The 113,782-nt window shown below is 62.5% G+C and carries 108 protein-coding genes (2 of these 108 only partly in view); 44 read left to right on the top strand and 64 right to left on the bottom strand.

The features are described from left to right. The 3 genes in view from SFY93_RS07995 to SFY93_RS07985 are tightly spaced (at most 46 nt apart) and all read right to left on the bottom strand, a layout consistent with a single transcriptional unit that may run on beyond the window. Positions 1–1,003, bottom strand: partial view of an MFS transporter gene (locus SFY93_RS07995; protein WP_320446676.1) — the 5' portion only. 254 nt of this gene lie to the left of the window's left edge; the window shows 1,003 of its 1,257 coding nt (coding positions 1–1,003); it begins with the start codon at positions 1,001–1,003; its stop codon lies off the left edge, out of view. Then, entirely contained in the window at positions 1,000–1,368 is a 369-nt protein-coding gene (locus SFY93_RS07990; RefSeq protein WP_089262497.1) for a hypothetical protein, read from the bottom strand. The genes SFY93_RS07995 and SFY93_RS07990 overlap by 4 nt, the downstream gene beginning before the upstream one ends. Before the next feature lie 46 nt (positions 1,369–1,414). Beyond that, positions 1,415–3,619, bottom strand: coding sequence for a TonB-dependent receptor (locus SFY93_RS07985; protein ID WP_320446675.1), 2,205 nt, complete (start codon positions 3,617–3,619; stop codon positions 1,415–1,417). Between the two features lie 236 nt (positions 3,620–3,855). Here SFY93_RS07985 and SFY93_RS07980 point away from each other — a divergent pair, with 236 nt between their 5' ends. Continuing rightward, a complete protein-coding gene (locus tag SFY93_RS07980) occupies positions 3,856–4,875 on the top strand; it encodes a helix-turn-helix transcriptional regulator (RefSeq protein ID WP_320446674.1) in 1,020 nt (339 codons plus the stop codon). A gap of 4 nt (positions 4,876–4,879) precedes the next feature. Here the strand turns inward: SFY93_RS07980 and SFY93_RS07975 are convergent, their stop codons facing one another. The 4 genes from SFY93_RS07975 to SFY93_RS07960 are packed head-to-tail and all read right to left on the bottom strand — an operon-like array spanning position 4,880 to position 8,521. Continuing rightward, the gene (locus SFY93_RS07975) at positions 4,880–5,776 is read right to left on the bottom strand and encodes an efflux RND transporter periplasmic adaptor subunit (RefSeq protein ID WP_320446673.1); all 897 of its coding nucleotides are present in this window, start codon (positions 5,774–5,776) and stop codon (positions 4,880–4,882) included. After that, on the bottom strand, positions 5,773–5,982 hold the full coding sequence (locus SFY93_RS07970; protein ID WP_068733131.1) for a DUF1656 domain-containing protein: 210 nt from the start codon (positions 5,980–5,982) through the stop codon (positions 5,773–5,775). The genes SFY93_RS07975 and SFY93_RS07970 overlap by 4 nt, the downstream gene beginning before the upstream one ends. Next, positions 5,979–8,045, bottom strand: a complete 2,067-nt coding sequence (locus tag SFY93_RS07965; RefSeq protein ID WP_320446672.1) for an FUSC family protein — start codon at positions 8,043–8,045, stop codon at positions 5,979–5,981. The genes SFY93_RS07970 and SFY93_RS07965 overlap by 4 nt, the downstream gene beginning before the upstream one ends. Then, positions 8,042–8,521, bottom strand: a complete 480-nt coding sequence (locus SFY93_RS07960; protein ID WP_093759592.1) for a MarR family winged helix-turn-helix transcriptional regulator — start codon at positions 8,519–8,521, stop codon at positions 8,042–8,044. The genes SFY93_RS07965 and SFY93_RS07960 overlap by 4 nt, the downstream gene beginning before the upstream one ends. Positions 8,522–8,828: 307 nt before the next feature. Between SFY93_RS07960 and SFY93_RS07955 the strand changes: the two genes are divergently transcribed. Both SFY93_RS07955 and SFY93_RS07950 read left to right on the top strand, forming a co-directional pair. After that, positions 8,829–9,584 (top strand): P-loop NTPase family protein, encoded by a 756-nt coding sequence (locus SFY93_RS07955; RefSeq protein ID WP_320446671.1) that lies wholly within the window; start codon positions 8,829–8,831, stop codon positions 9,582–9,584. Positions 9,585–9,632: 48 nt separating this feature from the next. Then, positions 9,633–10,301 (top strand): P-loop NTPase family protein, encoded by a 669-nt coding sequence (locus tag SFY93_RS07950; RefSeq protein WP_320446670.1) that lies wholly within the window; start codon positions 9,633–9,635, stop codon positions 10,299–10,301. 152 nt (positions 10,302–10,453) lie between these two features. On the opposite strand, the gene SFY93_RS07945 is transcribed toward SFY93_RS07950, so the two are convergent. The 9 genes from SFY93_RS07945 to petA form a co-directional block, all read right to left on the bottom strand. Next, positions 10,454–10,999, bottom strand: coding sequence for an adenine phosphoribosyltransferase (locus SFY93_RS07945; RefSeq protein ID WP_068733118.1), 546 nt, complete (start codon positions 10,997–10,999; stop codon positions 10,454–10,456). A 28-nt stretch (positions 11,000–11,027) separates the two neighbouring features. Beyond that, positions 11,028–13,190, bottom strand: coding sequence for an anthranilate synthase component I (locus SFY93_RS07940; protein ID WP_320446669.1), 2,163 nt, complete (start codon positions 13,188–13,190; stop codon positions 11,028–11,030). Positions 13,191–13,397: 207 nt separating this feature from the next. Further along, positions 13,398–13,877, bottom strand: a complete 480-nt coding sequence (locus tag SFY93_RS07935) for a GNAT family N-acetyltransferase (RefSeq protein WP_320446668.1) — start codon at positions 13,875–13,877, stop codon at positions 13,398–13,400. Positions 13,878–13,956: 79 nt separating this feature from the next. Continuing rightward, positions 13,957–14,631 (bottom strand): dienelactone hydrolase family protein, encoded by a 675-nt coding sequence (locus SFY93_RS07930; RefSeq protein ID WP_068733116.1) that lies wholly within the window; start codon positions 14,629–14,631, stop codon positions 13,957–13,959. Positions 14,632–14,680: 49 nt separating this feature from the next. Then, positions 14,681–15,958: a flavin-containing monooxygenase gene (locus SFY93_RS07925; RefSeq protein WP_320446667.1), complete on the bottom strand. Its 1,278-nt coding sequence runs from the start codon at positions 15,956–15,958 to the stop codon at positions 14,681–14,683. Continuing rightward, a complete protein-coding gene (locus SFY93_RS07920) occupies positions 15,955–16,923 on the bottom strand; it encodes an SDR family oxidoreductase (protein ID WP_320446666.1) in 969 nt (322 codons plus the stop codon). Before SFY93_RS07920 ends, SFY93_RS07925 begins: the two co-directional genes overlap by 4 nt. Next, positions 16,920–17,858, bottom strand: coding sequence for a bile acid:sodium symporter family protein (locus SFY93_RS07915; RefSeq protein ID WP_320446665.1), 939 nt, complete (start codon positions 17,856–17,858; stop codon positions 16,920–16,922). Before SFY93_RS07915 ends, SFY93_RS07920 begins: the two co-directional genes overlap by 4 nt. 169 nt (positions 17,859–18,027) lie before the next feature. After that, positions 18,028–20,097 (bottom strand): cytochrome c1, encoded by a 2,070-nt coding sequence (locus SFY93_RS07910; protein ID WP_175368692.1) that lies wholly within the window; start codon positions 20,095–20,097, stop codon positions 18,028–18,030. A 59-nt stretch (positions 20,098–20,156) separates the two neighbouring features. Continuing rightward, entirely contained in the window at positions 20,157–20,684 is a 528-nt protein-coding gene (petA, locus tag SFY93_RS07905; RefSeq protein ID WP_068733107.1) for a ubiquinol-cytochrome c reductase iron-sulfur subunit, read from the bottom strand. A 563-nt stretch (positions 20,685–21,247) separates the two neighbouring features. On the opposite strand from petA, the gene SFY93_RS07900 reads away from it, so the two are divergent. From SFY93_RS07900 to SFY93_RS07890, 3 genes are all read left to right on the top strand, one after another. Next, the gene (locus SFY93_RS07900) at positions 21,248–23,530 is read left to right on the top strand and encodes a TonB-dependent siderophore receptor (protein ID WP_414717085.1); all 2,283 of its coding nucleotides are present in this window, start codon (positions 21,248–21,250) and stop codon (positions 23,528–23,530) included. 106 nt (positions 23,531–23,636) lie between these two features. Next, positions 23,637–24,926, top strand: a complete 1,290-nt coding sequence (gene fsrB / locus SFY93_RS07895) for a siderophore utilization protein FsrB (RefSeq protein WP_089262527.1) — start codon at positions 23,637–23,639, stop codon at positions 24,924–24,926. Positions 24,927–25,012: 86 nt separating this feature from the next. Next, the gene (locus SFY93_RS07890; protein WP_089262529.1) at positions 25,013–25,462 is read left to right on the top strand and encodes a tRNA (cytidine(34)-2'-O)-methyltransferase; all 450 of its coding nucleotides are present in this window, start codon (positions 25,013–25,015) and stop codon (positions 25,460–25,462) included. Here the strand turns inward: SFY93_RS07890 and SFY93_RS07885 are convergent, their stop codons facing one another. Then, positions 25,463–26,005: a hypothetical protein gene (locus tag SFY93_RS07885; RefSeq protein WP_320446664.1), complete on the bottom strand. Its 543-nt coding sequence runs from the start codon at positions 26,003–26,005 to the stop codon at positions 25,463–25,465. 192 nt (positions 26,006–26,197) lie between these two features. Here SFY93_RS07885 and queE point away from each other — a divergent pair, with 192 nt between their 5' ends. Then, complete coding sequence (gene queE / locus SFY93_RS07880; protein WP_320446663.1) at positions 26,198–26,830, top strand: 7-carboxy-7-deazaguanine synthase; 633 nt, start codon at positions 26,198–26,200, stop codon at positions 26,828–26,830. 31 nt (positions 26,831–26,861) lie between these two features. Beyond that, on the top strand, positions 26,862–27,227 hold the full coding sequence (locus tag SFY93_RS07875) for a 6-pyruvoyl trahydropterin synthase family protein (protein ID WP_320446662.1): 366 nt from the start codon (positions 26,862–26,864) through the stop codon (positions 27,225–27,227). 76 nt (positions 27,228–27,303) lie between these two features. On the opposite strand, the gene SFY93_RS07870 is transcribed toward SFY93_RS07875, so the two are convergent. Both SFY93_RS07870 and SFY93_RS07865 read right to left on the bottom strand, forming a co-directional pair. Then, on the bottom strand, positions 27,304–27,753 hold the full coding sequence (locus tag SFY93_RS07870) for a PaaI family thioesterase (protein ID WP_320446661.1): 450 nt from the start codon (positions 27,751–27,753) through the stop codon (positions 27,304–27,306). Positions 27,754–27,851: 98 nt separating this feature from the next. Continuing rightward, on the bottom strand, positions 27,852–28,331 hold the full coding sequence (locus SFY93_RS07865; protein WP_320446660.1) for a MarR family winged helix-turn-helix transcriptional regulator: 480 nt from the start codon (positions 28,329–28,331) through the stop codon (positions 27,852–27,854). A gap of 29 nt (positions 28,332–28,360) precedes the next feature. Between SFY93_RS07865 and SFY93_RS07860 the strand changes: the two genes are divergently transcribed. From SFY93_RS07860 to SFY93_RS07850, 3 genes are all read left to right on the top strand, one after another. Next, on the top strand, positions 28,361–28,735 hold the full coding sequence (locus SFY93_RS07860) for a nuclear transport factor 2 family protein (RefSeq protein WP_320446659.1): 375 nt from the start codon (positions 28,361–28,363) through the stop codon (positions 28,733–28,735). 105 nt (positions 28,736–28,840) lie between these two features. Beyond that, complete coding sequence (locus SFY93_RS07855; protein ID WP_320446658.1) at positions 28,841–29,563, top strand: aspartate/glutamate racemase family protein; 723 nt, start codon at positions 28,841–28,843, stop codon at positions 29,561–29,563. A gap of 82 nt (positions 29,564–29,645) precedes the next feature. Further along, positions 29,646–29,897, top strand: a complete 252-nt coding sequence (locus SFY93_RS07850) for a YodC family protein (protein WP_120288359.1) — start codon at positions 29,646–29,648, stop codon at positions 29,895–29,897. Positions 29,898–29,944: 47 nt separating this feature from the next. On the opposite strand, the gene SFY93_RS07845 is transcribed toward SFY93_RS07850, so the two are convergent. Genes SFY93_RS07845 through SFY93_RS07825 form a run of 5 tightly spaced genes read right to left on the bottom strand, consistent with a single transcriptional unit; the run spans position 29,945 to position 33,645 of the window. Continuing rightward, the gene (locus SFY93_RS07845) at positions 29,945–30,808 is read right to left on the bottom strand and encodes a serine hydrolase domain-containing protein (protein ID WP_320446657.1); all 864 of its coding nucleotides are present in this window, start codon (positions 30,806–30,808) and stop codon (positions 29,945–29,947) included. A gap of 14 nt (positions 30,809–30,822) precedes the next feature. Beyond that, complete coding sequence (locus SFY93_RS07840; RefSeq protein WP_320446656.1) at positions 30,823–32,076, bottom strand: CCA tRNA nucleotidyltransferase; 1,254 nt, start codon at positions 32,074–32,076, stop codon at positions 30,823–30,825. After that, complete coding sequence (locus SFY93_RS07835; RefSeq protein ID WP_089262546.1) at positions 32,073–32,336, bottom strand: DUF6111 family protein; 264 nt, start codon at positions 32,334–32,336, stop codon at positions 32,073–32,075. The genes SFY93_RS07840 and SFY93_RS07835 overlap by 4 nt, the downstream gene beginning before the upstream one ends. Next, positions 32,333–32,998 (bottom strand): CoA pyrophosphatase, encoded by a 666-nt coding sequence (locus SFY93_RS07830; RefSeq protein ID WP_320446655.1) that lies wholly within the window; start codon positions 32,996–32,998, stop codon positions 32,333–32,335. The genes SFY93_RS07835 and SFY93_RS07830 overlap by 4 nt, the downstream gene beginning before the upstream one ends. A gap of 35 nt (positions 32,999–33,033) precedes the next feature. After that, positions 33,034–33,645, bottom strand: a complete 612-nt coding sequence (locus tag SFY93_RS07825) for a DUF1285 domain-containing protein (protein ID WP_120288354.1) — start codon at positions 33,643–33,645, stop codon at positions 33,034–33,036. A gap of 261 nt (positions 33,646–33,906) precedes the next feature. Between SFY93_RS07825 and SFY93_RS07820 the strand changes: the two genes are divergently transcribed. The 4 genes from SFY93_RS07820 to SFY93_RS07805 are packed head-to-tail and all read left to right on the top strand — an operon-like array spanning position 33,907 to position 40,741. Next, positions 33,907–34,911, top strand: a complete 1,005-nt coding sequence (locus SFY93_RS07820; RefSeq protein WP_320446654.1) for an AAA family ATPase — start codon at positions 33,907–33,909, stop codon at positions 34,909–34,911. Further along, positions 34,911–35,855, top strand: coding sequence for a DUF58 domain-containing protein (locus tag SFY93_RS07815; RefSeq protein ID WP_320446653.1), 945 nt, complete (start codon positions 34,911–34,913; stop codon positions 35,853–35,855). Before SFY93_RS07820 ends, SFY93_RS07815 begins: the two co-directional genes overlap by 1 nt. After that, on the top strand, positions 35,855–38,668 hold the full coding sequence (locus SFY93_RS07810) for a DUF4159 domain-containing protein (protein WP_320447716.1): 2,814 nt from the start codon (positions 35,855–35,857) through the stop codon (positions 38,666–38,668). Before SFY93_RS07815 ends, SFY93_RS07810 begins: the two co-directional genes overlap by 1 nt. A 9-nt stretch (positions 38,669–38,677) precedes the next feature. Further along, positions 38,678–40,741: a hypothetical protein gene (locus tag SFY93_RS07805; RefSeq protein ID WP_320446652.1), complete on the top strand. Its 2,064-nt coding sequence runs from the start codon at positions 38,678–38,680 to the stop codon at positions 40,739–40,741. Between the two features lie 45 nt (positions 40,742–40,786). Here SFY93_RS07805 and SFY93_RS07800 read toward each other — a convergent pair whose 3' ends face one another. Then, positions 40,787–41,725, bottom strand: coding sequence for an IS110 family RNA-guided transposase (locus SFY93_RS07800; RefSeq protein WP_320444434.1), 939 nt, complete (start codon positions 41,723–41,725; stop codon positions 40,787–40,789). 336 nt (positions 41,726–42,061) lie between these two features. On the opposite strand from SFY93_RS07800, the gene SFY93_RS07795 reads away from it, so the two are divergent. Further along, positions 42,062–42,439: a DUF2946 domain-containing protein gene (locus SFY93_RS07795; protein ID WP_320446651.1), complete on the top strand. Its 378-nt coding sequence runs from the start codon at positions 42,062–42,064 to the stop codon at positions 42,437–42,439. Positions 42,440–42,562: 123 nt separating this feature from the next. Continuing rightward, positions 42,563–44,917, top strand: coding sequence for a TonB-dependent receptor (locus SFY93_RS07790; protein WP_320446650.1), 2,355 nt, complete (start codon positions 42,563–42,565; stop codon positions 44,915–44,917). 144 nt (positions 44,918–45,061) lie between these two features. Here the strand turns inward: SFY93_RS07790 and SFY93_RS07785 are convergent, their stop codons facing one another. Beyond that, positions 45,062–45,577 (bottom strand): GNAT family N-acetyltransferase, encoded by a 516-nt coding sequence (locus tag SFY93_RS07785; protein WP_320446649.1) that lies wholly within the window; start codon positions 45,575–45,577, stop codon positions 45,062–45,064. Between the two features lie 57 nt (positions 45,578–45,634). Then, positions 45,635–46,123 carry an NUDIX domain-containing protein gene (locus SFY93_RS07780; protein ID WP_320446648.1) on the bottom strand — a complete coding sequence of 163 codons (489 nt, stop codon included), beginning with the start codon at positions 46,121–46,123 and terminating at the stop codon, positions 45,635–45,637. 138 nt (positions 46,124–46,261) lie between these two features. Between SFY93_RS07780 and SFY93_RS07775 the strand changes: the two genes are divergently transcribed. Further along, the gene (locus tag SFY93_RS07775; protein WP_320446647.1) at positions 46,262–47,146 is read left to right on the top strand and encodes a metallophosphoesterase family protein; all 885 of its coding nucleotides are present in this window, start codon (positions 46,262–46,264) and stop codon (positions 47,144–47,146) included. Between the two features lie 5 nt (positions 47,147–47,151). On the opposite strand, the gene SFY93_RS07770 is transcribed toward SFY93_RS07775, so the two are convergent. Together SFY93_RS07770 and SFY93_RS07765 are read right to left on the bottom strand one after the other, a co-directional pair. Further along, positions 47,152–47,700, bottom strand: coding sequence for a hypothetical protein (locus tag SFY93_RS07770; protein ID WP_320446646.1), 549 nt, complete (start codon positions 47,698–47,700; stop codon positions 47,152–47,154). Between the two features lie 249 nt (positions 47,701–47,949). Beyond that, positions 47,950–48,159: a DUF4170 domain-containing protein gene (locus SFY93_RS07765; RefSeq protein ID WP_068733054.1), complete on the bottom strand. Its 210-nt coding sequence runs from the start codon at positions 48,157–48,159 to the stop codon at positions 47,950–47,952. Between the two features lie 213 nt (positions 48,160–48,372). Between SFY93_RS07765 and SFY93_RS07760 the strand changes: the two genes are divergently transcribed. Next, positions 48,373–49,818: a helix-turn-helix domain-containing protein gene (locus SFY93_RS07760; protein WP_320446645.1), complete on the top strand. Its 1,446-nt coding sequence runs from the start codon at positions 48,373–48,375 to the stop codon at positions 49,816–49,818. On the opposite strand, the gene SFY93_RS07755 is transcribed toward SFY93_RS07760, so the two are convergent. Continuing rightward, positions 49,796–50,971: an alpha-hydroxy acid oxidase gene (locus tag SFY93_RS07755; protein ID WP_320446644.1), complete on the bottom strand. Its 1,176-nt coding sequence runs from the start codon at positions 50,969–50,971 to the stop codon at positions 49,796–49,798. The two genes, SFY93_RS07760 and SFY93_RS07755, sit on opposite strands and share 23 nt — an antisense overlap. Positions 50,972–51,029: 58 nt before the next feature. Between SFY93_RS07755 and SFY93_RS07750 the strand changes: the two genes are divergently transcribed. From SFY93_RS07750 to SFY93_RS07735, 4 genes are all read left to right on the top strand, one after another. Continuing rightward, positions 51,030–51,698 (top strand): TetR/AcrR family transcriptional regulator, encoded by a 669-nt coding sequence (locus tag SFY93_RS07750; protein WP_320446643.1) that lies wholly within the window; start codon positions 51,030–51,032, stop codon positions 51,696–51,698. 126 nt (positions 51,699–51,824) lie between these two features. Then, entirely contained in the window at positions 51,825–53,072 is a 1,248-nt protein-coding gene (locus SFY93_RS07745; protein ID WP_320446642.1) for a lytic murein transglycosylase, read from the top strand. A 167-nt stretch (positions 53,073–53,239) separates the two neighbouring features. Further along, positions 53,240–53,743 (top strand): DUF1993 domain-containing protein, encoded by a 504-nt coding sequence (locus SFY93_RS07740; RefSeq protein WP_320446641.1) that lies wholly within the window; start codon positions 53,240–53,242, stop codon positions 53,741–53,743. A gap of 180 nt (positions 53,744–53,923) precedes the next feature. Beyond that, positions 53,924–55,024, top strand: coding sequence for an alkene reductase (locus SFY93_RS07735; protein WP_184513330.1), 1,101 nt, complete (start codon positions 53,924–53,926; stop codon positions 55,022–55,024). Positions 55,025–55,138: 114 nt separating this feature from the next. On the opposite strand, the gene SFY93_RS07730 is transcribed toward SFY93_RS07735, so the two are convergent. From SFY93_RS07730 to SFY93_RS07635, 20 genes are all read right to left on the bottom strand, one after another. After that, positions 55,139–56,929, bottom strand: coding sequence for an ABC transporter substrate-binding protein (locus tag SFY93_RS07730; protein WP_320446640.1), 1,791 nt, complete (start codon positions 56,927–56,929; stop codon positions 55,139–55,141). 61 nt (positions 56,930–56,990) lie between these two features. Continuing rightward, on the bottom strand, positions 56,991–57,320 hold the full coding sequence (locus SFY93_RS07725; RefSeq protein WP_320446639.1) for a DUF2160 domain-containing protein: 330 nt from the start codon (positions 57,318–57,320) through the stop codon (positions 56,991–56,993). A gap of 9 nt (positions 57,321–57,329) precedes the next feature. Then, positions 57,330–58,136, bottom strand: a complete 807-nt coding sequence (locus tag SFY93_RS07720) for a carbohydrate ABC transporter permease (RefSeq protein WP_320446638.1) — start codon at positions 58,134–58,136, stop codon at positions 57,330–57,332. Beyond that, positions 58,136–59,038, bottom strand: coding sequence for a carbohydrate ABC transporter permease (locus SFY93_RS07715; RefSeq protein WP_320446637.1), 903 nt, complete (start codon positions 59,036–59,038; stop codon positions 58,136–58,138). The genes SFY93_RS07720 and SFY93_RS07715 overlap by 1 nt, the downstream gene beginning before the upstream one ends. Further along, complete coding sequence (locus SFY93_RS07710) at positions 59,038–60,123, bottom strand: ABC transporter ATP-binding protein (RefSeq protein WP_320446636.1); 1,086 nt, start codon at positions 60,121–60,123, stop codon at positions 59,038–59,040. Before SFY93_RS07710 ends, SFY93_RS07715 begins: the two co-directional genes overlap by 1 nt. 1 nt (position 60,124) lies before the next feature. Then, complete coding sequence (locus SFY93_RS07705; protein WP_320446635.1) at positions 60,125–61,213, bottom strand: ABC transporter ATP-binding protein; 1,089 nt, start codon at positions 61,211–61,213, stop codon at positions 60,125–60,127. Further along, entirely contained in the window at positions 61,210–62,754 is a 1,545-nt protein-coding gene (glpD, locus tag SFY93_RS07700) for a glycerol-3-phosphate dehydrogenase (RefSeq protein WP_320446634.1), read from the bottom strand. The genes SFY93_RS07705 and glpD overlap by 4 nt, the downstream gene beginning before the upstream one ends. 160 nt (positions 62,755–62,914) lie before the next feature. Further along, on the bottom strand, positions 62,915–63,733 hold the full coding sequence (locus SFY93_RS07695; RefSeq protein ID WP_244558198.1) for a DeoR/GlpR family DNA-binding transcription regulator: 819 nt from the start codon (positions 63,731–63,733) through the stop codon (positions 62,915–62,917). A gap of 115 nt (positions 63,734–63,848) precedes the next feature. Beyond that, complete coding sequence (locus tag SFY93_RS07690; RefSeq protein ID WP_093759633.1) at positions 63,849–64,043, bottom strand: hypothetical protein; 195 nt, start codon at positions 64,041–64,043, stop codon at positions 63,849–63,851. Between the two features lie 86 nt (positions 64,044–64,129). Further along, the gene (locus tag SFY93_RS07685) at positions 64,130–64,561 is read right to left on the bottom strand and encodes an acyl-CoA thioesterase (protein WP_184513321.1); all 432 of its coding nucleotides are present in this window, start codon (positions 64,559–64,561) and stop codon (positions 64,130–64,132) included. A 25-nt stretch (positions 64,562–64,586) separates the two neighbouring features. Then, positions 64,587–66,683: a 3-hydroxyacyl-CoA dehydrogenase NAD-binding domain-containing protein gene (locus SFY93_RS07680; RefSeq protein WP_320446633.1), complete on the bottom strand. Its 2,097-nt coding sequence runs from the start codon at positions 66,681–66,683 to the stop codon at positions 64,587–64,589. 7 nt (positions 66,684–66,690) lie between these two features. Then, positions 66,691–67,974, bottom strand: a complete 1,284-nt coding sequence (locus SFY93_RS07675) for an acetyl-CoA C-acetyltransferase (protein WP_320446632.1) — start codon at positions 67,972–67,974, stop codon at positions 66,691–66,693. Positions 67,975–67,987: 13 nt separating this feature from the next. Further along, positions 67,988–70,264, bottom strand: coding sequence for an acyl-CoA dehydrogenase (locus SFY93_RS07670; protein WP_320446631.1), 2,277 nt, complete (start codon positions 70,262–70,264; stop codon positions 67,988–67,990). A gap of 236 nt (positions 70,265–70,500) precedes the next feature. Then, complete coding sequence (locus SFY93_RS07665) at positions 70,501–71,124, bottom strand: flavin reductase family protein (protein ID WP_089262600.1); 624 nt, start codon at positions 71,122–71,124, stop codon at positions 70,501–70,503. Positions 71,125–71,160: 36 nt separating this feature from the next. Further along, positions 71,161–71,760, bottom strand: coding sequence for a TetR/AcrR family transcriptional regulator (locus tag SFY93_RS07660; protein ID WP_093759638.1), 600 nt, complete (start codon positions 71,758–71,760; stop codon positions 71,161–71,163). A 19-nt stretch (positions 71,761–71,779) separates the two neighbouring features. Then, positions 71,780–74,920 carry an efflux RND transporter permease subunit gene (locus SFY93_RS07655; protein WP_320446630.1) on the bottom strand — a complete coding sequence of 1,047 codons (3,141 nt, stop codon included), beginning with the start codon at positions 74,918–74,920 and terminating at the stop codon, positions 71,780–71,782. Positions 74,921–74,947: 27 nt separating this feature from the next. Beyond that, entirely contained in the window at positions 74,948–76,054 is a 1,107-nt protein-coding gene (locus SFY93_RS07650) for an efflux RND transporter periplasmic adaptor subunit (protein WP_320446629.1), read from the bottom strand. Between the two features lie 112 nt (positions 76,055–76,166). Beyond that, positions 76,167–77,513 carry an MFS transporter gene (locus SFY93_RS07645; protein ID WP_089262608.1) on the bottom strand — a complete coding sequence of 449 codons (1,347 nt, stop codon included), beginning with the start codon at positions 77,511–77,513 and terminating at the stop codon, positions 76,167–76,169. 115 nt (positions 77,514–77,628) lie between these two features. Beyond that, positions 77,629–78,210 carry a TetR/AcrR family transcriptional regulator gene (locus SFY93_RS07640; protein WP_089262610.1) on the bottom strand — a complete coding sequence of 194 codons (582 nt, stop codon included), beginning with the start codon at positions 78,208–78,210 and terminating at the stop codon, positions 77,629–77,631. An 87-nt stretch (positions 78,211–78,297) separates the two neighbouring features. After that, a complete protein-coding gene (locus SFY93_RS07635) occupies positions 78,298–79,551 on the bottom strand; it encodes an Hsp70 family protein (RefSeq protein WP_320446628.1) in 1,254 nt (417 codons plus the stop codon). A gap of 239 nt (positions 79,552–79,790) precedes the next feature. Between SFY93_RS07635 and SFY93_RS07630 the strand changes: the two genes are divergently transcribed. Next, positions 79,791–82,130, top strand: coding sequence for a Tex family protein (locus SFY93_RS07630; protein WP_320446627.1), 2,340 nt, complete (start codon positions 79,791–79,793; stop codon positions 82,128–82,130). An 89-nt stretch (positions 82,131–82,219) separates the two neighbouring features. Here the strand turns inward: SFY93_RS07630 and SFY93_RS07625 are convergent, their stop codons facing one another. Both SFY93_RS07625 and SFY93_RS07620 read right to left on the bottom strand, forming a co-directional pair. Further along, positions 82,220–83,404: an amidase gene (locus tag SFY93_RS07625; protein WP_320446626.1), complete on the bottom strand. Its 1,185-nt coding sequence runs from the start codon at positions 83,402–83,404 to the stop codon at positions 82,220–82,222. Between the two features lie 32 nt (positions 83,405–83,436). Then, positions 83,437–84,672 (bottom strand): amidohydrolase family protein, encoded by a 1,236-nt coding sequence (locus SFY93_RS07620; protein ID WP_320446625.1) that lies wholly within the window; start codon positions 84,670–84,672, stop codon positions 83,437–83,439. A 268-nt stretch (positions 84,673–84,940) separates the two neighbouring features. Between SFY93_RS07620 and SFY93_RS07615 the strand changes: the two genes are divergently transcribed. From SFY93_RS07615 to SFY93_RS07590, 6 genes are all read left to right on the top strand, one after another. Continuing rightward, complete coding sequence (locus tag SFY93_RS07615; protein WP_320446624.1) at positions 84,941–85,372, top strand: nuclear transport factor 2 family protein; 432 nt, start codon at positions 84,941–84,943, stop codon at positions 85,370–85,372. Positions 85,373–85,481: 109 nt separating this feature from the next. Continuing rightward, positions 85,482–86,642: an ABC transporter substrate-binding protein gene (locus SFY93_RS07610; RefSeq protein WP_320446623.1), complete on the top strand. Its 1,161-nt coding sequence runs from the start codon at positions 85,482–85,484 to the stop codon at positions 86,640–86,642. Positions 86,643–86,648: 6 nt separating this feature from the next. Further along, entirely contained in the window at positions 86,649–87,515 is an 867-nt protein-coding gene (locus tag SFY93_RS07605) for a branched-chain amino acid ABC transporter permease (RefSeq protein WP_116661402.1), read from the top strand. Next, positions 87,512–88,450: a branched-chain amino acid ABC transporter permease gene (locus tag SFY93_RS07600; protein WP_175368648.1), complete on the top strand. Its 939-nt coding sequence runs from the start codon at positions 87,512–87,514 to the stop codon at positions 88,448–88,450. The genes SFY93_RS07605 and SFY93_RS07600 overlap by 4 nt, the downstream gene beginning before the upstream one ends. Further along, a complete protein-coding gene (locus tag SFY93_RS07595; protein WP_120288321.1) occupies positions 88,447–89,226 on the top strand; it encodes an ABC transporter ATP-binding protein in 780 nt (259 codons plus the stop codon). Before SFY93_RS07600 ends, SFY93_RS07595 begins: the two co-directional genes overlap by 4 nt. Continuing rightward, entirely contained in the window at positions 89,219–89,929 is a 711-nt protein-coding gene (locus SFY93_RS07590; RefSeq protein WP_320446622.1) for an ABC transporter ATP-binding protein, read from the top strand. The genes SFY93_RS07595 and SFY93_RS07590 overlap by 8 nt, the downstream gene beginning before the upstream one ends. 42 nt (positions 89,930–89,971) lie before the next feature. Here SFY93_RS07590 and SFY93_RS07585 read toward each other — a convergent pair whose 3' ends face one another. The 5 genes from SFY93_RS07585 to SFY93_RS07565 form a co-directional block, all read right to left on the bottom strand. After that, on the bottom strand, positions 89,972–90,931 hold the full coding sequence (locus SFY93_RS07585) for a Bug family tripartite tricarboxylate transporter substrate binding protein (RefSeq protein WP_320446621.1): 960 nt from the start codon (positions 90,929–90,931) through the stop codon (positions 89,972–89,974). A gap of 177 nt (positions 90,932–91,108) precedes the next feature. Beyond that, positions 91,109–92,074: a Bug family tripartite tricarboxylate transporter substrate binding protein gene (locus SFY93_RS07580; protein WP_320446620.1), complete on the bottom strand. Its 966-nt coding sequence runs from the start codon at positions 92,072–92,074 to the stop codon at positions 91,109–91,111. 79 nt (positions 92,075–92,153) lie between these two features. Continuing rightward, complete coding sequence (locus tag SFY93_RS07575) at positions 92,154–93,503, bottom strand: hemolysin family protein (RefSeq protein WP_320446619.1); 1,350 nt, start codon at positions 93,501–93,503, stop codon at positions 92,154–92,156. 55 nt (positions 93,504–93,558) lie between these two features. After that, a complete protein-coding gene (gene aroB / locus SFY93_RS07570) occupies positions 93,559–94,701 on the bottom strand; it encodes a 3-dehydroquinate synthase (protein WP_320446618.1) in 1,143 nt (380 codons plus the stop codon). Then, entirely contained in the window at positions 94,698–95,339 is a 642-nt protein-coding gene (locus SFY93_RS07565) for a shikimate kinase (protein ID WP_089262630.1), read from the bottom strand. Before SFY93_RS07565 ends, aroB begins: the two co-directional genes overlap by 4 nt. Positions 95,340–95,513: 174 nt before the next feature. On the opposite strand from SFY93_RS07565, the gene SFY93_RS07560 reads away from it, so the two are divergent. Next, positions 95,514–95,660 (top strand): histidine kinase, encoded by a 147-nt coding sequence (locus tag SFY93_RS07560; protein ID WP_089262632.1) that lies wholly within the window; start codon positions 95,514–95,516, stop codon positions 95,658–95,660. On the opposite strand, the gene SFY93_RS07555 is transcribed toward SFY93_RS07560, so the two are convergent. After that, on the bottom strand, positions 95,650–96,228 hold the full coding sequence (locus tag SFY93_RS07555) for a TetR/AcrR family transcriptional regulator (protein ID WP_320446617.1): 579 nt from the start codon (positions 96,226–96,228) through the stop codon (positions 95,650–95,652). The two genes, SFY93_RS07560 and SFY93_RS07555, sit on opposite strands and share 11 nt — an antisense overlap. A gap of 100 nt (positions 96,229–96,328) precedes the next feature. Here SFY93_RS07555 and SFY93_RS07550 point away from each other — a divergent pair, with 100 nt between their 5' ends. The 3 genes from SFY93_RS07550 (at position 96,329) to xerD (ending at position 98,849) form a co-directional block, all read left to right on the top strand. Beyond that, the gene (locus tag SFY93_RS07550; RefSeq protein WP_320446616.1) at positions 96,329–97,369 is read left to right on the top strand and encodes an NAD-dependent epimerase/dehydratase family protein; all 1,041 of its coding nucleotides are present in this window, start codon (positions 96,329–96,331) and stop codon (positions 97,367–97,369) included. 32 nt (positions 97,370–97,401) lie between these two features. Continuing rightward, positions 97,402–97,812 (top strand): nuclear transport factor 2 family protein, encoded by a 411-nt coding sequence (locus SFY93_RS07545; RefSeq protein ID WP_320446615.1) that lies wholly within the window; start codon positions 97,402–97,404, stop codon positions 97,810–97,812. 80 nt (positions 97,813–97,892) lie between these two features. After that, positions 97,893–98,849: a site-specific tyrosine recombinase XerD gene (gene xerD / locus SFY93_RS07540; protein WP_320446614.1), complete on the top strand. Its 957-nt coding sequence runs from the start codon at positions 97,893–97,895 to the stop codon at positions 98,847–98,849. 3 nt (positions 98,850–98,852) lie between these two features. Here the strand turns inward: xerD and SFY93_RS07535 are convergent, their stop codons facing one another. Then, positions 98,853–99,635, bottom strand: a complete 783-nt coding sequence (locus tag SFY93_RS07535) for a class I SAM-dependent methyltransferase (RefSeq protein WP_089262642.1) — start codon at positions 99,633–99,635, stop codon at positions 98,853–98,855. A gap of 179 nt (positions 99,636–99,814) precedes the next feature. On the opposite strand from SFY93_RS07535, the gene SFY93_RS07530 reads away from it, so the two are divergent. The 3 genes from SFY93_RS07530 (at position 99,815) to SFY93_RS07520 (ending at position 101,448) form a co-directional block, all read left to right on the top strand. Beyond that, positions 99,815–100,162 carry an MliC family protein gene (locus SFY93_RS07530; RefSeq protein ID WP_320446613.1) on the top strand — a complete coding sequence of 116 codons (348 nt, stop codon included), beginning with the start codon at positions 99,815–99,817 and terminating at the stop codon, positions 100,160–100,162. A gap of 84 nt (positions 100,163–100,246) precedes the next feature. Beyond that, positions 100,247–101,014, top strand: a complete 768-nt coding sequence (gene gloB, locus SFY93_RS07525; RefSeq protein ID WP_320446612.1) for a hydroxyacylglutathione hydrolase — start codon at positions 100,247–100,249, stop codon at positions 101,012–101,014. Between the two features lie 11 nt (positions 101,015–101,025). Next, positions 101,026–101,448, top strand: coding sequence for a cupin domain-containing protein (locus SFY93_RS07520; RefSeq protein WP_320446611.1), 423 nt, complete (start codon positions 101,026–101,028; stop codon positions 101,446–101,448). Here the strand turns inward: SFY93_RS07520 and SFY93_RS07515 are convergent. From SFY93_RS07515 to SFY93_RS07505, 3 genes are all read right to left on the bottom strand, one after another. Next, positions 101,445–102,308: an aromatic amino acid exporter YddG gene (locus tag SFY93_RS07515; RefSeq protein ID WP_320446610.1), complete on the bottom strand. Its 864-nt coding sequence runs from the start codon at positions 102,306–102,308 to the stop codon at positions 101,445–101,447. The two genes, SFY93_RS07520 and SFY93_RS07515, sit on opposite strands and share 4 nt — an antisense overlap. Before the next feature lie 79 nt (positions 102,309–102,387). Then, entirely contained in the window at positions 102,388–103,113 is a 726-nt protein-coding gene (gene phbB / locus SFY93_RS07510) for an acetoacetyl-CoA reductase (protein WP_068732968.1), read from the bottom strand. 182 nt (positions 103,114–103,295) lie between these two features. Further along, positions 103,296–104,474 carry an acetyl-CoA C-acetyltransferase gene (locus tag SFY93_RS07505; RefSeq protein WP_089262650.1) on the bottom strand — a complete coding sequence of 393 codons (1,179 nt, stop codon included), beginning with the start codon at positions 104,472–104,474 and terminating at the stop codon, positions 103,296–103,298. Positions 104,475–104,782: 308 nt separating this feature from the next. Here SFY93_RS07505 and phaR point away from each other — a divergent pair, with 308 nt between their 5' ends. Further along, positions 104,783–105,382, top strand: coding sequence for a polyhydroxyalkanoate synthesis repressor PhaR (gene phaR / locus SFY93_RS07500; RefSeq protein ID WP_089262652.1), 600 nt, complete (start codon positions 104,783–104,785; stop codon positions 105,380–105,382). 88 nt (positions 105,383–105,470) lie between these two features. Next, positions 105,471–105,992, top strand: a complete 522-nt coding sequence (locus SFY93_RS07495) for a methylated-DNA--[protein]-cysteine S-methyltransferase (RefSeq protein WP_309947817.1) — start codon at positions 105,471–105,473, stop codon at positions 105,990–105,992. A 168-nt stretch (positions 105,993–106,160) separates the two neighbouring features. Here the strand turns inward: SFY93_RS07495 and SFY93_RS07490 are convergent, their stop codons facing one another. After that, positions 106,161–108,956, bottom strand: coding sequence for a [protein-PII] uridylyltransferase (locus tag SFY93_RS07490; protein WP_320446609.1), 2,796 nt, complete (start codon positions 108,954–108,956; stop codon positions 106,161–106,163). Positions 108,957–109,227: 271 nt separating this feature from the next. On the opposite strand from SFY93_RS07490, the gene SFY93_RS07485 reads away from it, so the two are divergent. The 5 genes from SFY93_RS07485 (at position 109,228) to SFY93_RS07465 (ending at position 113,352) form a co-directional block, all read left to right on the top strand. Next, positions 109,228–110,202 carry an aliphatic sulfonate ABC transporter substrate-binding protein gene (locus SFY93_RS07485; RefSeq protein WP_089262656.1) on the top strand — a complete coding sequence of 325 codons (975 nt, stop codon included), beginning with the start codon at positions 109,228–109,230 and terminating at the stop codon, positions 110,200–110,202. 101 nt (positions 110,203–110,303) lie between these two features. Then, positions 110,304–111,146, top strand: a complete 843-nt coding sequence (locus SFY93_RS07480; RefSeq protein ID WP_320446608.1) for an ABC transporter permease — start codon at positions 110,304–110,306, stop codon at positions 111,144–111,146. Beyond that, positions 111,146–111,925 carry an ABC transporter ATP-binding protein gene (locus SFY93_RS07475; protein ID WP_320446607.1) on the top strand — a complete coding sequence of 260 codons (780 nt, stop codon included), beginning with the start codon at positions 111,146–111,148 and terminating at the stop codon, positions 111,923–111,925. The genes SFY93_RS07480 and SFY93_RS07475 overlap by 1 nt, the downstream gene beginning before the upstream one ends. Positions 111,926–111,982: 57 nt before the next feature. Next, on the top strand, positions 111,983–112,492 hold the full coding sequence (locus tag SFY93_RS07470) for an OsmC family protein (protein WP_089262662.1): 510 nt from the start codon (positions 111,983–111,985) through the stop codon (positions 112,490–112,492). Between the two features lie 62 nt (positions 112,493–112,554). Then, the gene (locus SFY93_RS07465; protein ID WP_320446606.1) at positions 112,555–113,352 is read left to right on the top strand and encodes a hypothetical protein; all 798 of its coding nucleotides are present in this window, start codon (positions 112,555–112,557) and stop codon (positions 113,350–113,352) included. Between the two features lie 100 nt (positions 113,353–113,452). Here the strand turns inward: SFY93_RS07465 and mutS are convergent, their stop codons facing one another. Next, a protein-coding gene (gene mutS, locus SFY93_RS07460; RefSeq protein WP_320446605.1) for a DNA mismatch repair protein MutS crosses the window boundary here: on the bottom strand, positions 113,453–113,782 show its 3' portion. The gene runs 2,394 nt beyond the window's last position; only the last 330 of its 2,724 coding nucleotides appear in the window; its start codon lies off the right edge, out of view; its stop codon occupies positions 113,453–113,455.

Raw genomic sequence — 113,782 nt, 5'->3', positions numbered from 1 at the left:
TCTCCATATAGCGGATCAAGGTCTGGAATCCGGCCGCGCCGAAAATCGGCCAGATGCCGGTCACCACGCCAAGCGCATGCGCCGTGAACAGCGCAAAGCAGATGGTGCGGAGAATGCCCAGCAGACCCAGCGTCCAGCCGGTGCCGCAGCGTTGCAACAGCCATGCTGCGCCAGCGGCACCCGCGAGGCCCGCCGTCGTCGCGGCGCCGCCGGAAAGATAACCGATCTGTTTGAGCGGCACGCCGGCATCGACCAGATAGCTGCCCTCCATCGCCTTCACGAGGCCCTCGCTCATCCGGTAGATCAGCGCGATCCAGAGAATGTTGCGAACCTCGCGGCGGCGCAGGAAGGCCATCACCGAAGGCCGCGGCTTCGACGGATCGCTCTGCCCGGCATCCTCCTCGCGCATGGCGAAGGCGGCGAAGAGCGGTATCAACGAGAAGCCGGCGATGGTCAGCAGCATGCCGATCCAGCCGATATATGCATACAGCACCAGCCCGAGCGTGCCGCCGATCACGACACCAAACGCGACCGAGCCGCCTTGGATCGCATTGCCGATGGCGCGATCCTCCGGCGCGAGATATTTCGCGGCATAGCCATCAGTTGCGATGTCCTGTGTCGAGATCAGCAACGAGCCGAACAGGCCAACCGTGATGATGCCCCAGATATTGGTTGCGCCGAGCGGGATCAAACACAGCAGGCTGATGATGACCCCGGTTTGGGTCACGATCACCCAGCCGGCGCGATGTGCGCGCGCGAACGGGCGGATGCGATCCACCACCGGCGCCCAGAAGAACTTCAGCAGCAACGGCAGAAACCAGAGGCTGAGATAGCCGATCTCGCTGCGCGACACGCCGGCTTCGCGCATGATCGGCGGCAAAGCGGCGGCGAACAGATAGGACGGGATCGCCTGCGCCAGATACAGCCCGCCGAGGACGACGAACAGCCGCTTGCGCCCCATGACGGCGACCGGCGCAGATGCGTTGAGCTCCGCGGTGCTCATGCGAGGCCGCGATGTTCGGCGAGAAAGGCGCGCGCGGCGATCTCGTCCTCGAGCGCCACCAGCGGCATCGGCCAGAGCTTCCGAAACGTCTCTTCCATCTTCTTGTTGGCGCCGGGGCGTACAATCGCCACAGCACGGCAGCGCGCGGAGATATGGCCACGCGTCGCCTTGAACCACAGCGCCTGCTCCCGCTCGCCGGCGACGGACAGTTTCCCGCCGCCCCCGAACACGGTCAGAAGTTCGAATGGCGCATCATGCTCGCCGACCCGGGCCAGCGCGGCCAGATAATCGCGCTCGTCCGACTCCGCGTAAGGCGGCAGGAACCGTAGCGTCAGCAGGCTCCCATCAATCTCCAGATCCACCATGATGGCAATTAGAACTCCCTGGGAAGTGGCCTTGGAAGGTTTGGTCTTAGAATGTCTTGCGATAGCCGACCGTCACGGTGCGGCCCCAGGAATAGACCGGCAGGTTGCGCACCGAGGTTGCTGTCGGGTTCTGCAGCTCCGTATCGAACAGGTTGTTAACGGCTGCATAGGCCTCGCCGCCATAGACCGGCCCGCTCAGCGCAGCATTCATGGTGAAGCCACCCTCGATGGGATAGACCGTATTGGTCAGGTTGATGCCGCGGTTCCGGCCCGAATAGCCCTCGCCCTCGACGCGCAGCTTGATGCCGTTGTCGAAGCGATAGTCGCCGAAGATCAGACCGCGCACCGGACTGCCGATCCGGTTGTTGGGCAGCCACGAGTCGAGCACACCGTCCTTATTGGTGTCGTAGCGGCCTTCCTTGTAGCCGATCGTGGTACCCAGCGTGAAATTCCGGCTGATCGCCATCTCGCCGATATATTCGACGCCGTAGATCATTTCCTTCTGCTGCGAGATCAGGTTGGTGACCGGATCGAACGTCACGCCCTTCTCGGAGGTGCTGACAAAACCGGTGATGCTGCCCTTGTAGGGGCCGTCGCCGCCGCGGACGCCGATTTCATAGTTATTGACGATCTGGGCTTCCGGCGCGATCGAGGTGAAGGAGATGGTCTGGCGCGCCAGCGGCAGGCAGTTCGGCGTCGCCACCGGACAGGCAAAGGCCGTGGATGACAGGCCGGCGCGGCGCGTATAGGCGCCGACATCGGGCAGCGCATAGCCCTGCGAGAAACCGCCGAACAGATCGATCTTGTTGTTGAGCTTGAAGGTCGCGCCGAGATTATAGGTCGGCGAGGCATATTCGTACTGGCCGCCGATAACATTGAGCGCCGGCAGAACGAAGCGCGTCACGGGCGAGATCGCGGCATAGGCGGCCGGACGCAGGAAGTCGTCGACGCTGAGATCGAAATGCTCGTAGCGAACGCCGCCCCGCGCGGTCAGCCGATCGGTGATCGGGACTTGTACCAATGCAAATCCGGCGGTCGTCACCTGGGTCAACGGCGTGAACACATCGCGGCCATCGGTCAGCGTCTGCCATGTCTTGTCATGGACGACGTCCGTGCCCCAGGTCACCTTGGCGCCGTTCCAGATGCGGTCGAGCGGCGTATCGATCGTCAGATTGACGCCTCCGCGCTCGGAATACAGCGTGGTCTGGTTGGCGGGGCTGGTCGGGCTCAGCGGGTTGCCGGAATAATAAACCAGCGAGTTATAGGGATAGGAGAACTCCGAATAGTTGAAGCGCTTCTTGATGTCATTGTAGAAGCCGACCACGCTGAGATTGCCGAGCACGAAGTCGGTATCGCTGTAGCGCAATTGGAACGAGCGCGAATCTTCCAGCACGCTCTGCCCGGTATAGGGCTTGGTGAAATCCGGCTTCGCATAAGCGCCGGAATAGTCGGTGAGGTATTTCGGCGTCTGGTCGAGATAGAACTGGCTGATCGAGGCTTCGATGCGCTTGCCGCCATCGAAATCGTAACCGATCTTGCCCAGGAAACTGCCGCTGGCGAGACGATCACCACCTCCCTGCCCGAGCATGGCGTCCGATGGCAGCTCGCGGCCCGCGCCGTCATAGGTCTTCTGCGCGCCGCGGCCGCTGCCGACGAATACATAGTCGATGCCATTCGTACCCTTGCCACTGACCGTCGCCGACATTTCTGGCGCCAGCGAACCGCCGGGATCGGCGGTGAAGGTGCGCAGCGCCGTGTTGACGCTGACGCGCGGACCGCCCGGCTGCGCTTTCTTGGTGACGAAATTCACCGTACCGCCTGTCGCGCCCGCGCCATACAGGCTCGATGCACCAGCGACCAGTTCGATGCGCTCGACGGAATTCAGATCGATCAGCGACAGGACGCGTGAAACGTCGCGGAGCGGCGTCGTCAGCGGCACGCCGTCCATCAGCACCAGGAGGTCGCGTCCGCGATAGCTTTCGGAAGCGCCGGAGATGGTCTGGTTCGAGACCGAGAAGCCCGGCAGCAATTTGGCCAGCAGCGCGGATGCGCTGCCGCTCTGCTTGAGCTGTTCGTCGATCTCCTTTTGGTCGATCACCTGCACCGTCTGCGGAATATCCGAAATCGAGCGCTGGGCACGCGCGGCCGTTACCGTGATCTCGTCGAGCGTGACGCCCGCGCTCTGCTGCGCAACGGCCTGCGACGACATGAGCCCGACGGCGGGGATGAGAAGGAACTGGCTGTAACGCATGAGCTCGGAATCTTCCGTATGTTCGTGGCGACGAAGCACTGGAGAGGTCGAGCCGGTCAATTCGACCGAGGCCGCAGCAGTTTGGAATCAATGTAAATTCCAGTCGCGGCTTTACTCTTCTTACGCCTGTGCATTCCGTCTATCGTCACAGCGATACGGCACGGCCCATGGCATGACTTGGACTCGGTGAATTGATAGTCGGACTGGAGCGAACGAAGCGGTTTGGATTCGATGCTGTGGCAAACGCGCATCAGTCGCGGTCTCCATCCTGCGTCGATGCCGCTCCCGATTGCCCGCTCGTCCCGCTCTGGCTGGTTGCCGACGATATCGATGACACCCTGCGCAAACCGCTTGAAAGCCGCCTGCCGTGGAAGACCGTGCAGCGCAATTCGCTGGGATCGTTTCGCGCCGCGCCGTTCCAGTCGAAGGCGATCCTGCGGATGCAGCCGCATCTCGGACTGATGTCGTGTTTCGATCCCGCACCACTTTGGACCATGCCCGACAACGACCCGTCGCAGGATATCCTGGTACTGCGACCATCCGACGGCGTGGTGATCGTCCAGCAGGATGGCCAGCGCCAGACATGCATGCCACGCGAGGCGATCATTCTCGATCCCAGCCGCGCCACCACCTTCATCATGAATGATGTGAGCCGTGTCGATTGCCTGCTACTCCCCAGCAATGGCCATACCGGATTACGCCACATCGCCCATGACAATGGCGGGCTGATCGCGCTCGGCCATTACGCCGCTGCCGTAATGCGCGGTCTGTTGCCGATGAATTCCGCTGCGCTGACGGGTCTTGCCATCGATTATATGAACGGCCTCGTCGCCACCATGATCGATGAAGCCGATGCGCCGGCGCGGCGTGGCGCATGGCGCCAGGATCGGCCGACTATCAGCCTGTTGTCGCTCAAGGCCGATATCGAGGCCAGCCTCAGCCAGCCGACGCTGTCACTGGAGCGGCTCGCGACCACCCATGGCGTCACCGCGCGTTATTTCCAGAAATTGTTCGAGGCCGAAGGCCGGACGTTTTCGGACTACCTGCTGGAGCGCCGTCTGGAACGCGCCTTCCACATGCTGCGCGACGGCAACCGCGGGGATCGCGCCGTCAGCACCATCGCCTTCGAGGTCGGCTTCGGCGATCTGTCTTATTTCAACCGCACCTTCAAGAAGCGTTTTGGCGCGACACCTCGCGAGATACGTGCGCGATTTGAGACGATGCTGCTGGATACGATGCCGGATACGGACGCCTGAAGCGTCAGTTCACCTTCGCAACCGTCGTCCCGTTGCCCGGCAAAATCTCCACCGTCGCCGTGCGGCCCGCGACCAGCGTCGTACCTGCCGGAACAGCGTCGAGCGCGATGCGCACCGGCACGCGCTGGGCGAGACGGACCCAACTGAAGGTCGGCGTCACATTGGCCAGCAGGTTGCTGCCTTCCGCACGGTCACGATCCTCGATGCCGGCGGCAACGCTTTCGACATGGCCGGTGAGCTTGGCGGCGTCGCCCATCAAGTGAATGTGGACAGGATCGCCGACGTGGATCCGCGACAGCTTGGTCTCCTCGAAATAGCCGTCGACATGCAGGCTCGACGTATCGACCAATGCCATCACGCCCTTGCCTGCCGTGACATAGGTCCCCGGGCGCAGGTCCATGTTGGAGATCACACCCGAGACCGGTGCATGGACCTCGCTGCGGTCGAGATTGAGCTGCGCCACGGCCCGATCGGCAATGGCCTGATCCAGCGACGCCTTGGCCAGCAGCTGCGTTGCAAGCACCTGCTCCTGCTTCTGCTGCGAGACGGCGGCCGTCGTCAATTCCTTATAGCGCTTCAGATCGAGATCGGCCTGCTCAAGGCTGGCCGTACGGCCGGCGACGACGGCTTCGGCCTGCTGCAGCGCCAGCGCGAAACGCGCGCGGTCAATCCGCATGATGACATCGCCGCGGGCCACTTTCTGATTGTCCTTCACCAGAATCTCGGTAACGAATCCCGAGACATCCGGCGCCACGGTCACCACATCGGCGCGCACGCGGCCGTCGCGGGTCCATGGCGCATCCATGTAATAGACCCAGAGATAACGCCCGACGGCGAGCGCGGCGACGACGGCCAGCGCGGTGACGGCGAAACGACGAACAAAACTCACAGCGTTTTTCACGACAGCAATCCGGAGGATAAATAGACCACGCCACCGAGCAGGCAGACATACAGAGCAAGATCGAACAGCGCGCGGTGCCAGACATAGCGATAGAGGCCGGAGCGTTCGATCAACGGGCGCAGCAACGCGCCGATGGCATAAGTGATGACCAGCCACAGCATCAGCGATGGCAACAGCACGCCGAACAGATCGATTTCATATCTCATGCGGCCACACTCCCGGCGAGAAGGCCCGGTTCGGGCAGATAGGCCGGTGCCGTCGGAAACAGACCGCGGCGAATGCCGACGAGGCCGATCAATGCATCCGCGCGCCCTGCCCCGCGTTCGCCCATGGCTTCCGACAGCGCGTGATCGACTTTCGCCAGCAGCGGCTCCGGCATCGCGCCGCCTTTGTAGTTGCGGAAGCTCACGGCCAGTTCATCCAGCATCGTGTCCATCGCATTGAGCGTCGGCGACGACAGATGATGACGCGCCCGGCGCAGATCAACGATATTCAACCCGACGCGCAATTCGCGCAGGTTGTCGACAGCACGCAGCGGTGAATCCTTCAGCGCCGTCAGCCGTGGCGCCAGAAGGCCGATGCGGTTCAGCATCAACCCGGCAAAGGCGGCGCGATCACGGTTGCCGCGCTGTTCGGCAGCCTGCGCGATGGCGATCCAGCCGCGCCGCATCAGCCGCTTCACACTCCATTCGGAGCCGACCGAGCGGATCAACTGGATCGAGATGGCCGACAGTTCAGTACCGACGAAGAAAGCCACGCTGGAATTGGCGAAACTTGCGAAGTCGGCATTGTAGGTCGTCTGCAACGCCATCAGCGTCGCGGTATTCGCCGCCAGCAGCATGCCGATGAAGAAGGTGGCGGGGCGTGCGATGAGATAGCCAAACAGCAGGAATGGCGGCGCCAGCACGGCGACCAGCACTTCGACATCGGTGATGGCCGGCAGGATCGCGAACAGATAGAGCGCGATGATCACCATCGCGGCCAGCGTCCATTTGGCAAAGCCGCGCAACCCCACCGCGGGATCGTCCATGCTGGCGAAGAACGAGCAGCCGACAGCAGCCATGGTCGGTGCTGTCGCGCCATCGGTCCAGCCGGTGGCGATCCAGAACGCGCAGCAGACGAGGATGGCAATGAACACGCCTGCTGCGGACCATAGCGCCATGCCGTGATCGACATGCCGCACCGGGGCCACACCGGCTTCAGCCTGAAAGGCGAGTTTCGCGCCCGGCGGACGGCCGCCTTCGGCAATCGCCTGATTGAGCACCCGGCAATCCGCCGAAATATCGACGAGCTCGCGCATCCGCATCAGCAGACTCGCGATCATGATCTCGTTCCACGACGACGACGCGTTCAGCTTCGGCTGCTGTGCAGCGATCATGCTGCGCAACTTGTCCGCCGGTTCGCGCGCAATGCCGTTGTCGACAATCCAGGTGGAGACGTCATCGACTAGTGCCATCAGTTGCGGATAGGTTGTCCGTGCATCCTCGCCCAGCGCGTCGATGCGATCGCCGATGGATGACAGCAGCGGCAGGAATGTCAGCATGCGCGTGCGCAGGGCGCGCATCCAGCGTGAGGTCTCGCGTCCGCCGAGCCGATCATAGGCAAGATGATCGGCGAGCGTATCGATATCGACGGCATCGGCGGCGAGCTTGAGGCGCAGGTCGCGGGTCGCCGGATCGGCGCTACGGCCGGCCAGCACGTCCTGCGTCAGCTTGCGCGCGCCGGCAAGCCAGCTATCGACCCGCGCTGCAACCGCCGGACCGACGCTGCGCGGCAGCAGGATCGTGGAGACCAGTGTGGCACACAGGATGCCGACAATGATCTCCTCGCTTCGCGCAACCGCCGTATCGAAGATGGCTGCGGGGTCGTTGACCGAGGGAAAGCTGATCAGCGCGCAGGTATAGCCTGCCAGCATGAACATGTAGCCGCGGGGGGTCCTGTCCAGCAGTGACACATAGAGACAGAGACCGACCCACAGCGCGATGGCGAGGCTGAGCAGTTCTGGGGAATTAACGAGGTTCGGGACCAGTACCACGCTGGCCGAAGCCCCAACCAGTGTGCCGATGACGCGAAACAACGCTTTCGAACGCGTCGCGCCGGCCAGCGGCTGCGAGGCGATATAGACCGTGGCCAGCGCCCAGTAGGGCCGCGGCAGATCCATCGCAAAACCGATCAGCAGCGCCATCATGCCGGCGATGAAGGTTTTCACGGAGAAGATGATGTCGGCGTGACGGACAAGAAACAGCTGTTGGGCAGCAGCGGAAGTCATGGCAACGCGTCCGCCTCCTCGGCGGCCTCATACAGGCGATTGGCCGATTGCTCGATCCGTCCGAGCACATCGAAGGCAATGGCGAGTTCATCCGGCGCGATGCCCTTCATCAGGTCACCGCGCAGCCGGCGCATGACGCGCCTGATCTCTTCGGCCTTGGCTTCGCCCAGCGGCGTCAGATGCAGCACCTTGGCGCGGCGGTCGGTCGGGTCCTCGCGGCGCTCGACGAGCCCTTCGGCAGCCAGCAGATCGATCAGCCGGACCACCGACGGGCCCTCAAGCCCCATTTCGTCGGCGAGCACGCCCTGACGCACGTTCTCGCGTCCGGCGCGGGACAGGATCAGCAGCGGATGTGCCGTGGCTTCGGACAGGCCATGCGCCGACAGGGTCTGGTCAGCCTTGCGGCGCCAGACCCGTGCCAGTCGCGCAACCAGCAGGCCCAGTTCGGCCTGGATATGCGCTTGGGAGTGGGGCATGGAAATTAGATAGGACCCTATCGATTAGGCTACAATCTATTTTGTGCGTCGCATCAATCACGGTGTGGTGAGCGCCGCCGGGGACCCCGGCACCTGCAAGCCCGGTCGGGTAGCCGTAATGCGGGAAACAACGCCAGCAGCCAAATATTGAGAATTTCCCAATGATTTCCGTGGGCCATATCTTTCAGCGATTGAAATCCCCCTTGTTTCTGCCATGTTCGCGCCCAAAGCAGGCATCGGGTAGTGTTCTCCGGCGCGCGAATCTCCATCGCGCGGATGCTCCAGTTGAAAGCGGCAAAGGAATTCCATGGCGAAGCCAGCAGTGATTGTCGTCGGCGCGGACAAGGGTGGGGTCGGCAAGACCACGGTTTCGCGGACGGTTCTGGATTATTTCAGCGCCAACAACGTCCCGACGCGCGCTTTCGACACCGAGTCGCCGCGCGGCACGCTGAAGCGGTTCCATTCGGACATCACCGAAATCGTCGACATGACGACCACATCCGACCAGATGAAGATCTTCGATACGCTCAACAGCGCGTCGCCTTCGGTGACCGTGATCGACGTCCGCGCAGGCCTGCTGTCCCGGGCGCTGGCCGATCTGCGTGACATTGGCTTCCTCGATGCCGCCAAGTCCGGCCAGATCACCTTTGCCGTTTTCCATATACTCGGCCCGTCGATCGCCTCCCTGGACGAGATCGCCGAGACCGCCGGCTTCATGGACGGTGCGAAGTATTTCCTGGTGAAGAACTTCATCAACAACACCAGCTTCTTCGAATGGGACCAGGCGACCTACAACTCCTATTTCCACCGCATCAAGGGCGCCACCGAGATCACCATCCCGAAGCTGAACGAAATGGCCTATGAGCAGGTCGAAGTGTCCAGCGTGCCGTTCCTGAAATTCGTCGCCAACAAGGGACCGCATGACGAGACCGCGAATTATTCGTTCGTGCTGCGCGGCTATGTCCGGCACTGGCTGGCCAATGTCTGGAGCGAATTCGACCGCATCAAGCTGACCGACATCGTCCACGACAAGCCCGGCGCCCGCAGCCCCGGCGAGAAGTAAGTCCATTTAACGATTGGAGCGGCGTCGGATTCGCCTGATATTGCGCCGATGCGACGCACGCCCGTTTATATCATCTGCTCGACGCGACCGATGGTCGGCAAGACTCTCGTCGCGCGCTTGTTGTGCGAATTCCTGAAGCTGCAGCGCGGCGACGTCACCGCTTTCGATATCAGCCTCAAGGAACCTTCGCTGCTCGATTTCCTGCCGAAGCTGACCGAGACGGCCGACGTCAATGACACGTTCGGCAAGATGTCGCTGATGGACCGGCTCATCATCAATGACGACGTCGCCAAGGTGATCGACCTCGGCTATTTCGCCTTCGACGAATTCTTCAAAATGACCGGCGAGATCGGTTTCGCCAAGGAAGCCGCACGCCGTGGCGTGGCGCCCATCGTGTTCTTCATGGGCGACAGCGACCGCGCCTCATTGCGCGGCTACGAGATGTTGCAGCAGCAGTTCACCCGCAATTCGCTCTATGTGATCGACAACGAACACGTGCTGCGCGGCGAAATCCCGGCGGCGCTGGCGCAGGGCCGCTTGCTGCGCATCGCGGCGCTGCCGGTGTTCCTCAAGACCTATATCGACCGGCTGAATTTCTCCTTCACCGGCTATCTGCGCTCGGAGCAGGATTCATCCACCGAGCTGCATCAGTGGATCAGGAAGAATTATTTCAGCTTTCGAGAGATCGAGCTGGGACTGCTGCTGCAAGGGTCGTGAGGCAAGCAGCGTCCGTAGGATGGGTAGAGCGCAGCGAAACCCATCAACCCGGCGTTTGACGCTGATGGGTTTCGCGAAGACGCTCTACCCATCCTACATTCTCGTTGCCCTCTCCACTTGTCGCCCCCACCTCTGCGAGGGCAACACTGGAGTTAATGCCCGTCGAACGTCATCAACGTGCGCACCGGCACATTCATCGCCCGCAGCTTGGCCGCGCCGCCGAGATCCGGCAGGTCGATGATGAAGCAGGCGGCCATCACCTCGGCGCCGATCTGCCGCATCAGCTTGACGGCGCCTTCGGCCGTGCCGCCGGTGGCGATCAGATCATCTACCAGGATCACGCGCTCACCGGGCTTGATGGCGTCGGCATGCACTTCCATCTCGTCGATGCCGTATTCGAGAGAGTAAGCGATGCGCACGGTGGTGTGCGGGAGCTTGCCCTTCTTGCGGATTGGCACGAAACCGGCCGACAACTGATGCGCCACGGCGCCGCCGATGATGAAGCCGCGCGCTTCCATGCCGGCGACCTTGTCGATCTTCAGCCCCGCCCAGGGCTGCACCAGCTCATCCACCGCGCGGCGGAACGAGCGCGCATCACCCAGCAGTGTGGTGATGTCGCGAAACAGGATACCCGGCTTCGGATAATCCACAATGGTGCGGACGGAGGCTTTGAGATCGTGCGCGAGTTCGGGTGTCATCAGGGTCTTTCGGTTCTTCAGATGGACATCAGTTAGGGCGTTGCCCCAACCGAAATGCGTTTTCGACAATGCGTAAGCCGACCTCGCCGCCAAGCGACATCAGCGATTCCGGATGAAATTGCACGCCACCGACCGGCAGCGTCTTGTGTTCGATGGCCATGGCAACACCGTCCTCGGTGGAGGCCGTCACGGTGAGCACATCGGGCATGCTATCCTGCTCGACGAATAGCGAGTGATAGCGGCCGATGACGATTTCATTGGGCAGACCGTTCATCAACTTTCCGCCCCGCACCTGTACGCGCGACGGCCGTCCATGCGCCGGCTGCGCAAGCTGGCCCAGCACGCCGCCGAAATATTCGCCGATTGCCTGCACGCCCAGGCAGACGCCGAATACCGGCAGTTTCTTGTCCAGCGCGGTATCGAGTGTCTTGCCTATGCCAAAATCGGCGGGACGTCCCGGCCCCGGCGACAGCACCAGCAGATCGAAACTCTCGCGGTTCAGGACTGTCTGTGCATGGACATGACGAACCACGCTGACGGTCGCGCCGACCTGACGGAAGTAATCCGCCAGCATATGCACGAAACTGTCATCATGATCGATCAGCAGTACCTTCTTGCCCGAACCGGTTGCATCCGGCGCAAAGGCCGACAGCCGCTTCGGCGGATCGCCGCGCAGCGCCTGGAACAGGGCTGCAGCCTTGGTCTGGCATTCCTTCTCTTCGGCGACGGGATCCGAATCGAACAGCAGCGTCGCGCCGACGCGCACTTCGGCGAGGCCGTCCTTCATGCGAATCGTACGGATGGTGATGCCGGTATTGATGCCGCCATCGAATGACACGGCGCCGATGGCGCCGGCATACCAACGTCGCGACGAGCGCTCATTGTCCTCGACGAACTGCATCGCCCAGAGTTTCGGCGCACCAGTCACGGTCACCGCCCAGGCATGGGTCAGGAACGCATCGAGCGCATCAAAGCCCGGCCGCAGCATGCCTTCCACATGATCGACGGTGTGGAACAGTTTTGAGTAGGTCTCGATCTGCCGGCGCGCGAGCACCTTGATCGTGCCGGGCACGCAAACGCGCGCCTTGTCGTTACGATCGACGTCGGTACACATGTTGAGTTCGAATTCGTCTTTCTCCGAATTCAGGAGCTGCCGGATCTGCTCGGCATCGCCAATGGCATCGACGCCGCGCGCGATGGTGCCGGAAATTGGACAGGTCTCGACCCGGCGGCCATCGGAGCGCACGAACATCTCTGGCGATGCGGCGACGAGGAATTCACCGTCGCCAAGATTCATCAGCGCGCCATAGGGTGACGGATTGATCACGCAGAGGCGTTGGAAAACCTCCGCCGGCGAACGTTCGCAGGGCTCGGCGAATAACTGACCGGGCACCGCCTCGAACAGATCGCCGCGTGCAAACGCTGCGCGGGCATTCTCCACCGTGCGCTGATATTCGCCGGGCGCATGATCGGCAAAGCCTCGGCGCGGCGCCTTGTTGTAGCCGCTGTCGGGCGTATCGCGCGGCAGGCCCTCGGTGGAGCGATCCTTCCAGGTGAAGTCATAGGACATCACCACGCCGCGTCCGGTAGCGCGGTCATAGGCCAGCAGCGTGTCGGGCAGATACAGCACGATATCGCGCTGATCGGCCTCGCGCGTGCGCTTCTGCTTCAGGTCTTCCATCTGGAACACGAGGTCATAGGCGAAGGCGCCATAGAGCCCGAGCATGGAATCGTCTGAGGAGAACAATTGCGCGACCATGTCGCGCACCAGCGACATCACGCTGGCGCGGCGGGTGCGCTGGTCTTCCTCGACCGGCGCCTCGCCGCGAATGATGTGGCCCTTGAGCTTCGACATCGTCCGCCCGTCGAGCGCGATACAGGGGTCCTGCAGCGTATCGGCGAGGAAGGCGATCAGCACCTGGCCACGCTTGTTCAGCGCCGTGAGCGTGAAGTCCGTCCCGGTGGTTTCCAGCAGCAGCGGCGGATCGGCGAAACCGAGATCGAAGCTCTCATAGCGGCCGGGCACCGTGGTGCCCGACGACAACACCACACCGCGGCGCTGGTCGAGCCGGACGATCAGATCGTCCAGCGCGGTGCCGCCGGTGAAATAATCGACATGGCGCGCCACGGAGAGACCCGCGCGGGTCTTGTAAGCGCTGTCAGCGGGGAGCGAAAACACAGTCCTGTTCATGGTGTCCTCTTAGGAAACATGCCGGAGGGGGCGCCACACAGAACAAACAAGCAAAGGCCGTCGCACTGCGATGGCGGCCTTCGACGATTGAAAATAAGCAAATCGCACCGACCACCTCTTCAGGAGGTGCGCCACCAACGACGGCTGTTGCGGACAGGGGTGCTCATGGCCGGCAAATCACCATGGCCGGCCCGGAAGGTCAAGGGACTAAACGACCCCCGGACGCTCCCGGACGAATACCGTCAGTTTGAGCGCCCCGACGCCGTCCTCGATCGGGGTCCAGCCGATGCTCTCGTACCAGGCCCGACGGGGCGGGGCAGCGCAAAGATAGACCCGGGCATGCCCCCGGGAGAAGGCCTCCAGGCAGGCCCGCTCGATCAGCGCCGGGGCGATGCCCTGTTTGCGGGCATCGGGCTCGGTCCAGACTGCCGCCACCCAGGGCGTATATTGCGGGCGCTCGTCGAGATCGGACACCAGCAGCGACGCCGTTCCGAGAAAGTCTGGCCCACGATGGGCCACCAGCGCGATCGGCAGGTCGGTCCCCTGCATGTTCTCGCGCAGTCGCTCGACGATATAGGCCTCGGGCACGCCATGACGCTTCCACCACGCCTGCCAGATCCGATCGGCGACGATGTCGAAGAAGTCGGCCTGCTGGCGCAAATCGGAAATGGTATAGTCGGATGTCATTGGCATCCGACTACATGCTCACCGATCACGCATCAAGCCGGCGAGCGGACGCGCCGAGGGCGCGGCCGTCGCCAATCGTTTATCCCAGATGTTTCTTGAAGAACGCCGTCGCGCGGCCCCAGGCGAGTTCGGCGGCTTCACGGTCATGTACGCTGACGCGCTGTTCGTTGACGAAAGCGTGGTCGGCATCATAGCGGAAGAATTCGGCGGACTTGCCGGCGGCCTTGAGGCCCTTCTCGAAATTGTCGACGACTTCCGGCGTGCACCAGTCATCGCGATTGGCGAAGTGGCCCTGCAGCGGCACCTGCACGTCGGCGGGCTTCGCGGCCTGCTCCGGCGGGATGCCATAGAACGCCACGGCGGCCTTCAATTCGGGGATCTTGCACGAACCGATGATGGTCACCGCTCCGCCGAGGCAGAAGCCGGTAAGGCCGACCTTGGCGCCGTTGCGCGACAGGTATTGCGCCGCGCCGCGCACGGTCTGCGTCGTGGCGTCCATGAAATCCAGCGAGTTCATTTCTTTGCCGGCAGCGTCCGTGTCGTGATAGGGCACGACCACGCCATTGTAGAGATCAGGCGCCAGCGCATCGAAGCCGGCCAGCGCAAGGCGATCGGCCAGGCCCTTGATCTGCTCTTGAAGACCCCACCATTCCTGGATGACGACGACGCCGGGCGCATTGCCGGCCTGGGCATTGGCGAGATAGCCCTTGGCTTCCTTGCCGTCGGGGCGCTTGAAGCTGATCGATGTTCCCATGATGTCCTCCGCTGGAATGGTTCGGGGCAACTTATAGACCCCTCACGTGTCAACTCAACCGGGCCAGCGCGCGCTGCAGGTCTCGCTTGTAGGTCAGAAAATCGACAAACAGTCCGTGTTCGCCGCCGTCCCGCCGTGGCGGTTGCGCGAACCACTGTGTGATCTCCTGCCGCAGCGTTGCCGCCGCATCCGGCCGGGCACTGCGCGCTGTGAGATAGGCTGCGATCACGCGGGCCTGCAATGCACGCCCTTCCCAGCCAACGCCCGCGCCTTCCAGCAGCCCGGCCACATACAGGCCGTTATCCTCGGACGGGAACATGTTCATGAACAGCCGCGGCGCGCCGATTGCCTCCTGCCAATCGAGTGCACGGAGATCGCCGAGGAACGGAAACGTGATCCGGTAGCCGGTCGCAAGCAGCACCAGATCGACCTCGTCGCAGCGGCCATCGGCAAACACGACCAACTTGCCGTTGAATTCGCGGACCGGCTTGCGCAAGCCGACATCGCCCTGCCCGAGATGCTGCAGCACCAACGAATTGACGATCGGTGTGCGGTCATAAAGCCGATGCTGCGGCTTGGGCAGACCGAAACGCTCCGGCGGGCCGACGATGAAGCGCAGGATCGGCTCGTGCAGCCTTGAGCGCAGGTTCTTCGAAATGATGAAGCGCTTCGGCTTGTGATTGCCTTCATCCGCCGGCTTGCCGGCGAGAAACTTCGGCACGAAATGATTGCCGCCGCGCACGCTCCACAACACCTTCTCGGCGCGATGGACCGCATCGACGACAATGTCGCAGCCGGTATTGCCCATGCCCACCACGAGCACGCGCTGGCCGGCGAAAATATCGGCGGTCTTGTAGTCCTTGGCGTGCATTAGTGGGCCATCAAAGGTGCCTGACGTTTTAGGGATCAGGGGATCGCTGAGATGCCCATTGGCGATGACGACGCCGGCATAGTCTGCCGACGTGCCGTCGCTGAAAGCAGCGTGCCATCCACTTCCCTGCCGCGTCAGGCTGCGCAGGCCGGTGTTGAAGCGGATCAGCGGATAGAGATCGAAATGCCGGGCATAGCTCTGCAGATAATCCAACACTTGGCGATGGCCCGGATAGGCCGGCCAGTCCTCCGGCATCGGGAAATCCGCAAAGGCCGTGGTGCGCTTCGACGAGATCAGATGCGTCGAGGCATAGACCGCACTCGGCGCCGCGCCATACAGCCACTGCCCGCCGACATCGGCGTTCTGCTCGACCGCTTCCACAGCATGGCCAGCGGCCTTCAGGCTCTGGATTGCGGCAAGACCTGCGGGACCGGCGCCGATGACGAGGAAAGTCATGACATCGGCTCCGGGCGCTCGTCGCGATAGCGTTCGAACACGGCGCGCGCATCAAGCTTGGGCGAATAACCGAATTCGGATTTGAGCCGGGTGTTGTCGAGCACCGGACGATACTGGATGAATTTGACATTCTGCGGCGTCAGTTTGGTCAGCCCGAGCGCATGGAGCAACCACAGCGCGCCCTTCATCACCGCGGGCGGAATCGGAACGAACGGCTTGCCGTTCAGCCGAGCGATCTCGCGCAGGCTGAGCGTACCATCGCCGGCGAGATTATAGATGCCGCCCTTGCCGGTGCGCATGGCCTGCGCCAGCGCCGCGACCACATCGGAATCGGCGATCAACGAGAACGGCGTTGTGGTGCCACTCAGACCAGTCACGACAGCGCGCTCGAACAAGGCGGTGATCTGATTATTGGTGGTCGGCCCCAGCACGGTGCAGGGACGGAATACGGTCTGCCGCAACTGCGGATGATCGCTACGCCTGCGCGCCAGCATCTCCTCGACCTCGCGCTTGTTGCGCGCATAAGGGAAATCCTCGTTGCCGCGCAGGGGATCTGTCTCGCGCAGCGGCACGGGATTGTCGGCGTGATAGCCATAGGCCGCGCCACTTGAGGTCACGATGAGGTGGCCGACACCTGCCGCGAGACAGGCTTCCAGCACATTGCGCGTGCCCAGCACGTCGATCTCGTAGTCACGCTGCGGATCGCCGCCGACGGCGACGACCGAGGCGAGATGCACCACAGCACGTGGCTTCACGCGGGCGATGATCTCTTTCAAGCCGGGATCGCGAATGTCGCCGTGCTCATAGGCAACGCCGTCGAGGCGCTCTTGCAACGGTACCTCGCGCAGATCGAGCGCTGTCACCGGCCCGTCGCCGCCGGCCGCGAATGCGCGCAGCAAAGCACTACCAATGAAGCCTGCCGCGCCGGTGATCAGCACGCCGCTATTCGCCATCGCGTCGCTCATGCCGCACCTTCAATGCGTGCCGGATGCGGATCGCGCCGTTTCCACCAGGCCGCCAGCGCCCAGCCGGAGACGAGGTGCCAGACTCCCCAGCCAGCGGCGACCAGCGCAGCCCCGCCAAGGCCGTCGAATTGCGTGAGGATCAGCGCCAGCCCCAGGCCGGAATTATGCATGCTGACTTCAATGGTGAGCGCGCGGGTGTCGTAGTCGCTGAGCCCAAGGATCTTCGCGACGCCCCAGCCGAGTGCGACTGCGATCGCGTTATGCAGCACGACGAATGGCAGCACCGAGGTCGAGAACACCGAGATGTAGCGCCAGTTGGTGATCGTCGCGGCCAAAATAAATCCGATCAGGAACACGAAAGACAGGATCTGCAGCGGCCGGCGCAGACGGTCGGCCAGCCCCGGCAGATGACGCACCGTGAGCAGACCGGCAACCATCGGCACGCCGAGCAGCAGCACGGTCGATCCGATAAACGAGACGGGATCGACGCTCACCTGGCGCAGCAGTGCGGCGGTTTGCGGATTGAGCCCAGCCCAGAACAGGATGTTTAACGGCGTCGTGACGGACGCAAGCAGGCTGGAGATGCCGGTCATAGACACCGACAGCGCAGTGTTGCCGCGCGCCATATGAGTGATGAGGTTGGAGATGTTGCCACCAGGACAGGCCGCCACCACCATCATGCCAAGCGCGATAGAAGGCTGCGGCTTTAACACCATGGTGATCGCCCATGTGACCGCCGGCAGGAGGATCAGTTGCGCGGCGAGCCCCGCGAGCCCCGCGAGCGGCGCCGCCGGACGTCGGAACACATCGACGAAATCGGCGACGCGAAGATCGAGCGCGACGCCATACATGATCAGCGCCAACACGATGCCGAGCGCCATCTGGCCACCCGGACTGATGTTCAGCAGAATATCGTCGATCGCCGCGCCCGCCATCCATCCCCCCGATGAGCGTGGATATCCGTGATGCTCACCGAGCCCGCGTCTCCCGCCTTTGCGCGAAGCTTAGTCAACGGCTCCCCGAGAATCCATGGTCCGGGCGCGCACAGGCTGAAAACGAAAAAGGGCCCCATCGGGGGCCCTTTTGAAAGAATGTTTGCGACGCTCAGTGAGCGTTCGCCCAGACCTTCTTCTTCGTGAAATACATCAGGAACGCGAAGATGATCAGGAACACCATCACCTGCAAGCCGATACGCTTGCGGGCTTCGAGATGCGGTTCTGCGGTCCACATCAGGAAGGTCGAAACGTCCTTGGCGTAGTTCTCAACCTTCTGCGGGGTGCCGTCATCATAGGTCACCTGATCGTCGGAGATCGGCTTCGGCATTTTGATAGCGTGGCCGGGGAAGTACTTGTTGTAATACGCGCCCGGCGGCAGCGCGAAATCCTTCGGCGCCGGATCGACATAGCCCTGCAGCAGCGCGTCGATATAGTTCGGGCCCTTCTCCTGGAACTGGGTGAAGAAGTCGAACACGAATTGCGGGAAGCCGCGGTCGTAGTTGCGGGCCTTGGCCATCAGCGACAGATCCGGCGGATAGGCACCGCCATTGGCTGCGCGCGCCGCGTTCTCGTTCGGGAACGGCTTGGGGAATGGATCCGCGAGACGACCGGGACGTTCGAACATATCGCCGGCGTCGTTCGGACCGTCCTGCACCTTGATCTCGGATGCCACTGCCAGCGCCTGAGCCGCAGAGAAGCCCGGGCCGCCCACGTCCGCGAGGTTGCGGAAGTGGATCAGGCTCATCGAGTGACAGGTCGAGCAGACTTCCTTGTAGACCTTGTAACCGCGCTGCAGGGCACCGCGGTCAAACTTGCCGAACGGGCCGGCAAACGACCAGCTCAGAGACGGCGGCGTCGGGCCGCCATGCTCGTCGGCAGCTTTGGCACTCTGCGTACCGCCGGCCATCAGACCACCGGCGAGAACCAGCGCGACGATCGCGGATGCGACCTTCTTGCCGTATTTGGCCAGCACATCGTCAGCGATCGAGTTCGGCACTGCGCGCGGCGTTTCGATACGGCTGAGGATCGGCAGCACGATCAGGAAGTAGGCGAAGTAGCAGAACGTCAACACGCGGCCGGCGATGATGTAGATGCCTTCCGCGGGCTTGCCGCCGAGCCAACCGAGCAGGACCGCCACCACGACGAACATCCAGAAGAACTGCTTGGCCAGCGGACGATACTTCGACGACTTGGTCTTGGCGGTATCGAGCCACGGCAGGAAGGCCAGCACGATGATCGCCGAGAACATCGCGATGACGCCGCCGAGCTTGCTCGGGATCGAACGCAGGATGGCGTAGAACGGCAGGTAGTACCATTCCGGCACGATATGCGCGGGCGTCACGCCCGGATTGGCCGGGATGTAGTTATCGGGATCGCCGAGATAGTTCGGGATGTAGAACACGAACCAGGCGTAGAAGATCATGAAGCAGACCATGCCGAAACCATCCTTGATGGTCGCGTAGGGCGTGAACGGCACGGTGTCCTTCTCGGTCTTCGGCTCGACGCCGGCCGGATTGTTCTGACCGGCGACATGCAGCGCCCAGACGTGCAGCACGACGACGCCGGCGATCACGAAGGGCAGCAGGTAATGCAGCGAGAAGAAGCGGTTCAGCGTCGGATTGCCGACCGAATAGCCGCCCCACAGCAACGTCACGATGCTCTCGCCCACATAGGGAATCGCGGAGAACAGGTTGGTGATGACGGTGGCGCCCCAGAAGCTCATCTGGCCCCACGGCAGCACGTAGCCCATGAAACCGGTCGCCATCATCAGAAGGTAGATGATCACGCCGAGGATCCAGAGGATTTCGCGAGGTGCCTTGTACGACCCGTAATACAGGCCACGCAGCATATGGATGTAGACGGCGATGAAGAACATCGATGCGCCGTTGGAGTGCAGATAACGCAACAGCCAGCCGTAATTCACATCGCGGACAATGCTCTCGACCGAATTGAAGGCCATGTCCACATGCGGCGTGTAATGCATCGCCAGGATCACACCGGTGACGATCTGTACGCCGAGCATGAACGAGAGGATGCCGCCGAACGTCCACCAGTAATTCAGGTTACGCGGTGTCGGATAGGCAACGAAGGAGGAATGGACGAGGCCGATAATTGGCAGACGCTTTTCAATCCACTGCAAAGCGGGATTGGTCGGCTGGTAGGTCGATGGTCCGCTCATGATGCGATCCTGAGAAGAGAAAAACACTATCGGCGCGAGATCGGATGGGATCCGACAGCTCAGCCGATCTTGATCTTGGTGTCAGAGACGAAGGCGTAAGGCGGGATCGGCAGGTTGAGCGGCGCCGGACCCTGACGGATGCGGCCCGAAGTGTCGTAGACCGAGCCGTGGCAGGGGCAGAAAAAGCCGTCGTAAGCGCCTTCGTGAGCAATCGGGATGCAGCCCAGATGGGTGCAGATGCCGATGACGACCAACCACTGGTCGTGGCCTTCCTTGACGCGGGCCTGATCGGTCTGCGGATCGGGCAGGCTCGACACCGGAACGGCGCGCGCCTCTTCGACCTGCTTCTTGGTCCGGTTCATGATGTAGATCGGCTTGCCGCGCCAGAACACCTTGATGTCCTGCCCCTCGGCGATGGGGGCCAGATCGACCTCGATCGGCGCACCCGCCGCGATGGTCGAAGCATCTGGATTCATTTGAGAAATCAGCGGCCAGACGGCGGCTGCGGCGCCCACTGCAGCCACTGCCCCAGTGGCCACGAACAAGAAATCACGGCGCGTGTGTTCCGCCGAAGACGTTGTCGTCACGATCCCAACCCTTTCTTATCTGCAGCCGGCTTAGACACTCTCGGTCACGCCTTTGCGTTGACCTGAAGCAAAAAACCGACGCCCGCGATTCTCCCCACGGCGGCAGAGGCCCACTAGTCCTTGCCTAACAGGCAGAACACGCAGTCCAGAATCGTTCTATTGGCACCCTTGGTGCGGCAGTGCAAGCCTACGATCGGCGAAGCAAGATGCGATGCACCACAGAATCAACGCCTTTCCGCGCGGCGGATAATTCGGCACGTCGTGACTATCGGAAACGGCCATCAGGCTTTTGGCGGGACAAGGGATCGCGATTCGCAGTCGATCGCGCTCCGCCGATTTTCCGGACACCTCTCGCGCGCCACGATTCGCGCGACGGTCAGGCAAAAACAGCAACAATTCATGATCGTGAATAATTCTGCGTCGTTTCAGCAACAAATCGCGCTCAAGTAGCGCGTTTGAAGACGTTCTAAATCCCTAATTCTGTTCTCATTCTTCGCCTGCGCTAAAGCGAAAGCATCCAAATTTTACCGGTAGAGCCGGCCTAACTTGGGCATCGCAGCGTCATGACAACATCCCACTTCATCGAATCGGCAACTCGGCTGCACACGCTTCGGGCTCTATGTCTTTGCGCCGTCGGCGGTCTCGCTTTGTCGATTCCGACAGCTACTGCCGACGCTCAGTCTGCCCTGCCGCCAGTGACGGTGGATGCGCCGCAGCAGCGTACGCGTCCGGCGACGGCCAAGCCGACCCAGCGCGCATCGACCAGCCGCGCCGCCCGCGCCAATCGCACGGCCCGTGCGCCGCAGGCGGCACCGGTGGCACCAGCCAATCCCAACGCCGGTGAGCGCGCCGGCGGCCCCGTGATCGGTTTCGTCGCCAATCGCAGCGACTCCGCCACCAAGACCGACACCCCGATCCTGGAAACTCCGCAATCGATCTCGGTGATCACCTCCGACCAGATCAAGACCCAGGACGCACAGACCCTCACCCAGGCGCTGCGCTACACCGCGGGCGCCAATGGCGACGTCAATGGCGGTTCCGACACCCGCAATGGCGGCATTCAGATCCGCGGCTTCGACATGACGCAGCAGGGGCTGTACCTCGATGGCCTGCGGCTGCCCAGCACGCCCTATATCCATTTCGACAGCCTCGATCCCTTCGGCGCGTCTCGTCTCGAAGTGCTGAAAGGGCCGTCCTCGGTGATGTATGGTGGCAGCGGGCCGGGCGGCATTCTCAACTATGTCAGCAAGCTGCCGACCGCCCGGCAGTTCGGCGAAATCTCGGTGTCAGGCGGCAGTTTCGACCGCTATCAGGGCGAGTTCGATTTTGGCGGTCCCGCCAACAAGGAAGGCACGGTGCTCTATCGCCTGACCGGCCTGGTCCGTGACGGCGGCACGCAGGTCGATGACGCCAGGGACAGCCGCGTCTTCATCGCGCCGGCCGTCACCTTCAAGCCGAACGAAGACACCACACTCACAGTGCTGGCGAATTATCAGAAGGAGAAGAACGGCTGGGGTCTGCAGTTCCTGCCGGCATCCGGCACGATCTATCCGAATGCGGGCCGTATCATCCCTATCAACCGCAACACCGGCGAACCCGGCTTCAACAGATACGACAACGAGATCGCTTCGGTTGGCTACCTGTTCGCGCATAACATCAACGACAACCTGACCTTCCGGCAGAACCTGCGCTACTCGTGGATGCACAACGAATCCGATAGCATCAATGCCGGCGGGTACCTCGACGAAGCCGCCGGACTGCTCTACCGCTACGGCGGATCATCGGCCTCTACGATCAACTCCATCGCCGTCGACAACCAGCTGGAGGGCCACTTCACCACCGGCATCCTGAGCCACACCACGCTGTTCGGCATCGACTATCGAAACACGACATCGACCGACGTCAACACGAGCTACAGCGCCGATCCCCTCAACGTCTTCAACCCCGTCTACACCAACAGCTGGACCAAGGGCGCGCTCTACGAAGACTATCGTGTGAAGCAATCGCAGGTCGGCATCTATGCCCAGGACCAGATCAAGCTCGGTCGTCTTTCGGTCCAGCTCGGTGGCCGGCAGGATTTTGCCAAGACGACCTACGACAACTACATGGACGGTTCATCGACCTCCACCGACGCCTCGGCCTTCACCGGTCGTGCGGGCGTGATCTACAATTTCGACAACGGCGTGGCGCCCTATTACAGCTATTCGGAATCTTTCCTGCCGGTGCTGAACATCGCCAATGGCAGCCTGCTGGCGCCGGAAACAGCGCATCAGCATGAGGTCGGCATCAAGTATCAGCCGGTCGGCGTCAATGCGATGATCACGCTCGCCGCCTTCGACCTGACCCGGCAAAATGTCGTTCGCTTCCTGCCTGTTGCGCCGTTCACGGCGATTCAAACGGGCGAGGTCAATTCGCGCGGCATCGAAGTGGAGGCCACCGCCACCCTCGCCGCCGGCTTCAACGTCCGCGCCGCCTATTCCTACATCGACATCGAAGTCACCAAGGATCCGGTGAATGTTGGCAAGGCTCTGACCACCGTGCCGATGAATCGCTTGGGCATCTGGAGCGACTACACGATGCAAGGCGGCCTGTTCGAGGGCGTCCAGGTCGGCGGCGGCATTCGCTACATCGGCGATAGCTGGGCCGACGATGCCAACACAAGCAAAGTGCCGGGAGCCACCGTGGTCGACGCGCTACTGGCCTATAATCAGAAGAACTACCGGCTCGCGCTCAACGTCACCAACATTGCGGACACCCGCTATGTTTCATCCTGCTACAGCCCCGTCTATGGTTGCTTCTACGGTGACTCGCGCAAAGTCGTCGCCAAGCTGACCTATCGCTGGTGAACATTAGAATCACCCTAAAACGCGACAATACGCCACCGCCGGTCTCTCGACCGGCAGTGGCGACACTTGGTAGTAAACGCGACGACAACAACACGGGCGGAACGCCATGAGATCGATCTTCGGGCGCCTGCATCGCTGGGCTGGACTCCTCACCGCCGCCTTCCTGTTCTTCTCGGGCGTCACCGGCGCGGTTATCTCGTGGGATCACGAGCTTGACGATCTTCTCAACAGCAAGCTGAAGGATGTCACCACCGCAGGCCCCGCCAAACCGTCGATCGAACTCGCGGGCTTGATCGAGCAGCGCGATCCGCGCGCGCGCGTGATCCACATGTATATGACGCCGGAAAAGAATGAGTCGCTCTCGTTCTTTGTTCTGCCGCGGATCGATCCCACGACAAGCAAGCGTTACACACTCGATTACAATCAGATCTTCCTCGATCCCAACACCGGCGAGGAACTCGGCCGCCGCTATTGGGGCGCCGTCTGGCCCGTGACCCGCGAGAACTTCGTCTCGTTTCTCTACAAGCTGCACTACACGATGCACATCCCGGAATTCTGGGGCAGCGACCGCTGGGGCATGCGCATCCTCGGCGTCATCGCCATCATCTGGACCATCGATTGCTTCATCGGATTCTATCTGACACTGCCATCGCGCAAACGCGTCAAGGCGGGAGCCGCTCCCGCCGTCGCGCGCGAACTCGGCAAGGGGTTCTGGGCGCGCTGGAAGCCGGCCTGGATGATCAAGACCTCGGGCAGCGCCTACCGGATCAATTTCGACATCCACCGCGCCTTCAGCCTGTGGACCTGGGCCCTGCTCTTCATCATCGCGTTCACGGCGTTCTCGCTGAACCTCTATTTCGAGGTCTTTTCGCCGCTGATGAAGAAGTTCTCGGACTACACGCCGACGCCTTACGAGCAGCGTGAGTATCGTCACCTCGATAACCCGATCGAACCCAAGATGACCTGGGCCCAGATTCTCGAGCGCGCCACCGCCGACGGCAAGGCGCGCGGCTGGACCACACCGATCGGCTCGCTGTTCTACGGTCCGGCACACGGCGTGTATCAGGTGTTCTTCTTCGAGCCTGGCGACGATCACGGCGCCGCAGGCGTCGGCCCGCCGTCGCTTTTTTACGACAGCGAAGACGGCCGTCCGCTCGGCGCCAAGCTGCCCTGGGTCGGCACCGCCGCCGACATCTTTGTGCAGATGCAGTTCCCGATGCATTCGGGACGAATCCTGGGCCTGCCCGGCCGCATCCTGATTTCGGCGATGGGCCTGGTCGTGGCGGCGCTCTCGGTGACCGGCGTGGTGATCTGGTGGCGCAAGCGCCGCGCACGCGTGAAGGTACGCGAGACAACGGAAGCACGTTCGAATACGCGACTCGCGCCGGCTGAGTAGAGCCGCCGGCCTTGTCCGACTGCATGTCAGGCGCTATCGCCTGACATGGGCCGCGTCGATCAAGATGCGGCCGGAGAAAGTCCGCCGTGCGCATCGCCCTCTACCAGCCTGACATTCCGCAGAACACCGGCACCATACTGCGGCTCTGTGCCTGTCTCGATGTCGAAGCGCATATTATCGAACCGGCGGGCTTTCCGACCTCCGACCGCCATTTCCGCCGCGCCGGCATGGACTATCTCGATCAGGTCTCCATCGTCCGGCACGATTCCTGGCGGCATTTCGAGGACTGGCGGCGCGAGGCGAAGTATCGGCTCGCCTTGTTCACGACCAAGGGCGCGGAGCCCTATCTCGATCATCGCTATTCTGACGATGAGATTCTGCTGTTCGGCCGCGAGAGCGCGGGTGTGCCGGAGGATGTCGCGGCTGCTGCAGACAGCCGCGTTGTTATTCCCATGCGTGAGAGCCTGCGGTCGATCAATCTGGCGATGACGGTGGCCATGGCATTGGGAGAGGCCCTGCGGCAGGTGCGCGGCTGACTACCGCCCGCTCGGGACACGCGTAGCGATGTAGTCCTTGCCCTTGGCCGTAAACGTCTCGCGAATGATGAAGCCATCCGCCGGCGACATCGGGCCGATCGGCACTGGCCCCGTGGGCATGATCAGCGTGGCATTCCCGCCGACGAAGATCAGCAGGTGGCGACGTTCTGCCAGCAGCTTCTCCGACCAGGCGATCAGGCCGGAATGGATCGGCTCCTTCTGCCAGGCGAAAGGCGAGCCGGGATCGACCTGGCCATAGATGAAGCCCGTGGTCGGATAGACCGAAAACACGATCTTCGAATGTTCCGGCTTCCAGGATTCCGGCATCTCGTTGTCCTGGATCCAGACGCAATCGAAGGCGCGGCATTGCTGTGGTCGGGTGTCATAGATCTTGCAACCCTGCGCGATCGCGCAGTACTTGCACCACTTGCCCGCCGGCTTGGCGAGGTCGTCGATGCGATAGACCTTGCAGCACATGGTGCAGGTCCCGCACGTACGTGTGGCGGCGGCAGAACTGCCGGATGTGACGAGCGACGGCTGCATGGTATCCAGGTGCGACAATTTGACGTGATGTCATCGACCTTTGGCGGCCCGCGCCGGACATCGCAATTGACATGTCGGTGATCGGCCGGGACATCCACCGGCTAGCCGTGCTAAGAGCCGCGGCTTACCCCATATGGAACCGAGATGTGGCCCGAGCCGGATCGGGCATGCCGGTTTTAGAGAGCTAAGACAGTGCGTTACGCGGTCAAAGAGATTTTCCTGACATTGCAGGGCGAAGGCGCCCATGCCGGCCGCGCGTCCGTCTTCTGCCGGTTCTCGGGCTGCAACCTCTGGACCGGCCGGGAGCAGGACCGCGCGGAGGCCACCTGCCAGTTCTGCGACACCGACTTCGTCGGCATGGACGGCACTATGGGCGGTCGTTACCCCAACGCCGACAAACTCGCCGACACCATCGCCGCGCAATGGGTTGGACCGTCCGGCAATCGCTATGTGGTGTTGACCGGCGGCGAGCCGCTGCTGCAGGTGGACGCCGAACTGATCGACGCGCTGCATGATCGTGGCTTCGAGATCGGTGTCGAGACCAACGGCACCGTGGCGCCGCCCGCAGGTATCGACTGGATCTGCGTCAGCCCGAAAGCCGGCGCGGAGCTCGTGGTGCACAGCGGACACGAATTGAAGCTGGTCTATCCGCAGGCGCAGGCGATGCCGGAGAAATTCGAAGGCCTCACCTTCGAGCGTTTCTCATTGCAGCCGATGGACGGGCCGGACGCCATCAGTAATACCGCGCACGCGGTGGACTACTGCCTGCGCCATCCGCAATGGCGACTGAGCGTGCAGACACACAAGACACTTGGGATCCGCTAAGGACCTGGACTTCTAAGGACGACGACTTCCGATGTGGGAATTGACCAAATCGTTTCGCTTCGAGGCAGCGCATGCGCTGTCCCACACTACGCTCGGCGAAGTGAGCCAGGAAATCCATGGCCACTCCTTCCGCGCCGAAGTCACCATCCGCGGCGTACCGGCCCCCGTGACCGGCATGGTGATGGATCTCGGCTTGCTCGACCGCAGCCTCGATGAGCTGCGCAAGACGCTCGACCACAAGTTTCTCAACAAGATCGAAGCGATCGGCATTCCGACGCTGGAAAATCTCTCGCGCTTCATCTGGGACCGCGTCGCCGATAAGGCTCCGGTCGTCCGCGTCGGCGTGTTTCGCGACAGCTGCAACGAGAGCTGCGTGTATTTCGGGCCGAAGGGCTAGAGTCTCTATTGGAGATCTCTCGACAAACGAATTCGTTTGTCGGCGAAAGCCGGTATCCCCTTTTCGGGATCACGCTCTAGTCTTTTCCCGTGATCATGCAGGTGGCGGTGGCATGGGCGCAAAGCCTGCCATCCTTGTCGGTCAGTGTACCCTCCGTCGCGGCCATCCTGCGTCCCATGTGAATAATACGGCCTTCGGCGCGGATCGGCCCTGATGCAGCCGTCATGGCACGAATATAGGTGACCTTGAGATCGAGCGTCGCGTAACCGGTTCCTGCTGGCAGCGAGGTCTGCACCGCCAGCGCGATGGCGCCATCTAACATCGTGGCTGCGTAACCCCCATGGACCGTTCCGAGCGGATTGTAGTGATCCTCGTTCGGCGAGCCGACCAGCACAACCTTGCCCTGCTCCGCGGACTCGCCCCTGATGCCGAGTGTGCGGCCGATGCCGCGCGCAAATCCGCCTGCGGCGAAGGCCTGCTGCACAAGCTTCAGGCCGCTGCTCGCGTCATCAATCTCAGTTGTCATGTTTGCCTCCGCCATCCCGTGAACATCCTTGTTATGGGACCGGGATGGCAGAGCTTGCCTATCAAGTCAACATTATTGACCTAAAGACTTGAACTTGGCTAGTCGCGCGCCGCCTCCGCCATCACCGCCGACCATGCCGCCTGGCTGCCCGCCCCCGCCTTCTTAAAGGCGCGGGCCATGATCTTGCGCTCATGACCGGATGCGATGCGCTCGACCGCGCGGCCGGCCGGCGTCAGTTCAAGAATCTTGAAACGATGCCGCGCCGGATCGCGCTTGACGGCCACATAGCCCTCATCGAACAACTGCTTCATAGGCCGATGCAGCGCCTGTTTCGAAATCTGCAGGATCGTCAGCAAATCCGACATCGTGATGCCGTCGCCGCGCAGCACGGCATAGAGAATGCGATGGTGGACCCGCGACAGGCCGACCGTTGCCAGATATTCGTCAGCCGCGCGCGTCATCCCGCGCCATCCGAAATACATCAGCGCCAGCGCATCATCGAGCGGATCGAGTTTTTTCAGGTCAATAACATTGACTTGAGAAACGGCGATGCTAGGTTTTCTGGGAGATGGGCTCATCGAAGGCTCACGACAGGGAGACGGGACTCATGTTGACGCGGCAGGACGCAATGGCATTCGCGCAGCAATGGGCTGCAAATTGGAATCGGCTCGCGATCGATACGATCGTTAATCATTTTGCTCCCGAAGGTGAGATGCGCAGCCCGCTGGCAACGAAACTGGCGGGATCATCCACCATAAAGGGACGCGACGCCATTCGCACCTACTGGCACGCCGCCTATGGCGGGCTATCCGAGCCACATCTCACCTTGGAGAGCGCCGCCTGGGACGGCGCGTTACAGCGCCTGACGGTCTGGTGGAGCGCGCCGCTGCCCAGTGGACCGACCCGGGCGTGCGAGATGATGGATTTCGATGCCGATCACCAGATCGTCCGCAGCGAAGCCTATTATGGCGCCGACAGCTAGGACGGCGTGGGCGGCACGTCTCATGCGCCCGCGTGCGTTTCGATGATCGCCGTGCATTTCTCGCACTGACGCCTATAGTGGACGGACTCATCGAGAGCCGATCCCGTGCGCATCCTGCTGATCAATCCCAACACCACCGAGAGCGTCACCACGCTGGTGAAACAGCACGTCGAAGCCGTCGCCGGCAAGGACGCCGACTTCGTGCCGGTGACGGGCCGGTTCGGCGCGCGCTATATTTCGACGCGCGCCTCGGCGGCCATCGCAGGCCATGCGGCGCTCGACGCCTATGCTTCTCATGGCGCCGGCTGCGATGCGGTCTACCTCGCCTGTTTCGGCGACCCCGGCCTACTGGCGCTGCGCGAAATTGCAGACGTTCCCGTGGTCGGCATGGCCGAAGCGTCCTGCATCGAGGCGTCCAGACGCGGGCGTTTCGCCATCGTCACCGGCGGCGCGCTGTGGGGGCCGATGCTCCGGGAGTTCGTCGGAAGTATCGGCTTGGCCGACAAGCTCGCCAAGGTGCGCACCATCGCACCGACCGGCGGCGATATCGCTCGGAATCCCGATGCAGCACTGGCCGCGCTCGCCAGCGCCTGCACGGCCTGTGCCACGGACGATGGGGCCGAGGTCGTGATCCTTGGCGGCGCTGCGCTCGCCGGCCTTGCGTCTCGCATCCAAGCTGACGTGCCGGTACCCGTCTTGTGTTCCGTCGAAACCGGCACGCGTGCCGTGATCGCCGCAGCAGCGAAAGGTCTCGACAGCAGCCCGCCGCCTGCGCTGGAGAGCGTCGGCCTCGGCGCGGAACTCGCAAAACTGCTTCACCAAAAATAGCTGACAGAAACATCCCCGTGTTCGGCCTGTCATGACGCGGAGCTAGACTCAGTGCGCGTCAAACACATTTCGGGAGCCGACCATGGAATTGAAATCAGGCGATGTCGTCATGCTGAAGTCGGGCGGTTGCCCGCTGACCGTGGCCGACGTTGACGGCGACAACATCGAATGCATCTGGCTGGGCGAGGAAGGCGATCTGTTCCGCGAGACCCTTCCGCGTGCCGTGCTCGAACTCGCCCTCGTCATCCCGCATGACGACGAAGACGAGAGCGAAGAGGACGAGACTGAAGAACACGACGACGAAGAAGAAGAGCACAAGAGCAAGGTGGCCTGATCAGGCCGTCCGCCGCCGGGCGCAAATGTCCGGCGGCGGCTTGTTGCTCATCTTTGCAGACCGAGTTTGAACGCGTCCGCCTCGATATTGCCTGCAGCACCGTCGGTCGCGAAGACCGCAACGGTTGCTTGCGCATGTTCGGGACAATGATAGACGGCGATGCCACTGCCCGGACCTCCGCCGGTATGCCCGACGACGCGTAAATTACTGGTTGTCGTTCCAGCCATAACGCCAAGGCCGTAAGCCGCGTGTTGCCACGGACGTCCTGTACCGGGATCACCCACTGCGATTCCGTGGCACATCTCGTCGCGCAGCCCCACAGGCAGCAAGTCCGTCGTCATCAAGCGGTGCAACAGCATTGCGGCATCGCGCAATGTCCCGACCGCCAGCCCGTGATAGACCCAGCGCGGATCGTAAGACTGCGCATTGCCCATCCGGACATCGGCGAGATCGCTGCGTTGATCGGCGATGCGCGGCCCGACCACACCGAGCGATTCGAACAATCGCCGTTGCATCAGCGCATCGAGGGTCAACCCGCTCACTTGTTCGAGATGCTGCCTGACCAGCAAATAGCCGACATTCGAATAGGCAAAATGGCCCGGCTCAATTTCGGCATGCAGAGCAGAAACTGAATGCAGCAGCCGGTCCACCGGCCACGCGTCTTCATTGGCAGCGACAGCCGCATGGTAGGCGGGAAGTGAACCGTAATCCGCCAGACCGGCGCGATGCTGCAACGACTGGCGGAGCGCAAAGGACTCGCCCGGCAACGCATCATCCAGAGCCAACTGTCCATCACGCACCATGGTCAGTGCCGCGGCGGCAATCAGCGTCTTGGTGAAACTCCACCACGGCACAACGACGTCGGCATCATCGCTGATATCGGCAGAACCGGGGCGAATGACGTGCTTCATGGTACCGTCGAGACTTAGAGCTGATGGTCGTGCTTGAATCGCGCAATCGTCTGGTCGGCGATAACAGTCAACACATCGACCTCCATCGGAAAGTCCAGCGCCAGCCAGGCATCTTCCGCCAGCGCCAGAACATGGCCGAGCGCCGGCCCCTTGGCGATGCCGCGCGCCATGAAGTCGGCGGCCCTGAGCGGAAACACCGGCGGAGTCCACCGCTCCGGCAAGGTTACGAGCGCCTTCCAGGCCTCGCTGTCGGCTTCGCGGCCAGCGCGCGCCCAGGCCAGCATCATGCGGTTGCGATAACGGGCTTCGCCGAGCCGATAGAGCCGCCGCCGGGCATGGGATTCGTCCGTGCCCTTCAGCCGCCACCAGCGATGGCCCATCGAATCCAGTGCCTTGGTTTCGTCATTGGACAGCCGCAGCTTTTGAGCTAGTCGCCGCGCATCCTCGGTGACGGCCACGCCGAGCGCGCCAAGCCGCAGAACCGCATCAGGTTTCTGCCCCAGAGCCTGCTCGATGGTGATCATTGCGGCGAACGGTCCCTTGTAGGTGACGCCGCCCGCGATCCGTAGCATCAGGCCGGCATCGACCATCGCATCCACCGCCCCGAAGGCCCCATCGGCCACCAGCAGCTTGAGCAACTCCATCCTGATACGCTCGGCCGATATTCCCGCCAGTCCATCGCGGCCGCGAATGCTGGCGAGATAACCTTCGCGATCCGGTACCCCGGCGCCATAGGCGGCATGAATGCGGAAGAACCTGAGAATGCGCAGATAGTCTTCGGCGATGCGCCTATCGGGATCGCCGATGAAGCGCACCCGCCGGGCATCGAGATCGGACAGGCCGCCGACATGATCGTGCACTACGCCGTCGATGGATGCGGAAAGACCGTTCATCGTGAAATCACGTCGTTCGGCATCGTGCTTCCAGTCGCGCCCGAACGCCACCTTGGCCTTGCGGCCAAAGGTCTCGACGTCTTCGCGCAATGTCGTGACCTCGAACGGTGCGCCATCGACCACCAGCGTCACCGTACCGTGCTCAATGCCCGTCGGTACGCTCTTGATATGGGCCGCCTTGGCGCGGCGGATCACTTCATCGGGCATGGCCGTCGTGGCTATATCGATTTCGCCCACTGGCAATTTCATCAGAGCGTTGCGCACGGCGCCGCCGACCGCGCGGGCTTCCTCGCCATCGCCGTTGAGCAGCGCCAGCACCTGCCCGGACGGTCCTGACGTGAGCCACGGCGCGTCGGGCAGTTTGCGCACGCTCATTTTTCGACCCCGGGGACGAGCCTGCCGTTTTCGATATGCGCCGGGACATAGGTCGATCCCGGCGGCGCGCCGGAAAACTGCGCCAGCAGCACGAGGCTCACGATCACCAGCACGGCGGCGGCGATGGCGAGCCTGATCATCACCGGCATCGGCCATGACGATTTCAGTGTCACACCATTTTTGGTCGCGATCAGGAAAATGGCATAGAGCGCAAACGGGATGAGGAAAATGCCGACTTCGGTCAGAACCGGACGGATCATGTGAGCACGATCCGTTCATACAGCACGCGCAGGATGCCTGCGGTAGCGCCCCAGATATAACGTTCGGCGAACGGCATCGCGTAATAGGACCGCTCCATGCCGCGGAATTCCTTGCTGTGCAGCTGATGATTGGCGGGGTCCATCAGAAACGCCAGCGGCACTTCAAAGGCGCTTTCGACCTCGTTCTCGTTGATCTTCAGATTGAAGCCTGGCTTCACACGCGCCAGCGTCGGCAGGATTCGAAAGCCGAAGCCGGTCGCATAGAGATCGAGATAGCCGATCGGCTCGACGAAGGAGCGATCGAGACCGATTTCCTCCTCGGCCTCACGCAACGCGGCGTCCAGCGGCGAGGCATCGGTCGGATCGATCTTGCCACCGGGAAACGAGATCTGTCCGGCATGATCGTTGAGATGCGCGGAGCGCTGGGTGAGCAGCACGGTTGGCTGTTCGTGTTCGACGACGCCGATCAGGACCGCGGCCGGACGGATCGGCCGCTCCTGCGCCACAATCTGGATCATGCGGTCGTTGCCGGCATCGCCGGTGACGGGAATGATGCTGGCGTCGGTGAGCCCCTCGGGCACATCGAAATTCAGGCGTGCCTTCGCCCGCTTGAAAAATTCAACTGAACCGATATCCGCGGCATCCGCGTCGGTCTTCAGCATCGGCTCATTCGCCCGGCTCACTTCAATCGGCTCACTTATGTAGCTTCCCTGACCTGCTCCGCATCGGCCATGGCGAAAAACGCGCCCGCGGAGGCGATGCCGAACATCGCAGTACCATCGACCATCCGCTCCTCGCCCATGTCAACCAGATCGTAATAGACCGCCCGCGTCACCTTGGCCCACAGGTCACTGCGGACATGCAGGTAGGGCGTCAGCCCGCCGTCTTCAGCCATCTCGAATCGTAGCCGGTGTATGCTGTCACACTCCACCCAATCGTCCACATTGGTGCGAAACTTCAACACCGTGCCACGCGTGTCCTGCTCCTTGAGCATCTCGACGGCGAGAAATGGGGCATCGTCCACGGTGATGCCGACCTTCTCCACGGGGGTCACGAGAAAGTGCTTGCCGCCCTCACGCTTCAGGATCGTTGAGAACAACCGCACCAATGCGGGCCGGCCGATCGGCGTTCCCAAATAGAACCACGTACCATCGCCAGCGATTCGCATGTCGAGATCGCCGCAGAATGGCGGATTCCACAGATGCACCGGCGGCAGGCCCTTGCCGGCTTTACCGTTGGCCGCCGCATCCCTCGCCGCAGTGGTCAGGCCATCCAGCCCCTGATTTGCGATCTGCCCTTGCTTCGCCATTGTTTGCCCTGACTTTACCACTGCCATTTGGCACGTTTGGTGCAAGTCTTGAACCTCAAGTCTTGAAACGTGCGGTGTCACATTCAAACTCGCCACAACGTGATGCAGTTCATAGCCGCATCCCGATATTGTGGGGATAGTTTAATTCAACAAATACATGGCCTTCGCTTAAGTTTAGCATCAGGTCCATGGAATACTAAGATGGCGTGACGACAAATGCGGCGGCGTATTTCAGGCGCCGTTCACCCGAAGGAGCAATGGATGGCTGGCGTTGACAGTGTCGAGAAACTCGAAGACGTGATTGTCCGCTCCGCGGAACAGGTGGCTGGCCAGATGCGCGCCGCCAAGGAAGCTATCTCCACTGTCATCTTCGGCCAGGAACGCGTCGTCGAAAACACGCTGGTGACCATCCTGTCCGGCGGCCATGCGCTGCTGATCGGTGTTCCGGGCCTCGCCAAAACCAAGCTGGTGGAAACGCTGGGCGTCACGCTCGGCCTCGATGCCAAGCGCATCCAGTTCACCCCCGACCTGATGCCTTCAGACATTCTCGGCGCCGAAGTGCTGGACGAGAGCGTCGCCGGCAAGCGCTCGTTCCGCTTCATCTCGGGACCTGTCTTCGCACAGCTGCTGATGGCCGACGAAATCAACCGTGCCTCGCCGCGCACGCAATCCGCATTGCTACAGGCGATGCAGGAACAGCACATCACCGTCGCCGGCGCCCGGCACGATCTGCCGAAGCCGTTCCATGTGCTGGCCACGCAGAATCCGCTGGAACAGGAAGGCACCTATCCGCTGCCGGAAGCGCAGCTCGATCGCTTCCTGATGGAGATCGACGTCGATTATCCGGATCGCGATGCTGAACGCCGCATCCTGTTCGAAACCACCGGCGCCGAAGAAACCATCGCCAAGGCTGCCGTGACCGCTGAAACGCTGATTACCGCGCAGCGCCTAATCCGCCGTCTGCCGGTCGGCGACAGCGTGGTCGAAGCGATTCTTACATTGGTGCGCTCGGCACGTCCGGGACCGGACGCAGGCGATGCCAGCAAGCTGATCGCCTGGGGCCCAGGTCCTCGCGCGTCACAGTCGCTGATGCTGGCAGTGCGTGCCCGTGCATTGCTCGATGGCCGTCTCGCGCCGTCGATCGACGACGTGCTCTATCTCGCCGAGCCGATCCTGAAGCATCGTATGGCGCTGACCTTCTCGGCGCGTGCCGAAGGTCGTACAGTCCCCGACGTCATCCGTCAGCTCAAGTCGCGGATCGGTTGATGGCCGCAGCGCCGGATCACGCCACGCAGGAGATCACAGCAGTCCGCCGCGCCGATGGCGAAAGCCGTACGCTTGCTGCATCGCTGCCGCGTCTGGTGCTGGAGGCCCGGCGCATTGCTGCGACCGTCATCCATGGCCTGCATGGTCGGCGCCGCGCCGGCCATGGCGAAAGTTTCTGGCAATATCGCCGCTTCGTCTCCGGCGAACCGTCGCAGAATGTCGACTGGCGCCGTTCGGCGCGCGACGATCATTTGTATGTCCGCGAGCAGGAATGGGAAGCCGCGCACACAGTCTGGCTGTGGCCCGACCGGTCGCTGTCGATGGCCTTTGCCTCCAAGGGCGCGCGCGACAGCAAGCTCGAACGAGCCCTTATCGTCACCTTCGCACTAGCTGAATTGCTGGTGGCTGGCGGTGAACGCGTCGGCGTGCCCGGCCTGATGAATCCAACCTCGAGCCGCAGCGTCATCGACAAGATGGCGCAGGCGATGCTGCACGACACGACAAACCGCGCCAGCCTGCCGCCGTCCTTCGTCCCGTCGGCGCTGGCGGAGATCGTAGTGCTCGGCGACTTCTGGTCGCCGATGCCGGAGATCAAGGAGATGCTGGCCGGTTTGTCGTCATCCGGCGCGCATGGCGCACTGGTGCAGGTCGTCGATCCCGCCGAGGAGAGTTTCCCCTATTCCGGCCGCGTCGAATTCGTCGAGCCCGAAAGCGGCAATGTCATCACTGCCGGCCGTGCACAGACCTGGGCCGAGGATTACGTGGCGCGCGTCGCCGCGCATCGCGAGGAAATCCGCGCCGAGACCGCCAAGCTCGGCTGGCTGTTCTCGACACACACCACCAGCCGCTCGGCGGCTGAGCTGCTGCTGTTCCTGCATGGCGGCATGATGGTCAACAAATCTGCCGGCGGCGGTAGCATGGTCAAGGCAGGACGTTCAGCATGATCGGTGGCTTTCCGCTCGCCTTCGCCCAACCGCTGCTGCTGCTCGGCCTGATCAGCCTTCCGGTGCTATGGTGGTTGCTGCGCGTGATGCCACCGCGCCCGCAGCGCATCGCGTTTCCGCCGACACGTCTGCTGTTCGATATCACGCCGAAGGAAGAAACCCCCTCGCGCTCGCCCTGGTGGCTGACGCTGCTGCGCCTGCTGGCTGCGGCGCTCATCATCTTCGCTGCCGCCGGCCCGATCTGGAATCCGCAGACCGGCACGGCCGGCAGCAATGCACCGCTTGCGATTTTGATGGACGATGGCTGGAGCGCCGCGGCGAGCTGGGACGCTCGCGTCAAGGCGGCGGATGAGCTGATTGCCAATGCCGACAGCAATCGCCGCGGCGTGGCCCTTGTTCCGCTGTCGGAACCGAACCGCGACATCACACTGCTGCCCGGCGGCACCGCCCGCGTCGCATTGCGTCAGCTCTCGCCGAAGCCCTATGCGATCGACCGCGTCGATACGCTGCCGGCGCTGGAGCGCTTTTTGAAAGCCACCGGCGACAGCGAAATCGTCTGGCTCTCGGATGGCGTTGACACCGGCCGTGGCGCGGATTTCACGCAGGGTCTCGCCAAGGCCATCAGCGACCGCACGCTGACCATCTATGACGGCGGCGCCACGCCGGCCCATGCGCTGGTCGCAGCGGAAAATGCCGCGGCGAAAATGACCGTGAAGGTGCTGCGCGCCAATAGCGGCGGCCCGGATGGCGGCGTGGTCCGCGGCCTCGACCAGAAGGGATCTCCGGTTGGCGAAGCCAAGTTCCTGTTCACACCGAACGACCGCGAGACCGAAGCCTCGTTCGATCTGCCCGTGGAACTGCGCAACGACATCGCGCGGCTTGAAATCACCGGCGAACGCTCCGCCGGCGCGGTGCAACTGCTCGACAAGCGCTGGCGCCGCCGTGCCATCGGCATCGTCTCGGGCGCGACCAACGATACCGCGCAGCCGCTGCTAGCCTCGACCTTCTATCTCACCCGCGCATTGGCGCCATTTGCCGACGTCCGCCTCGGCGATCGCGGCGCGCCGCAGCAGGCGATCACGCAGTTCCTCGATCAGAAACTGCCGATGATCGTGCTGGCCGATGTTGGGACGCTGTCACCGGAAATCCGCGAGCGTCTGAATGCTTGGATCGATGCGGGCGGCGTGCTGGTGCGCTTTGCCGGCCCGCGCCTCGCGCAGGGCGACGACGATCTCGTCCCGGTTAAACTGCGCCGCGGCGACCGCAGCCTCGGTGGCAGCCTGACCTGGGAGAAGCCGCAACATCTGGCGTCCTTCGCCGCCGATGGCCCGTTCGCCGGTCTCCCTGTCCCGAAAGACATCACAGTGAATCGTCAGGTGCTCGCCGAGCCGAACGCTGCGCTGGCCTCGAAGAGCTGGGCGTCGCTGGTCGATGGCACGCCGCTGGTCACTGGCGAACGCCGCGGCAAGGGTCTCGTCACCCTGTTCCATGTCAGCGCCGATATGCGCTGGTCCGATCTGCCATTGTCTGGCACCTTCGTCGAAATGCTGCGCAGGGTCGTCGATATCTCCGGTTATACGTCCACGCCCGGCGCAGGTGTCGCCGGCGAGACTGGCGCGGAAACGGTTGCGCCGCTGCGCACGCTCGATGGTTTCGGTGCTTTCACCCCGCCGCCATCGACGGCCAAGCCGCTCGCCGCTGACTATCGCGACCGCGCCACGCTCGATCACCCGCCGGGCTTCTATGGCCCTGCCGATGGTCCGCTCGCAGTGAATGCACTGGCATCGGCCGATCGCATCGAGCCTATCGATTTCTCAGGCCTGAAGGCCAACCGCGCCAGCTACACCAATGCTGAACCGCGCGACCTCCGCGGCATCCTGCTCTCCACGGCGCTGGCGCTGTTTTTGGTGGACGCGATCATCGTCGCGCTGCTCGGCGGTGCCATCGCCGCGATGTTCCGCCGCCGTGCCGTCTCGGCTGCCCTCGCCGTGGCATTCGCGCTCGGCACCGTCATGGGATCGCCGGTGCCATCGCGGGCCGATCCAGCCAGTGACGATTTCGCCGTCAAGGCCGTGTCGCAGACCCGGCTCGCTTATGTCGTCACGGGGAATGCCGACGTCGACTCGATCGTCAAGTCCGGTATGACCGGCCTCACGCTGTTTCTCGCGCAGCGCACCGCGCTGGAAGCCGGCGAGCCCGTTGGCGTCGATCCTTCTCGCGACGAACTCTCCTTCTTCCCGCTGATCTACTGGCCGATCATTCCCGGTGCCGCCAAGCCGCCGCAGGAGGCCATCAACCGCATCGACGCTTACATGAAGCAAGGTGGCACGGTGCTGTTCGACACCCGCGATGCCGTCGAAGCCCCGCCCGGACCGAATGGCGAGTCGCAGACGCCCGGCATGCTGACGCTGCGCAATATCCTGTCCTCGCTGGATGTGCCCGAGCTTGAGCCGGTGCCGCGCGAACACGTCCTGACCAAGACCTTCTATCTGCTGCGCGACTTCCCCGGCCGCTTCAATTCCGGACCGACCTGGGTCGAGACGCTGCCGCGCGACGACGGCGATGACGCTGCCTCGCGTCCGGCTCGTGGCGGCGACGGCGTGTCGCCGATCATCATCACCTCGAACGATCTTGCCGGCGCCTGGGCGATGCGCCCCGATGGCCAGCCGATGCTGCCACTGACGCCCGGCGAACCGCGGCAGCGCGAATTTGCGTTCCGCGCCGGCGTCAACATCGTGATGTATACGCTGACCGGCAACTACAAGGCCGATCAGGTGCACGCGCCCGCACTCATCGAACGTCTCGGACAGTAGGAGCGCGACATGCAATACGGCATCGCGTTTACGCCTCTCGTCCCGACCATCGTGCTGTGGATCGGCCTCGCGGCCATCGTGGTGATATCTGCGTTGCTGTTGTTCGGCCGTGCGCGCGGCGCCGCCGTGCGTGTGGTGGCGCTGACGCTGATCCTGCTGGCGCTGGCCAACCCCTCCTTCACGCGCGAGGAGCGTGAGCCGCTGTCCTCGGTCGCCGCCGTCGTCATCGACAAGAGCCCGAGCCAGAATTTCGGCGAGCGCACCAAGGAGACCGAGGAAGCGCAGAAGCAACTTGTTGATCGGCTGAAGCAGGTCAAGGGCCTCGAAGTTCGTGTCGTCGAAGCCGGACAGGCTGACGGTGAGACCGACGGCACCAAATTGTTCGGCGCTCTCTCATCGGCGCTCTCCGACGTCCCGACCGACCGCGTCGCCGGCGCCTTCCTGATCACCGACGGCCGCGTCCATGACATCCCGGCCAATGTCGCGGGTCTCGGCTTCAATGCGCCGGTCCATGCGCTGATCACCGGCCGCAAGGACGAGCGTGATCGCCGCATCGCCATCACGGCTGCTCCCAGATTTGGCATCGTCGGCCAGTCGCAGCGCGTCACATTCCGCCTCGACGATCAGGGCGTCACCGGCGAACGCGCCCGCGTCGCCATCCGCCGCGACGGTGATACGCTGAGCGAGCGCACGGTGCTGTCGGGCCAGACCGTATCAGTCGATATCGACATCAAGCATGCCGGCCCGAACATCGTCGAGATCGAAGCCTCGCCGCTCGATAATGAACTGACACTGGTCAACAACCGCGCCGTGGTCGCCATCGACGGCGTGCGCGACAAACTCCGCGTGCTGCTGGTGTCGGGCGAGCCGCACTCCGGCGAACGCACCTGGCGCAACCTGCTGAAGTCCGATGCGTCGATCGATCTCGTCCACTTCACGATTTTGCGCCCGCCGGAGAAGCAGGACGGCACGCCGATCAACGAACTGTCGTTGATCGCCTTCCCGACCCGCGAGCTGTTCCAGCAGAAGATTCACGAATTCCAGCTGATCATCTTCGATCGCTATGCCCGCCAGGGCGTGCTGCCGATCGCCTATTTCGACAATATCGCGCGCTATGTCCGCGCTGGCGGCGCCGTGCTGGTGTCGGCTGGTCCCGACTATGCGTCGAACACGTCGATCTGGCGCACACCGCTGGATTCGGTGCTCCCTGCCGAACCCGTCGGTGTCAGCGAGAAGCCGTTCTATGCGCATCTCAGCGATATCGGTAAGCGTCACCCGGTGACGCGCGGGCTCGAAGGCTCCAATTCCGAACCGCCGAAATGGAGCCGCTTCTTCCGCACCGTCGAGACCCGCAACACCACCACCCCCCCTGTGATGACCGGTGCCGACGGTCAGCCGCTGCTGCTGCTGTCGCGTTCCGGCGAAGGCCGCGTCGCACTGCTGCTGTCGGATCACATCTGGCTGTGGGCGCGCGGCTATGAGGGCGGCGGCCCGCATCTCGATCTGCTGCGGCGGACGTCGCACTGGCTGATGAAGCAGCCGGATCTCGACGAGGAAGCGCTGAAGCTGCAGAGTCAGGGCAAGGATCTCGTTGTGCTGCGCCAGACCATGGGCGACGCGGTGCAGCCCGTGACGGTGACCTCACCATCGGGCAAGACTCGCGAATTGACGCTGTCAGCCGGCGAGCCCGGACTGTGGCGTGCGACCACGCCGGCCGATGAACTCGGCCTGTGGCAGGCCACCGACGGCACGCTGAAGGCGCTGATCAATGTCGGCCCGATCAACCCGAAGGAATTCTCCGAGGTCACCTCGACCACCGAGATGTTGAAGCCGCTGGCGCAGGCCAGTGGCGGCGACGCCCGACGGATCAATGAAGGCTCGGGCATCGAGCTACCGCGTATCGTGCCGGTGCGCTCCTCGACCGTATTCCGCGGCGACGGCTGGATGGGCGTGCATATGCGCGATGCCAGCGTGGTCCGCGGCGTCGGCGTGCTACCGGTGTTCGCAGGGTTGATCGGTTTACTGTTGCTGCTGGGCGCGTTTGCCGCGACATGGCTGAGAGAGAGCCGGTAGCTTCTTCCCTCTCCCCGCAAGCGGGGAGAGCGACTGTCTTTTTGGTCAAGCGTTTTGATGCTGCCATGGGGTCTTGTCTCGCAGGATAGCGTTGAGGATGGTGAGCAGCTTGCGGGCGACGGCGATGATAGCGACGAGCTTGGGCTTGCCGGCGGCGACGAGCTTGTCGCGGAACAGTTTGAGCTGCGGATTGAAGCGGGCGGCCACCATCGCTCCCATGAACAACACGCGGCGTACATTGGCCCGGCCGCCGCCGATGAAGCTCTTGCCGCGCCACTGGCCGGATTGCCGGGTCCATGGCGCCAAACCGGCGAGAGCCGCAATCTGACGACGATCGAGTGTGCCGAGCTCCGGCAGTTCGGCAATCAGGCTGCGCGCGATGGTCGGACCGATGCCGGGCACCGACGCCAGCAAGTCTTCTTTCTCGGCCCAGGCCGGCGATCCCCGCACGTGATCGCCGATGTCGTCGTCCAGTTCGGACAACTCCTTCTCCAGTGCCTTGTGGAGCCGGGCGATGCTCTTCTTCAGGCGCGGATTGCTGACGCGCCGCGCACGCTGGCCTTCCGCGGCCATCATCTCAACGATCTGGCGCCGACGCGCCACCAGATCGGCTAGCAGCCGCGTCGTGGCATCGGGAAGCGGCCGCAGTTGCGGTTTGGTCGCCTCGGTAAAATGCGCGATCACCATGGCATCGATCGGATCGGTCTTGGCGCGCTTGCCGAGGGCGTTGGCAAAGGCGCGCACCTGTGCCGGATTGACCACCACCACAGGCAGATCGGCGCCGGCCAATCCTGCGGCGACCACCGTCTCGAAGCCGCCGGTCGCCTCGATCGCCACCACCAGTGGCGGTCGCGCTTTCAGCCGCGCGATCAGATCATCGATCCCCGCACCATTGCGGGCAACCGCAAAACTCTCACCGCCCGGACGCATCGCCACGTCCAACCGATCCTTCGACACATCGATGCCAACATAAATCGCGTCCATCTGATCCCATCCTTGCGCAACCGGGCTTGCTGAGCGGCCCAAGCGACTGTTCGGGTTCGATGGAACGGCAAGCAAGGACCCGCGCTCTCCCACGGGCTTGGTGTCCCTCAGGTTACTCGGTCTCCCGCCTGCCACCGTTCCGCATAGCTTAGCAGAAACGGCGGGAGGCAAGTTACAAGGTAAGAAGGCAGCGTGGCGATAATCACACAGCAGGTCGGGTTTCTGTGTCCGGAGATGACTGGCCGTTGACACCCGGCCGCCTATCGCGCGATGTTACATTATAACATCGGTGCTGGCAGACCTCTCCGCCGACCGATGCCGGGGCAGCCTGTCGGCATGAAGTGGTTTCGCGCGAATATCAGACATGGGGCAAAGCTGGCGCTGTTCGCGCTGGCGGTGCAGCTCGTTCTGTCATTCGGACACGTCCATGGCGGGACCGTCCACGCGGCCCCTCTCGACGCTGCCTTGGCACTCTCGGCCAACGACATTGCGCAAACACCGTCTGCTCCGGACACTGACCACCATCACCGCGCCGCCGATCCCTGCGCCATCTGCGCCGTCATGGCGATGGCCGGTACTGCGCTGTTCGCCGCACCGCCGGTTCTTCTGCTGCCGCAGGCCGCCGTCCTGCTGCAGCAGATCACCGAGGCTGAGTTCGACCATCTCGACGCCATCAGCGGCGCATCGCAGCCGCGCGGCCCTCCTGTTTCCTGACACATCCTTTGACGATCGCTGCCGCGAATTCCTCGCGAACGGCGTAACCGAAGTCAGATTCGCATCACCGCGAGTCCCGGCGCAAGCGCCCGAGCGCGCCGCCGGTGAAGTCAGGACAAACCTATGTCGATTCAATTCAAGCGCGCCCTCCTGCTCGGCACATCCGCCATAGTGGGACTGAGCTGCCTCCCGCTATCCGCGCGCGCGCAGACGCAGCTTCCTGCCGTGGAAGTCACTGCGCCAAGCCCGATCGTGCGCCGCAAGCCGGTGCCGTCACGCACCGCGCATACCCATGTCACGCGTCCCGCGCCGAACCGCAACGCGGCGCCGGTGCCCGTCGAGGCGGAGCCGGCCGTTCAAGCCCAGCAGGGCGAACTCCCGATCGTCACCGATCAGTTCGCCACCGTCACCGTGCTGCCGAATGACGAGATCCGCCGCTCTGGCGCCTCGACGCTCGGCGACCTCCTCGCCAACAAGCCCGGCATCACCGGCTCCGGCTACGCACCGGGCGCGTCGAGCCGGCCGATCATCAGGGGTCTCGACGTAAACCGGGTCGGCATCGTCGAAAACGGCATCGGCAGCAATGGCGCATCCGATCTCGGCGAAGATCATTTCGTGCCTGTCGATCCGTTCGCCGCCAATCAGGTCGAAGTCATTCGCGGCCCGGCGACGCTGCGTTATGGCTCGCAGTCGATCGGCGGCGTGGTCAGCTCATCCAACAATCGCATTCCCGACGCGCTGCCGAACTGCGCCGTGGCGGCGCCGTTCCAGAGCTATGGCATGCCGGTGAAGGCGCCGGCCGCCGGTCTCGCGGCGCCGGGCTGCATGAATGCCGAAGTCCGCACCTCGTTCAGTTCGGTGGATCGCGGTGTTGATGGCGGCATCCTGCTCGATGCCGGCGGCGGCAATGTCGCGGTTCATGCCGATGTCTATGGCCGCAAGGCCGGCGACTACAATGTGCCGAGCTATCCTTATGCCGCGCCCGGCCTCGCCTTCAACGGGCGTCAGCCGAACTCGGCTAACCAGTCGGCCGGCGCATCGGTCGGCGGCTCCTACTTCTTCACCGGCGGCTATATCGGCGCGGCGATCACACAGAACAACACGACCTATCACATTCCGGGCGTTGAAGGCGCGCAGGTCGGCACCCGTATCGCCGGCCAGCAAACCAAGTTCACGGCGAAGGGCGAATATCGCCCGGACGCCGCGGCGGTCGAAGCGATCCGCTTCTGGGCCGGCGCGACGGACTACAAGCACAACGAGATCGGCCTTGCCGACGCCAGCGATCCCTTGTCCGACGGCGTGCGCCAGACCTTCACGAACAAGGAGCAAGAAGGCCGGCTCGAAGTGCAGATGATACCGTTCAATGCGCGCTTCGCCACGATCACGTCGGCCTTCGGCCTCCAGGTCAACCACCAGGAACTGACGGCACCAAGCCCCGACGACATCGGCAGCCCTCTCAATGGCCTGTGGGATCCGAACAAGAATACAAGGGTCGCCGGCTACAGCTTCAACGAGTTCAAGTTCACCGAAACCACGAAGGCGCAGATCGCCGGCCGCATCGAGCATGTCGAACTGTCCGGTACGACGCCATCTTCGATTCCGAACGAGTTCGATCTCAATGCCGATCCCGGTACCATTGGGCCGGCTGTCGGGCGCAACCTGACCTTCACGCCGAAGAGCGGCAGCATCGGTCTGATCCAGGATCTGCCCTGGTATGGGCTCTCCGCCAGCATCACCGCGCAATATACCGAGCGCGCACCGAAGCCCGCCGAACTGTTCTCGCGCGGCGGACATGATGCGACGGAGACCTTCGACATCGGCAATCCCAATCTCGGCATCGAGACGGCGAAGTCGGTCGAACTCGGCCTGCGCCGTGCCGCCGGTCCGTTCCGCTTCGAGCTCACCGGCTACTACACGCAGTATAACGGCTTCATCTATCGCCGCCTGACCGGCAACACCTGCGGAGATGGAGTCTGCCAGGCGGGGCTTGGCCTCGAACTGAACCAGGCGATCTATTCGCAGCGTGACGCCACCTTCCGCGGCGGCGAATTCCAGAGCCAGCTCGACGTTGCGCAAATCTATGGCGGCACATGGGGCATCGAGACCCAGGCCGACATCGTGCGCGCGACCTTCAGCGACGGCACCAATGTGCCGCGCATCCCGCCCGTGCGTGCCGGCGGCGGTCTGTTCTGGCGCGATACCAACTGGTTTGCCCGCGTGAATCTGCTGCATGCCTTCGCACAGAACGACATCGCTGAGATCGCCGAGACGCCGACATCGGGCTACAATCTCCTGAAGGCCGAAGTGAGCTACAAGACGCTGCTCGACCCGCGCATCTACGGCGCCAAGGAGATGACCGTCGGCGTGGTCGGCAACAACCTGTTGAACGAGAACATCCGCAACGCGGTGTCCTATAACAAGGACAACGTGCTGCAGCCCGGACTAAACGTGCGGGCGTTCGCGAGTGTGAAGTTCTGAGCAGCTAACCTCGTCATTCCGGGCTGCGCCCTCTTCGGGCGCAGACCCGGAATCTCGATGTAGTGAAGCTCAATGCAAAGCACTTCGGGATTCCGGGTTTGCGTGGAACTTGCGCTGCTTCCGCCCCGGACTGACAGTTCGTGGCTACGACTTCGCCGCGTCCCAGTCCGGCCGAACAGCGCCGGCGAGACCCGCAGCAGCGCCTTCCACCAGCTCGAGCACAAGCAACCGGTTTTGATCGACCGGACCCGGCATGGTCACATTGCCCTTAGGGATCGCCTTGAAGCCGACCCGGCGGTAATAGGGCTCGTCGCCGACCAGCACGATGAGCTTGTGGCCCTTCTTGCGCGCATCGGCGATGGCGCGGTCCAGCAGCTTGCGGCCGACGCCGCGGCTGCGGAATGGCGGCTCGACGGTCAGCGGCCCGAGCAGCAGTGCCGGCGTATCACCCACACAGATCGGCAATTGCCGGACCGAGCCGACCAGCAGCGTGCCGATCCGTGCCGTGAAAGACAGGTCGAGCAGATGACCGACATGTTCACGCAGCCGGTAGGCTGATAGCACGTAACGGCCCGGGCCGAAGGTGCGGGCATGCAGCCGTTCGATGATCTGGGCGTCGTTGGCGGTTTCCGCCAGGATGGTCAGAGAAAGGTCATTCATGTCGGGAGGCGGGATAGCATTTGGCGGGCGCGCGGTCCATTGCCCGGGCGGACGGGATCAGACCCGCCAGGTAGCACTGATCGGCTTGCCGTCGAAGATCTCGGCCAGCCGCAGCCGGGTGCCCTCGGTGGTGTCGTGAGGCAGGGCATCGAGGACGAAGAAGCCGGTTTCGGCGATTTCGCGATTGGGCTCCGGCAGCCGGTCCTGCTGGAACTGCCTGACCACATAGACAGCCACATGATCGCGGATCGAGACATGGTTGTTGAGAAAGACACCATGCAGAACCGGCTCTCCGGTGAGTTCGATGCGCCCCTCTTCCCGCAGCTCCATGTCCAGCGCCTCGCGAAAGGTCTGGCCGACCTCGACGCCGCCGCCGGGCAAATACCAGCCGGTCACGTAAGTGTGCCGGACCAGAAACACGCGATTGTCGGCATCGAGCACCACGGCACGGACGCCCAAGGTCATGCCGCGGGCGAAGCGAAAATACAGATGCACGAATTTGCGCAGGGTCGGCTCCAGCCGCTGCCGCAACGTCGGTGAGGTCATCGCGGCAAATTCCTGGCTGGCGACACGGTGGGTGCTTGCGTCATATGCCCCACCTTGCCAAAACATGCAGGGATTTCACAGGCATGAGGGCGCATTGAGCCGGCTTGTTCACGTACGCGCAGGGGCAGATCGCTTCTCATGACCGCTTTCACCCTCGCCCATCTGTCCGATCCGCATGTTCCGCCGATGCCAGAGCCGCAATGGCGCGAGCTCCTGGGGCAGCGCGTGCTCGGCTATCTGAACTGGCGGCGTAACCGGCATCTGATCCACCGCCGCGATATGCTGGATGTCATCGTCAGCGACATGCAGGCGCAGCAGCCGGACCATATTGCCGTCACCGGCGATCTCGTGAATCTCGCCCTGGATGCCGAATTCCCGCGCGCGCGCCGCTGGATCGAGAGCGTCGGCACACCGGACAAGGTCTCCCTAGCCCCCGGCAATCACGACGCCTATGTGCGCGGGGCACCGGAGCGCTTTGCGGCAACCTTCGGCGACTATATGCGCAGCGACGATACCGCGGACACGCGCTTTCCGTTCCTGCGTATCCGCGGCCCGCTGGCACTGATCGGCGTGTCGTCAAGCGTGCCGACTGCGCCGTTCATGGCGACGGGCTCGCTCGGGGACGCACAGCTTAGGGCGCTCAACATTATGCTTGGCGGCCTCGCCGACGCTCATCTGTTTCGCGTATTGCTGATTCATCATCCGCTACGCTCAAAGCAGAAAATGAAGCGACTGACGGATTCCGAAGCGCTGCAAGATGTGCTCAAGCGCCACGGTGTCGAACTGATCCTGCACGGCCACGACCACATTCATTCGACCATGTGGTTCGACGGCCCACAGCGGCGCATTCCCGCAATCGGCGTGCCATCGGCATCATCGGTTGCACACGGCCACAAGCCGGCAGCCGCCTACAATCTGTTCGCCATCGAACGCGACGGCGAACGCTGGCGCTGCGAGCAGACGGTGCGAGGATTCGGGGGCAGCAATATGGTGCACGAGCTGACGCGGACGATGCTGGTGTAGCGTGACTAATGTCCGCGCACGGACACGAACAGCGCGAGCGCAAATAGTCCCACGACGCCGACAATCACACCGAACACGAACGGCCAGAATCTGCTGCGCGGCTTCTTCACCGCCGTCGCTACCTCCGGCGCCGGCATTGTTACCAGCGCGTGCTCGCGCTCAATCATGCGGCGCGCGATATAGTCGGTGACCGCCTTTACGATGGTCGGAACGTCATGCGCCTCGGCCAGCACCACGCGACCGTGGCGGGTGTCCTGCACGAAGCGATACATGCGCTTGTCGCGACCCATCGCGACATGGGCGACCATGTCGATCCACAGCCGCGGCGTGTCGCCCTGGCTGATGCCCCGGTCGAACATCTCGATGCCAACAGGGACCTCGGCGAACAGCGGGTCGAGCGCTTCATTGAGGATCTCCAGCCGCGCCACTTCGGCATCGCGCAGCTCGACGACGACACCGGTACGATCGGCCGCCTCGATGCGGGCCTGACGCAACGCGTCGCGCAGCCGCTGCGGCCTGGCTTCCTCGACAGCTTTCGTCCCCTTACTCGCCACGCTGGACCCCTTTCTGGCTGCCTGAGCGCGCCATCCACCGGGCAGTAACCTATCAGTAACCACGAGTTCCGGAAAGGCCGTTTGTTTCCAGAGGCTTGGCCGCTAAACGCATCAACGGCCCCACCCGGTTTCCCGGATGAGGCCGCTGATATCCTTGGACGTCTTCTTATGGGCAAATCAGCGACAGGCTTGAGGCGAGCGGCGGCACTGGCGCCGCTCGGGGTCTCAGCCTCAGGCGAACCGTCAGTCCTAAGCGACCTGGCGGCTCGGCTCTTCGACGATGGAGAAGCGGACGCCGGCGCGGTGACGATTCTCTTCCGACACGGTCTTCCAGGCTTCTTCGGCCTGCTTGCGCGTCTTGAACGGGCCCTGCACCTGGGCCGAGCCTTCAACCAGCTTGTGGAAGTTCATCGAACCGAACTCGCCGCCGATGACCCAGAAATTGCTACCGTGTGACATGTCGTGCTCCTGTTCATTCCTTAAATCGACATTCGTGACATGCGATGCATTCACCGTGTGAACAGATAACGCCATGTCAGACAAAACCACCAGATGCCTTGTGTTTGAATGGTGATGTGATGTAACATCACGACTTGTAATAAATGTTATTTTGTCAATTTTGTCACAATCAACGACCGAGTGGCGACTCGGGGAACCAGGAATTTGGCGCGGATGGCGGGCGAGTCTGGCAAGAAGCTGTTCGTGGGGCCGCGCTTCAGGCGGATCCGGCAGCAACAGGGCCTGTCCCAGACCCAGATGGCAGAGGGCCTCGGCATTTCGCCGAGCTACATCAATCTGATCGAGCGCAACCAGCGACCGGTCACCGCGCAGTTGCTGCTGCGCCTCGCCGAGACCTATGACCTCGATCTCCGTGATCTCGCGACGGCGGATGAAGATCGCTTCTTCGCGGAGCTGAACGAAATCTTTTCCGACCCGCTGTTTCGCCAGATCGATTTGCCGAAACAGGAATTGCGCGACCTTGCCGAACTCTGTCCCGGTGTCACGCATGCGCTGCAGCGGCTCTACGCGGCCTATACCGAAGCGCGGCGCGGCGAGACCATGGTGGCGGCGCAGATGGCCGATCGCCATGAAGGCGCGCCATTCGAAGCCAATCCGATCGAACGCGTGCGCGACCTGATCGAGGCCAATCGCAATTACTTTCCCGAACTCGAAACGGCGGCCGAGGGCTTGCGCGACGAGATCAATGTGCCGTCGCAGGATCTGTTTGCGGCGCTGAGCGCGCGGCTGCGCGACAAATATTCGATCGTCACCCGCATTATGCCGGTGGATGTGATGCGCGAGACGCTCAGACGCTTCGACCGGCATCGCCGGCAATTGCTGATCTCCGAAATGGTCGATGCGCCGGGCCGCGCCTTTCAGGTCGCGTTCCAGATCGGTCTCGTCGAGTGCTCGTCAAATTTCGAGAGTATCATCGGCCGCGCCGGGCCGCTCGACGACACCACACGGCGGCTCTATCGCATCACGCTGGCCAACTATTTCGCAGCCGCCGCACTGATGCCCTATGCAGCGTTTCATAGCGCAGCGGAAGCGCTGAGCTACGACGTGCAGGTGCTCGGCCAGCGCTTCAATGTCGGATTCGAGCAGATCTGCCATCGCCTCACCACGCTGCAGCGACCGAATGCGCGCGGCGTGCCGTTCTTCATGCTGCGCGTCGACAATGCCGGCAACGTCTCGAAGCGGTTTTCATCCGGCACCTTCCCGTTCTCGAAATTCGGCGGCACCTGTCCGCTGTGGAACGTGCACTCGACCTTTGACACGCCGGACCGTCTGCTGAGCCAGGTGATCGAACTGCCCGACGGCAGCCGCTACTTCTCCATCGCACAGACACTACGCCGGCCCGCAGCGCCGCATCCGCAGCCGCAACCGCGCTTCGCCATCGGCCTCGGCTGCGAGATCCGCCATGCCGGCAAGCTGGCCTATTCGGCAGGCCTTGATCTGGAAAAGACCGAAGGCACACCGATCGGCGTCAATTGTCGCCTCTGCGAGCGCGAGAATTGCAGCCAGCGCGCCGAGCCGCCGATTACGCGCAGCCTGATCCTGGACGAGAATACGCGGCGGGTCTCGAGCTTTGCGTTCAGCAATGCGCGGGAGCTGTGACCTTCATCGCGCTGGTCGCCACTGCGACAGCCTCCCGGTTGATATCGGCCACGCGCTTGTAGCCGCAGAGCGCCAACGTAACGTCGAGTTCCTTGGCCAGAATATCGATCGCCTTGGCGGCGCCGGCTTTGCCGCCCGCGCCGACGCCCCATGCATAAGGCCGACCGACCAGGCAACTCTTTGCGCCCAGTGCGAGCGCGCGCATGACATCCATGCCGGTGCGGATGCCGCCGTCAAACATGATCTCGATCTCGGAGCCCACGGCATCGACAATGTCAGGCAGAATTGAGATCGATGATGCCGCACCATCGAGCTGTCGCCCGCCATGGTTGGACACAACGATGGCATCGGCTCCGGATTTCACGGCGAGCCTGGCGTCCTGAACATCGAGAATCCCCTTCAGGATCAGCTTGCCCGGCCACTGGCTTTTCACCCAAGCGATATCGTCCCAGCTCAGGCCCTGGTCGAATTGCGTAGCCGTCCATTGCGCCAGGGATTTAACATCCTCCATGCCCTTCACGTGACCGGCCAGATTGCCGAAGGTGCGGCTCTTGCTCTTCAGCACGCTCAGCAGCCAAGCCGGCTTGGTCGCCATGTTGAGAATGTTTCCGAGCCGGAATTCAGGCGGAACGGACAGGCCGTTGCGCACATCGCAGTGACGCTGCCCGAGAACCTGAAGATCAACCGTCAGAACAAGTGCGCTGCAGTTCGCGGCGCGCGCGCGGCCGATCAGCTCGGCGATAAAGCTGCGGTCACGCATCATATAGAGCTGAAACCAGAACGGCTTTCCGGTCGCTTCGGCCACCTGCTCGATCGAGCAGATCGACATCGTGCTGAGCGTATACGGGATGCCGGCGTCATTTGCCGCCTGCGCCGCAAGGATCTCACCGTTGCCGTGTTGCAGCCCCGTCAGCGCGACGGGCGCAAGCGCGATCGGCAACGGCACTTTCTCGCCGAGGATCGTGGTGCTGAGGTCGCGGCCGCTCATATCCACCAGCACACGCTGGCGCAGCTTGACCTTGCGCAAGTCGTCGATGTTGGCCCGGAGGGTTTCTTCCTCGTAGGAGCCCGCGCAGACATAGTCGAAGAACGCGCGGGGCACCTTGCGTGAAGCAAGCCTGTGCAAATCCGCGATACATGCGACGTTCTTCATGAATGGCTCCGGGTGTGGTCACAACGGCAGGACTCTTCGCAACAAGCGAAGGGGCTGTATGGAGCTTTTCAAGCCAGCCTCGATCTGTAAATGTACTGCTGAGTATACTTTAGGGGCGGCGGTCACCATGCGCACGAAAAGTGCCGAAACGAGAAATCGAATCGTCGAAGCAGCCTATGAATCGTTCTGGAGGTCGGGCTTCGTCCGCACCAGTGTCGATGGCATCGCCGAACGCGCCGATGTGACGAAGCGAACAGTCTACGCGTACTTTCGCAGCAAGGACGATCTGCTTGCGGCGGTGCTGATGCGCTATCACGAGCTTGCCGCCGAGCGACTCAAACGCATCGGCGACCGGATGCCTGTGGATCGGGATGGCCTGATCGATTCCTATTTCGGTCAGCTCGTGGGATGGGCCAGCACGACGCCACGCTGGTCCGGGTCTGGCTTTACACGCCTCGTCGTCGAACTCGCCGACCTACCCGGACATCCCGCACGCGCCATCGCCAAACGGGCCAAGGCGGAGACCGAGGCTTGGCTCGCCCGGAAGCTGGCCGATGCCCGGGTGACGCGACCTGAGCAGCATGCGCGCGAGATCGTCCTGCTGACGGAAGGCGCGATGTCACTGACGCTGATCCATGGCGGACGCAGCTATATCGACGCCGCAGCGGAGGCGGCGAAGCAGCTCGTCAAACACAGACGGACGCCGCGATACGCAAGCAACGGCTGATGAAACGAAGCTTCACGGCAAAAGGTGTCATTGCCGGGCTTGACCCGGCAATCCATCTTGCTTGTTAGTAAGTCAAGAAAGATGGATGGCCAGGTCAGGCCCGGCCATGACGTTGTGGGGACTTTAATGCGGAACATTTCGACTTTGAGCAAGCATGCGGCGCTTTTGGCTACATGCTTCGCTCTCGCCACACTCGTATTCTCGATCTCCCCCGCTTCCGCCCAGCGCGCCGCATCCTGCCATGGCGGCCAGAGCTTCGATCAATTCCTTGCCGCCCTGAAGCAGCAGGCTATCGCTAGCGGGGTATCGCAGCGCGCGATGGCAGAAGCGGCGCCCTATCTCGTCTACGATCAGGGCATCGTCAATCGCGACCGCGGGCAGCGGGTGTTCGGGCAGTTGTTCACGCAATTTGCCGGACGCATGGCGGCGGACTACCGGATGCAGAACGGGCAGCTGAAGATCAAGGCGAATGCCGCAGCCTTTGCACGTGCAGAGAAAGAGTATGGCGTGCCGCCGGCCGTCATCGCCGCGTTCTGGGCGCTCGAGAGCGACTTCGGCGTGCAGATGGGCAATCTGCAGACGCTGCGCTCGCTGGTGTCGCTGGCCTATGACTGCCGCCGTTCGAAGATGTTTCAGGACGAGACCATCGCCGCGCTGAAGATCATCGATCGCGGCGACCTTTCGCCGGCCGAGATGATCGGCTCATGGGCCGGCGAACTCGGCCAGACGCAATTCCTGCCGACGCATTATTTCAACTATGCCGTCGACTATGACGGCGACGGTCATCGCAATTTGCTGCGCAGCCCCGCCGACGTGATCGGCTCGACCGCGCACTACATTTCCACCGGTTTGAAATGGCGGCGCGGCGAGCCATGGCTGCAGGAGGTGCGGGTCACCGACAACGTGCCGTGGGATCAGGCCGATCTCACCATCCAACTGCCCCGCGCGAAATGGGCGACATTCGGCGTTAGCTATCCCGACGGACGGCCACTGCCGAATGACAGCATGCCGGCATCGCTGCTGCTGCCGATGGGCCGGCACGGCCCCGCCTTCCTCGCTTACGCGAATTTCGCCGCCTATACCGAATGGAATAATTCGCTGATCTATTCGACGACAGCAGCCTATCTCGCCACCCGCATCAATGGCGCCTCCAAGATGCGGCAGCCCTCCGCCCCTGTCGCGCAGCTGTCACATCCTGAACTCCGCGAACTGCAGCAACTGCTGGTGAAGCGCGGCTTCAATGTCGGTAAGATCGACGGCATTCTCGGCCAGCAGAGCCGCACCGCGGTGAAGGCCATGCAGGTCAAGTTCGGCCTGCCCGCGGACTCCTGGCCGACGGCCGAATTGCTCACAGCATTGAAATCCGGGGGATAAAGCGAAGCGAAGAATCGGTATCCCCTTATCGGGATAAGCCTCGAAATTTCTTCTCTTTTGTGAGGCCGGGCGGTTGAAATCAGCCAACCGCGCCCCAACTCCATGCAACAGCATCTTTCTCGACCTGCCGCGCTGTGCCTCGAAACGCATCACAAAAGAGCATCCTCATGCCGTTCTATGATTCCGTCGTGCCTGCCTATCTGCAGATGCTGGGCAGTTTGTCCGCTGGCCTGAAAAAGGCCGAAGCCTATGCTGCCGGAAAGAAAATCGAGCCCGCCGTCCTGCTCGGCACGCGACTTTTCCCGGACATGCTGCCGCTGAGCCGGCAGGTCCAGCTCTCCTGCGATTTCGCCACCAAGGGCAGCGCGCGCCTGTCCGGCAGCGAAGTGCCGGCGGTGCCGGATACCGAAACGACCTTCGATGAATTGCAGCAGCGAATCGGCAGGACCGTCGATTACCTGAAGAACTACAAGCCCGCCCAATTCGACGGCGGCGAGACCCGGGAGATCACCTTCCCCACCGGCCCCGGCAAGACCACCACCATGTCCGGCCAGCAATTCCTCACCAGCTTCTCGCTACCGAGCTTCTATTTCCACATCACCACTGCCCACGGCATCCTGCGGATGTGCGGCATCGATGTCGGCAAGCGCGACTTCCTCGGCGCGCAGTAAGCCGCGCCATCACCGCAGGATATTCGGCTGCTGGCCGACCGATAGAGAGATCATGATCATTCAATCCGTCATCGCCACGATCGTTTTATCCTGAACCAACGACATGCAGCGCAGCGGTATTGCCAATGCGCTGCATGATGCCCAATTCGATTTCACCTTTCATCGACTGGATCATTCATCATGAGCACGTCCAAACTCTTCGAACCCTACAAGCTTGGTGCAAACACGCTGACCAATCGCACGGTGATGGCGCCGCTGACGCGCAATCGCGCATTGCCGGGCAACGTGCCGAACCCGCTGGCGATCGAATATTATAGCCAGCGTGCCAGCGCCGGCCTTCTGGTAACCGAAGGCACACCCGTCTCGCAGCAGGGCCAAGGCTATCAGGACGTCCCGGGCATCTATACCAAGGAGCAGATCGCCGGCTGGAAGAAGGTGACCGAGGCCGTGCATGCCAAGGGCGGTCATATCTATATGCAGATCTGGCACGTTGGCCGTATCTCGCATGTCAGCCTGCAGCCGAATGGCGGCGCGCCGGTGGCCCCTTCGGCGATCCGCGCCAACACCAAGACCTTCGTCAACAACACCTTCACCGACGTCTCGGAGCCCCGCGCGCTGGAGCTGGGTGAAATTCAAGGTGTCATTGATAGTTTCGCACGCGGCGCTGCCAATGCGGTCGAGGCCGGTTTCGACGGCGTAGAGATCCATGGCGCCAATGGTTATCTGCTCGAGCAATTCGCGCGTGACAGCACCAACAAGCGCACCGACGCCTATGGCGGTTCGCTCGAGAACCGCGCCAAACTAATGCTGGAAGTGGCCGCGGCAGTTGCCAAGGAAATCGGCGGCGACAGAACCGGTATCCGCATCTCGCCGGTGACGCCGGCCAACGATGCCGCCGCCGACACGCAGGCGCAAAAGCTGTTCGACTACATCACCGACGGGCTTAGCGCCGAGAAGCTGGTCTATCTGCATGTCGTCGAAGGCGCGACCGGCGGTCCGCGCGATGTCGCACCGTTCGACTATGCCAGCCTGCGCAAGCGCTTCAAGGGCACATATATCGCCAATAACGGCTTCGATCTCGCGCTGGCCAACAAGGTTCTCGCGGCCGATGCCGCCGACCTGATCGCGTTCGGCAAGCCGTTCATCTCGAATCCGGATCTGGTCGAGCGCCTGAAGGCCGGCGCGCCACTCAATGATGCCGACAAGGCGACGTTCTATGGCGGCGGCGCGAAGGGCTACACGGATTACCCGGTGCTGGGCGCGAAGCAGGCAGCGGAGTAAGTACGCCGTCATTCCGGGGCGCACACGCATCTTTGCGGGCGTGAACCCGGAATGACAGCAAGAGAAAAGGCCGGGATCGCTCCCGGCCTTTTTTGTTTGTTCAGAAAGCTCGTCTTAGTTCGACGCGCGCTTCTGCGGCGGAGTCGCGGGCCACGACTTGATCAGCGTGTCGTAGTCCACCGTCTCGCCCTTCGGCTTCTCGTTGGCCAGCTTGCGCTGGGGCGCGATGTTGCCGTCCTTGGCGGACTTCGCATACCAGAACTCGGCCGTTTCCTTCTTGTTCAGCTTCGGTCCGCATTCGCCCTGAACCTTGGATCGTTCAAGACGTTCGAGCACCGAATCCTGAGCTGCGGCCAGTGAGTCCATCGCCTGCTGCGGGGTCTTCGCACCGGACGACGCATCGCCGATGTTCTGCCACCACAACTGCGCCAGCTTCGGATAGTCCGGGATGTTGTTGCCGGTCGGCGACCACTGCACGCGGGCCGGCGAGCGATAGAACTCGACCAGACCGCCGAGCTTCGGCGCACGTTCGGTGAACGACTTGTCCCAGATGTCGCTCTCACGAATGAAAGTGAGACCGACATGGCTCTTCTTCAGCGACACCGTCTTCGAGGTGATGAACTGCAGATAGAGCCAGGCTGCCTTGCGGCGATCTGCCGGGGTCGACTTGAGCAGCGTGCCCGAACCAACGTCCTGATAGCCGAGCTTCATGCCTTCCTTCCAGTACGAGCCATGCGGCGACGGGGCCATGCGCCACTTCGGCGTACCGTCGGCATTCATGACCGCAAGACCCGGCTTCACCATGTCGGCGGTGAAGGCGGTGTACCAGAACATCTGCTGGGCGATATTGCCCTGCGCCGGCACCGGCCCCGACTCCGAGAAGGTCATGCCCTGCGCCTGCGGCGGGGCATACTTCTTCATCCAGTCGAGGTATTTCGCGATCGAGTAGACCGCTGCCGGACCGTTGGTATCGCCGCCGCGCTCGACGGAGGAGCCGACCGGACGACAGCCTTCCATGCGAATGCCCCACTCATCGACGGGCAGACCGTTCGGAAGACCCCTGTCGCCATTGCCGGCCATCGATAGCCAGGCGTCGGTGAAACGCCAGCCGAGCGACGGATCCTTCTTGCCGTAGTCCATGTGGCCATAGACCTTGACGCCGTTGATCTCCTTGATGTCGTTGGTGAAGAACTCGGCAATATCTTCATAGGCCGACCAGTTCACGGGCACGCCGAGATCGTAGCCATACTTGGCCTTGAACTTGGCCTTGTAGTCGGGATTGGTGAACCAGTCGTACCGGAACCAGTAAAGGTTGGCGAACTGCTGGTCGGGCAGTTGATACATCTTCTTGTCCGGCGCGGTGGTGAAGGACGTTCCAATGAAGTCCTTGACGTCGAGCGTCGGGCTGGTGACGTCCTTGCCTTCTGCGGTCATGTAGTCCGACAGCGCGACGGTCTGGCCGTAGCGGAAATGTGTGCCGATCAGGTCGGAGTCGTTGATCCAGCCGTCATAGACGTTCTTGCCGGACTGCATCTGGGTCTGCAGCTTCTCGACCACGTCGCCTTCCTGGATCAGGTCGTGCTTCAGCTTGATGCCGGTGATTTCGGAGAACGCCTTGGCCAGCGTGCGCGATTCGTATTCGTGCGTGGTGATGGTTTCGGAGACGATATTGATCTCCATGCCCTTGAACGGCTGAGCAGCCTTCTCGTACCACTGCAGCTCTTTGAGCTGCTCTGCCTTCGACAGCGTCGATGGCTGGAATTCACTGTCAATCCACTTCTGAATGGTGGCGTCGTCGGCCTTGGCCGGCGCGGCGAGCAACGCAGTCGCCGTGATCAACGCAGCAGCGCTGGTCATCATGATATGGCGCGTCGGGCGACGTGCCTGTGTCGTCTGGTGCCTCATAGCTTCCTCCCTCACTTCTGTTTCAGGCCCGGGTTCATCCCGAGACTGCAGTCCATGCCGGTCAGACGGTGCGGAAAATTGCCACCGCCGAGACCAGCGAAATCAATGTAGCGAACCACAGGTTCGAGATCTCAAGTCCTTCCTCACCGATCGGCAGCGTCGCGATCGGATCGCTGCCGACGAAACCGATCCACAACAGGTGGATGACGGCCGCCGCGATCAGCGACAGGAACAGCCGGTCGCCGCGCGTGGTAGGAATGCGCAGGATGCCGATGCGTTCGGCTTCGGGATAGGCAACTGCGAGCCAAGTCATGGTGCCCAGCGTCAATGCCAGCAGCCCAAAGAAGATCGCCGTCGGCGGCGTCCAGGCCATCCATGCAATATTTTCCATGACGACCTCCTAGACCCGGCCAAGCGCGAAGCCGCGCGCGATGTAATTGCGGACGAACCAGATGACGAGCGCACCGGGGATGATGGTCAGCACGCCGGCAGCGGCGAGCAGGCCCCAATCCATGCCCGAGGCCGACACGGTGCGTGTCATGACCGCCGAGATCGGCTTGGCATTCACCGAGGTCAGCGTGCGCGCGAGCAGCAGTTCGACCCAGGAGAACATGAAGCAGAAGAACGCGGCGACGCCGATGCCAGATGCAATCAACGGCACGAGAATCTTCACGAAGAATTTCGGAAACGAGTAGCCGTCGAGAAACGCTGTCTCGTCGATCTCGCGCGGCACCCCCGACACGAAGCCTTCGAGGATCCATACTGCGAGCGGCACGTTGAACAGGCAATGCGCCAGCGCCACGGCCCATGGCGTGTCGAACAGGCCGATGGCCGAATAGAGATTGAAGAATGGCAGCGCGAATACCGCAGGCGGCGCCATCCGGTTCGACAGCAGCCAGAAGAACAGATGCTTATCGCCGAGGAAGCGATAGCGCGAGAACGCATAGGCCGCGGGCAGCGCGAAGGAGATCGACAGGATGGTGTTGATGATGACGTATTTCAGCGAATTGATATAGCCGGAATACCAGCTCTCGTCGGTGAAGATGCGGATGTAGTTGGCCAGCGTCGGCTGATGCGGCCACAGTGTCATCGTCGAGACGATCTCGGTATTAGTCTTGAAGCTCATATTGACGAGCCAGTAGATCGGTAGCAGCAAGAAGAACAGGAACAGCACCAGGATAATGCGGCGTCCGGGGATCGTATGCATCAGACCGCTCCCTCGGGTTTGGTGTGATCGACGCCGGCATTAGTCATCACGGTGTAGAACACCCAGCACACGATCAGCACGATCAGATTATAGACCAGCGACAGCGCGGCAGCCTTGCCGAGATCGAACTGGCCGAGCGCGATCTTGACGAGTTCGATGGAGACGAAGGTGGTCGAATTGCCAGGCCCGCCGCCGGTGACGACGAAAGGCTCGGTGTAGATCATGAAACTATCCATGAAGCGCAGCAGCACGCCAATCAACAGCACGCGGTTGAGCTTGGGCAACTGGATGGCGCGAAACACCGCCCAGCGCGACGCGCCGTCAATCTGCGCTGCCTGATAATAGGCGTCGGGGATCGACTTCAGGCCGGCGTAACACAACAGCGCGACGAGGCTGGTCCAGTGCCAGACGTCCATCACGATGACGGTGGCCCAGGCATCGAACTCGTTCGACACGTAATTGTAGTCGATGCCCATGTGATTGAGCGTGTAGCCGAGCAGACCAATGTCGGGACGCCCGAAGATCTGCCAGATGGTGCCGACCACGTTCCATGGAATCAGCAACGGCAGCGCGAGGATCACGAGACACACCGCAACGCGCCAGCCGTCGCGCGGCATCGACAACGCGACGAGAATGCCAAGCGGTACTTGAATGGCGAGGATGATCGCCGAGAACGCGAGATTACGCGCGAGCGAGGCGAAGAAGCGCCCGCCGAGATCGCTGGAGGGATCCAGCAATTCCTTGAACCAGCCGACGCCGTTCCAGAAGAACTGGTTGTTGCCGAAGGTGTCCTGTACCGAATAATTCACCACCGTCATCAGCGGCAGCACGGCGGAGAACGCCACGATGAGAAACACCGGCAGGACGAGGAACCAGGCCCTTTGATTGACGGTCTTGTCCATCACGCACCCCCTTCAACAAGGCGGCTGTCAGCGTAAACGTGCACTCGCGACGGGTCGAACACCAGCCCGACATCGCTCCCCGCAACAGAAAATCCCTGGGGTACGCGCGCAGCGAATTTGACGCCGCCAATGCGGACGCGCGCAAAACTGATACGACCAAGATCATCGACGCGCTCGACTTGCGCCAGCAGCAAGCCCGGCGCGGGCGTCGCAACTTGGACGAATTCGGGTCGAACGCCGATTTCGATTGTGGCACCTACTGGCAACTTGTCATAGCTGCGCTGCAGCGCGATGACGTGCCCCCCAATGCGCGCTTCGCGACCGCTGACTACGGCGGGTACAATATTCATGCCGGGCGAGCCGATGAAATAGCCGACGAATGTATGCGCGGGCTTGTCGAACAATTCCTGAGGCGTGCCGGACTGCACGACACGCCCGTCATGCATCACCACCACCGTATCGGCAAAAGTCAGCGCCTCGGTCTGGTCGTGGGTCACGTAGATCATGGTCAGATCCAGCGCGCGGTGCAACGCCTTGAGTTTCGATCGCAACTCCCATTTCAGGGCGGGATCAATCACTGTCAGCGGCTCGTCGAACAATACGGCGGCGACATCGGACCGCACGAGGCCGCGGCCGAGCGAGATCTTCTGCTTGGCGTCGGGCGTTAGCCGGGTCGCCTTGCGGCCCAGATAGGGCGTGAGATCGAGGAGTTCGCCGATTTCGGCGACGCGTGCATCGATCTGCGCCTTCGGCACGCCGCGATTCTTCAGCGGGAAAGCAAGATTCTCGCCCACGGTCATGGTGTCGTAGATGACCGGAAACTGGAACACCTGCGCGATGTTGCGTTTCTGCGTCGACAGCGGCGTGATATCCTTGCCGTCGAACAGGATCTGCCCGCGCGTCGGCGTCACGATGCCGGAGATCAAATTGAGCAGCGTGGTCTTGCCGCAACCGGATGGGCCGAGCAGCGCATAGGCACCGCCTTGCCGCCAGGTCATTGAGATCGGCTTCAGCGCGAATGATTCCGGGTCGGCATCATTGCCGCTGTAGGACTGCGCGAGATCGACGAGATCGATGCGAGCCATGTTACGCTCCCTGCGTGCTGTTGGGAGCGGCAACCAGACGGTCGCTGCCATCGAAGACGAACAGATTGGCGGGATCGAGCACGGCGTCGAGCATGTGGCCGGGCAGGAATTCATGCACGCCCTGCAGCACCGCAACCCAGTTCGATGCGTCGCGCTTTAGATGGACGAAGCTTTCCGACCCGGTGATTTCGGTCACGGTCACTTCCGCCGGAAACGCATGCCGTCCGGCGAGACCCCTGGCGACTTCGAGCTGATGCGCGCGGAAGCCAACGCGATAGCTGCCGTCGGCGAGGTTTGCGTAGAGCCCGCTGGCGGGCGCCGTTGCGCCGCCGGCATAATGCACATTGCCGTTCTTCTTCTCGATCGCCACCAGATTGAGCGGCGGATCGGAGAACACTTCGGCGGCCTTGAGAGTCTCGGGATGGCGATAAACTTTGGAGGTCTGGCCGACCTGCAGAACCTGGCCTTCCCACAGACACACGGTGCTGCCGCCCAACAAAAGCGCTTCGGAGGGCTCCGTCGTCGCATAGACGAAAATCGCACCGGAGGCCTCGAAAATCTTCGGCAGTTCGGTGCGCAATTCCTCCCGCAGCTTGTAGTCGAGATTGGCGAGCGGCTCATCGAGCAGCACGAGATCGGCGCCCTTGACCAGCGCGCGGGCAATCGCCGTGCGCTGCTGCTGGCCACCGGAGAGTTGCAGCGGCGTGCGCTTCAGATAGGGCTCAAGCTTGAGCAAGGCCGCGGCCTCGTGCACGCGGGTTTCGATCTCGGCTTTCGGCTTACCCTGCACGCGCAGTGGCGAGGCGATATTCTCATAGACCGTCAGCGAGGGGTAATTGATGAACTGCTGATAGACCATCGCCACCGAGCGCTTGCGGATATCGACGCCGGTGACATCTTTGCCATCGACCAGCACACGACCTTGGGTCGGCTTGTCGAGGCCGGCCAGCAACCGCATGATCGAGGTCTTGCCGGCCAGCGTTGGCCCGAGCAGCACGTTCAGCGTGCCCCTTTCCAGCGTCAGCGAGACGTCACGGATTGTCGTGACGCCATCCACCATCTGCGAAACGTGATCGAGTGCGACGCTCATGACCGCGCTCCCGCTTCACGCATTGGATCGGCGGGCTGGGCGCGATTAGCCTGCAGCCATTGATCGAGAGCCGCGATCTCTTCCTTCGACAGGCGCAGACCGAGTTTGGAACGGCGCCACACGATATCCTCGGCACTGACGGCCCATTCATTGGCCATGAGATAGCGCACTTCGCGCTCGGTCAGCGTTGCGCCAAAGGCCTGACCGAGATCGGCCAGCGATTTCGCGGTGCCCAGCATCTTCGCTGCGCGCGTGCCATAGGCATGCGCCAGGCGGTTGGCATGGGCCGGGGTGAGGAACGGATAGTCGCGCAACAGCTCTGCGACGAGCGCATCGACGGCAGAGACGTCGAAATCGCCACCGGGTAGCGTCGCATGGGCCGTCCAGCCTTCCCTGGCCTCGGTGCCCTTCAGATACGGCGCAAGCTTCTGCAAGGCTTCTTCGGCGAGACGACGATAGGTCGTGATCTTGCCACCATAAATCGACAGCAGCGGCAGGCCGCCGGGCAGATCGAGCTCGAACACATAGTCGCGCGTCGCCGCCTTGGCCTCGTTGGCGCCGTCGTCATAGAGCGGGCGCACGCCGGAATAGGTCCACACCACGTCTTCGGCCAGCACTGGCCGCGCAAGATATTCGCTGACCGACTTGCAGAGATAATTGATCTCGTCGGCAGAGATTTTCACATCGGCGGGATCGCCATCATAATCGATATCGGTGGTACCGATCAGGGTGAAATCGCCCTGATAGGGAATCGCAAACACGATACGACCATCGGCGTTCTGGAAGATGTAGGCACGATCGTGGCTGTAAAGTTTCGGCACCACGATATGCGAGCCCTGCACGAGGCGGACTTTCGCTTTCGCATTGACGCCGGCACCGACCGCCAGAACATTCTCGACCCACGGACCACCGGCATTGACCAGCGTGCGCGCACTGATGGTCGAGCGGTCGCCCGTCGCCGTATCCTGCACCGTGACCTGCCACATCCCGTCGGCCTGCCTGATCTCGGTTGCGCGCGTGCGCGTGCGGATCTCAGCGCCCCGATCGGCGGCATCACGCGCGGTGAGCACGACAAGGCGCGCATCATCTACCGAGCAGTCGGAATATTCAAAGCCACGCTTGAACCGGCCGGGCGCCAGCGGCTTGCCGGTCTCGTCGCGGGTGAGATCGAGTGTGCGCGTCGGGGGCAGAAGTTTACGGCCGCCGATATAGTCGTAGAGGAACAAGCCCAAGCGCAGCAGCCAGGCGGGCCGCAGACCGGCGTGATGCGGCAGCACGAAACGCAAGGGGCGGATGATATGCGGCGCGATCTGCCAGAGAACTTCGCGCTCCAGCAGCGCGTGGCGCACCAATTTGAAGTCGTAATATTCGAGGTAGCGCAACCCGCCATGGATGAGCTTGGTCGACCACGACGAGGTGCCGCTGGCCAGATCGTTCATCTCGCAAAGGAACACGGAATTGCCGCGGCCGACGGCGTCGCGGGCGATGCCGCAGCCATTCACACCGCCACCAATGATAGCGAGGTCGTAGATCTGACCCACCCCGTCTCCCCTCCTGCGCCAATTGTCTGGCGCCTTCCTTCGGACGCGCCATCTTCGCTTTCAGCGATTTGGCTTTCGCTTTCGATTAAACCACAACCAAAAACGAAAGCAATGGGGTCTGTGACGGTTTGAAATCCCGTTTTGGGGCTCTAAACAGGCTCTAGAGTGGGGTCGGTTCGGGTTCCAGATCGTCAGAATCGTCCGCGGACCCCGGCAAAGCCGCGATCACCTGGACGCCCCGGCTCCGGCAGATCTCCTGCAAGGAGGGCGGCAGCGGGACGTCGGTCACGAAGGTCTGTATCTGGCTGATATGGGCGATGCGCACGGCCGCCGAGCGCCGCAGCTTGGTCGAATCGCAGACCAGCATGACACTGCGGGCATTGGCGATGATCGCCTGCGCCGCCTGCACCTCGCGATAGTCGAAGTCGAGCAGCGCACCCTCCTCGTCGATCGCGGAGGCACCGATGATGGCGTAATCGACCTTGAATTGGCCAATCAGCTTGATCGCCGTGGAGCCGATCACCGCACCATCGGAGCGACGCACGGTACCGCCGGCGACAATCACCTCGATATGCGGGTGACGATAGAGCATCATCGCAACATTGAGGTTGTTGGTAATGACCAGCAGGTTTTCGTGATTGGTCAGCGCGCTGGCGACTTCTTCCGTGGTGGTCCCGATATTGATGAACAGCGACGAGCCATTGGGAATCTGCGCCGCGGCAGCGACGCCGATGGCTTTCTTCTCTTCGGCGGCTACGAATCGCCGCGCTTCGTAAGCAAGGTTTTCCACGCCGGAGGCGACGATGGCGCCGCCGTGAATGCGCGTCAGCAGGCGCTGGTCGCAGAGATCGTTGAGATCCTTGCGGATGGTCTGTGCGGACACCTCGAAGCGCCGCACCAGGTCGTCGACCATCACGCGGCCAAAGGCGCGCGCGTGATTCAGGATTTCGGATTGGCGATGGGTCAGGCCAGCAGTCACAACGGCACCTCGGAACGAACAGTTCCATGGTGCGGGTGTTGGCGGCAATGGTCAACGCATCACCAGCGCAGGCGCCATGCGCTTCGCCGCTGCGATGTCGGAAGAGAGTCGCCCTCTAGGGCGTCACAGCTGCTTGGATACCCTGCGCGAATTGAAAGGCAGCGCGTTCAGCTTCGCGCGCATTGCGAAACAGTTGGCCTTCCATCGGGTTGAAACGGTGAGACGCGGCGAAGAACCTGTACCCACCGGGATCGCGAACCACGATGCCGGCAGCCTGCGATGAGACTTCGATGATGTAAGTGTCTGACATGGCGGCCCCCTACGCAATAGGCGATGCATATTCCGGGCCACTAACCCGAATGGGGGTATTTCGTTCCAGCCGGTGTTTAGAATCGCTCAGGTCGAGATCGTCGCATCCGGTCGTTTGATCACCTGCGGGCGACCATTCTCGTCAATGGACACAAAGGTGAAATTGCCGTCGGTCACCAGGATCGGGGCATTTTCATTGCGGCGAAGCACCCAGGCCTCGATATGCACGGTGAGTGACGTGCGGCCCGTCCGCACCAGTTCCGCATGCACGGACACGACGTCACCGACATGAACGGCCTTGCGGAAGGTCATCGCCTCGATGGCGACGGTGACCGTGCGTGTCTTCGCCACCTTGGCCGCAAAGATGCCGCCGCCGAGATCCATCTGGCTGAGCAGCCAGCCGCCAAAAATATCGCCATTGGCATTGGTATCCGCCGGCATCGCTACCGTGCGGATGGTGAGATCGCCGGTCGGTTCCGCATCCAGCCCCGTCACTGGCTGCGTCGTTGATTCAGTCATAAGCAGCCTGCCGCAAATTGAGTCATCATTTAAAGGTTTCCCAGCCGGCATCCGGCGCAAAGCGATCGCCGAACCGGGCCGCCAGCGTGCGCAGCGTGGCGGTGATATTCTCGGTTCCACGCGTCCGCGCATAGTTCAGCGGGCCGCCGCGGAACGGCGCATAGCCGGTGCCGAAGATCATTGCGCCATCGACCACATCGGGGTTGTCAACGATGCCTTCGCGCAGACAGGCGACGCAGACATTGGACATCGGCAGCACCAGGCGATCGATCATCTCCTGCGTCGGACGCGCGGTGGCAACCGCACTGGAACTCTTCTCGGCCTTGCCGTCGCGCCACGTATAGAAGCCCTTGCCAGTCTTCTTGCCGAGCTCGCCCTTGTTGACCTTCTCGCGGAGCCAGGCCGGCGTCGGTGGCAGCAGGTCGCCAAATTTCGAGCGCAGCATGTCGCCGACCGCGAGGCAGATATCGAGGCCGACCTGATCGGCCAGTTCGATGGGCCCCATCGGCATGCCGAACTGTTCGGCGGCGGCGTCGATGGTTTCCTTGTCGACTTTCTCCTCCATCAGCATCATCGCCTCGAGCATGTAGGGCGTGAGCGCGCGATTGACGAGGAAACCCGGCGAACTCTTCACCGGCAGCGGCAGGCGATCGATCGCGCCCACAAAGGCCGTGGCCTTCTTCAGCATCTCCGCATCGACGCCGTCATGGCTGACGACCTCGACAAGCTGCAGGCGCGACACCGGATTGAAGAAGTGCAGGCCGAGCAGCCGCTCCGGCCGCGCCAGCGTGCTGCGCAGATCCTGCAGCGGAATGCTCGATGTATTGGTGGCGAGGATCGCATCCGGCTTCATGCGCGGCTCGATCCCGGCATAGACCTTCTGCTTGAGATCAAGCTTCTCCGACACCGCCTCGATGATGAGATCCGCAGTGCGTACGCCGTCACCGTCCATATCGGGGATCAGGCGATCCAGCGTATCGCGCTGATCGGTGCGCTTGCGGATGATCTTGCTGTAGAGATCGGCGGCGCGCTTCATGGCGCCCGCGATCGGCTCGGGCTTCATATCGGCCAGCGTGACGCGGATGTCCTGATGCGCGCACCACGCCGCGATGTCACCGCCCATGGCGCCGGCGCCGATGACATGGACATGTTTGATGGTGTTGCCGTCACCGGCGAGCTTCTTCATCTGCTCGCGCAGGAAGAAGACGCGAATCAGGTTCTGCGCCGTCGGCGTCACCATCAGCCGGGCGAAGGACACCTTCTCGGCATTGAGCATCGCCGCGCGGTCGCCGCCGTGCTTCTCCCACAGCTCGATCAGTGCATAAGGTGCGGGATAGTGCTCGCGCGGCGCAGCCTTGCTGGCCTCCGCGACCATGCGCGAGGCGAGAATCCCGCGCATCGGCGAGAAGTTCATGATCGGGATCAACGCACTCGGCTTGGCGCGCTTGAGCTTGCCGAACACCGCATCGCGCACGGCGTTACGGACATGGCGCTCCTCGGTCACCGCATCGACAAGACCGATCGCCTTCGCCTTGCGCGCGTCTATGGTCTTGCCGGTCAGCATCAGCGGCATCGCCTGTATCGGATTGACCAGATGCGTGAAGCGCGCCGTGCCGCCCAAACCTGGATGCAGGCCGAGCATGACTTCCGGAAAACCGAAGCGCGCACCATCGATGGCGATGCGCATCTGGCAGGCCAGCGCCACTTCGAGGCCGCCGCCCAGGCAGAAACCGTGAATGACGGCCACCGTCGGGATCTTCAGCGCCTCGAAACGATCAATCACCGCATGAGCGCGGCTGATCTGCGTTTCCACTTCCAATGGGTCGCTGGCGCCGCGAAATTCATTGACGTCGGCGCCGGCAATGAAGCCGGAAGTCTTGGCCGAACGAACCACGATGCCAGTCGGGCGCTGAGCTTCCAGCGCGTTCAGCACCTGATCGAATTCTTCCAGCACCACAGCCGACAGCGTATTGGCGCTGGCATCGGCGCGGTCAAACAACAGCCACGCGATGCCATCGGCATCGCGCGTCAGCTTGAAGTGGCGATAAGCGCCCGATGTGTCGGGAGCCGGCCCGAGTTCGAGCACGCGATCCCCAAGAACGTCCATGATCTTGCTGTCCATGACGCCCTCACACCGTCTCGATCAACATCGCGCCACCGAGGCCGCCGCCGATACATTCGGTAGCGATACCCCGCTTGGTGCCAAGCCGCTTCATCGCATTGACGAGATGCAGCACAATACGGTTGCCGGACGTGCCGACGGGATGGCCGAGGCTGATCGCACCGCCATCGACATTGAGCCTGGCACGATCGATCTCGCCGGCGGCGCCATCAAGGCCGAGCACCTCGCGGCAGAATTTTTCGTCCTTCCAGGCGGCGAGACAGCCGAGTACCTGCGTGGCGAAGGCTTCGTTCAACTCCCAGGTCTCGATGTCCTGAATCGTCATGTTGTTGCGCTTCAACAGATCGTTCGACGACAACACCGGACCGAGCCCCATGATCGACGGATCGAGCGCAGACCACTGGCTGTCGACGATCACCGCCTTCGGCGTAAGACCATGTTTCGCCACCGCGTCTTCGGACGCAAGGATCGTCCATGACGCACCATCGGTGATCTGCGAGGAATTGCCCGCGGTGACCTGCCCCCACGGACGTTCGAAGACCGGCTTCAGTGTCGCGAGCTTGTCGACCGACGAATCCGCGCGGACGCCGTCATCGTGGTCGTAGAAATTGCCCTTGCGATCGAAGGCGGTTTCGACCTCACCCTTCAGCCAGCCCTGTTCTTGCGCATGCGCAAGGCGCTTGTGGCTTTCGACGGCATAGGCATCGGCCTGCGCACGCGTGATGCCGAACAGGTGCCCGACCTTCTCGGCGGTCTGGCCCATATTGAGGTCGGTGATCGGATCGGTGAGACCGCGCTCGAGGCCGATGATCGGCTTGAAATAAGCCGGCCGGGCCTTGGCGATCGCCGCCACCTTGCCGAGCACACCCTTGGCCATCGCGAGGCCGGCGAACCAGCGCACGCCGTTCTGCGGCCAGACCAGCGGCGCATGGCTGAGCGCTTCGGCGCCGCCAGCGAGGATCAGATCGGCATTGCCTTCGCGGATGTAGCGACAGCCGGTGTCGATCGACTGCATGCCGGAGCCGCAATTGATCTGCACGGTGAAGGCCACCATCGCCTCGCCCATACCGAGCCGAAGCGCGGCGACGCGCGCAGGATTCATCTCGTCGGCGATGACATTGACGCAGCCGAGGATCACCTGATCGAAGGCATTTGGTGCAAATGGCTGCCGTGCCAGCAGCGGGCGTCCGCATTGCACGGCGAGATCGACAGGGGTGAACGGGCCGGGGCCGCTGCGCGCCTTCAGGAACGGCGTGCGGCTGCCGTCGACGATATAGACTGGTCTTGTCATGAAAGTCTTGCCATCAGCTTGCTGCCCGCTGCTCACCAAGTTCCTGGAAGAACTGGTGCACGTTATCGGACTTCTTATAGCCGGGCGACAGCTCTTCCGGTGCGAAGTGATCGACCTCGATCACCAGCTTGACGGCTTCCTGCGCAGCGGCGAGCTTTTCGCCCTCGGCCTGAGTGATGACGCCCTGTGCCACTGCATCCTTCCAGTTCTTGAGCTTTGCCGTGCGGATGCGCTTGGCAATATCGTCACTCGATGTCACCAGTTTGAACGCCTTCTCCAGCCGCGCCAGCCCGCGATCGTCGTCAACATGCGAAAGGTCCGGCGTCAGGCGATCGCGCGTCGCCGACGGCTCCAGGATCATCTGTGCGCAGCGATGCACCACACGATCCGAAGGCCCGAGCACCGATGCACCATATGGCTGCACGATGAATTTGAGGATGCCGGCGACAAAGCGGTTCGGCAGGTTAGCCAGAATCTCCGCAAAGCGGTTTTCGATGGTCTTGAAGCCGGACGCCATACACCATTCAAGCGCCGGCAGGTCGTCCTGCTGGCGGCCTTCGTCCTCCCAGCGTTTCAGCACTGCCGAGAGTAGATACAGCTCGGAGAGAATATCGCCGAAGCGCGCCGATAGCATTTCCTTGCGCTTCAACGCTCCGCCCAGCGTCAGCAATGCCATGTCGGCGCACAATGCGAAGGCCGAGGAATAACGCGAGAGCTGGCGATAGAACTGTGTGGCTTCGCCGGCGTCTGGCGCCGGCGCAAATATCCCGCCGGTCCAGCAGCGGCCCCAGGCGCGGAAAAGCGTGGTGACGCTATGGCCGATATGTTTCCAGAACGCGGTGTCGAAGGCCTCTAAGCCCTTCGCCTTGTCGGGATCGCCGAGCGCATTCATTTCCTGCAACAAATAGGGATGCGCGCGGATGGCGCCCTGCCCGAACACGATGAGATTGCGCGTCAGGATGTTGGCACCTTCCACCGTGATGCCGACCGGCACCGCGCGATAGAGATTGCCCATATAATTCTGCGGTCCGTCGATCACAGCCTTGCCGCCATGGATGTCCATGGCATCATCGATGGCCAGGCGCATACGCTCGGTGGCATGCAGCTTCATGATGCCGGAGATAACCGCGGGATGATGGCCTTGATTGAGCGCCGCCGAGGTCAGGCGCCGTGCGGCATCGAGCAGATAGGCCGTGCCGGCGATGCGGGCGAGCGGCTCCTCGATGCCTTCGAACTTGCTGATCGAAATGTTGAACTGTTCGCGGATGCGGGCATAGGCACCAGTGGTGCGCGCGGCATAGGCGGCACCGGCCGCAGACAGGGACGGCAATGAGATGCCACGGCCGGCGGCGAGCGCCGACATCAGCATCTTCCAACCCTGACCAAGCCGCTCCTGACCGCCGATGATGTAGTCGAGCGGGATGAAAACGTCGCGGCCCCAGTTCGGGCCGTTCTGGAACACCTGCATCGACGGTAGATGGCGCTGGCCGATCTCGACGCCCGGAAGATCATGCGGGATCAGCGCAACCGTGATGCCAAGCTCATCCTGTGAGCCCACGAGGTGATCGGGGTCATAGGCCTTGAAGGCGAGACCGATCAGCGTCGCGACCGGGCCGAGCGTGATGTAGCGCTTGTGCCAGTTGAGGCGCAGGCCCAGAACCTCCTGGCCTTCGAACGTGCCCTTGCAGATGATGCCGCTGTCGATCATCGAGGCCGCGTCCGAGCCCGCTTCCGGGCTGGTGAGGCCGAAACAGGGAATGTCGCGTCCATCGGCAAGGCGCGGCAGCCAGCGCTGGCGCTGCGCGTCGGTGCCGAATTTCATCAGCAGTTCGCCGGGGCCGAGCGAGTTGGGCACCATCACGGTGACGGCGGCGACCACCGACCGCGACGAAATCTTGCGCACCACTTCCGAATGCGCATAAGGCGAGAAGCCAAGACCTCCGAATTCCTTCGGAATGATCATACCGAAGAACTTTTCGCGCTTGATGAACTCCCAGACGTCCGGCGGCAGATCGCGCAAGTCCCAATTGATCTTCCAGTCGTCGATCATCTCGCAGAGGCGATCCACCGGCCCGGTCATGAAGGCCTGTTCTTCGTCCGTCAGTGTGGCCGGCTTGACGGCGAGCAGCTTGGCCCAGTTCGGATTGCCGGTGAACAGATCCGCATCCCACCAGACGTCGCCGGCTTCCAGCGCCTCGCGCTCGGTATCCGACATTTTCGGTAGCACGCCCTTGGCCCAGCCAAAGATCGGCTTGGTGAGATAATCACGGCGCAAGCTGGACGAGCTCATGGAGGCTTCCTCTCAATCGAGACGACCAGCAGTCCGGGCGGACCACGGGCGCCAAAAGGCAGACGCTCTTAGCGGGACGGTGTCGGTGTCACCTTAGCTTTCGCATTGAAATTCAAGCGAAATTTGACAGCATCGAGCCATCATTAACGACAGGATACCGCAACGGTTCCCGAAAGGCGATTTCCCGCCGCGTGACCAGTGGTCGCGCGACCGAAATGCCGGAAGAATAGCCGGCCTCAGTCCGGCCGGTTCATCTCGAACATGGCGTCCTGCTTGATGTGGAAATAGTCGCCGCGGCGGCCGGCGCGCAGGATCGGGCCAGCCAATGCGGTCTGGTACACGCCATCCACGATCAGGGTCTTGTCGATATGCACGGCGACGACTTCACCCATGGTGAGGAAGGCGTTGGCCGAAGCGCCGTTCGCGCCCTTGAGTTCGATGATCTGAGTCACCTTGCACTCGAAAGCAACGCGGGCTTCGCCGACACGAGGTACGTTCACCAGCTTGCTCGGCACCGGCGTCAGGCCGGCGATCTCGAATTCATCGACTTCCGGGCCGACATGCGCCGCCGTGGCGTTCATCTGCTTGGCCAGATCCATGGTGGCCAAATTCCAGACGAATTCCTTCGTCGCCTGCATGTTGCGGGCGGAGTCCTTGATCCCGATGCTGGAAAAGCCGATCAGCGGCGGCGTGTAGTTGAAGGCGTTGAAGAAGCTGTATGGCGCCAGATTAACGTGGCCATTGGCATCCCGGGAGGAGACCCACCCGATCGGACGCGGACCGATGATGGCATTGAAGGGATCGTGCTTGAGGCCGTGGCCGTTGACGGGCTCGTAAGAATGCAGATCGAATGCGGTCACGCGGAAGATCCCCTGAATTGACGTCAGAGAGATCGTCTAGCCCCGCGGGGCCAACCCGGCAAGAACGAAGTCGATCATCTGGTCCAGGGTCGGGCCAGGTTTCGTCGCACATTGCGCGATCATCTGCGGGTGAAAGAACCGCATCATGGCGGTGCAGGCGCACATGGCTGCCAATTCGACGTCCGGAGCCTGAAACTCACCCTTGGCAGCACCGTCCGCGATGACACCGCCGATGGTAACGGTGATGCGCTCCATATGAGCAGTGCAGACATCCCAACTCTCTTCCATGGCGATGGCGACCATCTCATGCAGCTTGGCATCGCCGACATAGCGTTCGGCATTCATCTCATGGATCGACGTCAGCAGTTCGCGGAGCCGCGCGGCGGCCGGCTGCGGATTTTCAGCAATCGCTCCAGCGGCCTCTTCAACTTCCCCCATCAATCGCTGCGCCACGGCCGCGATGATCGACTTCTTCGAATCGAAGAAGCGATAGACGTTCGCCGGGCTCATTCGCAGCACCTTCGCGATGTCGGCGACCGTGGTCTTCTGGTAGCCGATTTCACGAAACAGCTTTTCCGCGACCACAACGATGCGGCCTCGCATATCGGCTTCGACGTGTTCAGAAATCAGAGTCATCTCGGATAACAGTCTTTAGCTATTCGGCAGCAAGCGGAAAGGCCTGCTTCTTGTCGTGATGGTGCGGTGCGTGATGATCCACATCCTCACCCGATCCGCGTTCATCCAGGCTCTTGCGAAACCATAGGGCATAGAGGCCCGGGAGATACAACAACGTCAAGAACGTCGCCACAAACAATCCCCCCATAATGGTGACCGCCATCGGGCCCCAGAAGGCTGAGCGCGACAGCGGGATCATCGCCAAAATGGCGGCCAACGCCGTCAGGATGACCGGACGCGCACGGCGCACGGTCGCCTCGACGATGGCTTCGCGGCGGGTCAGGCCGTGCCGCACGTCGGTTTCGATCTGATCCACCAGAATAACGGCGTTGCGCATGATCATACCCGCCAGCGCGATCAGGCCGAGCAGTGCCACGAAGCCGAACGGCTTGTTGGCGACGTTCAGCGCCAACGAGGCGCCGACGATACCGAGCGGCGCCGTCAGGAACACCAGGATCAGGCGCGAGAAGCTCTGCAACTGCACCATCAGCAGCGTCAGCATGATGATCATCATCAGCGGAAACAGCACGGCGATCGAGGCATTGCCCTTGCTGGATTCTTCCACCGCGCCGCCGATCTCAATGCGATAGGCCGGCTGCAGGCTGTCGCGGATCTGCTGCAACTGCGGCCAGATCTGGTTGGTGACATCCGGGGGCTGCACGCCATCGACGACGTCGCCGCGCACGGTGATCGCCATGTCGCGGTTACGGCGCCAGAGGATCGGCTCCTCATGGGCGTATTCGATCTTTGCCACCTGCGACAAAGGCACCGGAACGCCGTTGCGCGAGATGATGGTGAGATCGCCCACACGGCCGAGATCGAGGCGTTCCGACGGAACGGCACGGGCAACGACACCCACTTTCTCGATACCGTCACGCACGTTCGTGACCGACGCGCCGGAGATCAGCATCGCCAGGGATTGTGACAACTCCTGCGGCGTCAAGCCGAGGGCGCGGGCGCGGTCCTGGTCGACCACCAGCCTGAGAGAAGGCGTCTGCTCGTTCCAGTCGAGCTGCGGATCGACCATATTCTTGTTGGCGCGCATAACCTCACGCACCCTGTAGGCGATATCGCGCACGGTCGCGGTATCCGGCCCGATGACGCGGAACTGGACAGGGAAACCGACCGGCGGGCCGAAATTGAAGCGATCGACGCGCACGCGTGCTTCCGGCAGCTGGCCATCGGCGACGGCCTTCTCGATCTTGGACTTGATGCGCTCACGTGCCTCGACATCCTTGGACACAATCACGATCTCGGCGAAGGCCTCGTTCGGGAGCTGCGGATTGAGGCCGAGCCAGAAGCGCGGCGAGCCGCGGCCGACATAGGCCGTATAGGTGGCGATGTCCTTGTCGTCCTTGAGCAGCTTCTCGGCGTCCTTGACCGCCTTTTCGGTAACGCCAAAGGCCGTGCCTTCCGGCAGGCGCAGCTGCAGGAACAGTTCGGGGCGCTCAGACAGCGGGAAGAACTGCTGCTGGACATGGCCGAAACCGACGATCGCCGCGATGAAGATGCCGACCGTGGCAGCCACCACCTTGATGCGGTGCGTGACGCACCACTGCACGACGCTGCGCAACCCGCGATACATGCGCGTCTCATAGACCGCATGCGGATCGTGATTGGCCTTTCCGTGGGCAGCAAAGTTCGGCAGCAGCTTGACGCCGATATAGGGCGTGAAGATCACCGCGACGAACCACGAGGCGATCAGCGATATCGCCACAACCCAGAAAATGCCGCCGGCATATTCGCCCACTGCGGAATTCGCAAAGCCGATCGGTAGGAAGCCGACGGCCGTAATGAGCGTGCCCGTGAGCATCGGAAATGCCGTGGACTCCCAGGCGAAGGACGCTGCGCGCACGCGGTCCCAGCCCTGCTCCATTTTCACCACCATCATCTCGACCGCAATGATCGCGTCGTCGACTAGGAGGCCGAGCGCGATAATCAACGCACCTAGCGTGATGCGATGCAGGTCCATGCCCATCGCATTCATGACCATGAAGACGATACCAAGCACCAACGGCACCGACAGTGCGACCACGATGCCGGTGCGCCAGCCGAGCGCAAGGAAGCTGACGAACAGCACGATCCCCAGGGCCTCGATGAACGAGTGCGTGAATTCGCCAACGGCGTGTTCGACCACCAGCGGCTGATCGGCGATCTGCTCGACATTGACGCCCTGCGGGACGGCGACCATGAACTCGTTCTTGGCCTTTTCGACGTCCTTGCCGAGTTCGAGAATATTGGCGCCGTTCGCCGTCACCACGCCAATGCCGAGTGCGTATTGGCCCTTCTGCCGAACCTTGAAATCCGGCGGATCGACGAAGCCGTGGCTCACCGTCGCGATATCGCCGAGGCGGAACGTGCGTCCGTTGCTCTCGACCGGCGTCTCCGCTACCGTCTTCACGCCATCGAGCGCGCCGGTAACGCGCAGCGGCACGCGCTGCGACGAGGTTTCCACCGTGCCCGCCGGCTGGATCGCGTTCTGCTTGGCAAGTGAGTCGAACAGCGTCTGCGGCGTAATGCCGAGTGTCGCCAGCTTGGCGTGAGAAAATTCGACGAAAATGCGCTCGTCCTGGGTGCCGTAGAGATTGACCTTGGTGACACCCTTCACCTTCAGCAGGCGCTGGCGCAGGCCTTCAGCGACCACCTTCAACTGTTTGAAATCGGCGCCGTCCCCGGTCATCATGTAAAGAATGGAATCGACGTCGCTGAATTCGTCATTGACCGTCGGCCCGATCAGATTGGCGGGCAGGCTGCCCTGCACGTCCGCGAGCTTCTTGCGCAGCAGATAGAACAGGAACGGTACTTCCTTGGCGGGCGCGTTATCCCTGAACGTGACCTGCAGCGCCGTGAAGTTCGGCTGCGAATAGGTCTGCACCTTTTCGAAGTAAGGCAGTTCCTGCATCTTCTTCTCGATGGGATCTGCAACCTGCTCCTGCATTTCCTTGGCGGTCGCCCCCGGCCAGATCGCCGTGACGTTAACGACCTTCACCGTGAAAGATGGATCTTCGGCACGGCCGAGCTTCTCGTAAGAGAAGAAGCCGCCGACACCGAGCGCGATGATCAGAAACAAAATCAGTGCCGGATGAGCGACGGCCCAGGCGGAGAGGTTGAAGCGATGCATCGGCTTCGTCCTTTGAATGCGAGCGTCTTAAAACGACAATGCGGAGACGACGTGAACCTTCAGCGCCGGGTCGAGCTTCTGCACGCCCAGTGTCACGATCTTGGCACCTTCATCGACGCCACCTGAGATGATGACGTCGTTGCTCTCATAGGACTTCACCTTGACCGGCTGCAGCGCGACGTCGCCCGATGCGCTCACGACGTAGAGCGAAGGGTTGTTGCCCTGACTGAACAGCGCCGAGAACGGCACGCGCGCAACGCGTTCGGTGGCGGGATCGGAGAGCGTCAGCGTCGCCGTCATGCCGAGCGACACCTTGTCGTCGGCCTCGGGCAGCGAGAACTTGGCGAGATAAGTGCGCGTCGCGGTGTCGGCATTGGGCGCCAGTTCACGCAGCTTGGCGGCATATTGCTTGCCGGGCTCGGACCACAGCGTCACGCTGGCTTTGCCTTCCTTGGCGCGGCCAACCAGCGTTTCCGGAATGGAAACCACCGCCTCCTTCTCGCCGAAACGCGCGACACGGATGGCGGCTTGCCCTGCGGCGACGACCTGACCGGCATCGATCAGCGTCGCGGTGACAACGCCGCGGGTGTCGGCGATCAGCGTCGCATAAGAGAGGCTGTTCTTGGTAAGTTCGACCGAGCGTTCGGCGCGATTGAGACGCGCCCGGGCTTCGTCGCCCGTGGCTTTGGCCTGATCGAGCTGTGCCTGAGTGGACCAGCCCTTGCTGCGCAATTCGGTGGCGCGGCCCTCGGCCGCAGTGGCGTTGGCCAGCACGCCCGTGGATGCGTTGAGTTCGGCGACGGCCTGCTCGGCCTGCAGCTTCAGATCGACCTCATCGAGCGTAGCCAGTGGCTGTCCGATCTCGACGTTCTGGCCGACCTCAACAAGGCGCTTGGCGACTTTGCCGGTGACCCGGAAGCCCATATCGGTCTCGATCCGCGGGCGGATGGTGCCGACGAAACTGCGCTGCGGCGATTCCGGCTCGTAATGCACAGTCGCGACCAGCACGGGGCGGGTTGGCTTGGCTTCCGCCTCGGTTTTCTTGCCGCATCCGGCCAGAGCAAGGGCCGGGATCAGCAGGAGCGCAGCGGCGAATGGCTTGCGGGAAGCGCTGACTTTGGTGTGGCCTAGCATCACGAGCGTCCTTCGAATGAATGTTCGAAGGGAACTTAGGCGTGACCACTGACGAATGTCAATATTCGTCAGTGGTCACAATTTCGGCAGATTGCCGCACCCCATCCCGGCCTTATTTCACCCGCGCCGGTTTGCCGGTAGCTGCGAACTCCGTTGCTGTCCCGTGATTGCCGACCAGCACGAGAATACCGGCGACCAGCGGCATGGCCGCCAGGACCAGAAGCCCGGTCGAGGTGCTGCCGGTCAATTCCTTGACCCAGCCGATCAGATAGGGACCGCCGAAGCCGGCGAGATTGCCGATCGAATTGATCAGCGCGATGGCGCCGGCCGCCGCCGTGCCGCTGAGCCACGCGGTCGGCAGCGTCCAGAACAGTGCGAAGGTGCAGAACACGCCGATCGCAGCGACCGTCAGCGCGACCATGGTCAGGGTCGGATTGGTGGAGATGCCGGACAGCGCGAGCGCCACGGCGGTCAGCAGCAGCGGCAGGCCGACATGCCAGACGCGTTCGCGGGTCTTGTCGGAATGCTGAGCCCACAGCACCATGGCAATGGAGCCGAACAGATAGGGGATCGCGGTGACGAAACCGGTCTGCAGATTGGTGAAGCCGAACGCCTTCACGATCTGCGGCAGCCAGAACTGCATGCCATAAAGCGCGCCGACAAAGCCGAAATAGATCACGCTCAGCATCAGTACCTTCGGCGATGACAGCGCCTGCCCCAGTGTCATGCCATGGGCGCTCTCCTTGGCGAGGCGCTCGCCTTCAAGCTTGTCGGACAGCCACATCTTCTGGTCGGGCGTCAGCCATTCGGCCTTTTCAGGCTTGTCGGTGAGATAGAACCAGGTGACGACGCCGAGAATGACTGAGGGAATCCCTTCGATGATGAACAACCACTGCCAGCCCTTCAGGCCCATGACACCGTCCAGCCCCAGCAGCATGCCGGAGATCGGCGCGCCAATCACCGTGGATACGGGCACCGCGATCGCGAAGGCGGCGAGGAAACGCGCGCGATATTCGGCCGGAAACCAGTATGTGAGATAGAGGATAATGCCGGGGAAGAAGCCGGCCTCGGCGACACCGAGCAGAAAGCGCAGCGTGTAGAAGCTCCACGGGCCACTGACGATCGCCATCAGTGCGGAGATGATGCCCCAGCTCACCATGATGCGCGCGATCCAGCGGCTGGCGCCGAATTTCTCCAGCGCGATATTGCTGGGAACTTCAAAAATGAAATAGCCGATGAAGAAGATGCCGGCGCCCCACGCAAAAACGGTGGGCGAGAAATTCAGCTCAGCATTCATGGTGAGCGCGGCGAAGCCAAGATTGACGCGGTCGAGATAGGCCAGGAAATAAGCCAGCACCAGAAACGGGATCAGCCGCCAGGAAATGGCGCGGATGGTCGAGGTTTCGATGTCGGATTTTGCGCTGCGCGTGGCACGCGCGCCGACGGCGGTCTGGCTCATGGTTCACTCCCGGTCGCTTGTTGTCGGCGACGGCCTCTGCGGGCCGCGCTGTCATGTCGCACGGTTTAGCGAAAGACCCGGGGAGCGGCAATGTCTGTGCAGAGCAGCAATCAGCTCAGCGCAGCACCTGCGTGAACAGCACCTGCGCGAAGCGCTCAATCGGTGCCGGGCTGCGTTCGGCTTTCGACAGCAGGTTGGCGCCCTGCAGCGAGGAGACGATGAAACCCGCAACCTCCGCGCATTTGAAGTCGGCCGGCAGCTCGCCGGCTTTCACCGCGGAGGTCAGGCATTCGGCAATACTCTGCTGAACATCGGCGAAGATCGTCAGCAGCCGGTCGCGAATGAGGTCGCTGTGGTCGCTGGCTTCTGCCGTGAAGTTGCCGAACAGGCAGCCATTGCACATCTGGTCTTCGGTGAGCCGGGCCACATTGGCATCGATATAGGCGCGCAACCGCGCCAGTGGCGACAGGCCCTCATTGCGCAGCGTCTGCGCCATCAGTTCGCGACCCTTGGCGAAATAGAGATCGATGATCTCGAGGCCGAATTCTTCCTTGGAGGTAAAGTGGTTGGTGAAGGTACCCTGCGGCACGCCCGCGGCATGCACGATGTCGCGAACGCTGGCCCCCGCATAGCCGCGCGCATGCACGACCGCGAGGCCTGCGGTGAGAATCCTGTCGCGATTCGAGAGTTTCGCCATGGGCTTAATATGGCTGCGCCGGGCGCCGGATCAAGCGACGGCCACGCATAGCCACAAGGCGTTCGGGCCTTGTCCGGCCCTCGGCGTCTAACCCTGCCCGTAGCGCCGGGCCGCCTCGACAGTCAGACCCTTGCCGACGGCCCCGAACGTGTCGCCATCGATGGCGCGGGCGGCCGGCAGGGCCGCCGTGATCGCCTTGCGGACATGGGCGAGCTGCACCGAACCGCCGGTCAGGAACACCGCATCGATCGCTTCGGGCTTCAATCCGGCCTGGTTCAGGCAGATCTTGATCCGCGCGGTGATCCGATCGGCAAGCAATTGGGTATGGCTGACGAGTTCCTTGCGGGCGACGCCGGCGGCAAGGCCAGGCTCGATCCAGTCCAGCGCGATACTCGATTTCGGCTTGTCGGACAGGCCAATCTTGGCGCCCTCGACTTCCATGGCCAGTGTGTGGCCGCGCTGCTCGTCCAGTACGCGCACCAAGCGATCCAGCAGCTCCGGCTGCTGCGCCTCATAGCGCACCTGTCTCACCTCGTTCATGACCTTGGAATCGTACATCCGGTTGATGCTCGACCAGGTCGCCAGATCGTGGAAATAGCCTGACGGCACATCGAGCCCCGCGCGCTTCATCGCCGAACGATAGCCGAGCAGCGGCATGATCACGCCGAGGCTGAGATGTCTGTCGAAATCGGTACCGCCGATGCGCACGCCGTCATTGGCGAGAATGTCGTCCTTGCGGTCGGCATGACGGTGCCGCTCGGGCGAAAGGCGCACGATGGAGAAATCCGACGTGCCGCCGCCGATATCGGCGATCAGCGCGATCTCCTCCGAATTGATCTGACGCTCGTAATCCAGCGCCGCGGCAATCGGCTCGAACTGGAACGTGACGTCCTCGAAGCCGACGTCTTTCGCTATGGCGCGCAGCGTAGCTTCGGCCTTGGCATCGCCCGCCGGATTGTCGTCGACGAAATGGACGGGACGGCCATGGACGACCTGGCGGAGTTCAAGCCCTGTGGCCTGTTCCGCACGCCGCTTCACCGCACCGAGATAATAGGCGATGACATTGCGGAAGCTGACGCGTTCGCGGCCGACGCGCGTCGTCTCGTCGATCAGCGACGTGCCAAGCACGGATTTAAGGCTGCGCATCAGGCGGCCAGGCGCCCCCTCGACATAGGCCTCAATCGCCTCGCGGCCGATGAAGGCGCCGGTATCGGCCTTGTAAAAGATCGCACTCGGAATTGTGACATGATAGTCTTCGAGCGCCGCCAGCACCGGAACATCATTGATGACCGTGCCGAGCGTCGTGTTCGACGTCCCAAAATCCAGACCACAAACCGACATTGCCGCTCCCGAAAGGAACGTCCGTCTACACAGTTCGCAGGCCGCGATCTAGCATTATATTTTTGCACAGCCGCACTGTCATGAAGCGCATCGAACACTGCAATTTTCGAAGCAAAACAACGCGATCCACAGAACAATCGACTGCATCCGCCGGGGTTGATGAATCGTGCGGCATCGGTCCATAAGCGTTTTGCGACGGCGGTATGACCCGCCACGGAATTTCGAAGGAATCTCTACGCGTGGCAAACATCAATCAGAAGATCGCAGACGAACTTGGCGTGCGCGAACAGCAGGTCGCGGCGACGGTAGAACTGCTCAACGGCGGCGCGACGGTGCCCTTCGTTGCACGCTACCGCAAGGAGATCACCGGCGGTCTCGATGACGCGCAACTGCGCACGCTGGAAGAGCGCCTGACCTATCTGCGCGAACTCGAAGAACGCCGCCTCGTGATTCTGGAATCAGTGCGCGAACAGGGCAAGCTCGACGCTGCGCTCGAAACCGCCATCATGACCGCCGACACCAAGGGCCGTCTCGAAGACATCTATCTGCCGTTCAAGCCGAAGCGACGCACCAAGGCCGAGATCGCCAAGGAAGCCGGCCTCGAGCCGCTGTCTGAGCTGCTGCTCACCGAGCCGCAGAACGATCCAAAGAAAGTTGCAGAAGCTTTCGTCAATGCCGAGAAGAACGTCGCCGATGTCGCCGCTGCGCTCGACGGCGCGCGCGCCATTCTTGTCGAGCGCTTCGCCGAAGACGCCGATCTGATCGGCGCGCTGCGCGAGCAGATGTGGTCGAATGGACTGATGGCCTCGACCGTGCGCACCGGCAAGAAGACCGAAGGCGAGAAGTTCAAGGACTATTTCGACTTCAGCGAGCCGCTGCACAAGCTGCCATCACACCGTATCCTGGCGTTGTTCCGCGGCGAGAAAGAAGAGATCCTCGACCTCGCGATGCAGCCCGAGCCGGTGCCCGCGACACCTGCTCCGACAACCACACCCAGCTCCTATGAGCTGAAGATCATGAACCGCTTCGGCGTCTCCGATCAGGGCCGCCCCGGCGACAGGTGGCTGACCGAGACCACGCGCTGGGCCTGGCGCACCAAGATCCAGGTCCATCTCAACATCGACCTGCGCATGCGGCTGTGGACTGCGGCCGAAGAAGAAGGCGTCCGCGTGTTCGCCTCCAATTTGCGCGATCTCCTGCTCGCAGCGCCTGCCGGCGCGCGCGTCACCATGGGTCTCGATCCCGGTTTCCGTTCGGGTGTGAAGACCGCGATTATCGACGCCACCGGTAAAGTCGTCGCAACGACCACGATTTATCCGCATGAGCCGCAGCGCCAGTGGGATGCGTCGCTCGCCATGCTCGGCAAGCTCGCCGTCCAGCACAAGGTCGATCTGATCGCCATAGGCAACGGGACGGCCTCGCGCGAGACCGACAAGCTGGCGATGGAGCTGGTGAAGCTGCTACCGGATTTGAAGATGTCGAAGATCGTGGTGTCGGAAGCCGGCGCCTCGGTCTATTCGGCCTCGGCCTTCGCTTCTGAAGAACTGCCCGAGCTCGACGTCACGCTGCGCGGCGCGGTGTCGATCGCGCGCCGCCTGCAGGATCCGCTGGCCGAACTGGTGAAGATCGATCCAAAAGCGATCGGCGTCGGCCAGTATCAGCACGACCTCGGCGAGAGCAAACTGGCGCGGTCGCTCGATGCCGTCGTGGAAGACTGCGTGAACGGCGTCGGTGTCGACGTGAACACGGCATCGGCGCCGCTGCTGGCACGCGTGTCCGGCATCGGCACCGGTCTGGCGCAGAGCATCGTGCAGCACCGCGACGCCAACGGCCCGTTCAAGTCACGCAAGGCGCTGAAGGAAGTGCCGCGGCTTGGCCCGAAGGCGTTCGAACAATGCGCCGGCTTCCTGCGCATCAATGATGGCGAGGATCCGCTCGACAAGTCCGGCGTGCATCCGGAAGCCTATCCGCTGGTGCGCAAGATTCTCGAAGCTACCAAGAGCGACATCAAGGCGCTGATCGGCAATGCCGAGATCCTGCGCAAGGTGCAGCCGAAGACCTTCGTCGATGACACCTTCGGTCTGCCGACGGTCACCGACATTCTGAAAGAACTCGAAAAGCCCGGCCGCGACCCCCGCCCCGCCTTCAAGGCTGCGGTGTTCATGGAAGGCGTCGAGAAGCTGAGCGACCTCAAACCCGGCATGGTGCTCGAAGGCACTGTGACCAACGTCGCTGCCTTCGGCGCCTTCGTCGATATCGGCGTGCATCAGGATGGTCTGGTGCACATCTCGGCGATGTCCAAGACCTTCATCAAGGATCCGCGCGAGGTCGTGAAGTCAGGCGACATCGTCAAGGTGAAGGTGCTGGAAGTCGAAGTCGCTCGCAAGCGCATCGCCCTGACGCTGCGCATGGATGACCCCGTCGGTGCCAAGGCCGACCGCCCGCAAGCCGATCGCGGCCCGCGCTTCAACGAGCGCCAGATGACATCGCGTGCTCCGGCGAAGCAGGAGAGCAGTGGCGGTGCATTTGCAGAGGCACTCCGCCGCGCGGCCGAGAAGGGCGCGGGGAAGGCGAAGTAACTCTCCCCGTCATTGCAAGCGAAGCAATCCAGAAGCCAAAAGCGAAGTCTGGATTGCTTCGTCGCAAATGCTCCTCGCAATGACGGCTGTTAGGCCTGCGCCTCCCGCAACTCCATAGCCAACTGCAAAATATCCTCGTCGCAATCACGCCCACCCATGATCGACAAACCGATCGGGCAATCGTCGAGCTTGGCGACAGGCATTGAGACCTGCGGCGTGCCGGCATGGCCGGACACACACAGCAGTTCGATCGCGCGGGCGCGGAACACGTCGAGCGTCGCATCCGGTGTGTTGCGCAGCGGCGCAATGCCCGGCGCGGTCGGCAGCAGCAACACCGTATCGGTCGGCAGCAGCGACAGCACGCGTTCAACGATCGCCATGCGCATGGCGTGCGCGGCCGCGATCTCGGCGGGATCGAGTACCGCCGCAGCCGCGAAGCGTTCCTTCACGCCGGGGCCAAGCTTCGGCTGGGTCGCCTTGATCCATTCGCCCTGTGCGGCCCAGGCTTCTTCCGACTGGACTACACGGAAGGTGTTGCGCCAAGCGTTGAGTTCACCGCTTGCGACATCCACCTCCTCGCTCGCACCAACCAGCGCCTTGATGCGATCGATCGACGGCTGCAGCAGGTTACGAACCTTCTCATCGACCGCGCCAAACAGGTCGCTTGCGATCAGAACCTTCTTCACCCGACGCGGAGCACGGGCCTTGTCGAGCAATACCTTGCCGACCTCGGCCATCAATTCGGGCGTGCGCGCGAACCAGCCGACGGTGTCGTAACTCGGTGCCAGCGGCACCGCGCCATCAAGCGGAATGCGACCATGCGTGGTGCGAATGCCGTAGACACCGCAATAGCTGGCGGGCAAACGCACCGAGCCGCCGGTGTCGGAGCCGATGGCGAAATCGACGAGCGCACCGGCGGTCGCAGCGGCCGAACCGCTCGACGAGCCGCCGGGGATGCGGCCGGGCGCGGCGGGATTAATCGGCGTGCCGTAATGCGCGTTCTCGCCGTTGAGGCTCCAGGCCAGTTCATCCGTATGCGTCTTGCCGACGAGCTTCGCGCCGGCATTCAACAAACGATCCACGATCGGCGTCGACTTTGTCGGCACCGGATGTGTCGCCAGCCATTCCGGGCTGCCAGCGCCGGTCGGCACATTGGCGAGATCGAAGAAATCCTTCAGCGCAAAGGTGAAACCCGCTAGAGGCCCCTCTGTCGTGGTCTGCACTTCGATGTGGCCATGATCCACAAAGGCGTTGAGCGTGTCATTGATCGGCATCGAAGTCTCCGTACGACAAAAGGACGCCCGCTTCAGTGGGGCTTGAGCAGACTCGCAGCCGGCCTAATGAAGGTCCTGATGCCGTTCTTGAAACCGAACAGCGGCTGCGCAATCTCGCATACCGCCTCTGCCTTGGTCTCGCAATCGAGCACCACGAGATCGGCTGAATTGCCGACGACGATGCCGTAGTGCTTCAGGTTGAGCAGCTTCGCCGAAGCCGAGGTCACGAGGTCGAGACATCCGGCAAGATCGTCCATGGCGCCGACCTGCATCACATTGGCATAGAGATTGATCATGCGGATCAGCGAGACATCGCCGAACGGCGTGAACGGATTGAGCACGTTGTTGGTGGAGATATTGGCGTTCACGCCAAGCGCACGGAGCTTGTGCGCCGAGGTGACGCCGCGCGGCACATTGTGATCGTGGTCGCGGCCAGTGAGGAACAGGTCGGTCGCCGGCAACACCGTGACCGCGACGCCTGCATCGGCGAGCCGTTTCGCCGCCGCCTCGAAATCCGCTGGCGGCATCGCCGACAGCTTTGTGGCATGACCGATGGCCACGCGGCCGCCCCAGCCCGTGGCCTCCGTCATGCGGCAGACCTCTTCGTAGTCCGACCGCGTTGGATCGAGATCGAAATCGAGGTGGAAATCGATATCGACGCCGAACTCCTGCGCGACGCCGAAGATCCTGGCGATCTGGCCGTTCGAATCCTTGTCGATATAGGGCACGCCGCCGATCAGATCGGCGCCCTCCCTCATCGCCTGCAGCAGGATGTCCTCGCAGCCGGGATCATCCAGCAAACCCTCCTGCGGAAACACGCAGAGCTGCAGATCGATCGCCCAGGCGTAATCCTGCTTCAACTTCTTCAGCGCGCGAAAACTGGTCAACCCGATACGCGGATCGACCTCCACATGCGTGCGCATGCGGTTGGTGCCGTGCTTGATCGCTTTCTCCAGCGTCTGCGATGCGCGTGCATAGACGTCCTCTTCGGTGAAGTCGCGTTTGGCCCGGGAGACTTCGCTGATCACCTCCGCGAGCGTACCCTTCGCGCAATTGCAGCGGCCCAGGAGGCAGGATTTGTCGAGATGAATATGCGTCTCCACAAAGCCCGGCACGAGCAGCCGGCCGCCGACATCCTGATCCGGCGCCACGCCGCGCGGCAGGCCGATCTCGATGGCCTCGAACCGCCCGCCGCGAATGCCGATATCCACCGGGCCATCAGGCCGGTCGGCAATGCGCGCGTTGCGCAGGATGAGATCGAAGGTCATGGGAGGACTCCTGAAGAGGCCACGCCACCGATCGGGACGTAGCGAAAGCATATGCGCGGGCAAGCAAGGCATGTGCCAAGGCGCATGCGATTCAATCCCTTATTAACTATTTGAAAACACGGCAATATCTTAAAATACTACTTCAAGGAACGCCCAATAATCAGGCGCGCCACAAAAGAATTGTATACGATCTGATGTATCTACCGAATACAATTCTGGCACCGGTTTTGCTATAATGGCGCCATCATCTGTCCGCAGGAGAAACCCGATGTCGCAATCCACCGCCGCGCTTGCGCCCGTCACCGATGAAACCGCCCAGGCTGCCGACCTCGTCGAGCGGTTTCTCGTGGCCTCCATGGTGCCGGACCCGGAAACCGCCGGCACCTTCATGTCGGCCGACGTCGCGATCACCTTCACCGGCGGCCGCAAGTTCAAGCATCCGCGCGATGCCACCGCGTTCAACGCCATGCGCTACAAATGGGTGAAGAAAAAGATGGAGCGCACCGACCTGTCGCCGGGGAATGGCGAGACTATCGTCTACAACACCGGCACTCTGTACGGCGAATGGCATGACGGCACGCCGTTCGAAGGCAATCGCTATGTCGATCGCTTCGTCGTGCGGGACGGCAAGATCGTGAGGATGGATGTCTGGAACGACAGCGCCGAGCGCATTCTCATACGCATGGATATCGAAGCGTAGCGTAAACACGGCGGCTTGATTGCCGCCGGCATTCAGTACCTCCAAATGTCGACGATCTGGCACTCAGCTTGCATACAGAATGCAAGCTGAGTGTAACCAGGGAACGTCGATGTTGCAGGGATTCTCCAAGACCATGATGACAGGCGCGGCGCTGCTGTGCCTGATCGGTGTCACCAACAACGCCAGGGCCGATGCAGCGGCCTGCCCAGCGACGATCCCGTTCGGATTGACCACGCCGCTGACTGGTAACCTTGCGTTGCTCGGCACCCAAGCCCGCAATGGCGCTGAATTCGCTGTCGACGAGATCAACGCCGCCGGCGGCATTTCCGGCAAGAAGATCGCACTCACCACCGAGGACACCGGCGCCTCGTCGACCGACGCTCTGAATGCGATGAATCGCATCATCGAGAGCAAGCCGCTGGTCATCATGTCGTCGATGATCTCGCCGCATGTGTTTGCACAGACCGAGAGCGTCAACAAATCCGAGACCCCGTTCATCGTCGGCGCCACCAACGCGAAAGTCACCGCGCAGGGCTCGAAGTGGCTGTTCCGCACCCACGCCCATGACGGCCAGCTCGCCCAGCTGATCCCCGAATATCTCGTGAAGTCACTGAAGAAGACCAAGCCCGGCATTCTCGTCGTTGCCGACGATTACGGCCTCGGCGCGTCGAAGGGCATTCAGGCGGCACTCGCCAAACTCAATGTCACGCCGGTCGCGACCGCCTCTTATGCCCCGTCCGACAAGGACATGAGCGCGCAGCTTCTGGAGATCAAGGACAAGGGCGCCGACAGCCTGATCCTGTTCGGTCGTCCCTCCGACATCACGCTGGTGCTGAAGCAGATGGGCGATCTCGGCATCAAGCTGACCACCATCGGCAATACCAGCATTGTCGCGCAGACCACCCTGAACAATCTGTCCGCAGCCGAAGCCGACGGCAACTACGCGATCGGGGGCATGATCCCCCAAACCTCGACCGATCCGAAAATTCTGGATTGGGCAAAGCGCGTGCAGGACAAATACAAAGTGCCGGCCGACAACTTCACCGTCTCCTATTACGACTCGGTCTTCATGCTGAAGTCGATCATTGAGAAAGTCGGCTGCGACAAGCCGGCGATCCGTGATGCCCTTGCCGCCACCAAGGACTTCAAGGGCATGCTGATCTCCTACCAGGCCGATGCCAACGGCGACCTCACCCATACGCTCGGCATCTATCGCAACAAGGGCAAGACCCCGGAATTCACCGGACCGATCAAAGAGAGCGGGTTCTAAAACTTCATGGGCCAGCTCGTCGTCAACGGCCTGGCGCTCGGGAGCATCTATGCTCTCGTGGCGCTGGGTCTGCTGCTGATTTTCAACACCGTTCAGATCGTCAATTTCGCGCAGGGACAGTTGTTGATGCTCGGTGCCTTTATCGGTATTTCGGGCGCGGTGACGCATGAACTGCCGATGGCGCTGGCCTGGGCCTCCACCATGCTGGCGATGGCGCTGATCGGCATCGTCTTCATGGTGCTAGTCTACTTCCCGCTGCGCGGGCGCCCCCCGTTCCTGGTGATCCTCACCACCATCGCCATGGGCATTGTGCTGGAGAACATCGCGCTGATCATCTGGGGGCCGCTGCCGGTGTCGCTGCCTTCGCCGGTGCGCGGCCCGCCGCTGCGTTTTGCCGGTGTCGTCATTTCGATGCACCAGCTCTTCATCTTCTGCACGCTCGCAGTGATCCTGCTGCTGCAATATCTGATGCTCACCAAAACACGCTTCGGCATCCTGATGCAGGCCACTGCGCAGGACCTGCACACCGCGCGGCTGGTCGGCATTCCCGTCAACCGCACCATCGCCGTCGCCTTTGCCTTTGGCGCGATCCTGTCGGGTATCGCCGGCCTGCTGGTGGCACCAATTTTCCTGGCCGAGCCGACCATGGGCGGCAGTCTGGGTCTCAAAGGCTTCGTCGTCAGCGTGATCGGCGGCTTTGGCAATCTGCCGGGCGCGGTGATCGGCGGCCTGTTTCTCGGCCTGATCGAGACCTTCGGCGCGCGCTACATCTCCTCGAACTTTCGCGATGCCTATGCCTTCATCGTGATGATCGCCGTGCTCGTGGCCTGGCCGCGCGGACTGTTCGGCGAGAAGAGCAGCGAGAAGGTATGACAGTGAAACACTGGTTTCCGCTCGCGCTTGGCGTTGTGGTGGCGCTGCTGATCCCGGCAGTGACCCATGACAACTATGTCATTCAGCTCCTCAACATCGCCATTCTCAACGCCATCGTCGTGCTCGGCTTGAACTTCGCCACCGGCTGGGTCGGCCAGATCAATTTCGGCCAGGCCGCATTTTACGGCCTCGGCGCCTACACTACAGGCATCGCCGCCAAAGCCGGATTGCCCTGGATCACGACGCCATTCCTGTCGGTGGTCATCGTGATGGCGGCGAGCCTCGTGCTTGGCCTGCCGACGTTGCGGCTGCGCACCTATTATCTCGCAATGACCACGATCGGCTTCGGCGAGATCGTCCGTCTGATCATCGTGCATTGGGAGCCGGTGACCGGCGGCACCTCCGGCCTGCGCGCGATACCGGGTATCGGCGTGTTTGGAATCGGCCCGCAAGGACAGGTTCAACATTACTATTTGCTAATCGCAGTGCTGGCGATTGCGGCCCTCGTCGCCGCGCGGATTCGGCAATCGTCGCTCGGCCGCGCCATGATCGCCACCAAGGATTCCGAGATCGCCGCCGAGCAGAGCGGCGTCGACACTACGCGTACCAAGCTGATCGCTTTTATGATCGGCGCGGTCTATGCCGGCCTCGCCGGTTGCCTCTACGCCTCCTCGATCCGCTTCATCAGCCCGGACAGCTTCTCCGGCACCCAGGCCATCCTGCTGATGACCATGCTTATCGTTGGCGGCATGGGCTCGATCCCCGGCTGCATCATCGGCGCCGTCGGCCTGACCATTTTGCCGGAGGCGCTACGTTTCCTCGGGCAATGGTACCTCGTGCTTTATGGCCTCGGCGTCATCGCCGTGATCGTGCTGGCGCCCGGCGGCCTCGCATCGCTGGCATCACGGCTGCCACGCTGGGCAGGTGCGCGATGACGGATCAAGCGATCATCACCGCGCGCGGCGTGACGCGCCGTTTCGGCGGCCTTGTCGCGCTCGACGACGTCGATCTCGACGTCCCCAAGGGAATCGTGCAGGCGATCATCGGCCCCAACGGCTCGGGCAAGACCACGCTGCTGAATGCGCTGTCCGGCGCCTCACATGCCGATGCCGGTTCGATCCGCATCGACGGCAAGGAGATCTTCCGCCTCAGGCCCAACCGCATCGCGCGGCTCGGGCTGGCACGCACGTTCCAGAACATCCGGGTGTTCTCCAATCTCACCGTGCTGGAAAATGTGAAAGTCGCTGCAGCCTGCAACACGCCCATGTCGATGCTCAACATCATGCTGTCGAACGGCACGCAGCGACAACGCGAGGCTGAGATCGAGAGCACCTCGCGCGAAGCGCTGGAGATCGTCAGCCTCGCCGCACGCGCGGACGATCGCCCGACCCAGTTGCCCTATGCGCAGCAACGCCTGCTGGAAATCGCCCGCGCACTGGCATCGAAACCGAAGGTGTTGCTGCTGGATGAGCCCGCCGCCGGCATGAACATGACCGAGAGCATGACCCTGCTCGACACCATCGCGAAACTGAAGGGCAAGGGCATCACCATATTGCTGGTCGAACACAATGTACGACTGGTGATGGGGATCAGCGACCGCGTGGCCGTATTAGATTTTGGGAAGAAGATCGCTGAAGGCGCGCCAAGCGCGGTTCAGCAAAACCCATTGGTGATCGAGGCCTATCTCGGCAGGCGGCATCGCCATGCTTAAGATCGAGAACCTCCATGTCTCCTACGGCCACATCGAAGTACTGAAGGGCATCTCGTTCAGCGTCGAAATGGGCGAGATCGTCGCGCTGATTGGCGGCAACGGCGCCGGCAAAACGACAACCCTGAGCACCATCTCCGGCCTGCTGCGACCAACGTTCGGCTCGATTTCGTGGAAGGGCGAGGCCATCCACGGCACCGCTGTGGAAACCATCGTCGGCGCCGGCATCGCGCATTGCCCCGAAGGCCGCCGGATATTTCCGGGCCTCACCGTGCGCGAGAACCTGATCACAGGGACAGCATCGCGCGCCTACAAGAAGGCCGAGGTCGAGGACGACCTGACGCTGGTGTTCGAACTGTTTCCGCGGCTGAAAGAGCGCATCAAGCAAGGCGGGTGGTCGCTCTCCGGCGGCGAACAGCAGATGCTGGCGATCGGCCGCGCGCTGATGTCACGGCCGAGCCTTCTGATGCTGGATGAGCCGTCGCTGGGGCTCGCGCCCATCGTGATCGAGCAGGTGTTCGACAAGATCGTTGAGCTGAATAAACGCACTGGACTGGGCGTGTTGCTCGTCGAGCAGAATTCGGCGATGGCACTGGAAGTGGCTGCACGCGCTTTCGTACTGGAGACCGGATCGATCACGCTGTCGGGCCCGGCCTCGGTGCTGGCCGACGATCCGCGCATTCGCGAGGCCTATCTGGGCGGGTAGCTATTGGCCTCTCCTCGACTTAGAGGCGAGGCCAACGTTCTGTCACTTCACATTCTTCAGCAGCGCGATATTCGCGGCAACTTCCTTCGCCACGAGATCGTCCATCGCCTTCGGCTCCATCGGCATCGGTTCGACGCCGATCTTCGTCAGCGCCGCCTGCATCTCCGGCTTGGCCAGCACCTTGAGGCCGGCATCGCGCATCTTGTCGACGATCTCGCGCGGCGTCTTCGACGGCACGAATACGCCGATCCAGCTGTTACTGACGCCGTCCTTCAGTCCGACCTCGACCAGTGACGGCACGTCGGGCAGTTCCGGCGTCCGCTTTTCGGTGGAGACGACGAGCGCACGCACCTGCCCTTCCCGGATCAGCGGCAAAGCCGTCGCCGCTGGGCAGAAGTAGAAATCGATACGGCCACCAAGGATATCGGCAATCACTTCAGGCCCGCCGCGATAAGGGATGTGCGTCGCTTCAAAGCCACCGGCCATCCGGAATTTCTCGGCGCTAATATGCACGGCGCTGCCGATGCCAACCGAACCGAAATTGATCGACGATCCGTTGGCCTTCGCATCCTTCAGGAAATCATCAACGGTTTTCCAGGGACGCTCCTTCGGCACGATCATGATCTGCGGGCTGACGCCGATCATGATCACCGACGACAGGTCTTTCGACGTGTCATAAGGCAGGCTTGCATTGATCGCAGGCGTGATTGTCAGTGCGGAGGAATGCGCTAGCACGCTGTAGCCATCCGGCTCCGCCTTCGCGACTGCCGCAGTGCCCACCGCGCCGCCGCCGCCAACGCGATTCTCGACCACGATGGTCTGGCCGAGTTCAGGCCCGAGACGCTCAAAGAAGATGCGCGGCACAACGTCCGTCGCGCTGCCCGGGCCGAACGGGATGGTGGCCTTGATCAAACGGCTCGGCCAGTTGTTTTCGGCCTGCGCCGCGACAGACGACAGCAGCACACCGGCGAAAATACACGACCACCGCATAAGCTTATTCATTACTTGCTCCAATAATACCATTCGAGGGGAATGGCCGCCCAATGATCGGGCCAATCGGCGACAACGAAGCAAGTTTCGGACCGTTTGAAGCCTAAAACAACGCCCAAACGCGCGGTGATCCAGCCCAGACAAACGACAATGCCGGCCTCACCCGTGCTGGCAAGGCTGGCAGTCCGCCTACTTGGCCGCGACCTCGCTTTTGAGCAGCACCTTGTTGTCGGCGATTTCCTTGACCAGCAAAGCATCCATCTCGGATGACTTCATCGGCATCGGTTCGACGCCGATCTTCTTCAGCGAAGCCTGCATGTCGGCCGTGTTCAGCACCTTGGTGCCGGTCACATAGAGTTTTTCGATGATCTCCGGCGGCGTTTTCGACGGCACGAACACGCCGAACCAGATCGAGCTGTCCGCATTCTTGAGCCCGGCGTCGATCGGCGTCGGCACATCCGGCAGATCGCGCACGCGAGTCGGCGTCGACACCACCAGCGCGCGAACCTGGCCTTCACGAATGAGCGGGAGTGCCGTGGCTAGCGGGCAGAAGTAGAAATCGATGCGGCCGCCGATGATATCGGTGATCACCTCCGAGCCGCCGCGATACGGGATATGCGTGGCCTCGAAGCCGGCGGCGGCGCGGAATTTCTCCGAACTGATATGCACGGCACTGCCGACGCCTACCGAGCCGTAATTGATCACAGTGCCCTTGGTCTTTGCGGCGGCCAGGAAATCCTGAATCGTTTTCCATGGCCGTTCGTTGGGCACGATCATCACATTGGCCGCATAGCCGATCATCAGCACCGAGGACAGCTCCCTGGTGGTGTCGTAGTTGAGGTTGGGAAAGATCGCCGGCGCGATGGAGATGGCGTTGGTCTGCGACAACAGCGTGTAGCCATCAGGGTCGCTCTTCGCGACAGCGCCCGTGCCAACCGAACCACCCGCACCCACGCGATTTTCAATCACGATCGGCTGCCCGAGCTCCGTGCTCAGTCTTTCGAAAAAGAGCCGCGGGACCACGTCACCCGCGCTGCCGGCACCGAACGGATTGACGGCCTTGATCGGCTTCGACGGCCAGTTCGTGTCGGCCTGCGCAGCGCCGGACATCAACACAGCGGCCAATACGCATGACAATCGCCAGGACTTGTTCATCGCTCGCTCCAGTTGCGCCATTCGATGGGAATGGCAGCTCATGGAGTAAAGCAAAAGCAAGAACCGGACCGGCCGAGGGCTAGAACGACGTCCCGGCCCGCGGCTTTTTCTCCGGCACTTCAGGCTCGGTCGGTACCGGGCCGATGCGCAGCGCGGTGATGCGGTTGCGCTCTCGGCGCAGCACGCGGAAGCGGAAGTTGTAGAAAGTGAAGCTCTGCCCGCGTTCGGGTATGGAACGTGCCTCGTGGATCACGAGGCCAGCCACCGTGGTCGCTTCATCATCCGGCAGATGCCAGTCCATGGCGCGGTTGAGGTCGCGGATCGGCACCGACCCATCGACCACCACCGATCCATCGGCCTGCGCACGGACACCGGCTACGACCACGTCATGCTCGTCGGCGATGTCACCGACGATCTCTTCCAGCACGTCTTCCAGCGTCACCATGCCTTCGACTTCGCCATATTCGTCAACGACGAGGGCGAAGTGAGTCTTGCGGCGACGGAATGCTTTCAACTGATCCGAGAGCGGACGCATCTCCGGGACAAACCACGGCGGCAACGCAATGCTGGCGACATCGATCTTGGCGGTATCGCCATCGACAGCGCGGATCGCGCGCAGCAGGTCCTTGGCGTGGAGCACGCCGATAATGTTTTCCGGCTTCTCACGCCAGAGGGGAATGCGGGTGTATTCGGTGGCGAGCACCTCGCGCACCAGCTCTTCGGACGGCAGGTCCGCATTCAGCGTTACCATCGCCGTGCGATGGACCATGACGTCGGACACCGCGAGATCGCCGAAGCGGAACACGTTCTGGATATATTCGGCTTCGCCTGACTCGATGCCGCCATGTTCGGCGGATTCACCGACAAGACCTTCGATCTCGACACCGGTGAGGATCTCATGCGGCGATGCTTCCTGCACGCCGAGCAGCGCCAGCGTGCCGCGCGACGCCGCGTTGAGTAGCCAGTTCAGCGGATAGAACAGGATGTAAGAGGCGTAGAGAGGATAGGCGATCCATTGCGACACCGGCTCCGGCTGCCGAATCGCCAGCGTCTTCGGCACCTGCTCGCCGATCACGATGTGCAGCGAGGAGAAGACGAGGAAGCCGGTAATGAAGGACGTAAAATGCAGAGCGGATTCCGACAGGCCGAGCGGATCGAGCACCGGTTTCAGCAGTGCGGCCACCGTGGGCTCGCCAACCCAGCCGAGTCCCAGCGATGCCATGGTGATGCCGAGCTGGCAGCAGGCCAGATAGGCTTCGATATTGCCCATCATGTTCTGCAGCAGACGCGCGCCGAAGCGGTTCTGCTCGACCATGCTCTTGACGCGGAAGCCTCGGCTTTTGACCAGCGCAAACTCCGCCGCCACGTAAAACGCGTTGGCAGCGAGCAGGAAGATCGCGATCAGCAGATTGACGGTAATCGAATTCATGAAAGTCCTGCGACGGCGCCGGCTTTGGTAACTCCCAAACCGGACACGGTCAGTTCTATCCCGTCAGCTTCTGATGCAGAAAGGCGCGAACCGTCGCGGGATCAACATCGTTTGCAATGACGGCCCGGCCGACGGCTTCCAGCAAAATAAAAGCGAGCTTGCCGCGTTTCACCTTCTTGTCCTGCGCCATCAGCGCCATCAGCGTATCCGAGTCCGCGAGGCCTTCCTGCGCGAAGCCGGCAATGTCCTGCAGCTTCGTGGGTAGACCCACATCGGCAAGATGGTGCTGCACGCGGGTCGCATCGCTCTCGGCGATCATGCCGAGTTGCGCCGACAGTTGCGCAGCAAGCACCATGCCGACCGACACGCCCTCGCCGTGGAACAGCCGGTCCGAGAAACCGGTCACCGCTTCCAGCGCATGGCCGAAGGTGTGACCGAGATTGAGCAGCGCGCGTTCGCCATTCTCACGCTCGTCGCGCGACACGACACCCGCCTTGGCACGGCACGAGGTCGCGATCGCATGTTCACGAGCACTGCCTCCGCGCATGATGTCGGCATGGTTGGCTTCGAGCCACGTGAAAAACGCGACATCGCCGAGCACGCCATATTTGGCGACTTCCGCATAGCCCGAACGAAACTGCCGCGGCGACAGCGTATCGAGGACCGCCGTGTCGACCACAACAAGCACCGGCTGATGGAACGCACCGAGCAGGTTCTTGCCCTGCGGCGAGTTGATGCCGGTCTTGCCGCCGACGGAAGAGTCGACCTGCGCCAGCAGCGATGTCGGTACCTGCACGAAATCGACACCACGGCGCAGGATCGCCGCGGCAAAGCCGGCGAGATCGCCGACCACGCCGCCACCCAGCGCGATGACGAGATCGTTGCGTTCGATCTTTGCCGCGATCAGCGCTTCGGAGACCTTCTCAAGACCCGAATAGCTCTTCGACCCCTCGCCTTCCTCAACAATGATATGCGAGGTCGGAATGCCGGCTTCCGCCAGCGAGGCTTCCGTTGCAGCGAGCCAATGCTTGGCAACGGTCCTATCGGTCACGATCGCTGTGCGCACGCCCGGCCGCAGTCTGGCGATCCGCGCACCAAGCGACGGCAGTACATTGCGGCCGATGACAATGTCATAGGCGCGCTCAGCCAACGCGACGTCCACGACGATCGGATCGGAATGTTTCAGCGGGGCGGTCATAGTTGAGAACTCAAGGGATCGCCTGTCGGTTCGGAAATGGCGGAAGCTGCGTGCGGGCGGAACAGATGCTCATGCAGCGCGATGATGCCTTCCTCGACGATCTTCTCATGCGGCACGTCGCGCGAGTCGATCGTGATGTCGGTCTGCTCGTAGAACGGATGGCGCGCCTCGATCAGCCGCGCAATGGTCGCGGCGGGATCGGCTGTCTTCAGCAGCGGACGGTTCTCCCGGCGCCGGACCCGGCGCAGAATCACGTCGGCGTCAGCTTTCAGCCACAGCGAGATCGCCTTGTCGCGGATGCGCTGACGGGTCTCCTCGCGCAGGAAGGCACCGCCGCCGGTCGCCAGCAGGATCGGTCCGCTGTCCAGCAGCCGGGCGATCACCCGCGCCTCGCCATCGCGGAAATGCGGCTCACCATGGACCTCGAAAATGTCCGGGATCGACATCCCGGCCGCCGCCTCGATCTCGTTGTCGGCGTCGACGAAAGGCAGCCGCAGCCGCGTCGCCATGCGCCGGCCAATGGTCGATTTGCCTGCCCCCATCATGCCCACCAGCACGACCGAACGCTTTCCCAGCGCCGCGACGATGGCGGCCTCCTGGGGTGCGCTGGCAATGGCCGGCAAGATGGTCTCGGACATCAAAAACACCTGCAAAATCAGTGAGCGACAAGGGATCGCAGAGGTTTGCCGCATTCCGGTCACCTATACTACCCCCAGCGCCAGCGTTGCCAGCACCTCTTGCAGTCTGTATCCGGACAAGGTGACCGCCTCAGGCGGGACGAATCACCCCATTTCGCCGCCGAGTCCCTGATCATGCCCAGCCTGTTCCGCTTTTTGACGGTGGTCGCGGTGATCGTCGGCGTGGTCTATGGCGTGATCTTCGCGCTGGCCAATTTCGTCAATCCGAAGCCGCGGGACATGACGGTCACCATCCAGCCGGACAAATTTCTCAAGAAATAGCCGTGCGCAGCAGGCGCATGAAGAGCTGCATGTCCTCCGCGAATTTCGGACCGGCTCCCTCCGCGTGCTTGATCCCGTCCATCGCAGCGACGATGACTCCGGCGACGTCGGTTGGTCTGGCTTTCAGTGAGCCGAGATTGACCATGCCCGCGGTCTCGGCATCGCTCAGCGCCTGCGCCAGCAGAGCGACCAGCCGGGCCCTCGCAGCGAGCGTGATGTCTTTGGCCAGAGCCATGTTGACGTCGAACAGTTCAATGGCGTCGGCGCTGCCCGCGAAAGGGGCGATCAATTCGCGCTGAAACACAGCCATCGCCGTCTCCATGCGACCGAACACGTCGCCAGCGCCTGAGAGCGCCGCCTCGACATCGCGCATGGTCCGCGCATGGGCACGCGTCGAGCCCGCCCGAAACAGATCTTCCTTGCTGTTGAAGCTCAGATAGAGCGATGCCCGCGAAATTCCCGCGGCGCGCGCGATATCGGCCATGGACGCCTTGCGGAAACCGTGGCGGACGAACACCGGGAGTGCAGCATCCAGAATGTGATCGGTTTTGGCATCTCGTTCGCTCATTCAGACAGATTGACAGTTCGTGTCCACAGCGTCAAAATACAATTAGACAATAATAGTCCAATTGTCCAATTTACGCATTCCACATGGGACAGGAGCGAACATGCATTCGGGATTGGTCGGCAATCGAGAAACCATTGTTCTTGTCACGGGCATCGGCGGCTTTCTGGGCGGACATATCGCCCGGCAGTTGCTGGCCAAGGGCTACGCTGTCCGCGGTAGCGTTCGTCGCATGAGCGGCTGCGACCGGATCGCGAAGCAGATCTGTGCGACGCCAACCGACTCGCACTCGCTCAGTTTCGTCGAAGCCGACCTCTGCTCCGACATCGGATGGGATGCCGCCGTCACAGGCTGCAGCTATGTGATCCACACGGCATCGCCGTTTCCGGCAGGCCTTCCGAAGGATGAAAATGAACTCATCCAACCCGCACGGGACGGCGCGTTACGGGTGCTACGTGCCGCGCATCGCGCAGGCGTGACGCGGGTTGTACTCACGTCCTCGATCGCGGCCACCAATCACGGGAGCGGCAAGGCGCCGTATACCGAAGACAACTGGACCGATCCGACGGGCAAGCGGGCAACGCCCTACTATAAATCCAAGACGCTGGCCGAACGGGCGGCATGGGCCTTTGCTGCGGAAACCGGACTGGATCTCGCCGTCATCAATCCCGGCATCATTTTCGGACCTCTGCTAGGTCCGGATTACGGCACGTCAATCGGGCTGGTTCAGCAGATGATGAGCGGCAAGCTCAAACGTGTGCCGCGCTTCGGCATCGCGGTGGTCGATGTCCGCGATGTGGCTGATGCACATATCAAGGCGATGACCCATCCGGATGCGTCAGGTCAGCGCTTCATCGCTGCCGGGCAGTTTCTATGGATGCGCGACATGGCTGCCGTACTGGCGCAGTCATTTCCGAATTATGCGTCGGCTCTGCCCTCGGGCGAAGTGCCAAACTGGATGATCAAGGCAATGGCGCCGTTCAGCGCACGGTCGCGCATGATCGTCCACGAACTCGACGTCGATCTGAGTGTCAGTGCCGCGAAGGCGCAGCAAATGCTGGATTGGCAACCAAGATCCGCCGACGAGGCCATTCGCGCTAGCGCGCAAAGCCTGATTGACCACGGCCTGCTTGCGATCTCCTGAATTCCCACAATGCACAACAATGGAACCAACCTATGACCTCATCCATCGTCGCCCCGAAAGAGCACCCGGACGCTGAAGATATCCGGGGCATCGAACGCGCGCGGCTTCGTGCGCTTGTGAGCGCCGACATGGCAGCGGCCGAGCCGCTGCACGCCGCAAACTTCCAGCTGATCACGCCGATCGGCGCGGCACTGTCAAAAGCCGAATATCTTGGTGCCGTTGCAGGTGGCCACATCAAGTACCTAACATGGACGCCCGGTGACATCGCCGTGCGGCTGTATGGCACGAGTGCCGTGATCCGATATCGCGCCCGCATTGAGGTGGTTTTCGGGGGCCACAAGGTCCCGCCAGGCGACTATTGGCACACCGATGCCTATGAAATGCGTGACCGGCAGTGGATGGTGGTCTGGTCGCAGGCCACATCGATCGCACAGCTTGCCTGACCTTTTTGAATCTATGCCGTCCCGCGGCTGCAGCGGAGGAAAACCACTGCTGCAGCCCGGATCATGGGTTATGATGCCGCATGACCGCGACCTCCTCCGACGCCAAACTTTCCGGCCTGTTCCTCGACATGCTCGCCGCCGAACAAGGTGCTGGCGTGAATACTCTGGACGCCTATCGCCGCGACCTCGAAGATTTCTCCGAATTCGCCACCGGAGCGAAATCCAGCTTCATGGCAGCCGACACCCAGCTGCTGCGCGACTACCTGGAAGACCTCGACGAGCGCAGCTTCAAATCGACCACCGTGGCGCGGCGGCTCTCCGCTATACGGCATCTGTTTCGCTTTCTGCTCAGCGAAAAAATCCGCAGCGACGACCCGGCCGCCATTCTGTCCGGCCCGAAGCGCGGCCGTAGCCTGCCCAAAGTGCTGTCGATTGCCGATGTCGACCGCATGCTGGTGCAGGCGCGCACGCAAGCGCAGAACGCGGAGGCTTCGGCGCAGCAGCGGCTGCGCGATGCCCGGCTCTATTGTCTGCTCGAAGTGCTTTACGCCACCGGGCTTCGTGTGTCCGAACTGGTCTCGCTACCGCTCACCGCTGCGCGCCGCGATGCTCGCATGATCGTGGTGCGCGGCAAGGGCAACAAGGAGCGGCTGGTACCCCTCAATGAAACCGCCAAACAGGCGATGGCGGAATATCTCGCCGCGATGGCCGAGTTGCAGAAGCCTCAACCAAAAAAGAGTGCAGCCTCGAAATGGCTGTTTCCGTCTTTTGGCGAGAGCGGCCACCTCACCCGACAGCATTTCGCGCGCGACCTGAAAGAACTTGCGGCTGCATCCGGCATCGCGCCGCGGCTTGTCTCGCCCCACGTGCTGCGCCACGCCTTTGCCAGCCATCTGCTGCATAACGGCGCCGATCTTCGCATCGTGCAGACCCTGCTGGGGCACACCGATATTTCGACGACGCAGATCTACACCCATGTGGTGGAAGAGCGGCTCAAGAGCCTGGTCCGAGACCTGCATCCGCTCGCGGAAAAATAGCGCTCAGCGCGAGTGCGGCTCGGCCTCGCCAAGATGATCCGTCTCATCGTCGCGCCGCATCCCGGAGGTCGGCACCAGTACCGGCTGCAGCGCTGGAATCAGCCGCGTGCGTTCGCGCTTGGCGGGGATCGCGCGATAGACCTGTTTGGTGGCTTCGACGATATGCACGCCGGCGAACGGCATCGACAGCGCCGCGCCGATCCGCTCCCAGGCCATTGCCGAGCGCAGGAACCAGCCCATTCCGACCGGCGGCATGAACAGCGCTTCGCTCCATGCCGTCGGTGTAAACCAGGTCTGTCGCAGCAACTGCGTGATTTGCGAGCGCGAATAGGGTCGACCGTGACCGAACGGCGTCGAGTCGGTGCGGGTCCAGACGCCCCGGCGATTCGGAATCACCGCCATCAACCGGCCGGACGGTGCGAGCACGCGCCAAACCTCGCGGAGCAGACCTTCGGGATCGTCGGACATTTCCAGGGCGTGCACCAGGATGATGCGATCGACGGCGGCATCCGGCAGCGGCAGCGAGAATTCGTCGACCAGTGTGGCCAGCGCGGGCTTTGCCGTCGGCCATTTCAGCACCCCCTGCGCCGCCGGCATGAAGGCGATGCACCGTTCGGAATTCTCCCGGAAAAGGCCGAGATACGGTGTGGGGTACCCCAGACCGAGCACACGCTGGCCTTCGGCATCCGGCCAATGCGCCTGAATACCGCGATTGATCAGCCGCCGCGCCACGATACCGAGGCGGCGCGAATAGAAATCCCGGAGATCGATCACATCGATGGTCATGATGACTTTCTAACACGTTGCGGCCGCCCACGATCCCCCGAATCGCGCATTGCCGGGGCAGCGTTAACGCCAGATATCCAGGCATCGCGGGCGGTGAGTTGCACCAATTGACAAGCCCGGCCCGGCTGCGGCCTAGTCGAAGAAACAGGCGCCGCGACGTTGTTGCAGGAGAGACAAAAATGCTGTCACGCCGAGGTCAAACGATCACAAGGACGGCCGCGACGGCCGCGGGTCTGGCCGTGGCAGCACTCGCGCCATTATCCGCCGAAGCCAATCCGGCGACAGTCGATTACATCTGCACCCCTGCGCTGCCGGGCGGCGACAAGATCTCCGTCGATTACAATTCCGGCGGCAAATCGATCACCCTGTTCTATCCCAATGGCGAAACGCTCCGCATGCCGATCCAGCGATCCGGCTCGGGCTTCCGCTACGGCGAAGGCAATGTCGGGATTGCCGGCAAGGGCCAGACCACCATCACGCTGCAGATTGCCGGCCAGCCCGCGCGCCAATGTGTGACACCGCGCTGACCGTCATGCATCGCCCATATTCATCCCCATCAATTTGCCGCACGTATGTGCGAGCGCATCACGACGTGATCCAACGGAGTTACCATGGCTGCTGAAATTCGCGTGTTCCCCTGCCTGTCCGACAATTTCGGCTACCTGATTCATGATCCGCAGAGCCTGAAGACCGCCGCGATCGACGCGCCGGAGGCCGGCCCGATCATGAAGGTGCTGCAGCGCGAAGGCTGGAAGCTCACCGATATTCTGGTGACGCATCACCATGCGGACCATGTCGGCGGCATCGCCGAGCTGAAGAAAACTTATGGCTGCAAGGTCACAGCGCCGCACGATCAGGGCACGGCAATTCCTGAAGTCGACCTCCGCGTCGCCGAAGACGATACCGTGCAGGTCGGGGCGCTCACCGCGCGGGTGTTCGAGACCCCCGGCCATACGCTCGACCATATCTGTTACGTGTTCGACAGCGAACTGGCGGTGTTCTCGGCCGACACGCTGTTTTCCGGCGGCTGCGGGCGGGTGTTCGAAGGCACCTATCCGATGATGTGGCAGTCGCTGAAGAAGCTGCGCACATTGCCCGACGACTACCGTGTCTATTGCGGCCACGAATACACCGCGGCCAACGTCAAATTCTGTCTCGGTATCGATGCCCACAACGAAGCGCTGAAGGCCCGCGCCGATGAAGTGACGCAACTGCGCGCGGTCAACAAGCCCACCATCCCCGTGCTGCTTGGGCTCGAGAAGAAGACCAACGTGTTCCTGCGCGCCGACGATCCCGCCATCGCCGCCGCCGTCCGACTCAAGGGCTACAGCGAAGACGATGTGTTTGCCGAATTGCGCGAACGCAAGAACAAGTCCTGAGGATGGGTAAGATGCCGACTGCGGCCGAGATCATCGCAACACTCGGCCTGCAGCCGCACCCTGAAGGCGGGCACTATCGCGAAACATTTCGCGATAGCCGCGCAGATGTGAACGGGCGTGCGGCCTCAACGGCGATCTATTTTCTGTTGGCACGCGGCGAACGCTCGCACTGGCATCGCATCGATGCCGTCGAGATCTGGCACTATCACGCCGGCAGCCCGTTGATGCTGGAGATCGCCGACGACGCGGGCCAGCGCACGATCACGCTTGGGCCGGACGTCGCGGCAAATCAACAGCCTCAGGGCATCGTGCCACCGCATGCCTGGCAGTCTGCCTCGACCACTGGCGACTGGACGTTGGTCGGCTGCACGGTGGCGCCAGGCTTTGATTTTGCGACGTTCGAGCTGGCACCGAAAGGCTGGACGCCGGGCTAGCCACGCTTCCAGATCATGTCTTTCGCCGCGATCAGACCACCGCCCGCGATCAGCGCCGCGGCGACAGCAATATTCGCACTCGCCTGCGCAAAGCCGGCAAGAATCAGGAACGCCGTCGACAACAGCGGCGTCGCATAGGATGCGGCACCCAGTACGCGGATGTCGCCGCGCTTCATGCCGATGTCCCATGCGAAGAACGCAGCGCCGACCGGGCCAAGACCGAGCGCGATCACCGCCGCCCAGGCCAGCGCGCCTGACGGCCAAACCGACACTTCCGTGAAGCGATGGACGATGAACGCCAGCAAGGCCGTGTTGGCGCAATAGCCGGCCACGGCATCTGTCGGCACATCCTTGAAGCGGCGCGACAGCACCGAGTAGCCGGCCCAGACGAAAGCCGCCGCCAGCGCAGCCGCGAAGCCCATGAGTTGCGACGAGGTCGCCGAAAGATCGATATTGCCGGACAGCAACATCGTGGTGCCGACCAGACCAAGCAATGCTCCGATGACATGATGCGGTTTCAGGCGTTCGCCCGGCAGCAGCGAGGAAAACAGGACGATCAGCAGCGGCCAGAGGTAACACAGCAAACTGGTTTCCGCCGGAGGCGCCAGCCGCAGCGCCACGAAATACAGCGCGTGATAGCCAAACAGGCCGCCGATGCCGACGATCGAGGCCCGCCATGGCTGGCGAAGCGCCTGGCGCGCTGCGGGCCGTACCGCGAAACTCGCCGCAGCGCCAATCCCGAATGTCATCGCCATCAGCTGGAACGGTGGAATCGCTCCCGTCGCTACCGTCATCACGGACAACAGCGACCACATGAGAATGGCGGTGAGGCCGATCAGGGTAGCGGTGCGGGAGGTCATTTCATCGAACTAGAGGCTGTCGTTCCCTGGCACGCCAATCAGCCTGTCGGGAAACGACGCGCGTGCGGTTATTCAAACATCACGCGTGATATTGCCCGCCATTGATGGTCATGGTCGAGCCAGTGAAGAAGCCGGATTCGTCTGCGGCCAGGAACACCACGGCGCGTGCAATTTCCTCGGGCTCGCCGAGGCGATTGACCGGGATCTGCGGCAAAATGCTCTTCTCAAGCACGGCGAGCGGCACGGCCTGCACCATCTCGGTGTTGATGTAGCCAGGGCAGATCACGTTCACGGTGATACCGAGCTTGGCATTCTCGAGAGCCAGTGCCTTGGTGAAGCCGATGTCGCCGGCCTTGGCGGCGGAATAGTTGACCTGGCCGAATTGGCCCTTCTGGCCGTTGATCGATGAAATGTTGATGACACGGCCGAACTTACGTTCGCGCATACCCTCGATCACCTGACGGGTCATGTTGAACAGCGAACCGAGATTGGTGTTAACCACCTTGTTCCACTGTTCCGGCGTCATCTTGTGGAACGCGCCGTCCATTGTGATGCCGGCATTGTTGACCAGCACTTCCACCGGTCCCAGATCGGCCTCGACCTTTTTCACGCCCGCGGCGCATTCATCGAACGAACCGACATCCCACTTGTAGGTGCCGATACCCGTCTCGCTTTTGAATTTCTCGGCGGCGGCATCGTTGCCGGCATAGCTTGCCGCGACGCTGTATCCCGCAATCTTCAAAGCCTTGCTGATCGCAGCGCCGATCCCTCGTGTTCCACCGGTCACCAATGCTACGCGCGCCATGATCGATCCCTCCACCAATCTCTTTTATAGTTATAGCTTCGAATTAATCCGGCGATACGCTGAACATCAAGCAGAATTGGACCATCAAGCGAAAATGCCCGACGCAAAGCATCGGGCATTTCGTGTAGCAGTGTGTGCAGTGCACGCGCGAGCCGATGTTTTCGGCACGCGACGCGTAAGGATTAGTCGCGTGCAATGCACATCGCGATGCCCATGCCGCCGCCGATACACAGCGTGGCAAGGCCTTTCTTCGCGTCGCGCTTTTCCATCTCGTGCAACAGCGTAACGAGAACACGCGCACCGGATGCACCCACCGGATGACCGATCGCGATCGCGCCACCGTTGACGTTAACCTTCGACGTATCCCAACCAAGGTCCTTGTTCACGGCGCAAGCCTGCGCAGCAAAAGCTTCATTGGCTTCGATCAGGTCGAGATCGTTGATGGTCCAGCCGGCCTTCTTCAGCGCGGCGCGCGATGCCGGGATCGGGCCAGTGCCCATGATCTTCGGATCAACGCCGGCCTGGCCCCACGACACGATGCGGGCGAGCGGCTTGAGGCCTTCCTTCGCGGCCTGCTTGGCGGTCATCAGCACCACGGCGGCAGCGCCGTCATTGATGCCCGATGCACTGCCGGCGGTGACGGTACCGTCCTTCTCGAAGGCCGGGCGCAGCTTGGCCATGGCCTCGATGGTGGCGCCGTGGCGCGGATATTCGTCATCGCTGACGATGACGTCGCCCTTGCGGCCCTTGATGGTGACCGGAACGATCTCGTCCTTGAACTTGCCGGCCTTCTGCGCAGCTTCCGCTTTCTGCTGCGATGCAACAGCGAACTCGTCCTGCTGCTGGCGCGTGATCTGGTACTGCTTTGCCACGTTCTCGGCGGTGTTACCCATGTGATAGCCGTTGAAGGCATCCCACAGACCGTCCTTGATCATGGTGTCGACGAATTCCACCGGACCCATCTTCACGCCACCGCGCAGATATTGCGCATGCGGGGCCATGCTCATGGATTCCTGACCGCCGGCAACGACGATTTCCGAATCACCATTGAGCAACGCCTGATAGCCGAGCGCGACCGTGCGCAGGCCGGAGCCGCACAGCATGTTGACGCCCCAGGCCGAAGTTTCCACCGGCAGGCCGGCGGCAATCGAGGCCTGACGCGCGGGGTTCTGGCCCTGCGCAGCAGTGAGGATCTGTCCCATGATGACTTCGGAGACGCGGGCCGGATCGATCTTGCCGCGCTCAAGCGCCGCCTTGATGGCAATGGCGCCGAGATCATGCGCCGGCATGGTCGCGAAAGCGCCGTTGAAGCTGCCGACGGGTGTGCGGGCAGCGCTGACGATGACGACATCGTCTGACATGGACATCTCCTGTTGTTGAGGTTTTTTCGACGGTCAGAGCCAGGATGGCGGGGGCCGCGTTGCAAACTATCCTGTTAACTGAGGGTCGGACTGTCAATTGGTCAGACGCCAAATTACGGCCGCAACGCACGCAAAATGGCACGGATGTCGCTTTGCATAGCACAAGACTGCTGCCATTTTAACCGTGACGCACAAAACGGTAGCCGAGCCCCTTTGAAAGTGCTTACTTTATTGCATTGCGTTGTTCGACAACCTTATGGCGCGCTGCCGTAAGGTTCCCTGTCCTCGGTCCGTATGTGTGAGCCCCCATGGCGAAATCAGATCAACCCACGACAATCAAAAAATATGCGAACCGCCGGCTTTATAATACCGGAACAAGCACTTACGTGACGCTTGAAGATCTCGCTGCGATGGTGAAGGACGGCGAGGATTTTCTCGTCTATGACGCCAAGACCGGCGACGATATTACCCGCTCGGTGCTGGCCCAGATCATCTTCGAACAGGAAAACAAGGCTGGCCAGAATCTCCTGCCAACCACTTTCCTGCGCCAGTTGATCCGCTTCTATGGCGACAGCATGCAGATGGTGGTGCCGAAGTATCTCGAGCAGTCCATCGACAGCCTGACGCGCGAGCAGGAGAAATTCCGCAAGCAGATGACGAACACGTTCAGCATGACGCCGTTCGCGCCACTTGAGGAAACCGTTCGTCGCAACATGGAATTGTTTCAGCAGACCTTCGCGATGTTCAAGCCGTTCGTGCCGCCGCGCGGTGGCGCTGCGTCGCCGGAGCCGGAAAAGGCGCCGGAGCCGACCGCTGAGCCTGCCGACACCATGGATGACCTGCGTCGCCAGATGAAGGAAATGCAGGAACGCCTCGAGCGCATGTCGCACGAGCCGAAGCCGGAATAATTCGCGGCTCACTTATCGGAAATCGGAATGACGCCGGCCGTAGCTACACCTACGGTCGGCGTTTCCATTTGATGAGCGCAACATCGCCATGGCGAAGCAACCCACCCCACTCACTCTCGACCGGCTCGACACCCCGATCGGCATCGCGCTGCTGGTGACGAACCACGGTGGCGCACTCTGCGCACTCGACTGGATCGATTACGAAGAGCGCTTGCTGACTTTGCTGCGTCGTTACTATGGGACGGTCGAACTGACCGAGAACTCGGCACCATCCGAGATCCGCAGTGCACTCTCACGCTATTTCGACGGCGACCTCGACCAGCTCGATGGCATCACCTGCCACATCCCCGGCACGCCGTTTCAGAACCGCATCTGGACGGCACTGCGAAAAATCCCTGCAGGCAGCACACTCAGCTACGGCACGCTGGCCGCGCAACTCGGCGTGCCCAATGCAATGCGCGCGGTCGGCCATGCCAATGGCGCCAATCCCCTGAGTGTCGTCGTGCCCTGCCACCGCCTGATCGGCGCCAACGGTTCGCTCACCGGCTATGGCGGCGGCATCGCGCGCAAACGCTGGCTGCTAGAGCATGAGGGTGTCGTGGTGAAGTGACATACTAACCTCGCCCCGCTTGCGGGGAGAGGTCGCTTTCCGCATGCGAAGCATGTGGGAGGCGGGTGAGGGGGACTCTCCACTCGCTCCGAGCTTGCTGAGAGCCCCCCTCATCCGTCGCGGACTTGGTCCGCGCCACCTTCTCCCCGCAGGCGGGGAGAAGGAAGATCACGCCGCCGGCTTCTCCGCGATATCGCCGTTTGCCAGCAGATGGATCAACGCGCGCTTGATCGCAGCCTGACGCGTCGGGGCATTGATCTGCGCTCCAAGCAAATCGGTGACGTAGAACACGTCTCGCGCGCGCTCGCCGAAGGTCGCGACATGCGCCGAAGCGATGTTGAGGTTGAGCTTCGAGATCGCCGTGGTCAGTTGATACAACAGACCCGGCCTGTCGAGGCCGGAGACCTCGATCACGGTGTAGCGATCTGACCACTGGTTATTGACGATAACTTCCGGCTCCACCGTGAAGGCCCTGATCTTGCCCTTGGTCGAGGCGCGCTTGGCCACGGTTTCCGGCAGCCGCACCTTGCCTTCGAGCACGTCCTCGATCATGTCGCCGATCCGTGTTGCACGGCGGCCTTCGTCGTCATCGCGATCGTATTCCCGGGAGATCGCGATGGTGTCCAGCGCGCGGCCATCGGTTGTGGTGTAGATCTGCGCGTCGACGATATTGGCACCGGCTGCGGCGCATGCGCCGGCGATGATCGACAGCAACCAGGGATGGTCGACGGCCAGAATCGTGAGCTCGGTGACGCCGCGGGCTTCATCGAACCCGACATTGATCGCGAGCTTGTGCCCGGCCTCTTCCGATGCGCGCAGGAAACGAGCATGGCGAATTTTGCGGTCGAGCTCGACCTTGAGCCAGTAGGCCGGATAGTGCCGCAGAATATAGGCGTTGAGATCCTGCTCGGGCCACTCGGTGAAGGCACGGCGGAATTCCGCCTGCGCCGACGCGATGCGCTGTGCGCGATTGACCTCGGAGAAACCACCGGTCAGCACCGGCTCGGTTTCGTAATACAGCGTCCGGATCAGCTGCGCCTTCCAGCCGTTCCAGACGCCGGGACCGACGCCGCGGATATCCGCGGTGGTGAGGATCGTGAGCAGCTTCATCTGCTCCACCGACTGCACCACGGCGGCGAAATTCTCGATGGTCTTGCTATCCGACAGGTCGCGCGACTGCGCCACCGTGGACATCGTCAGATGCTCTTCGATGAGCCACGCAACGAGATCGGTGTCGGCGGCGTTGAATCCGAGCCGCGGGCACAGTCGCCGCGCGACCTTGGCGCCGGCGATGGAGTGATCCTCCGGACGCCCCTTGGCGATGTCATGCAGCAACACTGTGATATAGATCACCGCCCGATGTTCCGGGCGGATCTTACGCATCAGATCGCTGGCGACAACGAACTCGTCATTCCCGCCGCGCTCGATCTCCTGAAGGATGCCGACACACCGCAGCAGATGCTCATCCACCGTATAGTGATGATACATGTTGAACTGCATCATCGACACGATGCGGCCGAAGGCACGAATGAAATGACCGAGCACGCCGGTCTCGTTCATCCGCCGCAGCACGATCTCGGCATTATCCGAGGTCAGGATCTCCATGAACAGCGCGTTGGCTTCGGCGTTCTCGCGGATCTCGGGCGTGATCAGCCGGAGCGAGCGCGTCGCGGTCCGCATCGCATCGGGATGGAACGCCAGATTGTGCTTCTGTGCCAACCGGAAGAACCGGATCAGGTTGATCGGGTCCTCCTTGAACACGTCAGGCGCAGCAAGGTTGATGCGGTTGTTGTCGATGATGAACGCATCGCTGTCCGGCAGCCGGCGGCGATGCATCTCGGGCCGCAGCTTGGCCATCATGCGCGTCAGCGCCGGCGCCGGCTTGGCCTGCTGGTCTTCGAGCTTGGCGCACAGGATCGCGGTGAGATCGCCGACTTCCTTGGCAATCAGGAAGTAGTGCTTCATGAAGCGCTCGACGTCCTGCATGCCGGGATGTGAAGTATAGCCGAGGCGGACCGCAATCTCGCGCTGCAGGTCAAAGGACAGCCGCTCTTCCGGCCGTTTGGTCAGGAAGTGGATATTGCAGCGGACCGACCACAAGAAGTCTTCGCAACGCTTGAAGGTGCGGTATTCCTGCGGATCGAACACGCCGCGCGCGACCAGCTCGTTGCTGTCGCGCACCCGATAGACGTATTTCGCGATCCAGAACACGGTGTGCAGATCGCGCAGGCCGCCCTTGCCGTCCTTGACGTTGGGTTCGACCAGATAGCGCGACTGGCCGCCGCGGCGATGGCGCTCCTCGCGTTCGGCGAGCTTGGCAGTGACAAATTCCGCGGCGGTGCCCTGCACCACTTCGGCATCGAAGCGCGTGACCAGTTCGTCGTAGAGAGCCTGATCGCCGGTGAGGAAGCGCGTTTCCAGGATCGCCGTGCGGATCGTCATGTCGCCGCGCGCCTGGCGGATCGATTCATCCACCGAGCGCGTGGCGTGGCCGACCTTCAGGCCCATGTCCCACAGGCAATAGAGAATGACTTCGGCGACCTGCTCACCCCAGGCGGTCTGCTTGTAGGGCAGGATGAACAACAGATCGATGTCGGATTCGGGCGCCATCAGCCCACGGCCATAGCCACCGGTGGAGACCACCGCCATCCGTTCGGCACCAGACGGGATTGGCGAATGATAGAGATGCTTCGTCGCCGCGGCGAACAGCATGCGGATGATTTCATCCTGCACGTGGCAGAGCTGCTCGGCACAGCGTCGGCCGTGGCGGTCCTTCAACAGGACGGCCTCGGCGGCTTCACTGGCCTTGAGCAGTTCGGCCTTCAGCAGCTTGGCGACGGCGGCGCGAAACAAATCGTTCTTGCCGCGATGCTGCGCTGCAAGCGCATCGATCTCGGCGGTAATCCGCGTCGTGTCGAAGTCGGTTTCGGTTGTCGGTCTGTCTTGTGTAGCAACGCTGTCCATGAACAACCCGGATATCGGACGGCGCAAGCGCTGTCACGGTGATTGTAGCCCCACAGCTAGTCCATGCTGCCTTTTGCGCAATCCGGGCAACAACGTTCTCGCGGCGGTATCCTTGGCGCATCATATCTTCTCGTTGACGAAACGCCATAACTAATTGAAATTAAAGAACGTTTTCGCACAGAGAGCGACCCCAGCATGGTGCCATGACGCCCGCAGGATGCAAGTCGCCTTCGAACCTCACGTTTCGACAGTTCATCAGGGAGAGACCAGAATGTTCACGATGTCACGGCGCGCTGTCGCCGGTCTGATTGCTGCGGCTGCACTGCTGCCCGGAGCTAGCTTCGCCGCCGAACCGCTCAAGGAAATCCGGCTCGACTGGGCGACCTACAATCCGGTCTCGATCATCCTCAAGCAGAACGGCCTCTTGGAGAAGGAATTCGCCAAGGACGGCGTGAAGATCACCTGGGTACAGTCGGCCGGCTCCAACAAGGCGCTCGAATTCCTTAATGCGGGGTCCATCGATTTCGGCTCGACCGCGGGCTCCGCTGCGCTGGTGGCGAAGATCAACGGCAACCCAATCAAGTCGGTCTACGTCTATTCGCGTCCGGAATGGACGGCGCTGGTGACCGGCAAGGACTCTAAGATCGCCTCCGTCGCCGACCTCAAGGGCAAGCGGGTCGCGGTGACCCGCGGCACCGATCCCCATATCTTCCTGGTCCGCGCTTTGCTCGGCGCCGGCCTCACCGACAAGGACATCACGCCAGTTCTGCTGCAGCATGCCGACGGCAAGGCCGCGCTGATCCGCGGCGACGTCGATGCATGGGCCGGTCTCGACCCGATGATGGCGCAGGCCGAGGTCGAGGACGGCGCCAAACTGTTCTTCCGCAAGCCGGACGCCAACACCTGGGGCATCCTCAATGTGCGCGAGCAATTCCTGAAAGATTATCCGGATGCCGCGCGCCGCGTGCTCGCCGTCTATGAGGAAGCCCGCAAATATTCGCTGGAGAATTATCCCGAGCTGAAGAAGGCTTTCATCGGCGTCACCAAGCTGCCCGATGCCGTCGTCGACAAGCAGCTCAAGGAACGCACCGAACTGACCCATAGCCGCATTGGCGCACCGCAGCGCGAGTCGATCCTCGCCGCAGGTCTCGCATTGCAGCAGGCCGGCGTGATCGACGCCAAGGTCGATGTGAAGGCGACGGTAGATGCACTGATCGACGATCAGGTCCCGCTGCCAAAGAGCTGACGCTCTCGCATCTGCGAAGCCACCCTTCACCCTCCCCGCAAAGGGAGGGTGAAGCTTTTGAGTATCTTGCAAACCAAATCGAGACGCGCTTCAGCTATGCCATGACGCTCGACACGACCGCACCCGACGTAGCGGAGACCCGTGAGAAATCCGCATCCAACAGGCGTTGGCAGCGTTTCGCGCGGCCAACGCTCGGCGTTGTGCTCCCGCTCACACTGGCGCTGGCATGGGAACTGGCCGTCTGGTCCGGCTGGTCGAACGGCCGGCTAGTGCCGCCGCCGTCGCGCGTCTTCGCCACCATTATGGAGCTCGCCCGAAGCGGCGAACTCTGGCGCCATATCACCACGACGCTGTCGCGCGTTGCCGCAGGCTTCGGCCTCGGTGTCGTCGCCGGCACGCTGCTCGGCGCTATCTCCGGCTATTGGGGAATCGCGCGGCGACTGCTCGATCCCACCGTTCAGGCGCTGCGCGCCATCCCATCGATCGCCTGGGTGCCGCTGTTCATCCTGTGGCTCGGCATTTTCGAGACCTCGAAGGTCGCGTTGATTGCCGTCGGCGTGTTCTTTCCGGTCTATCTCGGCGTGATGGGCGCGATCCTCTCGGTCGATCGCAAGATCGTCGAGGTCGGTCGTACCTTCCGCCTCTCTGGCCCCGCCATGATCCGCCGCATCCTGCTGCCTGCGGTGCTGCCGGCCTATGTTGTTGCACTTCGCGTTGGCCTCGGGCTCGGCTGGATGTTCGTGGTTGCCGCCGAATTCATGGGCGCCTCCGAAGGGCTCGGCTATCTCCTGATCGACGGCCAGCAGCTCGGCAAGCCCGCGCAGATCCTCGCCGCCATCACCATTTTCGCATTGCTCGGCAAGACCACCGACTGGCTGATCGAATTGATCACCACGCCACTGCTGCGCTGGCAGGATGCGTTCCGTCCGGGCGGAGAGACCTGATGCTCGCGCTCGACAAGGTCGGCAAGACCTATCCCAACGGCGTCCATGCGCTGGAGCGCTTCACCGCGCAAATCCCGCAGGGCGAAATCGTCGCCATCATCGGTGGCTCCGGCTGCGGAAAATCGACACTGCTGCGCGCCGTTGCGGGGCTCGATCGCGCCTCGACCGGCAGCATCCGCATCGACAATATCAATATCAGCGCGCCGCATGAGAAGATCGGCATCATCTTTCAGGAACCGCGGTTGCTGCCGTGGCTCAGCGTCGCCGACAATATCGGCTTCGGCCTGTCCGAGCTTCCTGTCGCCGCACGCCGCGAGAAAGTCGCGCAGGCCCTGGCGCGCGTCGGCCTGTCGGATAAAGCCAAGGCATGGCCGCGCGAATTGTCCGGCGGGCAGGCGCAGCGCGTCGCCATTGCCCGTGCATTAGTGCCGCAGCCGGAAGTACTCCTGCTCGACGAACCATTCTCCGCGCTCGACGCCTTCACGCGCCGCGATCTGCAGGATCATCTGCTCGATCTGTGGGTCGATACGCGCCCGACGCTGATCCTTGTCACGCATGATGTCGACGAAGCCGTGGTGCTGGCAGACCGCGTGCTGGTGATGCGGCCGAGGCCGGGTCGGCTGTTCGCCGAGATCGATGTCGGCCTTGCGCGCCCCCGCGACCGTGCCTCGCCGCTGTTCGACGCGGTGAAGCGCCGCGTGCTCACCGCACTGGATCGATCGCTGGATCGTGACGTGCCCGACAGCGCACCTGCCGAGACGGTCGGCGCGTGGTGGTGACAACATCACCGCAGGCGAATAAAAGCTGCAACTAACAAAATCTCAGGGAGAGATATCATGGACGCCGCCGCGCTTCGCGCCACCCAGGCCCCCATCAAAGAGCTCTACAAGACCGATCCCAAGGCTGCCTTCATCACGCTCAAAGCCAAGGGCTCGATCGACAATGACGGCATCGCCTGCAAGGTCGAGACCGGCCGGCAGATCGCAGCCGCTGGGCTGCATCCGGCCACAGGCGGCTCCGGCCTCGAACTCTGTTCGGGCGACATGCTGCTGGAAGCGCTGGTGGCCTGCGCCGGCGTGACGCTGAAGTCGGTGGCCACCGCGGTCGAAATTCCGCTGAAGTCCGGCAATGTGACAGCCGAGGGCGATCTGGATTTCCGCGGCACGCTCGGCGTCGACAAGGAAGCCCCGGTCGGCTTCGCCGAAATCCGCCTGCGCTTCGACGTCGATACCGACGCGCCGCAGGACAAGCTCGATCTGCTGCTGAAGTTGACCGAGCGTTATTGCGTGGTCTACCAGACCATCAAGCATGGCCCGAAGGTTTCGGTGTCTCTCAACAGGGTGTAAGCAGGCCAGACGAGTCCCACCAAGGAAAGAGGAGGCCAAGCACCCCCTCTCGTCAGGCTGCCATGTCCCCCGAACTTGCCTTCCTCCTGACGCTCACTTTGCGCATGGCGATCACCGCCGCCTTCGTGATTACCGCTTCCATCATTACCGAACGATCCGGCCCGGTGATCGGCGCATTGGTGGCGACGCTGCCGATCTCGGCAGGACCTTCCTACGTTTTTCTCGCACTCGATCATGACGCCGCCTTCATCGCGCAGGGCGCGCTGGCCAGCCTGCCGATCAATGGCGCGACGATGTTCCTCGGATTGACTTACGTTTTGCTGGCGCAACGCCACAGTGTGATCGTCAGCCTCGGCACCGCCGTGCTGGTGTGGTTCGCCCTCGCCCTGCTGGTGCGGCAGTTCGAATGGACTTTGCTTGGCGGCATCGCGGCCAATGTCGCGGCCTTCGGCATCTGCCTGCCGCTGATGGCGCGGTTTCGCCATGCGAAGATGCCGCTCATCACCCGGCGCTGGTACGATATCCCACTGCGCGCCGCACTCGTCGCGACACTGGTCGCCACCGTGGTGACGCTGTCCTCGACCATCGGCCCGACCGGCAGCGGCATTCTCGCGCTTTATCCCGTGGTCTTCACCAGCCTGATGCTGATCCTGCATCCGCGCATCGGCGGCCCGCCCACCGCCGCCGTGATCGCCAATGGCGGCTGGGGCCTGATGGGTTTCGGCATTGCGGTGGCCGTGATGCATGTCACCGCCACGCGCTTCGGCTCGGTGGTCGCCCTGAGCCTCGCGCTGGCGACTTGCGTGGTGTGGAATCTCGGCCTGTGGTCGTGGGGACGCAGACGCGCGCGCTCCATTTGAAACGCCGTCATGGCCGGGCTTGTCCCGGCCATCCACGTCTGTCTTCGCTGATCGAAGGCGTAGATGCCCGGCACAAGGCTGGGCATGACGATAGAGAATGTTACTTCGGCAGTTTCGCCTTCAGCGCATAGAGCGCATCCAGCGCCTCCCTTGGCGACATCTCGTCGGGATGCAGCGCCTTCACGGCGTCCATCAGCAATTCCGCCTCCGACGGAGGAGCCGCCTCGACCGGTGCACGCGCTGTGATCGCGAACAGCGGCAGGTCATCCATCAGCGCCTTGGCGCTCTGGCCGCGGTCCTGCGCTTCGAGCTTGGCCAGCACCGACTTCGCGCGCGCGATCACCGCGGGCGGCAGGCCCGCGAGTTTGGCGACCTGGATGCCGTAGGAGCGATCCGCCGAGCCCGGCAGCACCTCATGCAGGAACACCAC

This window comes from Tardiphaga sp. 42S5, assembly GCF_034044155.1.
Lineage (GTDB): Bacteria > Pseudomonadota > Alphaproteobacteria > Rhizobiales > Xanthobacteraceae > Tardiphaga > Tardiphaga robiniae.
The sequence above is the reverse complement of the archived record's forward strand: the minus strand, read 5'-3'. Positions and strand labels throughout refer to the sequence as shown.

Bases quoted from the DNA above. Each gene is read 5' to 3' on its own strand.
- SFY93_RS07990 (WP_089262497.1), bottom strand. From the start codon at position 1,368: ATGGTGGATCTGGAGATTGATGGGAGCCTGCTGACGCTACGGTTCCTG.
- SFY93_RS07985 (WP_320446675.1), bottom strand. From the start codon at position 3,619: ATGCGTTACAGCCAGTTCCTTCTCATCCCCGCCGTCGGGCTCATGTCG.
- SFY93_RS07970 (WP_068733131.1), bottom strand. From the start codon at position 5,982: ATGAGATATGAAATCGATCTGTTCGGCGTGCTGTTGCCATCGCTGATG.
- SFY93_RS07965 (WP_320446672.1), bottom strand. From the start codon at position 8,045: ATGACTTCCGCTGCTGCCCAACAGCTGTTTCTTGTCCGTCACGCCGAC.
- SFY93_RS07960 (WP_093759592.1), bottom strand. From the start codon at position 8,521: ATGCCCCACTCCCAAGCGCATATCCAGGCCGAACTGGGCCTGCTGGTT.
- SFY93_RS07955 (WP_320446671.1), top strand. From the start codon at position 8,829: ATGGCGAAGCCAGCAGTGATTGTCGTCGGCGCGGACAAGGGTGGGGTC.
- SFY93_RS07950 (WP_320446670.1), top strand. From the start codon at position 9,633: ATGCGACGCACGCCCGTTTATATCATCTGCTCGACGCGACCGATGGTC.
- SFY93_RS07945 (WP_068733118.1), bottom strand. From the start codon at position 10,999: ATGACACCCGAACTCGCGCACGATCTCAAAGCCTCCGTCCGCACCATT.
- SFY93_RS07940 (WP_320446669.1), bottom strand. From the start codon at position 13,190: ATGAACAGGACTGTGTTTTCGCTCCCCGCTGACAGCGCTTACAAGACC.
- SFY93_RS07935 (WP_320446668.1), bottom strand. From the start codon at position 13,877: ATGACATCCGACTATACCATTTCCGATTTGCGCCAGCAGGCCGACTTC.
- SFY93_RS07930 (WP_068733116.1), bottom strand. From the start codon at position 14,631: ATGGGAACATCGATCAGCTTCAAGCGCCCCGACGGCAAGGAAGCCAAG.
- SFY93_RS07925 (WP_320446667.1), bottom strand. From the start codon at position 15,958: ATGACTTTCCTCGTCATCGGCGCCGGTCCCGCAGGTCTTGCCGCAATC.
- SFY93_RS07920 (WP_320446666.1), bottom strand. From the start codon at position 16,923: ATGAGCGACGCGATGGCGAATAGCGGCGTGCTGATCACCGGCGCGGCA.
- SFY93_RS07915 (WP_320446665.1), bottom strand. From the start codon at position 17,858: ATGGCGGGCGCGGCGATCGACGATATTCTGCTGAACATCAGTCCGGGT.
- SFY93_RS07910 (WP_175368692.1), bottom strand. From the start codon at position 20,097: ATGAGCGGACCATCGACCTACCAGCCGACCAATCCCGCTTTGCAGTGG.
- SFY93_RS07900 (WP_414717085.1), top strand. From the start codon at position 21,248: ATGACAACATCCCACTTCATCGAATCGGCAACTCGGCTGCACACGCTT.
- fsrB (WP_089262527.1), top strand. From the start codon at position 23,637: ATGAGATCGATCTTCGGGCGCCTGCATCGCTGGGCTGGACTCCTCACC.
- SFY93_RS07885 (WP_320446664.1), bottom strand. From the start codon at position 26,005: ATGCAGCCGTCGCTCGTCACATCCGGCAGTTCTGCCGCCGCCACACGT.
- SFY93_RS07875 (WP_320446662.1), top strand. From the start codon at position 26,862: ATGTGGGAATTGACCAAATCGTTTCGCTTCGAGGCAGCGCATGCGCTG.
- SFY93_RS07870 (WP_320446661.1), bottom strand. From the start codon at position 27,753: ATGACAACTGAGATTGATGACGCGAGCAGCGGCCTGAAGCTTGTGCAG.
- SFY93_RS07865 (WP_320446660.1), bottom strand. From the start codon at position 28,331: ATGAGCCCATCTCCCAGAAAACCTAGCATCGCCGTTTCTCAAGTCAAT.
- SFY93_RS07860 (WP_320446659.1), top strand. From the start codon at position 28,361: ATGTTGACGCGGCAGGACGCAATGGCATTCGCGCAGCAATGGGCTGCA.
- SFY93_RS07850 (WP_120288359.1), top strand. From the start codon at position 29,646: ATGGAATTGAAATCAGGCGATGTCGTCATGCTGAAGTCGGGCGGTTGC.
- SFY93_RS07845 (WP_320446657.1), bottom strand. From the start codon at position 30,808: ATGAAGCACGTCATTCGCCCCGGTTCTGCCGATATCAGCGATGATGCC.
- SFY93_RS07840 (WP_320446656.1), bottom strand. From the start codon at position 32,076: ATGAGCGTGCGCAAACTGCCCGACGCGCCGTGGCTCACGTCAGGACCG.
- SFY93_RS07835 (WP_089262546.1), bottom strand. From the start codon at position 32,336: ATGATCCGTCCGGTTCTGACCGAAGTCGGCATTTTCCTCATCCCGTTT.
- SFY93_RS07830 (WP_320446655.1), bottom strand. From the start codon at position 32,998: ATGCTGAAGACCGACGCGGATGCCGCGGATATCGGTTCAGTTGAATTT.
- SFY93_RS07825 (WP_120288354.1), bottom strand. From the start codon at position 33,645: ATGGCGAAGCAAGGGCAGATCGCAAATCAGGGGCTGGATGGCCTGACC.
- SFY93_RS07820 (WP_320446654.1), top strand. From the start codon at position 33,907: ATGGCTGGCGTTGACAGTGTCGAGAAACTCGAAGACGTGATTGTCCGC.
- SFY93_RS07815 (WP_320446653.1), top strand. From the start codon at position 34,911: ATGGCCGCAGCGCCGGATCACGCCACGCAGGAGATCACAGCAGTCCGC.
- SFY93_RS07805 (WP_320446652.1), top strand. From the start codon at position 38,678: ATGCAATACGGCATCGCGTTTACGCCTCTCGTCCCGACCATCGTGCTG.
- SFY93_RS07800 (WP_320444434.1), bottom strand. From the start codon at position 41,725: ATGGACGCGATTTATGTTGGCATCGATGTGTCGAAGGATCGGTTGGAC.
- SFY93_RS07795 (WP_320446651.1), top strand. From the start codon at position 42,062: ATGAAGTGGTTTCGCGCGAATATCAGACATGGGGCAAAGCTGGCGCTG.
- SFY93_RS07790 (WP_320446650.1), top strand. From the start codon at position 42,563: ATGTCGATTCAATTCAAGCGCGCCCTCCTGCTCGGCACATCCGCCATA.
- SFY93_RS07785 (WP_320446649.1), bottom strand. From the start codon at position 45,577: ATGAATGACCTTTCTCTGACCATCCTGGCGGAAACCGCCAACGACGCC.
- SFY93_RS07780 (WP_320446648.1), bottom strand. From the start codon at position 46,123: ATGACCTCACCGACGTTGCGGCAGCGGCTGGAGCCGACCCTGCGCAAA.
- SFY93_RS07775 (WP_320446647.1), top strand. From the start codon at position 46,262: ATGACCGCTTTCACCCTCGCCCATCTGTCCGATCCGCATGTTCCGCCG.
- SFY93_RS07765 (WP_068733054.1), bottom strand. From the start codon at position 48,159: ATGTCACACGGTAGCAATTTCTGGGTCATCGGCGGCGAGTTCGGTTCG.
- SFY93_RS07760 (WP_320446645.1), top strand. From the start codon at position 48,373: ATGGCGGGCGAGTCTGGCAAGAAGCTGTTCGTGGGGCCGCGCTTCAGG.
- SFY93_RS07755 (WP_320446644.1), bottom strand. From the start codon at position 50,971: ATGAAGAACGTCGCATGTATCGCGGATTTGCACAGGCTTGCTTCACGC.
- SFY93_RS07750 (WP_320446643.1), top strand. From the start codon at position 51,030: ATGGAGCTTTTCAAGCCAGCCTCGATCTGTAAATGTACTGCTGAGTAT.
- SFY93_RS07745 (WP_320446642.1), top strand. From the start codon at position 51,825: ATGCGGAACATTTCGACTTTGAGCAAGCATGCGGCGCTTTTGGCTACA.
- SFY93_RS07740 (WP_320446641.1), top strand. From the start codon at position 53,240: ATGCCGTTCTATGATTCCGTCGTGCCTGCCTATCTGCAGATGCTGGGC.
- SFY93_RS07735 (WP_184513330.1), top strand. From the start codon at position 53,924: ATGAGCACGTCCAAACTCTTCGAACCCTACAAGCTTGGTGCAAACACG.
- SFY93_RS07730 (WP_320446640.1), bottom strand. From the start codon at position 56,929: ATGAGGCACCAGACGACACAGGCACGTCGCCCGACGCGCCATATCATG.
- SFY93_RS07725 (WP_320446639.1), bottom strand. From the start codon at position 57,320: ATGGAAAATATTGCATGGATGGCCTGGACGCCGCCGACGGCGATCTTC.
- SFY93_RS07720 (WP_320446638.1), bottom strand. From the start codon at position 58,136: ATGCATACGATCCCCGGACGCCGCATTATCCTGGTGCTGTTCCTGTTC.
- SFY93_RS07715 (WP_320446637.1), bottom strand. From the start codon at position 59,038: ATGGACAAGACCGTCAATCAAAGGGCCTGGTTCCTCGTCCTGCCGGTG.
- SFY93_RS07710 (WP_320446636.1), bottom strand. From the start codon at position 60,123: ATGGCTCGCATCGATCTCGTCGATCTCGCGCAGTCCTACAGCGGCAAT.
- SFY93_RS07705 (WP_320446635.1), bottom strand. From the start codon at position 61,213: ATGAGCGTCGCACTCGATCACGTTTCGCAGATGGTGGATGGCGTCACG.
- SFY93_RS07690 (WP_093759633.1), bottom strand. From the start codon at position 64,043: ATGTCAGACACTTACATCATCGAAGTCTCATCGCAGGCTGCCGGCATC.
- SFY93_RS07685 (WP_184513321.1), bottom strand. From the start codon at position 64,561: ATGACTGAATCAACGACGCAGCCAGTGACGGGGCTGGATGCGGAACCG.
- SFY93_RS07680 (WP_320446633.1), bottom strand. From the start codon at position 66,683: ATGGACAGCAAGATCATGGACGTTCTTGGGGATCGCGTGCTCGAACTC.
- SFY93_RS07675 (WP_320446632.1), bottom strand. From the start codon at position 67,974: ATGACAAGACCAGTCTATATCGTCGACGGCAGCCGCACGCCGTTCCTG.
- SFY93_RS07670 (WP_320446631.1), bottom strand. From the start codon at position 70,264: ATGAGCTCGTCCAGCTTGCGCCGTGATTATCTCACCAAGCCGATCTTT.
- SFY93_RS07660 (WP_093759638.1), bottom strand. From the start codon at position 71,760: ATGACTCTGATTTCTGAACACGTCGAAGCCGATATGCGAGGCCGCATC.
- SFY93_RS07655 (WP_320446630.1), bottom strand. From the start codon at position 74,920: ATGCATCGCTTCAACCTCTCCGCCTGGGCCGTCGCTCATCCGGCACTG.
- SFY93_RS07650 (WP_320446629.1), bottom strand. From the start codon at position 76,054: ATGCTAGGCCACACCAAAGTCAGCGCTTCCCGCAAGCCATTCGCCGCT.
- SFY93_RS07645 (WP_089262608.1), bottom strand. From the start codon at position 77,513: ATGAGCCAGACCGCCGTCGGCGCGCGTGCCACGCGCAGCGCAAAATCC.
- SFY93_RS07640 (WP_089262610.1), bottom strand. From the start codon at position 78,210: ATGGCGAAACTCTCGAATCGCGACAGGATTCTCACCGCAGGCCTCGCG.
- SFY93_RS07635 (WP_320446628.1), bottom strand. From the start codon at position 79,551: ATGTCGGTTTGTGGTCTGGATTTTGGGACGTCGAACACGACGCTCGGC.
- SFY93_RS07625 (WP_320446626.1), bottom strand. From the start codon at position 83,404: ATGCCGATCAATGACACGCTCAACGCCTTTGTGGATCATGGCCACATC.
- SFY93_RS07620 (WP_320446625.1), bottom strand. From the start codon at position 84,672: ATGACCTTCGATCTCATCCTGCGCAACGCGCGCATTGCCGACCGGCCT.
- SFY93_RS07615 (WP_320446624.1), top strand. From the start codon at position 84,941: ATGTCGCAATCCACCGCCGCGCTTGCGCCCGTCACCGATGAAACCGCC.
- SFY93_RS07610 (WP_320446623.1), top strand. From the start codon at position 85,482: ATGTTGCAGGGATTCTCCAAGACCATGATGACAGGCGCGGCGCTGCTG.
- SFY93_RS07605 (WP_116661402.1), top strand. From the start codon at position 86,649: ATGGGCCAGCTCGTCGTCAACGGCCTGGCGCTCGGGAGCATCTATGCT.
- SFY93_RS07600 (WP_175368648.1), top strand. From the start codon at position 87,512: ATGACAGTGAAACACTGGTTTCCGCTCGCGCTTGGCGTTGTGGTGGCG.
- SFY93_RS07595 (WP_120288321.1), top strand. From the start codon at position 88,447: ATGACGGATCAAGCGATCATCACCGCGCGCGGCGTGACGCGCCGTTTC.
- SFY93_RS07590 (WP_320446622.1), top strand. From the start codon at position 89,219: ATGCTTAAGATCGAGAACCTCCATGTCTCCTACGGCCACATCGAAGTA.
- SFY93_RS07585 (WP_320446621.1), bottom strand. From the start codon at position 90,931: ATGAATAAGCTTATGCGGTGGTCGTGTATTTTCGCCGGTGTGCTGCTG.
- SFY93_RS07580 (WP_320446620.1), bottom strand. From the start codon at position 92,074: ATGAACAAGTCCTGGCGATTGTCATGCGTATTGGCCGCTGTGTTGATG.
- SFY93_RS07575 (WP_320446619.1), bottom strand. From the start codon at position 93,503: ATGAATTCGATTACCGTCAATCTGCTGATCGCGATCTTCCTGCTCGCT.
- aroB (WP_320446618.1), bottom strand. From the start codon at position 94,701: ATGACCGCCCCGCTGAAACATTCCGATCCGATCGTCGTGGACGTCGCG.
- SFY93_RS07565 (WP_089262630.1), bottom strand. From the start codon at position 95,339: ATGTCCGAGACCATCTTGCCGGCCATTGCCAGCGCACCCCAGGAGGCC.
- SFY93_RS07560 (WP_089262632.1), top strand. From the start codon at position 95,514: ATGCCCAGCCTGTTCCGCTTTTTGACGGTGGTCGCGGTGATCGTCGGC.
- SFY93_RS07555 (WP_320446617.1), bottom strand. From the start codon at position 96,228: ATGAGCGAACGAGATGCCAAAACCGATCACATTCTGGATGCTGCACTC.
- SFY93_RS07550 (WP_320446616.1), top strand. From the start codon at position 96,329: ATGCATTCGGGATTGGTCGGCAATCGAGAAACCATTGTTCTTGTCACG.
- SFY93_RS07545 (WP_320446615.1), top strand. From the start codon at position 97,402: ATGACCTCATCCATCGTCGCCCCGAAAGAGCACCCGGACGCTGAAGAT.
- xerD (WP_320446614.1), top strand. From the start codon at position 97,893: ATGACCGCGACCTCCTCCGACGCCAAACTTTCCGGCCTGTTCCTCGAC.
- SFY93_RS07535 (WP_089262642.1), bottom strand. From the start codon at position 99,635: ATGACCATCGATGTGATCGATCTCCGGGATTTCTATTCGCGCCGCCTC.
- SFY93_RS07530 (WP_320446613.1), top strand. From the start codon at position 99,815: ATGCTGTCACGCCGAGGTCAAACGATCACAAGGACGGCCGCGACGGCC.
- gloB (WP_320446612.1), top strand. From the start codon at position 100,247: ATGGCTGCTGAAATTCGCGTGTTCCCCTGCCTGTCCGACAATTTCGGC.
- SFY93_RS07520 (WP_320446611.1), top strand. From the start codon at position 101,026: ATGCCGACTGCGGCCGAGATCATCGCAACACTCGGCCTGCAGCCGCAC.
- SFY93_RS07515 (WP_320446610.1), bottom strand. From the start codon at position 102,308: ATGACCTCCCGCACCGCTACCCTGATCGGCCTCACCGCCATTCTCATG.
- phbB (WP_068732968.1), bottom strand. From the start codon at position 103,113: ATGGCGCGCGTAGCATTGGTGACCGGTGGAACACGAGGGATCGGCGCT.
- SFY93_RS07505 (WP_089262650.1), bottom strand. From the start codon at position 104,474: ATGTCAGACGATGTCGTCATCGTCAGCGCTGCCCGCACACCCGTCGGC.
- phaR (WP_089262652.1), top strand. From the start codon at position 104,783: ATGGCGAAATCAGATCAACCCACGACAATCAAAAAATATGCGAACCGC.
- SFY93_RS07495 (WP_309947817.1), top strand. From the start codon at position 105,471: ATGGCGAAGCAACCCACCCCACTCACTCTCGACCGGCTCGACACCCCG.
- SFY93_RS07490 (WP_320446609.1), bottom strand. From the start codon at position 108,956: ATGGACAGCGTTGCTACACAAGACAGACCGACAACCGAAACCGACTTC.
- SFY93_RS07485 (WP_089262656.1), top strand. From the start codon at position 109,228: ATGTTCACGATGTCACGGCGCGCTGTCGCCGGTCTGATTGCTGCGGCT.
- SFY93_RS07480 (WP_320446608.1), top strand. From the start codon at position 110,304: ATGACGCTCGACACGACCGCACCCGACGTAGCGGAGACCCGTGAGAAA.
- SFY93_RS07475 (WP_320446607.1), top strand. From the start codon at position 111,146: ATGCTCGCGCTCGACAAGGTCGGCAAGACCTATCCCAACGGCGTCCAT.
- SFY93_RS07470 (WP_089262662.1), top strand. From the start codon at position 111,983: ATGGACGCCGCCGCGCTTCGCGCCACCCAGGCCCCCATCAAAGAGCTC.
- SFY93_RS07465 (WP_320446606.1), top strand. From the start codon at position 112,555: ATGTCCCCCGAACTTGCCTTCCTCCTGACGCTCACTTTGCGCATGGCG.